General features: G+C 72.2%; 106 protein-coding genes and 1 pseudogene (2 of these 107 running past the window's edge). 51 read left to right on the forward strand and 56 right to left on the reverse strand.

Features of this window, described 5'->3' with window-relative positions:
* Window positions 1-572, forward strand: partial view of an amidohydrolase family protein gene (locus FHS13_RS07330; protein ID WP_184289587.1) — the final stretch only. Its footprint begins 886 nt before the window's first position; the window shows 572 of its 1,458 coding nt (coding positions 887-1,458); its start codon lies beyond the left edge, outside the window; it ends in the stop codon at window positions 570-572.
* Window positions 573-705: 133 nt separating this feature from the next.
* Here FHS13_RS07330 and FHS13_RS07335 read toward each other — a convergent pair whose 3' ends face one another.
* Window positions 706-1,896: an FAD-dependent oxidoreductase gene (locus FHS13_RS07335; protein ID WP_184289589.1), complete on the reverse strand. Its 1,191-nt coding sequence runs from the start codon at window positions 1,894-1,896 to the stop codon at window positions 706-708.
* An 84-nt stretch (window positions 1,897-1,980) separates the two neighbouring features.
* The gene (locus tag FHS13_RS07340) at window positions 1,981-2,754 is read right to left on the reverse strand and encodes an IclR family transcriptional regulator (RefSeq protein ID WP_184289591.1); all 774 of its coding nucleotides are present in this window, start codon (window positions 2,752-2,754) and stop codon (window positions 1,981-1,983) included.
* Window positions 2,755-2,894: 140 nt separating this feature from the next.
* Between FHS13_RS07340 and FHS13_RS07345 the strand changes: the two genes are divergently transcribed.
* The 6 genes from FHS13_RS07345 to FHS13_RS07370 all read left to right on the forward strand — a co-directional run bounded on the left by FHS13_RS07345 (window position 2,895) and on the right by FHS13_RS07370 (window position 8,387).
* On the forward strand, window positions 2,895-3,191 hold the full coding sequence (locus FHS13_RS07345) for a Dabb family protein (protein ID WP_184289593.1): 297 nt from the start codon (window positions 2,895-2,897) through the stop codon (window positions 3,189-3,191).
* A complete protein-coding gene (locus tag FHS13_RS07350; protein ID WP_184289595.1) occupies window positions 3,188-3,838 on the forward strand; it encodes an isochorismatase family protein in 651 nt (216 codons plus the stop codon). Before FHS13_RS07345 ends, FHS13_RS07350 begins: the two co-directional genes overlap by 4 nt.
* Window positions 3,835-4,743, forward strand: coding sequence for an isocitrate lyase/PEP mutase family protein (locus tag FHS13_RS07355; protein ID WP_184289596.1), 909 nt, complete (start codon window positions 3,835-3,837; stop codon window positions 4,741-4,743). Before FHS13_RS07350 ends, FHS13_RS07355 begins: the two co-directional genes overlap by 4 nt.
* A gap of 1 nt (window position 4,744) precedes the next feature.
* Window positions 4,745-5,488 (forward strand): maleate cis-trans isomerase family protein, encoded by a 744-nt coding sequence (locus tag FHS13_RS07360; protein ID WP_184289598.1) that lies wholly within the window; start codon window positions 4,745-4,747, stop codon window positions 5,486-5,488.
* 52 nt (window positions 5,489-5,540) lie between these two features.
* On the forward strand, window positions 5,541-7,226 hold the full coding sequence (locus FHS13_RS07365; RefSeq protein WP_184289600.1) for a carbon-nitrogen hydrolase family protein: 1,686 nt from the start codon (window positions 5,541-5,543) through the stop codon (window positions 7,224-7,226).
* Window positions 7,227-7,562: 336 nt separating this feature from the next.
* Window positions 7,563-8,387 carry an IclR family transcriptional regulator gene (locus FHS13_RS07370; RefSeq protein WP_184289602.1) on the forward strand — a complete coding sequence of 275 codons (825 nt, stop codon included), beginning with the start codon at window positions 7,563-7,565 and terminating at the stop codon, window positions 8,385-8,387.
* 58 nt (window positions 8,388-8,445) lie between these two features.
* Here the strand turns inward: FHS13_RS07370 and FHS13_RS07375 are convergent, their stop codons facing one another.
* The gene (locus FHS13_RS07375) at window positions 8,446-8,721 is read right to left on the reverse strand and encodes a hypothetical protein (RefSeq protein ID WP_184289604.1); all 276 of its coding nucleotides are present in this window, start codon (window positions 8,719-8,721) and stop codon (window positions 8,446-8,448) included.
* Between the two features lie 61 nt (window positions 8,722-8,782).
* Entirely contained in the window at window positions 8,783-9,835 is a 1,053-nt protein-coding gene (locus tag FHS13_RS07380; protein WP_184289605.1) for a class I SAM-dependent methyltransferase, read from the reverse strand.
* A gap of 201 nt (window positions 9,836-10,036) precedes the next feature.
* Here FHS13_RS07380 and FHS13_RS07385 point away from each other — a divergent pair, with 201 nt between their 5' ends.
* From FHS13_RS07385 to FHS13_RS21340, 8 genes are all read left to right on the forward strand, one after another.
* A complete protein-coding gene (locus FHS13_RS07385; protein ID WP_184289607.1) occupies window positions 10,037-10,177 on the forward strand; it encodes a hypothetical protein in 141 nt (46 codons plus the stop codon).
* Window positions 10,174-11,739 carry an ABC transporter substrate-binding protein gene (locus FHS13_RS07390; protein ID WP_184289609.1) on the forward strand — a complete coding sequence of 522 codons (1,566 nt, stop codon included), beginning with the start codon at window positions 10,174-10,176 and terminating at the stop codon, window positions 11,737-11,739. Before FHS13_RS07385 ends, FHS13_RS07390 begins: the two co-directional genes overlap by 4 nt.
* 68 nt (window positions 11,740-11,807) lie before the next feature.
* Window positions 11,808-12,890, forward strand: a complete 1,083-nt coding sequence (locus FHS13_RS07395) for a class I SAM-dependent methyltransferase (protein WP_184289612.1) — start codon at window positions 11,808-11,810, stop codon at window positions 12,888-12,890.
* Complete coding sequence (locus tag FHS13_RS07400) at window positions 12,887-13,900, forward strand: ABC transporter ATP-binding protein (RefSeq protein ID WP_184289615.1); 1,014 nt, start codon at window positions 12,887-12,889, stop codon at window positions 13,898-13,900. The genes FHS13_RS07395 and FHS13_RS07400 overlap by 4 nt, the downstream gene beginning before the upstream one ends.
* Window positions 13,897-15,009, forward strand: coding sequence for an ABC transporter ATP-binding protein (locus FHS13_RS07405; RefSeq protein ID WP_184289618.1), 1,113 nt, complete (start codon window positions 13,897-13,899; stop codon window positions 15,007-15,009). Before FHS13_RS07400 ends, FHS13_RS07405 begins: the two co-directional genes overlap by 4 nt.
* A gap of 4 nt (window positions 15,010-15,013) precedes the next feature.
* A complete protein-coding gene (locus FHS13_RS07410; RefSeq protein WP_184289621.1) occupies window positions 15,014-15,289 on the forward strand; it encodes a hypothetical protein in 276 nt (91 codons plus the stop codon).
* A gap of 4 nt (window positions 15,290-15,293) precedes the next feature.
* Window positions 15,294-16,220, forward strand: a complete 927-nt coding sequence (locus FHS13_RS07415) for an ABC transporter permease subunit (protein ID WP_184289623.1) — start codon at window positions 15,294-15,296, stop codon at window positions 16,218-16,220.
* A complete protein-coding gene (locus FHS13_RS21340; protein ID WP_184289626.1) occupies window positions 16,217-17,167 on the forward strand; it encodes an ABC transporter permease subunit in 951 nt (316 codons plus the stop codon). Before FHS13_RS07415 ends, FHS13_RS21340 begins: the two co-directional genes overlap by 4 nt.
* Before the next feature lie 362 nt (window positions 17,168-17,529).
* Here the strand turns inward: FHS13_RS21340 and FHS13_RS07425 are convergent, their stop codons facing one another.
* The 8 genes from FHS13_RS07425 to FHS13_RS07460 all read right to left on the reverse strand — a co-directional run bounded on the left by FHS13_RS07425 (window position 17,530) and on the right by FHS13_RS07460 (window position 25,156).
* A complete protein-coding gene (locus FHS13_RS07425; RefSeq protein WP_184289629.1) occupies window positions 17,530-18,396 on the reverse strand; it encodes a hypothetical protein in 867 nt (288 codons plus the stop codon).
* Window positions 18,397-18,559: 163 nt separating this feature from the next.
* Window positions 18,560-19,810, reverse strand: a complete 1,251-nt coding sequence (locus FHS13_RS07430; protein ID WP_184289632.1) for a cytochrome P450 family protein — start codon at window positions 19,808-19,810, stop codon at window positions 18,560-18,562.
* Entirely contained in the window at window positions 19,810-21,027 is a 1,218-nt protein-coding gene (locus FHS13_RS07435) for a cytochrome P450 family protein (RefSeq protein ID WP_184289635.1), read from the reverse strand. Before FHS13_RS07435 ends, FHS13_RS07430 begins: the two co-directional genes overlap by 1 nt.
* A complete protein-coding gene (locus FHS13_RS07440; protein ID WP_184289638.1) occupies window positions 21,024-21,629 on the reverse strand; it encodes a GTP-binding protein in 606 nt (201 codons plus the stop codon). The genes FHS13_RS07435 and FHS13_RS07440 overlap by 4 nt, the downstream gene beginning before the upstream one ends.
* Entirely contained in the window at window positions 21,610-21,966 is a 357-nt protein-coding gene (locus FHS13_RS07445) for a DUF742 domain-containing protein (protein WP_184289641.1), read from the reverse strand. Before FHS13_RS07445 ends, FHS13_RS07440 begins: the two co-directional genes overlap by 20 nt.
* Window positions 21,963-22,367, reverse strand: a complete 405-nt coding sequence (locus FHS13_RS07450) for a roadblock/LC7 domain-containing protein (RefSeq protein ID WP_184290238.1) — start codon at window positions 22,365-22,367, stop codon at window positions 21,963-21,965. Before FHS13_RS07450 ends, FHS13_RS07445 begins: the two co-directional genes overlap by 4 nt.
* Complete coding sequence (locus FHS13_RS07455) at window positions 22,367-23,797, reverse strand: ATP-binding protein (protein WP_184289644.1); 1,431 nt, start codon at window positions 23,795-23,797, stop codon at window positions 22,367-22,369. The genes FHS13_RS07450 and FHS13_RS07455 overlap by 1 nt, the downstream gene beginning before the upstream one ends.
* A gap of 360 nt (window positions 23,798-24,157) precedes the next feature.
* On the reverse strand, window positions 24,158-25,156 hold the full coding sequence (locus tag FHS13_RS07460; RefSeq protein ID WP_184289647.1) for a hypothetical protein: 999 nt from the start codon (window positions 25,154-25,156) through the stop codon (window positions 24,158-24,160).
* Window positions 25,157-25,503: 347 nt separating this feature from the next.
* Between FHS13_RS07460 and FHS13_RS07465 the strand changes: the two genes are divergently transcribed.
* Window positions 25,504-25,887 (forward strand): RNA polymerase-binding protein RbpA, encoded by a 384-nt coding sequence (locus FHS13_RS07465; RefSeq protein WP_184289650.1) that lies wholly within the window; start codon window positions 25,504-25,506, stop codon window positions 25,885-25,887.
* A gap of 68 nt (window positions 25,888-25,955) precedes the next feature.
* Here FHS13_RS07465 and FHS13_RS07470 read toward each other — a convergent pair whose 3' ends face one another.
* The 5 genes and pseudogenes from FHS13_RS07470 to FHS13_RS21925 form a co-directional block, all read right to left on the reverse strand.
* Window positions 25,956-26,756, reverse strand: a complete 801-nt coding sequence (locus FHS13_RS07470) for an HAD-IIA family hydrolase (protein ID WP_343064937.1) — start codon at window positions 26,754-26,756, stop codon at window positions 25,956-25,958.
* A 62-nt stretch (window positions 26,757-26,818) separates the two neighbouring features.
* A complete protein-coding gene (locus FHS13_RS07475) occupies window positions 26,819-27,598 on the reverse strand; it encodes an SCO1664 family protein (RefSeq protein WP_184289653.1) in 780 nt (259 codons plus the stop codon).
* An 11-nt stretch (window positions 27,599-27,609) separates the two neighbouring features.
* The gene (locus tag FHS13_RS07480; RefSeq protein ID WP_184289656.1) at window positions 27,610-28,185 is read right to left on the reverse strand and encodes a DUF3090 domain-containing protein; all 576 of its coding nucleotides are present in this window, start codon (window positions 28,183-28,185) and stop codon (window positions 27,610-27,612) included.
* A 65-nt stretch (window positions 28,186-28,250) separates the two neighbouring features.
* On the reverse strand, window positions 28,251-29,054 hold the full coding sequence (locus tag FHS13_RS07485) for an MSMEG_4193 family putative phosphomutase (protein WP_184289659.1): 804 nt from the start codon (window positions 29,052-29,054) through the stop codon (window positions 28,251-28,253).
* A gap of 9 nt (window positions 29,055-29,063) precedes the next feature.
* Window positions 29,064-29,237, reverse strand: a pseudogene (locus FHS13_RS21925) (IS481 family transposase); the annotation flags it as partial.
* Window positions 29,238-29,409: 172 nt separating this feature from the next.
* Here FHS13_RS21925 and FHS13_RS07490 point away from each other — a divergent pair.
* Window positions 29,410-30,357, forward strand: a complete 948-nt coding sequence (locus FHS13_RS07490) for an aldo/keto reductase (protein WP_184289662.1) — start codon at window positions 29,410-29,412, stop codon at window positions 30,355-30,357.
* Window positions 30,358-30,363: 6 nt separating this feature from the next.
* Here the strand turns inward: FHS13_RS07490 and FHS13_RS07495 are convergent, their stop codons facing one another.
* Window positions 30,364-32,634 carry an LLM class flavin-dependent oxidoreductase gene (locus tag FHS13_RS07495; protein WP_184289665.1) on the reverse strand — a complete coding sequence of 757 codons (2,271 nt, stop codon included), beginning with the start codon at window positions 32,632-32,634 and terminating at the stop codon, window positions 30,364-30,366.
* Window positions 32,635-32,765: 131 nt separating this feature from the next.
* Here FHS13_RS07495 and FHS13_RS07500 point away from each other — a divergent pair, with 131 nt between their 5' ends.
* Together FHS13_RS07500 and FHS13_RS07505 are read left to right on the forward strand one after the other, a co-directional pair.
* Window positions 32,766-33,308: a MarR family winged helix-turn-helix transcriptional regulator gene (locus FHS13_RS07500; RefSeq protein WP_184289668.1), complete on the forward strand. Its 543-nt coding sequence runs from the start codon at window positions 32,766-32,768 to the stop codon at window positions 33,306-33,308.
* 69 nt (window positions 33,309-33,377) lie between these two features.
* Window positions 33,378-35,135 (forward strand): helix-hairpin-helix domain-containing protein, encoded by a 1,758-nt coding sequence (locus FHS13_RS07505; RefSeq protein WP_184289671.1) that lies wholly within the window; start codon window positions 33,378-33,380, stop codon window positions 35,133-35,135.
* A gap of 83 nt (window positions 35,136-35,218) precedes the next feature.
* Here FHS13_RS07505 and FHS13_RS07510 read toward each other — a convergent pair whose 3' ends face one another.
* Window positions 35,219-35,839, reverse strand: coding sequence for a TetR family transcriptional regulator C-terminal domain-containing protein (locus tag FHS13_RS07510; protein ID WP_184289674.1), 621 nt, complete (start codon window positions 35,837-35,839; stop codon window positions 35,219-35,221).
* Between the two features lie 64 nt (window positions 35,840-35,903).
* Here FHS13_RS07510 and FHS13_RS07515 point away from each other — a divergent pair, with 64 nt between their 5' ends.
* Entirely contained in the window at window positions 35,904-37,256 is a 1,353-nt protein-coding gene (locus FHS13_RS07515; protein WP_343064938.1) for a serine hydrolase domain-containing protein, read from the forward strand.
* A 36-nt stretch (window positions 37,257-37,292) separates the two neighbouring features.
* On the opposite strand, the gene FHS13_RS21850 is transcribed toward FHS13_RS07515, so the two are convergent.
* The gene (locus tag FHS13_RS21850) at window positions 37,293-38,807 is read right to left on the reverse strand and encodes an IclR family transcriptional regulator domain-containing protein (protein ID WP_343064939.1); all 1,515 of its coding nucleotides are present in this window, start codon (window positions 38,805-38,807) and stop codon (window positions 37,293-37,295) included.
* Between the two features lie 190 nt (window positions 38,808-38,997).
* Between FHS13_RS21850 and FHS13_RS07525 the strand changes: the two genes are divergently transcribed.
* The 3 genes from FHS13_RS07525 to FHS13_RS07535 are packed head-to-tail and all read left to right on the forward strand — an operon-like array spanning window position 38,998 to window position 41,614.
* Window positions 38,998-39,762 (forward strand): CoA transferase subunit A, encoded by a 765-nt coding sequence (locus tag FHS13_RS07525; RefSeq protein WP_184289683.1) that lies wholly within the window; start codon window positions 38,998-39,000, stop codon window positions 39,760-39,762.
* Window positions 39,762-40,409 (forward strand): CoA transferase subunit B, encoded by a 648-nt coding sequence (locus FHS13_RS07530; protein WP_184289686.1) that lies wholly within the window; start codon window positions 39,762-39,764, stop codon window positions 40,407-40,409. The genes FHS13_RS07525 and FHS13_RS07530 overlap by 1 nt, the downstream gene beginning before the upstream one ends.
* The gene (locus FHS13_RS07535; RefSeq protein ID WP_184289689.1) at window positions 40,406-41,614 is read left to right on the forward strand and encodes an acetyl-CoA C-acyltransferase; all 1,209 of its coding nucleotides are present in this window, start codon (window positions 40,406-40,408) and stop codon (window positions 41,612-41,614) included. The genes FHS13_RS07530 and FHS13_RS07535 overlap by 4 nt, the downstream gene beginning before the upstream one ends.
* Window positions 41,615-41,669: 55 nt before the next feature.
* Here FHS13_RS07535 and FHS13_RS07540 read toward each other — a convergent pair whose 3' ends face one another.
* From FHS13_RS07540 to FHS13_RS07560, 5 genes are all read right to left on the reverse strand, one after another.
* Entirely contained in the window at window positions 41,670-42,431 is a 762-nt protein-coding gene (locus FHS13_RS07540) for an SDR family NAD(P)-dependent oxidoreductase (RefSeq protein WP_184289692.1), read from the reverse strand.
* Window positions 42,432-42,498: 67 nt separating this feature from the next.
* Window positions 42,499-43,263, reverse strand: coding sequence for an enoyl-ACP reductase FabI (gene fabI / locus FHS13_RS07545; RefSeq protein WP_184289695.1), 765 nt, complete (start codon window positions 43,261-43,263; stop codon window positions 42,499-42,501).
* A 47-nt stretch (window positions 43,264-43,310) separates the two neighbouring features.
* The gene (gene fabG / locus FHS13_RS07550; protein WP_184289698.1) at window positions 43,311-44,015 is read right to left on the reverse strand and encodes a beta-ketoacyl-ACP reductase; all 705 of its coding nucleotides are present in this window, start codon (window positions 44,013-44,015) and stop codon (window positions 43,311-43,313) included.
* A 202-nt stretch (window positions 44,016-44,217) separates the two neighbouring features.
* Complete coding sequence (locus FHS13_RS07555; RefSeq protein WP_184289700.1) at window positions 44,218-44,877, reverse strand: response regulator; 660 nt, start codon at window positions 44,875-44,877, stop codon at window positions 44,218-44,220.
* Window positions 44,874-46,139, reverse strand: coding sequence for a sensor histidine kinase (locus FHS13_RS07560; protein ID WP_184289703.1), 1,266 nt, complete (start codon window positions 46,137-46,139; stop codon window positions 44,874-44,876). The genes FHS13_RS07555 and FHS13_RS07560 overlap by 4 nt, the downstream gene beginning before the upstream one ends.
* Window positions 46,140-46,481: 342 nt before the next feature.
* Between FHS13_RS07560 and FHS13_RS07565 the strand changes: the two genes are divergently transcribed.
* Window positions 46,482-47,243 (forward strand): ABC transporter ATP-binding protein, encoded by a 762-nt coding sequence (locus FHS13_RS07565; protein WP_420222430.1) that lies wholly within the window; start codon window positions 46,482-46,484, stop codon window positions 47,241-47,243.
* Window positions 47,244-47,246: 3 nt separating this feature from the next.
* On the forward strand, window positions 47,247-49,904 hold the full coding sequence (locus FHS13_RS07570) for an ABC transporter permease (RefSeq protein WP_184289709.1): 2,658 nt from the start codon (window positions 47,247-47,249) through the stop codon (window positions 49,902-49,904).
* A 63-nt stretch (window positions 49,905-49,967) separates the two neighbouring features.
* Here the strand turns inward: FHS13_RS07570 and FHS13_RS07575 are convergent, their stop codons facing one another.
* The 4 genes from FHS13_RS07575 to FHS13_RS07590 form a co-directional block, all read right to left on the reverse strand.
* On the reverse strand, window positions 49,968-50,402 hold the full coding sequence (locus tag FHS13_RS07575) for a hypothetical protein (protein WP_184289712.1): 435 nt from the start codon (window positions 50,400-50,402) through the stop codon (window positions 49,968-49,970).
* A 75-nt stretch (window positions 50,403-50,477) separates the two neighbouring features.
* The gene (locus FHS13_RS07580) at window positions 50,478-51,287 is read right to left on the reverse strand and encodes a polyprenol monophosphomannose synthase (RefSeq protein ID WP_184290242.1); all 810 of its coding nucleotides are present in this window, start codon (window positions 51,285-51,287) and stop codon (window positions 50,478-50,480) included.
* Between the two features lie 138 nt (window positions 51,288-51,425).
* Entirely contained in the window at window positions 51,426-52,232 is an 807-nt protein-coding gene (locus FHS13_RS07585) for a DeoR/GlpR family DNA-binding transcription regulator (RefSeq protein WP_184289715.1), read from the reverse strand.
* Window positions 52,233-52,286: 54 nt separating this feature from the next.
* On the reverse strand, window positions 52,287-52,445 hold the full coding sequence (locus FHS13_RS07590; RefSeq protein WP_184289718.1) for a hypothetical protein: 159 nt from the start codon (window positions 52,443-52,445) through the stop codon (window positions 52,287-52,289).
* Between the two features lie 103 nt (window positions 52,446-52,548).
* Here FHS13_RS07590 and FHS13_RS07595 point away from each other — a divergent pair, with 103 nt between their 5' ends.
* Window positions 52,549-53,364: a 4'-phosphopantetheinyl transferase family protein gene (locus FHS13_RS07595; RefSeq protein WP_184289721.1), complete on the forward strand. Its 816-nt coding sequence runs from the start codon at window positions 52,549-52,551 to the stop codon at window positions 53,362-53,364.
* On the opposite strand, the gene FHS13_RS07600 is transcribed toward FHS13_RS07595, so the two are convergent.
* On the reverse strand, window positions 53,324-54,487 hold the full coding sequence (locus FHS13_RS07600) for an acyl-CoA dehydrogenase family protein (RefSeq protein ID WP_184289723.1): 1,164 nt from the start codon (window positions 54,485-54,487) through the stop codon (window positions 53,324-53,326). The genes FHS13_RS07595 and FHS13_RS07600 overlap by 41 nt on opposite strands.
* 248 nt (window positions 54,488-54,735) lie before the next feature.
* Here FHS13_RS07600 and FHS13_RS07605 point away from each other — a divergent pair, with 248 nt between their 5' ends.
* A complete protein-coding gene (locus FHS13_RS07605; protein WP_184289726.1) occupies window positions 54,736-55,665 on the forward strand; it encodes a LysR family transcriptional regulator in 930 nt (309 codons plus the stop codon).
* Between the two features lie 248 nt (window positions 55,666-55,913).
* The gene (locus tag FHS13_RS07610; RefSeq protein ID WP_184289728.1) at window positions 55,914-57,233 is read left to right on the forward strand and encodes an ABC transporter substrate-binding protein; all 1,320 of its coding nucleotides are present in this window, start codon (window positions 55,914-55,916) and stop codon (window positions 57,231-57,233) included.
* A gap of 41 nt (window positions 57,234-57,274) precedes the next feature.
* Here the strand turns inward: FHS13_RS07610 and FHS13_RS07615 are convergent, their stop codons facing one another.
* The 10 genes from FHS13_RS07615 to FHS13_RS07660 form a co-directional block, all read right to left on the reverse strand.
* The gene (locus FHS13_RS07615; RefSeq protein WP_246404819.1) at window positions 57,275-58,654 is read right to left on the reverse strand and encodes a sensor histidine kinase; all 1,380 of its coding nucleotides are present in this window, start codon (window positions 58,652-58,654) and stop codon (window positions 57,275-57,277) included.
* Window positions 58,655-58,811: 157 nt separating this feature from the next.
* Entirely contained in the window at window positions 58,812-59,582 is a 771-nt protein-coding gene (locus tag FHS13_RS07620; RefSeq protein WP_184289730.1) for a TIGR03943 family putative permease subunit, read from the reverse strand.
* On the reverse strand, window positions 59,579-60,646 hold the full coding sequence (locus FHS13_RS07625; protein ID WP_343064940.1) for a permease: 1,068 nt from the start codon (window positions 60,644-60,646) through the stop codon (window positions 59,579-59,581). The genes FHS13_RS07620 and FHS13_RS07625 overlap by 4 nt, the downstream gene beginning before the upstream one ends.
* A gap of 210 nt (window positions 60,647-60,856) precedes the next feature.
* Complete coding sequence (locus FHS13_RS07630; protein ID WP_184289735.1) at window positions 60,857-62,428, reverse strand: alanine/glycine:cation symporter family protein; 1,572 nt, start codon at window positions 62,426-62,428, stop codon at window positions 60,857-60,859.
* Window positions 62,429-62,662: 234 nt separating this feature from the next.
* Window positions 62,663-64,267: a DEAD/DEAH box helicase gene (locus FHS13_RS07635; protein ID WP_184289738.1), complete on the reverse strand. Its 1,605-nt coding sequence runs from the start codon at window positions 64,265-64,267 to the stop codon at window positions 62,663-62,665.
* Window positions 64,268-64,619: 352 nt separating this feature from the next.
* On the reverse strand, window positions 64,620-65,456 hold the full coding sequence (locus FHS13_RS07640) for an enoyl-CoA hydratase/isomerase family protein (RefSeq protein ID WP_184289742.1): 837 nt from the start codon (window positions 65,454-65,456) through the stop codon (window positions 64,620-64,622).
* Window positions 65,457-65,537: 81 nt separating this feature from the next.
* The gene (locus FHS13_RS07645; RefSeq protein ID WP_184289744.1) at window positions 65,538-65,744 is read right to left on the reverse strand and encodes a helix-turn-helix domain-containing protein; all 207 of its coding nucleotides are present in this window, start codon (window positions 65,742-65,744) and stop codon (window positions 65,538-65,540) included.
* Between the two features lie 187 nt (window positions 65,745-65,931).
* Window positions 65,932-67,530, reverse strand: coding sequence for an ABC-F family ATP-binding cassette domain-containing protein (locus FHS13_RS07650; protein ID WP_184289747.1), 1,599 nt, complete (start codon window positions 67,528-67,530; stop codon window positions 65,932-65,934).
* Between the two features lie 383 nt (window positions 67,531-67,913).
* A complete protein-coding gene (locus FHS13_RS07655) occupies window positions 67,914-69,278 on the reverse strand; it encodes an AI-2E family transporter (RefSeq protein ID WP_343064941.1) in 1,365 nt (454 codons plus the stop codon).
* A gap of 117 nt (window positions 69,279-69,395) precedes the next feature.
* Window positions 69,396-69,803: a YccF domain-containing protein gene (locus FHS13_RS07660; RefSeq protein ID WP_184289750.1), complete on the reverse strand. Its 408-nt coding sequence runs from the start codon at window positions 69,801-69,803 to the stop codon at window positions 69,396-69,398.
* 685 nt (window positions 69,804-70,488) lie between these two features.
* Here FHS13_RS07660 and FHS13_RS07665 point away from each other — a divergent pair.
* The gene (locus FHS13_RS07665; RefSeq protein ID WP_281388727.1) at window positions 70,489-70,788 is read left to right on the forward strand and encodes a WhiB family transcriptional regulator; all 300 of its coding nucleotides are present in this window, start codon (window positions 70,489-70,491) and stop codon (window positions 70,786-70,788) included.
* Window positions 70,789-70,904: 116 nt separating this feature from the next.
* On the opposite strand, the gene FHS13_RS07670 is transcribed toward FHS13_RS07665, so the two are convergent.
* Entirely contained in the window at window positions 70,905-72,197 is a 1,293-nt protein-coding gene (locus FHS13_RS07670) for a phosphoribosyltransferase family protein (RefSeq protein WP_184289753.1), read from the reverse strand.
* A 129-nt stretch (window positions 72,198-72,326) separates the two neighbouring features.
* Window positions 72,327-72,887 (reverse strand): GNAT family N-acetyltransferase, encoded by a 561-nt coding sequence (locus FHS13_RS07675; RefSeq protein WP_184289756.1) that lies wholly within the window; start codon window positions 72,885-72,887, stop codon window positions 72,327-72,329.
* A gap of 364 nt (window positions 72,888-73,251) precedes the next feature.
* Between FHS13_RS07675 and FHS13_RS07680 the strand changes: the two genes are divergently transcribed.
* Entirely contained in the window at window positions 73,252-74,412 is a 1,161-nt protein-coding gene (locus FHS13_RS07680) for an MFS transporter (protein ID WP_184290250.1), read from the forward strand.
* An 81-nt stretch (window positions 74,413-74,493) separates the two neighbouring features.
* Here FHS13_RS07680 and FHS13_RS07685 read toward each other — a convergent pair whose 3' ends face one another.
* The 4 genes from FHS13_RS07685 to FHS13_RS07700 all read right to left on the reverse strand — a co-directional run bounded on the left by FHS13_RS07685 (window position 74,494) and on the right by FHS13_RS07700 (window position 79,042).
* Window positions 74,494-75,294: a hypothetical protein gene (locus FHS13_RS07685; RefSeq protein ID WP_184289759.1), complete on the reverse strand. Its 801-nt coding sequence runs from the start codon at window positions 75,292-75,294 to the stop codon at window positions 74,494-74,496.
* 31 nt (window positions 75,295-75,325) lie between these two features.
* Window positions 75,326-76,771, reverse strand: a complete 1,446-nt coding sequence (locus FHS13_RS07690) for a hypothetical protein (protein WP_184289762.1) — start codon at window positions 76,769-76,771, stop codon at window positions 75,326-75,328.
* 359 nt (window positions 76,772-77,130) lie between these two features.
* Entirely contained in the window at window positions 77,131-77,943 is an 813-nt protein-coding gene (locus tag FHS13_RS07695) for a hypothetical protein (RefSeq protein ID WP_184289765.1), read from the reverse strand.
* Window positions 77,944-78,028: 85 nt separating this feature from the next.
* Window positions 78,029-79,042 (reverse strand): YhjD/YihY/BrkB family envelope integrity protein, encoded by a 1,014-nt coding sequence (locus FHS13_RS07700; RefSeq protein WP_184289768.1) that lies wholly within the window; start codon window positions 79,040-79,042, stop codon window positions 78,029-78,031.
* A 118-nt stretch (window positions 79,043-79,160) separates the two neighbouring features.
* Here FHS13_RS07700 and FHS13_RS21930 point away from each other — a divergent pair, with 118 nt between their 5' ends.
* From FHS13_RS21930 to FHS13_RS07720, 5 genes are all read left to right on the forward strand, one after another.
* Entirely contained in the window at window positions 79,161-79,250 is a 90-nt protein-coding gene (locus FHS13_RS21930; protein WP_420222378.1) for a putative leader peptide, read from the forward strand.
* A 172-nt stretch (window positions 79,251-79,422) separates the two neighbouring features.
* A complete protein-coding gene (locus FHS13_RS07705) occupies window positions 79,423-81,093 on the forward strand; it encodes a nitrite/sulfite reductase (protein WP_184289771.1) in 1,671 nt (556 codons plus the stop codon).
* A gap of 77 nt (window positions 81,094-81,170) precedes the next feature.
* Entirely contained in the window at window positions 81,171-81,365 is a 195-nt protein-coding gene (locus tag FHS13_RS07710) for a hypothetical protein (RefSeq protein WP_184289774.1), read from the forward strand.
* A gap of 2 nt (window positions 81,366-81,367) precedes the next feature.
* Window positions 81,368-82,069, forward strand: coding sequence for a phosphoadenylyl-sulfate reductase (locus tag FHS13_RS07715; RefSeq protein WP_184289777.1), 702 nt, complete (start codon window positions 81,368-81,370; stop codon window positions 82,067-82,069).
* Between the two features lie 23 nt (window positions 82,070-82,092).
* The gene (locus FHS13_RS07720) at window positions 82,093-82,848 is read left to right on the forward strand and encodes a sirohydrochlorin chelatase (RefSeq protein ID WP_184289779.1); all 756 of its coding nucleotides are present in this window, start codon (window positions 82,093-82,095) and stop codon (window positions 82,846-82,848) included.
* A 61-nt stretch (window positions 82,849-82,909) separates the two neighbouring features.
* On the opposite strand, the gene FHS13_RS21345 is transcribed toward FHS13_RS07720, so the two are convergent.
* Window positions 82,910-83,251 (reverse strand): DUF5713 family protein, encoded by a 342-nt coding sequence (locus FHS13_RS21345; protein ID WP_184289782.1) that lies wholly within the window; start codon window positions 83,249-83,251, stop codon window positions 82,910-82,912.
* A 362-nt stretch (window positions 83,252-83,613) separates the two neighbouring features.
* Between FHS13_RS21345 and FHS13_RS07730 the strand changes: the two genes are divergently transcribed.
* From FHS13_RS07730 to FHS13_RS07750, 5 genes are all read left to right on the forward strand, one after another.
* The gene (locus FHS13_RS07730) at window positions 83,614-84,039 is read left to right on the forward strand and encodes an Hsp20/alpha crystallin family protein (protein ID WP_184289785.1); all 426 of its coding nucleotides are present in this window, start codon (window positions 83,614-83,616) and stop codon (window positions 84,037-84,039) included.
* A gap of 230 nt (window positions 84,040-84,269) precedes the next feature.
* Window positions 84,270-85,901 (forward strand): acyl-CoA dehydrogenase family protein, encoded by a 1,632-nt coding sequence (locus tag FHS13_RS07735; protein ID WP_184289788.1) that lies wholly within the window; start codon window positions 84,270-84,272, stop codon window positions 85,899-85,901.
* A gap of 271 nt (window positions 85,902-86,172) precedes the next feature.
* Window positions 86,173-88,353: a glycogen debranching protein GlgX gene (gene glgX / locus FHS13_RS07740; protein WP_184289791.1), complete on the forward strand. Its 2,181-nt coding sequence runs from the start codon at window positions 86,173-86,175 to the stop codon at window positions 88,351-88,353.
* A 79-nt stretch (window positions 88,354-88,432) separates the two neighbouring features.
* Window positions 88,433-89,224 carry a dihydrofolate reductase family protein gene (locus FHS13_RS07745; protein ID WP_184289794.1) on the forward strand — a complete coding sequence of 264 codons (792 nt, stop codon included), beginning with the start codon at window positions 88,433-88,435 and terminating at the stop codon, window positions 89,222-89,224.
* A gap of 141 nt (window positions 89,225-89,365) precedes the next feature.
* Window positions 89,366-90,121: a UTRA domain-containing protein gene (locus FHS13_RS07750; protein WP_184289796.1), complete on the forward strand. Its 756-nt coding sequence runs from the start codon at window positions 89,366-89,368 to the stop codon at window positions 90,119-90,121.
* A gap of 281 nt (window positions 90,122-90,402) precedes the next feature.
* Here the strand turns inward: FHS13_RS07750 and FHS13_RS07755 are convergent, their stop codons facing one another.
* Window positions 90,403-90,813 carry a hypothetical protein gene (locus FHS13_RS07755; RefSeq protein WP_184289799.1) on the reverse strand — a complete coding sequence of 137 codons (411 nt, stop codon included), beginning with the start codon at window positions 90,811-90,813 and terminating at the stop codon, window positions 90,403-90,405.
* 179 nt (window positions 90,814-90,992) lie between these two features.
* Between FHS13_RS07755 and msrB the strand changes: the two genes are divergently transcribed.
* From msrB to FHS13_RS07770, 3 genes are all read left to right on the forward strand, one after another.
* On the forward strand, window positions 90,993-91,430 hold the full coding sequence (gene msrB, locus FHS13_RS07760) for a peptide-methionine (R)-S-oxide reductase MsrB (RefSeq protein ID WP_184289802.1): 438 nt from the start codon (window positions 90,993-90,995) through the stop codon (window positions 91,428-91,430).
* 174 nt (window positions 91,431-91,604) lie between these two features.
* Entirely contained in the window at window positions 91,605-92,270 is a 666-nt protein-coding gene (locus FHS13_RS07765) for a phosphatidylserine decarboxylase (RefSeq protein ID WP_184289805.1), read from the forward strand.
* A complete protein-coding gene (locus tag FHS13_RS07770) occupies window positions 92,257-93,069 on the forward strand; it encodes a CDP-alcohol phosphatidyltransferase family protein (RefSeq protein WP_184289808.1) in 813 nt (270 codons plus the stop codon). Before FHS13_RS07765 ends, FHS13_RS07770 begins: the two co-directional genes overlap by 14 nt.
* Before the next feature lie 70 nt (window positions 93,070-93,139).
* On the opposite strand, the gene hemQ is transcribed toward FHS13_RS07770, so the two are convergent.
* Together hemQ and hemG are read right to left on the reverse strand one after the other, a co-directional pair.
* Complete coding sequence (gene hemQ / locus FHS13_RS07775; protein WP_184289811.1) at window positions 93,140-93,847, reverse strand: hydrogen peroxide-dependent heme synthase; 708 nt, start codon at window positions 93,845-93,847, stop codon at window positions 93,140-93,142.
* Window positions 93,844-95,307: a protoporphyrinogen oxidase gene (gene hemG / locus FHS13_RS07780; RefSeq protein WP_184289814.1), complete on the reverse strand. Its 1,464-nt coding sequence runs from the start codon at window positions 95,305-95,307 to the stop codon at window positions 93,844-93,846. Before hemG ends, hemQ begins: the two co-directional genes overlap by 4 nt.
* Window positions 95,308-95,511: 204 nt before the next feature.
* On the opposite strand from hemG, the gene FHS13_RS07785 reads away from it, so the two are divergent.
* The gene (locus FHS13_RS07785; RefSeq protein ID WP_184289818.1) at window positions 95,512-96,525 is read left to right on the forward strand and encodes a DUF4349 domain-containing protein; all 1,014 of its coding nucleotides are present in this window, start codon (window positions 95,512-95,514) and stop codon (window positions 96,523-96,525) included.
* A gap of 66 nt (window positions 96,526-96,591) precedes the next feature.
* On the opposite strand, the gene hemE is transcribed toward FHS13_RS07785, so the two are convergent.
* The gene (hemE, locus tag FHS13_RS07790) at window positions 96,592-97,560 is read right to left on the reverse strand and encodes a uroporphyrinogen decarboxylase (RefSeq protein ID WP_420221951.1); all 969 of its coding nucleotides are present in this window, start codon (window positions 97,558-97,560) and stop codon (window positions 96,592-96,594) included.
* A 335-nt stretch (window positions 97,561-97,895) separates the two neighbouring features.
* Here hemE and FHS13_RS07795 point away from each other — a divergent pair, with 335 nt between their 5' ends.
* From FHS13_RS07795 to FHS13_RS07815, 5 genes are all read left to right on the forward strand, one after another.
* Complete coding sequence (locus FHS13_RS07795) at window positions 97,896-98,471, forward strand: DUF3000 domain-containing protein (RefSeq protein WP_184289824.1); 576 nt, start codon at window positions 97,896-97,898, stop codon at window positions 98,469-98,471.
* A 70-nt stretch (window positions 98,472-98,541) separates the two neighbouring features.
* Window positions 98,542-99,801, forward strand: a complete 1,260-nt coding sequence (locus tag FHS13_RS07800) for a ribonuclease D (RefSeq protein WP_343064942.1) — start codon at window positions 98,542-98,544, stop codon at window positions 99,799-99,801.
* Window positions 99,802-99,999: 198 nt separating this feature from the next.
* A complete protein-coding gene (locus FHS13_RS07805; protein WP_420221950.1) occupies window positions 100,000-100,983 on the forward strand; it encodes a tetratricopeptide repeat protein in 984 nt (327 codons plus the stop codon).
* 165 nt (window positions 100,984-101,148) lie between these two features.
* Entirely contained in the window at window positions 101,149-102,348 is a 1,200-nt protein-coding gene (locus tag FHS13_RS07810; RefSeq protein ID WP_184289827.1) for an acetyl-CoA C-acyltransferase, read from the forward strand.
* Window positions 102,345-104,441, forward strand: a complete 2,097-nt coding sequence (locus FHS13_RS07815) for a 3-hydroxyacyl-CoA dehydrogenase NAD-binding domain-containing protein (RefSeq protein WP_184289829.1) — start codon at window positions 102,345-102,347, stop codon at window positions 104,439-104,441. The genes FHS13_RS07810 and FHS13_RS07815 overlap by 4 nt, the downstream gene beginning before the upstream one ends.
* Window positions 104,442-104,570: 129 nt before the next feature.
* On the opposite strand, the gene FHS13_RS07820 is transcribed toward FHS13_RS07815, so the two are convergent.
* Both FHS13_RS07820 and FHS13_RS07825 read right to left on the reverse strand, forming a co-directional pair.
* Entirely contained in the window at window positions 104,571-105,206 is a 636-nt protein-coding gene (locus FHS13_RS07820) for a hypothetical protein (RefSeq protein WP_184289832.1), read from the reverse strand.
* A gap of 96 nt (window positions 105,207-105,302) precedes the next feature.
* The gene (locus FHS13_RS07825) at window positions 105,303-107,510 is read right to left on the reverse strand and encodes an MMPL family transporter (RefSeq protein WP_184289835.1); all 2,208 of its coding nucleotides are present in this window, start codon (window positions 107,508-107,510) and stop codon (window positions 105,303-105,305) included.
* 152 nt (window positions 107,511-107,662) lie between these two features.
* On the opposite strand from FHS13_RS07825, the gene FHS13_RS07830 reads away from it, so the two are divergent.
* Window positions 107,663-108,445, forward strand: coding sequence for a TetR/AcrR family transcriptional regulator (locus tag FHS13_RS07830; RefSeq protein WP_184289838.1), 783 nt, complete (start codon window positions 107,663-107,665; stop codon window positions 108,443-108,445).
* Between the two features lie 97 nt (window positions 108,446-108,542).
* Window positions 108,543-109,766: a neutral zinc metallopeptidase gene (locus tag FHS13_RS07835; protein ID WP_184289840.1), complete on the forward strand. Its 1,224-nt coding sequence runs from the start codon at window positions 108,543-108,545 to the stop codon at window positions 109,764-109,766.
* Here the strand turns inward: FHS13_RS07835 and FHS13_RS07840 are convergent.
* From FHS13_RS07840 to FHS13_RS07850, 3 genes are all read right to left on the reverse strand, one after another.
* Window positions 109,736-111,175, reverse strand: a complete 1,440-nt coding sequence (locus FHS13_RS07840; protein ID WP_184289843.1) for an FAD-dependent oxidoreductase — start codon at window positions 111,173-111,175, stop codon at window positions 109,736-109,738. The two genes, FHS13_RS07835 and FHS13_RS07840, sit on opposite strands and share 31 nt — an antisense overlap.
* A 76-nt stretch (window positions 111,176-111,251) precedes the next feature.
* Complete coding sequence (dxs, locus tag FHS13_RS07845; protein ID WP_184289846.1) at window positions 111,252-113,174, reverse strand: 1-deoxy-D-xylulose-5-phosphate synthase; 1,923 nt, start codon at window positions 113,172-113,174, stop codon at window positions 111,252-111,254.
* 221 nt (window positions 113,175-113,395) lie between these two features.
* Window positions 113,396-113,743, reverse strand: the 3' portion of a protein-coding gene (locus FHS13_RS07850) for a sulfite exporter TauE/SafE family protein (protein WP_343064943.1). It continues 423 nt past the right edge of the window; 348 of the gene's 771 nt are visible here — the last part of the coding sequence; its start codon lies off the right edge, out of view; its stop codon occupies window positions 113,396-113,398.

A 113,743-nucleotide genomic window follows, 5' to 3' on the forward strand; every position in this document is an offset into this window, starting at 1 on the left:
TCCGGCGCGAGGTGACGCTGGGCCACCTGCTCAGCGACGTCGAGACCGGCCACCCCGTCGGAGGCAAGGTCAACCCGCCCCTGCGCCCGCGCGAGGACGTGGAGGCGCTGTGGAGGCACATGCTGGCCGGGGACGTCGACTGGGTGGTCAGCGACCACGCCTGCTGCAAGGACGAGATGAAGTTCGGTGAGGACCGCGACAACATCTTCCTCGCCAAGTCCGGTTTCGGCGGGGCCGAGTACCTGCTTCCCGGCCTCGTCTCCGAGGGGCGCAAGCGCGGGCTGTCCGACCCGGCCGTCGCGCGCCTGCTGTCGTGGAACCCGGCGCAGCGCTACGGGCTGACCGCCAAGGGCACCATCGCTCCCGGCTACGACGCCGACATCGCGCTCGTGGACCCCGAGGCCTCCTGGACCGTGCGCGCCGAGGACTCCGAGTCCACCCAGGAGTACACCCCCTTCGAGGGGATGCGGATCGACGCGGCCGTCACCGACGTGTTCCTGCGCGGTGAGCAGATCGTCGAGTCGGGCAAGGTCGTCGGCGAGCCCCTCGGGGCCTACGTCCGGCGGGCCTGAGCCGTACGGCGGGCGCGGGCCCGGGAGAGCTCTCCTCTCCCGGGCCCGCGCCGTTGCCCCGGTCCGGCGGGCCTCCCCCCGCACGGCAAGGCGCCCCGGTGCGATCGCACCGGGGCGCCCTCGGGTCCGTTCCTCAGGCCCGGCTGACGAGCATGGAGCTCACCCGCAGGTACTCGCGGGCGCTCTCGGGGTCGGCGGCTGTGTCGCGCAGTTTGTCGTGGATCTGCCTGCGCTTGTCCGGCGACTTCTGCTGGAGGGTCTCCCAGTTGCGGTGGGTGGCCGCGCGCACGAGGTCGAGCGCGACACCGCGCCGGCGGTCGGAGTAGCCGGCCGCGCGGGAGGGGTCGCCGCCAGCCGCGGCCAGGATCGAGCGCGCGGCGTCCACGGCGTCGTGGATGCCGCTGTTCATCCCCATGCCCCCGAGGGGGTTGTTGAGGTGGGCCGCGTCGCCGGCCAGGAAGTAGGGGCCGACGCGGAAGTCGTCGGCCACGCGCTGGTGCACGTGGTAGAGGGAGGTGTGGGCCACCGAGTAGCCGCCGGGGTTGTCCGCGACCTTCTGCAGCCGCTCCTGCACGGCCTCGAGCGCGGTGACGGCCGCGGCCTCGGCGCCGTCGGGGACGGGGAAGAGCGCGCGCCAGTGCCGCGGGGTGCGCAGCAGGACCAGCCACTCCTCGGGGTCGGAGACGTAGTTGACCTCGCAGATGCCGGGCAGGAGCTCGGACAGGTCGTCGTGGACCGAGACCACCAGGAAGCGCTCGGGGTAGGTCATCCCCGGGAAGTCCAGCCCCAGGCACTTGCGGACGGTGCTGCTCGCGCCGTCGGCGGCCACGACCCAGGGGGCGCGCCACTCGCGGGGCCGGTCCCCGCCGGTGCGCACGACGGCCGTGTCGCCCTCGCGTTCGGCCGACTCCACCGGGGCTCCGAGGACGACCTCGACGTTGGGCATCCTCAGGAGTTCGCGGTGGACGATCTCGACCAGGTTCTGCTGCTCGCTCTGCAGCCGGTAGGGGAAGGCCGTCTCCGCCTTGAGGACGGACAGGTCGAACTCGGCGACGACGCCCTCGCGGCGGTCCCGGTACTGGTAGGAGCGCGAGACCAGGCCGCGCTCGTGCAGCTGGTCCACCACGCCGAGGTCGGCGAGGATCTCCAGTGTGGGCGGGTGGAAGGTGGAGGCCCGGGACTCGTTGAGGTCGCGCTCCAGGGAGGCCTCCGCCTCCAGGACCGTGACGCGGCAGCCGGCCTGGGCCAGCAGGAGTGCCGCGGTGGCGCCCACCGGTCCGAGGCCGACGACCAGGACGGAGGGCGGGACAAATGTGGCGTTCATTCGATTCCTTGGGGTTCAAGCTCTCACAATGCAGGAATCGAATTTTCACTCTTTGGGAAGACTAGCTTCCGGAGTCTCCGCCTGTCAACGCAGGCGGTCCAGCTCGACGCCGATCTCGACCGCCCCGCGGCGCACCAGGCCGATGACGCGCTCCCGCTCCTGCTCACCGAGCCGGAACAGCGGGCCGGCCACCCCCAGGGAGGCCACCAGGCGCCCCTGCTCCCGCACGGCCGCGGCCGCGCCCCAGATCCCCTCGTCGACCTCCTCGAAGCTCTGGGTCCAGCCGGTCTGCGCCACCGCCGCGATCTCCTGCGCGCCCGGCACGCGCGGCTCCGACCCGCCGGCCCCGGCCCCCTCCCCGCCCAGCCGGGCGAGGTAGGCGTCGCGCTCGCCCGCGGGCATGCCCGAGAGCAGCACCCGCGCCGCCGACCCCAGGTGCAGGGGCATCGGCTGGCCGGGGTCGAACTGCAGCCGGACCGGATGCGGGGACTCGGCCCGGTCCACGCACACCGCGACCGTCCCGACCCTGCGCACCAGCAGCGCGGTCTCGCCGCTCTCGGCGGCGATGCGCTCCAGGACCGGGCGGGCCAGCCGCTCCAGCCCGCCGAGGGCCACGCGGGCCGCGCGGGCCATTCCGATGACGCGCGAGGTCAGCCGGTAGCTCCCCGAGGCCTCCGCCTCCTCCAGCAGGCCGCTGTCGCGCAGCACCGACAGGTAGCGGTACGTCGAGCTGAGCGGCGCGTCGATCGCCTCCGCCAACTGGGACGCGGTCAGGGTGTGCCGCCTCTCGTCGAAGGCCAGCAGCAGTCCCAGCACCTTGCGCGAACTCTCCGCCCCGCTACGGCGTTCCGCCGCCATGCGCACCCCTCCCTTGACGGCGGCCGACACGCCGCCTAACCTCTACCAACAATTGAAAATAAGTCTCTCACAATGTAGGAATCCAAGCAAGAATTTGTGGCACGCCCGCACACGGGCCCCGGAAGGCAAAGGAACACACGGTGATCCGGCACGTTCTTCTCCTGCAATGGACCACTGAGGCGACCACCGCCCAGCGCGAGGCCGCCCTCGACGGCTTCGAACGACTTCCCTCCCAGGTCCCCCACATCCAGAACCTGGTGCTGGAGGAGGACGAGGGCCTGGCCGAGGGCAACGCCGACCTCCTCGTCACCATGGACTTCGCCGACGCCGAGGCCTGGCGCGCCTACCAGGAGCACCCGGCCCACCGCGCGCTGATCGAGTCCGCGCTGCGCCCGATCCTGGCCCGGCGCTCCGCCCTCCAGCACCGCCTGCCATGACCGCGCCCACGGACCGGGGGCCCGCGACCGAGGACTACACCCGCGCGGGCTTCTTCGGGGCGCTCGACCTGCCGCGCCGCCCCGCACTCGTCGTGGTCGACCTGGTCAACGCCTACCTCGACCCCGACTCGCCCCTCTACGCGGGGGTGGAGGACATCGTCGACCGGGTCGCCGCGCTCGCCGAGGCCACCCGCGCGGCGGGGCTTCCGGTGGTGTTCACCTACGTGGGCTACCACGCCGACGGCTCCGACGGCGGCCTGTTCTACCGCAAGGTCCCCGCCCTGCGGCTCTTCGCCGAGGGGGCCGACCCCCGGTACGCCGCACCGCCCGAGCCGCTGCGCCCCCGCCCCGGGGACATCACGCTCACCAAGCAGTACCCCAGCGCGTTCTTCGGCACCCCGCTGGCCTCCACCCTGCGGGCGCTGGGGGCCGACGGGGTGATGGTCACCGGCACCAGCACCAGCGGCTGCGTGCGGGCCACCGCCCTGGACGCCCTCTGCCACGGGCTGAGCCCGGTCGTGGTGACCGACGGCGTCGGCGACCGCGCCCCCGGGCCCCACGAGGCGGCCCTGTTCGACCTGGGCGCCAAGTACGCCGAGCTGCTCACCACCCGCCAGAGCATCGAGTGGCTGGAGGGGCTGCGATGACTCCGCAGTCGCAGTCCCCCGGCGAGCGCCTGCGCTCCCTCCTGCACAGCGACCTCCCGGGGCCGTTCCTGGCCCCGGGATGCTTCGACGCGCTCTCGGCCCGCCTCGTGGAGGAGGCCGGGTTCGAGCTGGCACACGTCTCGGGTGCCGCCGTCTCGGCCGTCTCCCTGGGCCTGCCCGACCTGGGCTTCGTCGGTGCCACGGACATGGTCGACACCGTCGCCCGCATCCGCGAGGCGGTCTCGATCCCGCTCGTGGCCGACGCCGACACCGGGTACGGGGGGCCGGTGCAGACCGCCCGCACCGTCCGCCGCTACGAGCAGGCCGGCGCGGCGGCCCTGCACATCGAGGACCAGGTGCTCCCCAAGCGCTGCGGCCACATGGCGGGCAAGGAGATCGTCCCCCTGGACGAGGCGGTCGCGCGCCTGGAGGCCGCGGTCGGGGCCCGCGGCGAGATCGCGGTGATCGCCCGCACCGACGCGCTCTCGGTCGCCGGCCCCGGCGAGGTGGTCCGGCGGGTCGCCGCCTTCGCCTCCTGCGGGGTCGACGCCGTCTTCGTCGAGGGCTCCCCGGACGAGGAGACGGCGAAGCGGGTCCGCGACGCCGCCCCCGGCGTGCCCCTCGTGCTCAACGCCTCCGAGAGCGGCACCGCCGACCCCGCGCCCGCCGGCGCCCACGCGGCGCTGGGCGCCCGGGTCGTGCTCTCCCCCGTGGCCCCGCTGCTGGCGGCGGCCGGGGCCATGCGCACCGCGCTGCGGGCCCTGCGCACCGCCGGCACCGCCGCGGGCACCGACCGCATGCCCTGGGACGAGTTCAACGAGCTGCTCGGCCTGGCCGGGCACGTCTCCCTGGAGGAGCGCCTGAGCGCGCGGCCCTCCCCGTCCCCCGATCCGACCTGGAGCTGACATGACCACAGTCCTGGCACCGCGCGCCGTGTTCGGCGTCATCGTGCCCTCGACGAACACCGTCGTCGAGGACGAGTACTACCGCATGCGCCCCGAGGGGGTCTCCTACCACGCGGGCCGCATCCTCATCGAGCACGCCGACCTCAGCGACCGGGCGTCCTTCGAGGTGTTCCTGGAGGGGCTGCGCGCCCAGATCCGGGGGGCCATCGACTCGGTGCTGACCTGCCTGCCCGACCACCTCATCATGGGCATGTCCGCGGAGACCTTCTGGGGCGGGGCCCAGGGCAACGCCGAGTTCGAGCAGTGGGTGCGCGACGTCTCGGGACTGGAGGTGACCTCCGGGGCCGCCGCCTGCGACGCCGCCCTCAAGGCCCTGGGCGCCCGCCGCATCGGTGTCATCACCCCCTACCAGCCCATCGCCGACGAGCAGGTCCGCCGCTACTTCACCGAGATCGGCTACGACGTGGCGGCCGTCCACGGGCTCCGCTGCTCCTCGGCCACGTCCATCGCCCACGTCACCCCGGACGAGCTGGAGCAGGCGTTCCGTACCGTGGACGGCGAGGACGTGGACGTACTGGTCCAGGCGGGCACCAACCTCCCGGTGGTCGGGCTGGCCGACCGGCTGGAGCGCGAACTCGGCAAGCCCGTGATCGCCATCAACTCCGCCACGGTCTGGCACGCGCTGCGCACCCGGGGCATCGACGACAAGATCATGGGAGCCGGCCGCCTGCTGCGCGAGCTGTGACCCCGGGCGCCCCGGGGCGCCCGTCCACCACCCGACCCAGGAAAGCGAACCGATGACCCTTCACCGCGTGGCGGCGGCACAGTTCTTCTCCGGAACGGACACGGCCGCCAACCTCGAACTGTGCACCGACCACATCAGGCGCGCCGCCGAGGGCGGCGCCCGGCTCGTGGTGCTGCCCGAGAACAGCAACCGGTTGCGCGACTACGCCGACCGCCAGGAGTGCTGGGAGCACTCCCCCACCCTCGACGGGCCGTTCGTCGACGGGCTGCGCGAGGCCGCCCGCACCCACGGCGTGTACGTGGCCGCGGGGGTCGACCTGCGCGGCGAGCGCGCCCCGGACGTCCACATCTGCTCGGTCCTCATCACCCCGGAGGGCGAGATCGCGGGCGTGCACCGCAAGCACGTCCTGTGGGACTACGAGTACACACTCTTCGTCCCGGGGGACGAGCCCTACCAGGTCCACGACACCGAGCTGGGCCGGATCGGGCTGCTGCTGTGCGCCGACGGCATCGTGCCCGACACCCCCCGGGCGCTGGCCCTGATGGGCGCCCAGATCCTGTGCAACTCGCTCAACTCCCGGGGCCCGGACGAGTACCGGGTGCACGTGCCGCTGCGGTCCATGGAGAACCGGGTCTTCCACGTCGCGGCCAACACCGTGGGCGGCCCCGCCGACGGCTGGCCGTGGATGGGCGGCAGCCAGATCGTGGCCCCCGACGGGACCCGGCTGGCCGATGCCGGGGAGACCGAGCCGGGGATCGTCTTCGCCGACATCGACCCGACGGAGGCCGACGACAAGGTGATGCCCGGCGTCGGCGACCTCTTCGCCTGGCGCCGCACCGACCTGTACGCGCCCCTGACCGCGCCGCTGGAGGAGCTGCCCGTGGCACGGATGTGCGGGCCGGCCCCCGAGGACATGCCGTCCCGCCCGGTCCGGGTGGCCACGCTCCAGGTCAGCCACTTCCACAACACGGACTGGACCGTCACCCGGGCCGTGGAGCAGATCGCCTACGCCGGGCGGCGCGGAGCGGACCTGGGCGTCCTGCCGTCGCTCTTCTGCTTCGCGCCGGGCGAGGTGGCCGCCGACCCGGCGGGAGCCGCGGAGCTGTCGGCCCGGGTCCTGGAGCGCCTGTCCCGGGCCTGCGCGGACGCCGGCGTGTGGGTGGTGGCGCACCTGGTGGAGGAGGAGGCCGGCCACCACTACTCCACGGCCTACCTCCTGGACCGGTCGGGCCGCGTCGTCCACACCTACCGCAAGACCCACCTGGACACCGGTGAGCGGGAGTGGGCCCGGCCGGGGGACCGGATCGACGTGGTCCGCACCGAGATCGGGACGATCGGCCTGATGGTGGGCGAGGAGGTCTGGGTTCCGGAGGTGGCGCGGCTGCTGACCCTGGCGGGAGCCGAGATCATCGCCCATCCGACCGACTGGAGCACACCCGAGGCCGCGCACGTGGCCGCGACCGAGCGCACCGAGGAGAACCGGGTGCACCTGGTCTCGTGCACCCGCCTGGACAGCGCCGCCGAGGTCGGCAGCCAGGTCCTGCGGGCCGACGAGTTCGCCCCCGGACAGCCGATCGCGCTGATGCGCTACCCGACCGGGTACTGGTCGCGGCCCGGTTTCGAGGAGCAGCTGCTGGTGGAGCTGGACCTGCGCGAGGCCAACAGCAAGATGATGGGCCACCACCTGGACCCCGTGGCCACCCGCGCGCCCGAGCTCTACGGCATGTTCCTCGACTGAGGCGGCTGCGCCGTTCCCTGCGGGGCCGTGGAGCGGTCGGCTACGGTGGGCGATGGAAAAAGGCCCCCCGTCGACGATTCCGGCCTGTTCCACCCCGGCGGAAAACGGTACCTCTCTGTCGTCGGGCAATGGTGCGGGGCGATGAAATCGATGGTTTCCGCGCAGAAAAACTCGTCTACCCTGTTCCGTTCTCTGTGACAGCGTTACGGGATATACTCTGCCTGCAACGAGCCAGACCATCAACGCCGTTCCTACATCCGGAACACTCACGGCGTGGTGGGCATGAGCCCGCCACGCCGTGGCTCCCCCCTCACCTCCACTCCCAAGGAGCCCGCCATGCCCGTCAGCGAGTCCTCTCCGAACGGCGCACCGACGGCCACGACCGAGCGGCGCGCCTCCGGAAGCCAGACCGTGTCCACGGTGGAGCGCGCGGCCGACGTCCTCGTCCTGTTCGCCGAATCCGACTCGCCCACCCTCGGGGTCACGGAGATCGCCGACCGGCTGGGCACGTCCAAGGCCGCCGTGCACCGGATCCTGGCCTCCCTGCGCTCCCGGGACCTCATCCACCTGGACGAGGACAGCCGCCGCTACTCGCTGGGGACCACCGCCATGCGGCTGGGCGCGGCCTACCAGGAGCACATGGACGTCCGCCAGGTCGCCGCCCCGGACCTGCGCTCCCTCTCCCGGCTGACCGGCGAGACCACCACCCTGTCCGTGCGCGCCGGCGACGCCCGCGTCTACATCGACCAGGTGACCCCCCGGCGCGAGGTCATCATGACCGTCCCCCTGGGCGTCCGCTACCCGCTGCACGCGGGCAGCTCCTCCAAGGCCTTCCTGGCCTTCCTCCCCGAGGCCGAGCGCGAGGCCTACCTGGCGCGCGAACCGCTCAGCTCGCTCACCGGCGAGACCGTGGTCGACACCTACGAGCTGCGCGCCGAGCTGGAGCGGATCCGCGAGGCCGGCCACGCCACCTCCTACGGCGAGCGCCAGGCGGGGGCCGCCTCCACCGCGGCCCCGATCCTCGACCACCGCAGCGAGCCCGTGGCGGTCATGAGCGTGTGCGGGCCGCGCGAGCGCTTCCTGGAGGAGGCCGAGGCCTGCGCCCAGGCCCTGGTGCAGACCACCCGGCGGCTCTCCGAGCGCCTGGGCTTCCGCGGCTGAGACGGACGAGGGCGCCGGACCCCCTCCGGGGTCCGGCGCCCTTTGCGTACCGCTGGGGTCACAGCGCTCCGCTGATGCGCTCCTCCTGGTCCAGGACCGCGCCGAAGACGCGGCGCACGAACGCCGCGCGCTCGTCCTGGATGCGCTCGAGCAGCTCGCCGTCGGGGCGCAGCTCCTCGATCTCCTCGGGGGAGACCGCGCCCTTCTCGGCCAGCAGGTGCTCCAGGACCATGTTGCGGTCGCGCAGGATCCACACCTCCGAGGCGAGCTCGGTCACCATGCGGGCGATGTCGTCCAACCTCGTGCTGCCGAGGTAGTTGTCTGTCTTGCTCACGGGAAGTCCTCTCTGCCTGGACCCGGCGCGCGGGCCGAGGGGGGTCGGGGGTGGCTGCGGCTCACGAACGGGGCTTGCGCGCCCGGTTGACCCAGGGGTAGTTGCCGGGGCCCACGCCGTAGGCCTCGACGTCGGTGAACCCGATCTGCTTGAGCAGGCCCGGGACGTCGAGCTGCAGGGCCGAGCGCCAGTAGGGCTCGCCCCGGTTCTCGGTCTCCCAGTCCAGGACAACGGCGCGGAACGCCTCCTGGTGCTCGTAGGGGGCCACGTCGCCGATGACGATGTCGCCGCCGGGCTCCAGGACCCGGAACATCTCCCGCAGGATCGCCTCGGTCGCCTTGGGCGGGGTCTCGTGGAAGAGGATGTAGGCGGCGACCAGGTCCACGGAGGCGTCGGGCAGCCCCGTGTCCTCGGCCGGTGCCTGGATCAGCTCCCAGGCCAGGCCCTTCTCGGCCGCGGTGGCGTGGGCGTAGCGCAGCATCTGGGTGGACAGCTCCACACCCACGAACTGGGCGTCGGGGAAGACCTTGCTGACCGAGAGCGCGAACCGGCCCGTGCCCACGCCGGGCTCCAGGATCCGGCGGTAGTCGCGCCGGGGCGCCTCCATCGCCAGGAGGGTGCGCTGGTCGTTGAGGTCCTCGCCGGTGCGCACCGCGCCCACGCCGCCGGGCTTGAGGACGTAGTGGTAGCCGAAGTCCTGGGTGATGACGCCCATGAGGTCGTGGCCGTCCCAGCCTCCGGGGGTGAGGTGGAACCCGTTCTCCCAGTACGCGGGGACCTTGACGTCGGGGTTCAGGGTCAGGCTGCCCGGGGCGTCCGAGACGTCCAGCCACTCCTCGATGGCCGGACGCACCTCCTCCGCCGCCGGGATCGCCCGGACATAGATCTCCTCGGCCACGTAGCGGGTGAGGAACCGGTCGAAGCGCCAGGCGCTGCTGTCGTCCAGGGCCTGGGCCACGGACTCGCGGCGGTCCCTGATCTTGGTCGGGGGTTCGGGCACGGCCGCCGCGTACTCGGCGGCGGCCTTCTTCTGGAGCACTCCGCCGGCGTAGCCCTGGAGCGAACCCAGGAACTCCATCCCTGCGCGGCCTCGGTGGCGGACGGGCACGTCCATCAGCGATCCTCTCCTGTTCCACACAGTGGAACATCATTCCGGCAAATCCGGTTCCTACACGATAGCCACCTCCGCTCTCGTGTCAATGGGCTTTTTCTCCCCTCTTGACGTGTGGCCCACATCATGTCCATTATTCATGGAACGGCTTTCCGTCCAGAGAAACAATATCGATCTGGTTAAGCCGTGGAACCCGCCGTCACGGTGAGTATCGATCACCTCGAACCGGCCGCACGCAAGCGCCCCGAGCCCCGCGCACCCGTCTCGGAAACCGCACCGCAGGCCGGCGCCACCACCCCGCACAGCCGCCTCTCCCACCCCGAGGCGTACAAGGAGGAACGATGATCGGACGCCCGATCCACTCCCACGGCTCGGCGCCCTCCCCGGGCCGCCCCCGCCGACGCCGCACCGCTCTCCCCGGCCTCGCCGTCCTCACGGCCACCACCCTGCTCCTGACCGCATGCGGGATGCCCGGTTCCTCCGAGGGCACCGGGGAGCAGGCCTCCCACATCACCGTGGGCACCTCGGTCACCGAGGACGCCATCAACCCGCTCAACAAGCAGTACGCGACCTTCCAGTTCAACGCCTTCGACGCCCTGGTCCGCCAGATGCGGGGCGACGAGGAGCCCCAGCCCCGCCTGGCCACCGACTGGGAGCAGGTCAGCGACACCCTGTGGCGCTTCACCCTGCGGGAGGGCGCCACGTTCCACAACGGCGAGCCGGTCACCGCCGAGGACGTCGTGTTCAGCTTCAACGAGATCCTCGAGGAGCAGTTCGCCAACGCGGCCTACATCTCCACGGTCGCCTCGGTCCGCGAGGGCGAGGGCGGGACGGTCGAGATCGAGACCAAGGAACCCGACCCGCTGCTGCTGTCGCACATCGGCCAGATCTTCATCGTCCCCAAGGCCCACTGGGAGGAGGTCGGCGGCGCCGACGGCTTCAGCGCCGACCCCGTCGGCTCCGGCCCCTACGAGATCACCTCCTTCGACCCCAGCACCGGTGTCGAGTACCAGGCCTTCGACGGCTTCTGGGGCCAGGAGCCGGCCACGGAGAAGGTCACGGTCCGCTACATCGCCGACACCGGCGCCCTGTCCGCCGCGCTGGAGTCCGGGGAGATCGACATCGCCCACGAACTCGCCTCCGACGCCATCGAGACCCTCTCCGGGCGCGACGACATCCAGCTGCACAACGAGTTCAGCGGACTCCAGAACATGTTCCAGCTCAACACGGTGCAGGAGCCCTTCGACGACGTCCGCGTCCGCAGGGCCGCGGTCGCCGCCATCGACGCTCCCTCGATGATCGACGCGCTGACCTTCGGAGCCGGGATCATCGAGGACGGGCAGGTCTCCGCCGAGGGCGTGTTCGGCCACTCCCCCGAGATCACCCGCCCCGAGTTCGACCTCGACCACGCCCGCGAGCTGCTGGAGGAGGCCGACGCGGTCGGCGCCGAGATCACCCTCTCGGGCCAGTCGCGCGACAGGACCCTGCTGGAGTCCATCGGCTCCCAGCTCGACGCGGCCGGGTTCGAGACCACCATCGAGGCCAACGAGATCGGCGTGTGGGTGGAGCAGTTCCGCAACGGAACCGACGCCGACATCTTCTACCGGGGCTCCTCCTACAGCGGTGTCTTCGACGCCGGACGCCCCTACTCCTTCATCTCCTCGGGCGAGCGCCCCTTCGTCGAGGACGAGGAGTGGACCCGGCTGTACGAGGCCCAGCGCACCGAGATGGACCCGGAGAAGCGCGAGCAGCTGCTGATCGAGGCCTCCGAGTACGTCCGCGACCAGGCCTACGTCCTCTACACCTTCGGCCGCCCCTCGGTCTCGGCCAGCCTGGCCGGCGTCGAGGGCGTCGACTACGGCGACGGACTGGTCCTGCTGCTGGACGAGGCGGTCAAGACCGGCTGACCCGGTCCCGGGGCGGTGCACGCACCGCCCCGGTTCCCGCCCGCACCCGAGACGACCCAAGGAGCGAGATGAGCACCGCACAGCCCACCGTCCCCGACGGCATGCGGGCCGATGTCGAACTGGCACAGCGGGGCCGGTCCGAGATGCAGTTCCTCCAGGCCATGCGCGCGGGGCTCCGGCCCCTTCAGGCGCGTCTGCGCGAACGCCTGGAGAAGGAAGCGGCCCTGGAGGAGGCCGCCGGAGACATCGCCCGGCTGCGCGAGGCCGCCGACGAGGTACTGGCCGAGGACCCCCGCCTGGGGATCGCCGGCGCCGCCCTGCGCTGGAACCGCGCCGTCCTCACCCCCCGGGCGGTGGACGCGTTCGAGGAGCGGGCCGACGAGCTGGCCCCCAAGGCCGCCCCGCCCGCACCCGAGAAGATCGCCGACCGGGGCGAGGAGGCGGTGCCGCGCTACTGGCGCTACGAGTTCCACGGGACCGCCGGCGGCTGGGACGGGCACGAGCACATGGGCTTCATCCACCACGAGCTGGTGTACCGGTACCTGCTGGTGCCTTCCTTCCCCGGTGACATCTTCGGCCAGCGCACCCGGGTGGCGGAGCTCGCCCCCCGCGACACCTACACCGACATCTGCGATCTGGGATGCGGAACCGGCCAGTTCACCCTGAAACTCGCCCAGGCCTACCCCGAAGCCCGTGTCACGGGGGTGGACCTGTCCCTGGCCGAGCTGCGCTACGCCCAGCGCCGCGCCGCCGAGGCCGGCACGGAGTGGGACCTGGTCCGGGCACCCGCCGAGGACACCGGTCTGGACGGGGAGAGCTTCGACCTGGTGGCCTCGTTCATCCTGCTGCACGAGATGCCCCCGCACGCGATCCGCAAGGTCTTCGCGGAGGCGTTCCGCCTGCTGCGTCCGGGGGGCGACCTCGTCTTCTCCGACGTGGCCCCCTACCGCCTCCGCAGCCCCTACCAGGCCTGGTACGACGACTGGGACGCCGAGAACGGCCACGAACCGTGGTGGCGGACCGCGGCGACCATCGACCTCGTGGAGGTCGCGCGTACCGCCGGGTTCACCGACATCCGCCAGGAGGCGCTGGGGCAGCAGTCCTACCCCTGGGTCACCGTGGCCAGGAAACCGATGGAAGGCCTCGCATGAGCGACACCCCCGACATCCTCCGGCTGGACCGGGTCGGAGTCGGCCTGCGCACCCCCGGCGGCACCGCCGACCTGCTGCGCAACGTGTCCTTCTCCGTCGCCCGGGGCGAGATCGTCGCGCTGGCCGGCGAGTCCGGTTCGGGCAAATCCACGGCGCTGCTGGCGGTCCTGCGGCTCCTGGCCCCCGGGGCGCAGGTCAGCGGCTCGATCCTCGTCGACGGCAAGGACATCGCGCCCCTGCGCGGGCGCGAGCTGCGCGCCTTCCGGTCCCGCACCGCCCGGATGGTCTTCCAGGACCCCTGGCGGGCCCTGCACCCGATGCACTCGATCGGACGCCAGCTCACGGAGTCGGCCCGTGCGGCGGACCCGACCCTGTCCAAGGAGGCCGCGCGCACCCTGGCGGGGGACATGCTCGCCCGGGTGGGCATCCCCGACCCCGGGACGCGGCTGCGCTCCTACCCGCACGAGGTGTCGGGCGGGCAGCTGCAGCGCATCGTGATCGCCATGGCCCTGGTCGCGTCGCCGTCGCTGCTGCTGTGCGACGAGCCCACGACCGCGCTGGACGTCACCACCCAGGCGCAGATCCTCGAACTGCTCCAGGAGCTCAACCGGGACCTGGGGATCACCGTCGTCCTGGCCACCCACGACCTCGACGTCATCGCCGACATCGCGGACCGGCTGGTCGTGATGTACGCCGGCTCCGTCGCCGAGGAGGGGCCGACCGGGCAGGTGATGGCCCGTCCCGAGCACCCCTACACCCGGTCGCTGCTGCAGGCCGCACCCGGCCGCCGCCCCGGGGAGCGGCTGCGGGCCATCGCGGGCCGTCCCCCCTCCCCGCTGGAGGTGATCGAGGGGTGCCCGTTCGCAGCCCGCTGCGAGCACCGGACCAGCATCTGCGCGACCGCGCCGAACACGACCGTACCGATCGCAGGCGAGCCCGGCAGGCGCTCCGCGTGCGTACGCGTCACGGCAGGAACCGCACCGCCTTCTGCGGAAAGGAGGTCGGGATGAACCCCGACCGCAGGACCGTCTCGCACGACGGGCCCGTACTGAGAGCGTCCGGTCTGGCCAAGCACTTCCGCATGGGCGGCCTCGGGCGCTCGCGCAAGGTGCTCAAGGCCGTGGACGGGGTCTCGCTGGAGATCGGCCGGGGCGAGACCCTCGGCCTGGTGGGAGAGTCCGGCAGCGGCAAGACGACCGTGGGCCGCACGCTGATCCGCCTGTACCCGCCCACGGCGGGGACGGTGGAGTTCGAGGGGCGCGACATCACCCGCAGCTCCGGGGCGCGGCTGCGCCAGGACGTCCGGCGCCGCATGTCCATGGTGTTCCAGAACCCCTCGACCTCCCTCAACCCCTACATGAGGCTGGGCGAGGCCCTCACCGAACCGCTGGTGGTGCACCGCATCGGCGACGCCGCGCAGCGCCGCTCCCGGGTCGCCGAGATGCTGGAGCTGGTCGGGCTGGACACCTCCATGGCCGACCGCTACCCCCAGGAGCTCTCCGGCGGGCAGCGGCAGCGGATCGGCATCGCACGCGCGCTGATCACCGATCCGTCGCTCATCATCGCCGACGAGCCCACCGCGTCCCTGGACGTGTCCGTGCAGGCCCAGATCGTCAACCTCCTGGGGGACCTCCAGAAGGAACTGGGTCTGGCCTACCTGTTCATCACCCACGACCTCGCACTGGTGCGGCAGATCAGCCACCGCGTGGCGGTGATGTACCTGGGCCGCCTCATGGAGACGGCCCCGGCGGACGCCCTGTTCACCGAGCCCCTGCACCCCTACTCGGCGGTGCTGGCGTCGATGCACCAGGACCGCGAGCACCGCATCGTGCCCCGGGGGGAGATCCCCTCCCCGATGTCCCCGCCCTCGGGATGCGTGTTCCGCACCCGCTGCCCGATCGCGCGCGAGCAGTGCGCCGAGCAGGTCCCGCAGCTGCGGGAGGCCGCCCCGGGCAGGTCCGTGGCCTGCCACTTCCCCGGCGAGCTGAAGCTCGACACGGCGGCCGCGAGCGTACGCCCCGAGCCGGCGGAGCTCACCTTCACCGACGTCCCGCCCACCACCGCACCGCCGCGTCCGGTCCCCGCCGGGTCCGTGCCGCACACCGGCGAGAAGGAGTGACCCCATGCCAGGTTTCGCCAACGACGACGCCGTCCACCTGGACCGTCCCGAGCATCTGGACGCGCTCTTCGGGATCACCATGGAACTGGCCTCCGAACTGTGGGTGATGCGCGACCGGCTCGCCGTGATCGAGCAGCTGCTCGACGAGCGCGGCACCCTCACCAGGGACGACATCGAACGCACCCAGCCCCAGGGGGAGAACGCCGAGCGGCTGGCCCGCGAACGCGAGCGCTTCCTGACCCGGGTGTTCGAGTCCGCCGCGCGACCGGGAGGGAAGTAGCGCCGTGCTGCTCTTCCTCGTACGCCGCATCGCCCTCATCGCCTTCGTCGCGGTCGGCGTCTCCACACTGCTGTTCGTCCTGATCCGGCTCTCGGGCGACCCGGCGACGCTGATGGCACCCGCCGACGCCAGCGCGGAGGTCGTCGAGGCGACCCGTGTGCGCATGGGGCTCGACCGGCCCCTGATCGTGCAGTACCTGTCCACGATCGCGGCCGGGTTCACCCTCGACTTCGGGCAGTCGTACATGTTCGGCCTGCCGGCCGCGCAGATGGTGTTCTCACGGCTCGGGGCGAGCCTGTGGATCGTCCTGCCGCCGCTGCTGATCTCCCTCCTGGGTGCGCTGGCGATCGGCATCTACGCCGCGCTGCGCCCGACCCGCCTGTCGGGCCGTGCGCTGATGACCGTGACGTTCCTGTTCGACGGCATCCCCTACTTCTGGCTCGCCCTGGTGCTCGTCCTGATCTTCTCGATCAACCTCCAGTGGCTGCCGGCGACCGGCAACAGCGGGTTCGCCTCGCTGGTCGTCCCCTGGGTCGCACTGAGCATCTACGGCCTCGCGACGCTGAGCCGCCTGGTGCGCGGACAGCTCCTGGACGCGTTCACCGAGGGGCACGTCACCACGGCCCGGTCCAAGGGCATCCACCCGGCCCGGGTCCTCCTCGAACACGCCCTGCCCACCGCGCTCCCGCCCGTGCTGGCGTGGCTGGGCATCCAGTTCTCCCTCATGTTCAGCGCCCTGCTCATCCTCGAGCCCCTGCTCAACTACAACGGTCTGGGCGCCCTCCTCGTGGGAAGCGTGACCAACCGGGACTTCCCGGTGATCCAGGCGAGCGTGTTCAGCATCGCGGTGCTGATCACGCTGATGAACATCCTCATGGACACCGTCGTCAGAACGGTCGACCCGCGGCTACGGACCAAGGTGGCACAGTGAACGGCACCGACACCCCTCAGAGCACGGCGGCCGCCGGGACGGCCGCCCCGGCCAGAACCCGCAGCAAGGCCCGCAGCAGGGAGATCCTGGGCCGGGTGTGGGCCTCGCCCACGGGCAAGTTCTCCGTCCTGATGATCGCGGCCCTGGTCCTGGTGGCCTGCTTCGCGGACCTGCTGGTGACGCACTCGCCCACCGAGCAGGTCCTGAGCGAGACCAACCAGCCCCCGTCCTGGATGGGCGGGGAGGGCGGCCACCTGCTGGGGACCGACCCCCTGGGCCGCGACGTGTTCAGCCGCATCCTGGTCGGCCTGCGCCTCAGCCTCGTCATCGGCTTCCTCACCGCCACCGCGACCGCGGCGATCGGCCTGACCCTGGGGCTGCTCGCGGGGTACTACGAGCGGTTCCTCGGGGGCCTCCTCATGCGGCTGGCCGACATCCAGTTCGCGGTGCCGTTCGCGGCCGTCGGTATCGCCCTGGCGGCGTTCGCCGGCCCCGGGATCGCCCTCCTCATGGCGGTGCTGGCGTTCTGGGGGTGGACCAACTACGCGCGGACCATCGTGTCCTCGGTGCAGCAGACCAAGCGGCTGGACTTCGTCACGGCGGCCCGCACCGCCGGCGCCTCCCCCGTCCGGGTCCTGGTGCGCCACATCGCACCCAACGTCCTGGGCCCGGTCATCATCCTGTGGTCCACCAGTGTGGGCACGCTGATCCTCGTCGAGAGCTCGCTGAGCCTGCTGGGCCTGGGGGTGCAGCCCCCCGACTTCTCGCTGGGGAGCATGCTCGCCGACGCCCAGAAGACGCTCCGCCTCTCCTGGTGGGCCGCCGTGTTCCCGGGCGTGGGTATCGCCTCGGTCGTCATCGCGTTCAACCTGCTGGGCGACAGCCTGCGCGACGCCTTCAACCCGGCGCTCAGCTCCATCGCCGAGAACGACCCCGAACTGACCTAGGCCCTGTTGTTCGGATCATCTCGGGCTGCACGGCCGCCAGGCGCCCCCTTGCCGCGCCGGAGAGCTTGCCAAGCCCACCAGGCTGAGCTGCGCTCCCCGCCTCGCCAGGGAACACCTGGCCGACCGTTCGCCGGAGGATCGGCTCCGCCGATACGGCGAGAGCATCCGAACAACAGGGCCTCGGCCCTGCTTTTCGGATCATCTCGGGCCGCACGACCACCAGGCGCCCTCTTGCGGGGCGAAGGAACCTGCGAGGCCGACCCGGCCGAGCCTGCACCCTCCGCCCCGCAAGGGGGCGCCTGGTCGGCCGTTCACCGGGGACCGGCTCCTCCGGTGCGGCGAGGGCGTCCGCACAGCACGGTCTAGCCGACGGGCAGTTCGAGGAGGACCAGGGCCGAGCACTCCTCCAGGCAGCCGCCGACGAGCAGCTCACCGCCGGGGACCGCCCCGGGGAAGGTGAAGACTGCGGTGGCCGTCTCGCCGGCGTCGAGCTCGTGGCGGCCCACCGCCCGGTGCGCATCGGTCTCCGTACCGCCCTCGGCGCGGTAGGAGGCGCCGGCGAGGTCGAGCGAGACGTCGTCGCCGGCGGCGAACCCGGCGGTCACCACGAGGTCCTTGCCGACGACGGACTGGTAGGCGGTGAGCACGCTCGCGCGGACCCCCTCCGACTCGTCGTCGCGTCCGCTGCCGGCGACGAGGGCGGGGCCGGGGTCGGTGCCGTCGACCAGAAGGCCGTCGACGAGTCCGTCGGAGCCGGTGAAACCGGTCAGCCGCACGCACGCCGTCCCCGTTCCGGAGGGAGGGCACAGCCGGTGGCCGTCCCCGGCCGGCTCGCTGCTGCCGGGACCGAGCGGGGTGCCCGCGTCGGCCCATGCCTGGGCGACCAGGGCCTGGTGGACGAGGAGGTCGCGGGCGGCGGAGGGGTCGGCGGTCAGCGCGAGTCCCTCGCGCATGCGGTCGGGGTCGCCGGTGGCCGCGAGCGCCTCCGTGTAGCCCTCCACGGCCTCCTCCGGCGGAGCCTCGGGCGCGGGGCCGGCCGAGGGCCGGGGCTCCTGCGGCCCGGCGGACCGCGGCGCCCGCTGCACGGGAGCGGGCTCGGGACCGGACCTCTCCGCGGGAAGAGGAACCGTACTGTCGGCCCCGGTGGCCTCCGCGTCCCGGCCGGCCTGGCAGCCGGTGAGCACCAGCAGGGCGAGGGCCGCGGCCGCGGCCGGTCGGGTCGCCGTCATGTCCGCCCTCCCCCGTGAGGACACGTACGCCCGTGGATCTTAAGGCGACATGCCGCAAACGAGGGGTTGTGTCCGGGTAAGTCTTCTCCCAGGGAAGGTTCTCCCCAGGGGAAGGGGCCGCTTCCTGCCGATCGGCAGGAAGCGGCCCCTTGTCCGGAGGCCCCTACGGGCGCAGGATCACCGGCAGGTCCTGGAGGCTGTTGACCACCACCGAGGGGTGGTTCTTCAGCTCCTCATCGGCGACCGCCAGCTTCAGGTCCGGGAAGCGCTCGAAGAGCATCGGGAGGGCGATCTGGCCCTCCATGCGGGCCAGCGGCGCGCCCGGGCACACGTGCGGCCCGTAACCGAAGGAGATGTGGCGGCCCTTGGTGCGGGTCAGGTCGAAGGTGTCCGGGTGGGGCTCCTCGCCGTGCTCGGCCCGGTCGCGGCTGATCGCGCCGTAGGAGACCATCAGGGCGTCCCCCTTCTTGATGGTCTTCCCGCCGACCTCCACGTCCTCGGTGGCGAAGCGCATGATGAAGTTGGAGGTGGGCGGGTCGTAGCGCAGGACCTCCTCCACCACCGTGTCCCAGCTCACCTCGCCCTTCTTGACCAGCTCGAACTGCTCGGGGTGGGTCAGCAGGGCGCGTACCGCGTTGCACAGCAGGTTGACCGTGGTCTCGTGGCCTGCCGCGACCACGACCTGCAGGGTGCCGCGCACCTCCAGGTCGCTGAGGGAGTCGCCGTCCTCGTCAGCCTCCAGCAGCTCGGTGGTGAGGTCGTCACCGGGCTGGGCGCGCTTGAGGGCGATGATGTCGTCGTAGTAGCGCTCCAGCGCGGCGTAGGTCTCCAGGAACTCCTCGGGACCGGTGACCGAGCTGAAGAACTTGACGTACATGTCCTTCAGGTAGCCGTGCTGGGCGTCGGGCACCCCGTACAGCTCGCCGATGACGTTCATCGGCAGCTTGAAGGCGAACTCCTCCTTGAGATCGACGGGCTCACCGGAGGCGGCCTTGGCCTCCAGCGCGTCGAGCAGCTCGGCGGTGATCTCCTCCACCCGCGGGCGCAGGCGCTCGGTGCGCCGGGCCGAGAAGGCCTTGGCCGTCAGCAGGCGCAGCCGCTTGTGCTCCTTGCCGTCGGTGCCCAGCAGGTTGGTGGGCGTGGGCGGGATGACGCTCAGCAGCGGCCAGGTGCGGGGCACCCGCCCCTCCTGGAAGTCGGCCCAGTGAGCCATGTCCTTGACCAGCCGGGAGTCGGTGAGCAGCGCCTTGGCCTCCTCGTGGTGGGTGACCGACCAGACGGTCACCTCCCCGGGGAGCTCGACCCGCGTGAGGGGGCCCTCCGCGTAGAGGGCCTCGCGCTCGGCGGGCAGGTTGCGCACGTAGGGGTCGAGAACGAGTGCGCCGTCGGAGTTGTGCTGTACGGGGCAGGGCATCAAGCGGCTCCTTGCGGTGACACGGGGGTGAAGGTGACAGGGAGGGAGGCCACACCGCGCATCCACGGGGAGGGGCGCCACTGGAGCTCCTCCTCCGCCACGGCGAGCTCCAGGTCGGGGAGGCGGTCGAGGAGGACCTCGACCGCGGTGACGGCGATCGTCTCGGCGATCTCCCGCGCCGGGTAGGGGCAGCGGTGCTCGCCGTGGGAGAAGGACAGGTGCGCGTGGTTGGTGCGGTTGCCGGACATCTGCGCGGCCGGGTGCAGCTCGGGGTCGCGGTTGGCCCCTGCCAGTCCCAGCAGCACCATGTCCCCGCCGCGGATGGTCTGGCCGCCCAGCTGCACGTCGTGGACGGCGTAGCGGCCCAGGTACACCTGGGTGGGGGTGTCCTCCCACAGGACCTCGTTGAGGGCCTCGCCCGCGCTCAGACGCGCCCCTGCCAGGGAGGCGCCGAAGCGCTCGTCGGTGAGCATCAGGCGCAGCGCGTTGCCGATCCACTCCCCCGTGGGCTGGTTGCCGGCGCCCAGGAGGACGATCAGCTCGGGGACGAGCTCCTCGTCGGCCAGGCCCGCCGGGTGGTGGACCAGGCGCGAGGCCACGTCGGGTCCGGGGGCCGCCCGGCGGGCCGCGACCAGTTCGGTCATGGACTGCATGAGGAACTGCTGGGCGGCGATGGCCTCGGGACCGGCGTCGACCATTGTGGTCATGGCGGTGGTCAGCCGGTCACCCTGCTGCTCGTCGAGCCCGTACATCCAGGACAGGACCAGGGCCGGAAGGCGGGCCGTGTAGGCCTGGCGCAGGTCCACGCCGCTGGAGGCGCAGAAGCCGTCGATGAGCCGGTCGGCCGTGCGGACGGTGACCGACCGCAGCTCGTGCGGGTCGACCGCGGCCAGGGCGTCGCCGACCGCGCCGGCGCGGCGGCGGTGCTCGGCGCCCTCGGAGTAGAGGACCGTGGGCAGCGGCATGACCATGGGCATCTGGGGCCAGTCCGGCGGGACCTTGTCCCAGGCGTTCCAGCGCTTGGAGCTGCGCGCGAACACGTCGGGGTTGGTCAGGACGTGGTGCAGTTCCCGGTAGCCGATGACCAGCCAGGCGGGGAGGTCGCCCTCCATGGTCACCGGGACGACCGGGCCGTGGGTGGTGCGCATCTCCTGGTAGAGCCCGGCGGGGTCGGTCTGGAAGCGCGGGCCGTGGAGGGGTACGGGGCAGCCGTTCACCTTGTCCTTCCCATCACGAGGGTGCGAACGTGTTCGACGAGTGCGATGAGGACCTTCTTGGCCGAGGCCCGGTCGCGCGCGTCGCAGCGCAGGAGGGGTACGGCCGGGTCGAGGTCGAGGGCGGCCCTCACCTGTTCCAGGTCGTGGTCGGCCTCCCCGAAGTCGTTGTGGGCCACGACGAAGGGGATGCCCTGCGCCTCCAGGCGGTCGATCGCGTAGAAGGAGTCGGCCAGGCGGCGGGTGTCCACGAGGACGACCGCGCCCAGTGCTCCGCTGAACAGCCGGTCCCACAGGAACCAGAACCGCTGCTGTCCGGGGGCACCGAACAGGTACAGCACCGAGGTGGCGTCCAGGGTGATACGGCCGAAGTCGAAGGCCACCGTGGTGCTGCGCTTCTCCTCCACCCCGTTCACGTCGTCGATGCCCTGGCCCGCCTGGGTCATGCTCTCCTCGGTGTTGAGCGGGCGGATCTCGCTCACCGAGCGCACGAGGGTGGTCTTCCCGACCCCGAAGCCGCCGACCACGGCGATCTTCAGGGCTTGTTCGACGGTCGAGGGCAGTGCGTCGGCCGTGCCGGGGGGATCAGAGGTTGTGGAGTGCAACGAGCACCTTCTCCAGGACTTCAGGGGAGGCGAAGGGGTGGGCCGGCGAGGGCGCCGGCCTGGGGTGGCGTGCGGTGATCCGGCCGCTGTCGAGCAGGTCGGTGAGCAGGATCTTGACCACCGTGACCGGCAGTCCCAGGTGGGCGGCGACCTCCACCACCGCCATGGGGCTGCGGCACATCCGGAGGATCTCCACGTGCTCCGACTGCATGCCGGCGGTGGGCTCGCTCTCGGCCACGATCAGTGTCACCGCGTCCAGGGACTCGTCGGAGCCCCCGCTGCGGCCCGACGTGATCACGTAGAGGCGGTCGGGTGTCTCGTCCCTGTAGCGGCTCATGCCTGTCCGGAGGCGTTCCGTGCGGGAGCGGACAGGTACTCGCCCAGCTGCTCGACCAGCTCGTTCATGTTGTGCCCCACCAGGCCGGGGTCGGCCTCCTCGGAGGTGACCACCGCGAGGTGGGCGCCCTGGCCGGCCTCGACGATGAACAGCAGGCCGCCGTAGAACTCGGCCATGGCCTGGCGCACACCGCCGGTGCCGCTGCCGAACTCGACCGAGGCGCTGTGCGCCAGGCTCTGCAGTCCGGCGGCGATGGCCGCGAGGTGGTCGGCGCTGTCGATGCTCATGCCGGAGCTGTGGCACAGCTTGAGCCCGTCCCGGGAGAGCACGAGGGCGTGGCGGGAGCCGGGTGTGCGCTCCAGGAGGCTCTCGAGCAGCCACGTCAACTTTGCGAGGTCCATCATGCGTCCTTCGGTGATCCGGTCTGGTCCTGGCCACGCACTGCGGAACGGAAGGCCCCGAAGCCCTTGACCGGCGTGGCCGGCCTGCTGTCCCCGGCCGCGGTCCGCGGGTCGGAGTCCTGGGCGGCCGCGAGGGTCTTGCCCCGCCGCCGCTGGGGCAGCCCGAGTCCACCGCCTCCGCCGGTGCCGGCCGGGGCGGGGGGAGCCTCGGGCGCAGCGGGTACCGGGGGACGGATCGGCGTGGCCGGAGCGGCGACCCCGGCGGGGGCCGCTCCATGGGCCGCCCCGGTGGGGCGGCCGGAGTGCGCCGCGGCGGGAGCGGGTTGCGCGGGCAGCGGTTTGACGAGCTTCTGGGGGATCAGGAGGACCACGGCCGTTCCGCCCCGGGAGGAGGAGCGGAAGGACACGGAGAGGTCGTAGCGCTTGGCGATCTGCCCGACGACGGACAGGCCCAGGCGGCTGCCGGAGATACTGGCGATGTCCAGGCCGCCGGCGACGGCGGCGCGGGCGCGGTGCAGCGCGTCCTCGCTCATGACCAGTCCGCCGTCCTCGATCATGACGGCGATCCCGGCCTGGACCTCCTCCACGTGGACGTGGACCTCGGCGGTGGGGGGCGAGAACTTGGTGGCGTTGTCGAGGAGTTCGGCCAGTGCGTGGATCACGCCCTCGGCGGCGAACCCGGCGATGCCCTGCCGGGGCACGTTGTGGGTGCGGATGCGCTGGTAGGAGCCGATGCGGGCCATGGCACCGCGCAGGATGCTCTCCAGGCTGATGGCCTTGCTCCACCGGCGGCCCGAACGGGCGCCGGTGAGGATGGCGATGCTGTCGGCGATGCGGCCGGCCTGGGCGGTGCTGTGGTCGAGGTGCATGAGGTCTCCCAGCACGTCCGTGCCCGTGACACCGTCTCCGTGGTGTTCCTGCATGCGGCGCAGGTCGGCGAGCATGGTGGTGGTGAGGGCCTGCATGCGGCCGGCCGCGGTGGCGCAGGCGGCCATGGTGGCGGCGCGCCGGCGTTCGGCCGCGGCGATCTCCGTGGCCACGGAGCGGACCACGGCGCCCTGGGGGGTGTCCAGGTCCACGTAGCTGGGCAGGATGTGCAGGGCACTCTCCGTGGAGGCGCCCTCGCGCAGCCGCTCGACCATCCGCGGCAGGTACTCGCGGGCCATGGCCTCGGAGCCCTCGCGGATGAGGGCCAGTTCGGCGCCCAGGGCGCGGGCCCGCCGCTCACGCAGGTCCACGAGCACGGCCAGCGCCACGAGCAGGGCGATCCCCACCGCGGCGGCGGTCACCGCTGCGGGGTGGCGCGCCTCGGGGAGCGCCAGCAGCGCCCAGATCCAGGCCGGGAGGGCCAGCAGCGGGAGAGCGTACGGCCAGCGCGGCGCTCGGGGCCCTGGGGCCCGGGTACCGCGGGGGTCGGGAGTCTTGGTCATCGGTTTCCACGTCCGGCCACGTCATCGCTCCTGGGCACACCTGGGGCGTACCGGAGCGGGTTTCTCTGTGCGCACAACGAAAAGAAGCGGACAAATACCTATAAGTCACGCTTTTCAACGCACGAAGCCTGAACATACCACCAGATTCGGTCCGGCGGTATGCCGGAACAATGAACAATGCAATCTCATGTGTGACAGCCCCGTCACCGGCCGTCCATCGAAGGGAGACTCCGTTCCCCGCCTTTCCCGGCCCGCACGCGCGCCCCTCCGCCCTCCCCGATTCTCCACAAAGGGCTTCTGATCTGCACATATACCTCCGGGGACACGCGTCGGGCCCCGCCCCCGAGGGCCCGACGCGGCTCAGAGCAGCCCGAGGTCGCGCAGTGCTCTGCGCAGGCCCTCCAGCGGCCAGTTCTCGGCGTAGCTCCACAGAGAGACCCTGGAGACCAGCCGTCCCGCCGGAGCCAGGATCCGCGCCGCGCGCTCGCGCTCCCCCGCGTAGTACAGGGCGGCACCGAACTCGTGGGCCTGGGCCCTGTGCTCCGGGTGGCTGCCGTCGCCCTTCTCCCAGCGGTCGGCCGCCTCGGCGAGCTCCGCGGCGACCCCGGGGCCGGAGAAGTGGGCGCGGACGCGCCTGCCGATGTCACCGACGGTCTCGGCGCCGTCCAGCAGCAACAACACGTATTCGCGGTGCGCCTGGGGCAGCAGTGTCAGGCAGGGGTCCCCGGGGGAGGCCAGGGCCGCCGTCTCGCGCGCGAAGGCGAACATCTCCTCGTGCGAGCCGTACCACTTCTCGCACAGGACCTGCAGGCGTGTGACCCGGCCCGCCCAGTGCCAGGAGTCGCGGGCGCACAGCTGCAGCCACATCTTGTCGCTGTCCTCGCGGCGGATGCCCATGCCCATGCAGTACCACTGCAGGATGTTCCAGGGGTCGGGATCCTCGTCGTCGAGGCCGGCCGCCCGCAGGAGGGGTTCGGCGGCCGGTTCGAGGAAGGCGTGGAACCTGCGGAACCGCTCGGCCCCCACGTCCCTGGCGCGGGCGGCCGTACGGATCTTCCAGGCCGCCTGGACCCTGGCCGCGCCGGCCCACAGGAGCAGGGCGGGGTCGTCGTCGCCCTTCCGGAGCTCGAGGGCCTCCAGCAGGTGCGTGCACTCTCCGGCGAAGGTGTCCAGACGCAGCGAGCGCAGATCGGGGGTGGGAGCGGTGCGCAGCAGCTCCAGACCCTTGTCGATGTCGCCTGCGCGCACCGCGGGCAGCGCCGCGGCGAGATCGGGGTCGCTCCAGCTCTCCCCGAAGGCGATCCCCGCCTTCTGCGCTTGGCGGTCGGCTATTTTCTCCATGATTTTTCCGAGAACCACTCGGCTTTTATATCGGACAAAGACACCAGCAATTCACACTAATCACAGAGAGAACACAACATTAAGACAACACACGGAAGCCAAACCCCACAAATCAGACACTAGATGACAAAGCGCCCATAATGTCATATTTTCTCGCCCTGGCGGCAGGTGACCACGCGTCCGAGTGCCTGCGGGCAGCGGCCCCGCAGGTCAGCGCCGACAGCGGGCCCGGAGTCCGGCAGAACCGCCCCGGGGCATCCGATCGCGCCCGAAGTGGTTCGACCCCAGGGCGTTGGGGAATCTTGACGTGGTCCGACGCGTTACACCCCGCGAGACCGCACAAGCGCCTGGGAGGCACCCACACGATGGCCGAGCGAGCACTTCGCGGCACCCGACTCGGGGCGACGAGCTACGAGAACGACCGCAACACCGACCTGGCTCCGCGGCAGGAAGTCACCTACGACTGCACCCGCGGCCACCGCTTCTCGGTCACCTTCGCGACCGAGGCGGAGATCCCCGCGGAGTGGGAGTGCCGCTTCTGCGGCGACCGCGCCCTGCGCCGGGACGGCTCCGGCGAGGAGCCCAAGGCCGTCAAGCCGGTGCGCACCCACTGGGACATGCTGCTGGAGCGTCGGAGCATGGAGGACCTGGAAGAGGTCCTGGCGGAGCGCCTGGAGCTGCTCCGCGCGCGCCGCCGCGAGGAGGCGGCGAAGGTGGAGGAGCTGGCCAAGCAGCGCCAGAGCGCCTGAGACCGGCAGAAGGGGCGGCGGACACTCACGTGTCCGCCGCCCCTTCGCCGTGCCCCCGACCTCCGCGGTCAGTGCTCCTGACGCCTGCCGAACGGGTCCAGGGTGGAGCCCACCAGGTCCTTGACCGAGTCGATCACCAGCGTGGGCCGGAAGGGGAACTCCTCCGCGGTCTCGCGTCCGGAGATGCCCGAGAGCACCAGGACCGTCTGGAGTCCCGCCTCCAAGCCGCTGAGGACGTCGGTGTCCATGCGGTCGCCGACCATCAGCGTGTTCTCCGAGTGCGCGCCGATGCGGCGCAGCGCCGAGCGCATCATCAGCGGGTTGGGCTTGCCCACGAAGTAGGGGCGGCGCCCCGTGGCCTTCTCGATCAGCGCGGCGACCGCGCCGGTGGCCGGCAGCGGGCCCTCGGCGCTGGGACCGGTCTCGTCGGGGTTGGTGGCGATGAAGCGGGCTCCGGCCCGCACCAGGCGGATCGCCCGCGTGATGGCCTCGAAGCTGTAGGTCCGGGTCTCCCCCAGCACCACGTAGTCGGGGTTGCGGTCGGTCATCACGTAGCCGACGTTGTGCAGGGCCGTGGTCAGGCCGGACTCGCCGACCACGTAGGCCGAGCCGCCCGGCCGCTGGGTCTGGAGGAACTGGGCCGTGGCCAGGGCCGAGGTCCAGATGGACTCCTCGGGGATGTCCAGTCCTGTGTTGAGCAAACGGGCCCGCAGGTCGCGGGGGGTGTAGATGGAGTTGTTGGTCAGCACCATGAACGGGATCCCGTTCTCCCGCAGCTCCGCGACGAGCTCGTCGGCACCGGGAATGAGGTGCTCCTCGCGGACGAGGACACCGTCCATGTCGAAAAGGTAGTTCAACTCGTTGCTCACGTGTCCATTGTGCCGCTTTGCCCGACGGGTGCGCCATCTCTACCGCCTGGTAGTCGGTCGTCTCATACCGGGGGCCAGGGCACCGCCGGCCAGTCGGGCGAGGGGTAGGGGTGGACGCGGTGCCGGAGGAGCAGGTCCACCCGCGAGCGCACGGCGAAGACCTCGGGCCCGGTCAGGTGGCGGTCCAGCTCCTGCCGCAGGGGGTCGGCGGAGTCGGCCAGGCGGGCGCGCAGAGCGGCGAGCCGGGTCAGGGCGTCGTCCGTGAGTGGCATGCCCTGCCACTGCCACAGCACCGTGCGCAGCTTGTACTCCTCGGCGAAGGACACGCCGTGGTCGCAGCCGTAGAGGTGGCCCGAGGCGGTGGGCAGCAGGTGGCCGATCTTGCGGTCGGAGTTGTTGACGACCGCGTCGAACACGGCCATGCGCCGCAGGGCCTCGTTGTCGGTCTCCCGGGCCAGGGCCACGAGGTCGACGGTCTCGTCGCCGTGCACCCACAGCTGCACCATGCCCTCGCCGAAGGGGCCGTCGCGGTGGACCGTCGGCGGCACGGTGCCCCAGCCCAGGGCCTCGGAGACGGCGTAGGCGCCGACCTCGCGCCCGGCCAGCGTTCCGTCGGGGAAGTCCCACAGCGGCCGCTCCCCCGCCACCGGCTTGTACACGCACGCGGCCGAGCGGAGCCCGTCGGAGACGGTGCAGTAGAGGGTGGCGTTGGAGGCGGCGGCCAGGCGGCCCTGGACGGTGAGTTCGCCGACACGCAGGAGTTCGAGGCCCTCCGCGGGGGTGAGCCCGCCGAAGGCGTCGGTGCTCTCCGCAGCGCCCTCGGTGGTGTCGTCCTGCTTCACGGGAACCGCCCTCAGACCAGCCGGTCGGGCCGGTAGCCGTTCTGGCGCACGCAGATGTGGCCCGCGGGGTCGAGGGGGCGGCCGCACAGGGGGCAGTCGGGGCGGCCCGCGGCGACCACCTTCAGGGCGCGGCCGGCGAAGGCGCGGGCGGCACCGGGCGTGAGGTAGACACGCAGGACGTCGCGGTGGGGGGCCTCCTCCGCGAAGACCTCCAGTTCCTCCTCGTCCTCCAGCAGCTCCTCGCCCGCGGTCTCGTCGATCTCCTGCGCCTCGATGATGACGCGGGCGGCCTCGGCGTCCCAGGCCAGGGCGAGTGTGCCCACGCGGAAGTCCTGCTCGATGGGCTGCTCCAGGGGTCCGTCGTCCTCGGGCACCACCGTGTCGTCGGGCGGAGCGCCGAAACGGCGGTACACCTCCTCCAGCAGCTCCTCGACACGGGTGGCCAGCGCCTCGACCTGGGCCTTCTCCAGGACCACGCTGGTGATGCGCCCCTCTCCCACTGCTTGGAGGAAGAAGGTGCGGTCTCCCGGCTGGCCCACGGTCCCCGCGATGAACCGCTCCGGTGGGTTGAACTGAAAGACGGGCATACAAGCACCCTACGGGATCCGGGCGCCCTGTCGCCCAACCCCCGTACGCCGCCCCGGCCGCTTGTTCACGAGCTCCGGCCGGCCGTTCCCGCGCCACCGCCGACAGCCGCGTCACCGCTGGTGGTCGCGGTGGACGGGAACGCCGGGAAGTTGTCCCCGGTGTCGTTGAGCAGGTTGAGGAAGGGTCGGGTGTGCGTATAGGTGATCGAGGTGGCCGAGCAGGGGTCCACGACGATGCGCTGGAAGAGGTCCAGGTGCATGCCCAGGGCATCGGCGACGAGCGCCTTGATGATGTCGCCGTGGGAGCACACGACGTACACGGGCGGTTCGGCGGGCGTGTCGCCGGCGGAGGCCTCGTCCAGCAGGCGGGTGTTCCAGTCGCGTACGGCCTCGGCCGCGCGGGCCGCGGCGGCGGCCATCCCCTCCCCGGCGGGGAAGCGGACGGCGCTGGGGTGTTCCTGGACGACCTTCCACAGGGGTTCCCGCCGCAGCTCGGTGAAGGGGCGCAGGGTCCAGGAGCCGTAGTCGCACTCGACGAAGCGCTCGTCGGTGGTGACCGGCACGCCCAGTTGCCGGGAGAGCGCCTGGGCGGTCTCCCGGCAGCGTTCGAGAGGACTGGAGACCAGGGCCGCGGGCCGCAGGTCCGACAGCCGGCGAGCCAGGTCGGCCGCCTGGGCGCGGCCGGTGTCGTTGAGGTGGATCCCGGGGGTCCGCCCCGCCAGGCTCGGTCCGGTGGCGTCGGTCATGCCGTGCCGGACGAGGACGAGCGTGACCGCCTGCGGGGCGCCGCCGTCACGGGGACCTCGCTCACGGGACGGCTCCTGTTCGGTGCTCGGGGAGGGGCCCTGCGCTGCTTCGGGTGTCGCCATGGGGACAGCCTAGGTGTAGTGACCTGAGAGGTCGGTAACGCGGGAGGCGGGAGGGCCGCTGATCGCGGTGGGGAACCGGTGGTGATTGCGGTGGTGCGACCACGCGGGGAACGCCTTCCGCCGTTGGGGCTCACAGGCGCAGGGGCGGGCGTAGGCCCCTTCCCCGGCCAGGGTGCGGTGATCGGGAAGGGCCGCCGGCGACGTTTCCCGCCGGTCCGCCATACGCGTTCCGGCTGTGTCCGCCGGGGTCGCCGCGGGGTTCCACCGGCGACATGTCGGACAGGTCCCCGACCGGGGACCGGCCCCGGTCCCGGGAAGGGGGCCGACCGGGGCCGGACGCGGTACTCTCCGCCGCATGGAACAGAGACAGGTGGGCCGGTCGGGGCTCTGGGTGTCCCGCACCGCCCTCGGTGCGATGACGTGGGGCAAGGACACCTCCGAGGAGGAGGCCGGGCAGCAGCTCACCGCCTTCGTCGACGCGGGCGGAACCCTCGTGGACACCGCGGACATCTACACGGGCGGGCAGAGCGAGCGGATCCTGGGCCGCCTGCTGCGGTCGGCGGTGCGGCGCGAGGACGTGGTCGTCGCGACCAAGACGGGACACACCCCCGAGGGCTACCGGCCGGTGGACGCCTCCCGGAAGCATCTGCTGGCGTCCTTGGACGCCTCGCTGCGGCGGTTGCAGACCGACCACGTGGACCTGTGGCAGCTGCACGCGTTCGATCCGGCGACTCCTCCGGAGGAGACGCTCGCGGCGATGGAGGAGGCCGTCTCCTCGGGGCGGGCCAGGTACGTGGGGACGGGCAACCTGGAGGCGTGGCAGTTCGCCACCCTGGCCACGTGGCAGCGGGCCCGGCCGGGTCGGGTACCGCTGGTGGGCGCGGGAGCGGAGTACTCGCTGCTGAACCGGGGTGCGGACCGCGCGCTGCGGCCCGCGCTGGCGGCCGCCGGGGCCTCTCTGATCGCGTGGTCGCCCCTGGGCCGGGGGGTGCTCAGCGCCAAGTACCGGGGCGGTATCCCGCCGAACTCCCGGGCGGCCTTCCCCCACATGGCCTCCTACGTGGAGCCCTACCTGGACGACCGCAGCCGCCGGGTGGTGGAGTCGGTGTGCACGGCGGCCGAGGGGCTGGGCGTGCCGCCGTTGGCCGTGGCGCTGAGCTGGGCGCGCGACCAGGAGGGGGTGGCGGCCGCCGTCGTGGGGCCGCGCACCGTCTCCCAGCTCGAGCAGATCCTGGAGGTGGAGGCCGTGGAGCTGCCGCCCAAGATCCGCGACGCGCTCGACGACGCCACCGCCGCCCCCTGACCCCGGTCAGCCGTCGAGGCCGACCGGGAAGTTCTGGTCGAACACGTTCTCCGGGTCGTACCGGACCTTGAGTGCGCGCAGCCTGGCCAGGGTGGGCGCGGGGAAGGCCTGGGCGAGGACCTCGGGGCCGGTGCGCGTGTCGAAGCTGAGGTACATGCCGTCCAGGTGCGGCGTGATCCCGTCCCAGTGCCGGTCCAGGCGGGCGGCGGTGCCCGGTGCGGCCATGGCCGCCAGGGAGAAGTTCTGGGTCCGGTGGGCGTAGGCGGTGGCGTCCGGGGCGACGTCGTTGACGGCGCCGCCGACCTGGCGCAGCTGCATGAAGTAGGTGGCGCCGGAGGCGATCATCCCCGCCATGCCCTCGGCCAGTTCGGGCGTGATGCGGGTGATCAGCCCGGAGCGGCTCGCGGGGAGCCCGTGGCCCCGGTGCGGGCCGTCGTCGTGGACGAGGATCGCCGGGTAGGGGGCGATCTGGGCGCGCTGGTCCAGGACGGGGCCGACCCGCAGGAACGGTTCGAGGGCGGGTACGGCCTCCTCCGGGTCGTCGCCCGCGTACACCACCATGGCCTGGGCGACGTGCCCCGAGCCGCCGTGTCCGGGGACGAGGGTGAGGAACGCCGTCACCTCGCGGGGCGCGAACACGGCGGTCTCGTCCCAGGCGCGCAGGAGCGCGGCCGTGGCGGAGGCGTCGTAGGCGAACTGGCCGAGGACGACGCTGCCCACGGGAGCGGCGGTGGCCTCGATCGAGGTGAGGACGCCGAAGTTGGCGCCCGCGCCGCGCATCGCCCAGAACAGGTCGGGGTTCTCCTGCGCGTCGGCGCGCAGGACGCGGCCGTCGGCGGTCACGACCTCCATGGCGGTGACGTTGTCGACGGTCAGCCCCTGCGAGCGCGACAGGTAGCCCACCCCGCCGGTGGTGGCGATGCCGCCGACGCCGACGCCTCCGTGGTCGCCGGAGCTGAGGGCCAGGCCGTAGGGGTTGAGGGCCGCACCGACGGCGCCCCAGCGGGCCCCGGCGCCGATGCGCACCCTGCGGGTCCCCGGGTCCAGGATCTCGACCCGGTTCAGGCGGGCGAGGTCGACGACCACTCCGCCGTCGCTGGTGGACCGGCCGCTGATGCCGTGGCCGCCGCTGCGCACGTTGAGCGGTGCCTCCTGGGCGCGGGCCCAGGCCAGGGCCTGGGCGACCTCCTGCGGGCCGGAGGGGCGCAGGACCAGGCCGGGCGCGCCGGACTGCATGTAGCCGTGGCGCACCCGGGCGTAGCCGCGGTCGCCGGGCTCGACGGCGTGCTCGCGCAGGTTCTCGGGCAGGTCGTCGTAGGCGATGCCGGTGCGGCGGGCGGCGAGGGCGGCGGCCGGGCGGACCGGGCCGGTGTCGGTGCCGGCGGCGGAGCGCTCGCGTTCGGCGGCCTCGCGCAGGGCGGGGGCGACCTCGGCGCCGAAGGTCCGGATCGCGTGCGGGTCGTCGGTGCCCAGGACGAACGTGGAGAAGCCGTGTTCCAGGACGAGGGGCAGCAGGTCCTCGACCCACTGCTCGGCGGGTCCCTGGAGGAAGCCGCGGCCGGTGGGCAGGAAGGCGCTCTGTCCGAGGTTGAGCATCCGGCGGATCTCGCGGGGGTCGCGCCCGGCCTCGCGGGCCGCCTCGTCGATGGTGCGCTGGGACCGGGGGACGTCGGCGAGGTCGAGGTAGCCGAGGCTGGGCAGCCAGCCGTCGGCCCTGGCCCCGGTGAGGCGGAGCATGCGGGGCTTGTAGGCGCCAAGGTGGATGCCGATGTCGTGGGCGGGCGCGGGGCCGCGCTTCATGCCGCGGACGCTGTGGTGCTCGCCCTCGACGCGGACACCGCCGCGCGCGTCGGTGTCCCACACGGCGCGGATGATGTCGATGCCCTCGGCGAGGGCGTCGACGGCCTGGCCGGGGGTGAGCCGGGGCACGCCCATGGACTCGATGCCCTCCCAGAAGGCGCCCGCGCCCAGACCGAGTTCGAAGCGGCCCTTGGAGAGCAGGTCGAGACTGGCGGCGGCGCGGGCGAGCATCGCGGGGCCCCGCAGGGGGAGGTTGAGGACGTTGCCGCTGATGCCGACGCGCTCGGTGCGGGCGGCGACCCAGGTCAGGAGGGTCCAGGCGTCGAGGAAGCCGGGGTTGTACGGGTGGTCCTGGTAGGTGACCAGGTCGAGCCCGGCGGCCTCGGTGAGCTCGGCCAGGGCGACGGCGCCGTCGGGGTCCTGCGCCGTGGGTGTGATGAAGGTGCCGAATCTGAGCCGGTGGCCGTAGTCGGGCATGGGTGCTCTCCTCGGGAGGACGCGGTGCGGCGGGCGTGTGCTCGCCCGGACATCCCGCAAATCGTTTGTACAGCAAATGATAGTGCCTACAACTTGTCTGTGCTCCCACGCATTCCTGGTAGCCTCGGGGCATGACGACCCTCCCCCCGGACGGCCCGCGGCGTTCGGACGACACATCGAACCTGGGGTGGGCGCTGGCCGTGGTGCTGCGCCGCTGGCAGGAACTGGCGGAGGCGGAGCTGTCCGACGTCCCGCACGGCAGCCGGGGCTTCCATGTGCTCGGGGCCTGCGCCGACGAGGAGGCTCCGACGCAGGCGGCGCTCGCCGCGCGGCTGCTGATCGACCGCAGTGTGATGACCTACCTGCTCGACGACCTGGAAGAGGCCGGCCTGGTGCGCCGGCGGGTCGACCCCGGTGACCGGCGGGTACGGCGCGTGTGCGCCACCGAGCGGGGGCGTGAGTTCCTCGCGGACCTGCGCGGCCGGGTGGCCCGCGTCGAGGAGCGCGTGCTGAGTAGCCTGGACGCGCAGGCCCGGGAGCTCTTCCGGGCCGCGGCGGGGCGGGCGGCGGCCGCCGTCCAGCGGGCCGAGCCGGAGCTGGACCCGTGTGCGGCGGTCCGCGACGTCGCGGGGGATGCTCCCGGCGCGCGCCGGGGTCGGTCGACGGGGCCGTGAACCGTCCCCGCGAGTCGATAGGGTCGCCCTGAGTTCACGAGGTGTGCGACGAGGGGAAGCGGGGCCCAGGTGTCCGAGGCAGTCGAACAGGTCGGTGCCGTACTCGACCGGATGGGGGCGCCGCGGGCCTTGGCGCCGCGGCTGCTGGCCCTGCTGGGGCCGGGGGCGGCCGCGGAGCTGGACGCCGACCCGTGGCTGCTGCTGCGCGTGCCCCGGGTGAGTGTGGAGCAGGCCGACTTCTGCGCGCGCAGGCACCTGGGCGAGGCGGCCCGCCCCGACGACCCGCGGCGGCTGGCGGCGCTGACCGTGTACGCGCTGCATCGCGCGGCCGCGCGCGGGCACACCGCCGTGGAGGAGAAGCGGCTGCTCCCGATGGTCGGGCAGCTGGGTGCGGCCGCGCCGAGAGCCGCCCTGGAGGCGGCCGAGAGCAGTGGCGCCGCGGTGGTGTTCGAGAGCACCGACGACAGTGACGACGACTTCGACTTCGCGGAGGACGGGGTCCCCGACCTGCCCGATCCCGAGCGCTTCCTGGCCCTGCCCGACGTGGGGCACGGCGAGCAGCGGCTCGGTGAGCAGCTGCTGCGCCTGATCGGCGGCAACGACCCGATCATGGACTCGGCGACGGCGGCCGAGACCGTCGACGCCGCCTGTGCGAAGGCGGGGTTCACCGTCTCGGACCGGACCCGGCAGGCGCTGGTGACGGTCGCGCTGCGGCCGGTCGCGGTGCTGCGCCACGGACCGGGCCCCGAGCAGGCCGGCGAGGTGGCGCGGGCGCTGGTGTGCATGCACGCGATCGCCACCGACAGCCAGGTGGGCATGGTCCTGGCGGCGCCGACGGCGCAGGCCGCGGCGGCGCTCGACGCCGACCTGGCCCGTGTCCTGGGAGGCGCGCCGGAGGAGGGGCCGCGCGCGGTGTCGCTGGCGGCCCTGGCCGCGGCCGGGCCCCAGGAGGCGGGGCTGGTGGTGCTGTGCGAGTCGATGTCCCTGGGGGCGGCGCGCGCGGCCGAGCTGGCGTCGCTGTGCGCGGACGGCGCCCACCTGGTGCTGCTGGCCGACCTCGACCAGGCGCCCTCGGCCACCCCCGGGCAGGTGGTGGCCGACATCGTGCGTTCGCGGGTGGCGCACACGGCCGAGGTGGCCGCCCCCGAGGCCGAGAGGGGGCCGGGCCCGATCGCCGAGCTGGCCGCGGCCGTGGCCGGGGGCGAGGTGCCGGAGGTGGACGCGCCCGCGCGCGAGGTGGTACGGGTTCCGGCCTCCTCCGCCGAGGAGGCGGCGCACCGGGTGGTGCAGCTGGTGACCGACTCCATTCCGCGCGCATTGGAGATCCCCGCCGACCAGGTGCAGGTGGTGGCCGCCCGCGAGGACGGGCCGGCGGGAGCGCGGGCGCTCAACGCGGCGTGCAAGGAGAGGCTCAACCCCGGGCCGGGGGCGCACGGGGGTTTCGACCCGGGTGACCGGGTGCTGCTGGCCGCGGCGGGGCCGGGTTACGCCCCCGGCGACACCGGCGTGCTGCGCGGGTTCGGCGAGGCGGGCGCGTCCGTGGAGCTGTCCGGCGGGGCGGAGGTGACCGTTTCCGATCCGTCGGCGCTGCGCCCGGGCTGGGCGGTCACGGTGGCCGCCGCGCACGGGGGCCGCTGGCCCGCCGTGGTGGGTGTGTTCCCGCCCGGGGTCCCGGTGTCGCGCCCGCAGGTCTACACGACGCTGACCCGCGCGGTCCGGCACGTCTCCCTGGTCGACGCCACCGGGGGCGCCCTGGAGGCGGGCGTGCGCGAGAACACCGCTCCTGTGCGCACCACGCGCCTGGTGCACATCCTCCGCGAGGGCTGAGCCCGGAGCGCCCGGAGCGGCAGCCGGCTGCGGCCGGGCACCGCCCGGGGCGTGTGCGGCGGACGTCCTCCGCCGCACACGGCCTACCGGGAGTACTGGCGGCACTCCCCCGTGAAGACCGCGCCGAGCTCGGCCTCCAGCACACTCTTCACCCGATCGGCCGGAGCCCCCCGGTACACGGCGGCGGCCAGACCCTCGGTGACCGAGGCCAGGCGCAGTGCGGCCGCGTGGACGTCCAGGTCCGGTAGGACCTCACCGCACTCCTTGCCGTTGGTGACGGCCCTGGCCAGTTCGGCCTGCAGAGCGGCCGCCGAGCGCGTGTCGACCTCGGCCAGGCGGGGGCTGTCCAGGGCGCGTCCGGCGAAGGTCCTGGTGATGCGGAACTCGGCGCGGCGCCGCTCGTCCAGGGGCAGGTGCTCGGCGACGGCTGCTGCCAGGACGGCTGCGATGGAGCGCTCGTGGCGTGTCCCCTCCTCCGCCGCGGCGGCGACGCGGGCGGCAACGGCGGTGCTCACGTACTCGAAGGCGTGCAGCAGCATGTCGTCCTTGGACGGGAAGTAGTGCTGCACCAGGCCGACGGAGATCCCGGCACGGGCGGCGACGCGGGCGACGGTGGCGGCTCCCAGGCCCTCCTCGGCAACGAGCCCGCACACGGCCTCGATGATCTGTGAACGCCGCTGGGCGTGGTCTGCGGTTCTCGGCACTTGATAACCATATCAGCATATGGTAATAATCGTACGCCCATACGGTTATCCGAAGGAGCCCCCCGTGCGCATCCCCCTCGCCCTCCTGCTCGCCCTCGCCCCACCCGTGCCCCTCGCCCCCGCCGATCTGGACTCCGCGGTCGCCGACCACATGGAGGTGACCGGCGTCCCCGGCCTGGCCTACGCCGTGGTGGGCCCCGACAGAATCGAGCACGAGGGGTACGAGGGGGTGGACGGCGAGGGTACGCCCGTGGACGCGGACACACCCTTCCTCTGGGGATCGGTGGCCAAGCCCGTCACCGCCACCGCGGCTCTGCTCCTGGAGGATCAGGGCCGGCTGGACCTGGACGCTCCCGTCGACACCTATCTCCCCGAGTTCGCCTCCTTCGGCGCCGACCCGACCGTGCGCGACCTGCTGTACCAGACCTCGGGGATCACCCTCGGGATCGGTACCGAGGTGAGCGACCACTACGGCACGGACGCCCCCTCCCTGGAGGACCGGGTGGCCCAGATCGCCGCTTCGGAACCGGGAGAACCCGGGACACACGAGTACAGCAGCGCCAACTATCTGGTGGCCGGTGCCGTCATGGAACGGGTGACCGGGGACTTCGCGGGCTTCCTCCGCGACGAGGTCCTCGCCCCGGCCGGGATGGACAGTGCGCTCACCGGCTCCGAGGAGGCGCGCCGGGCCGGCCTCGTCCCCGGCCACCGCCTGTGGTGGGGCACCCCGGTGGCCGACGCCACCGGGGTGGACGACAGCGGAGCGGCCTACGGCTACCTCGGCGGGACCCTGGCGGACCTGGCCGCGTTCGCGCGAATGCAGCTGGAGGAGGATCCCCCGCTGCTGGACGCGCCTTCCCTCGCCCGGGCGAGGGAGGGCGCGGTACCCGTTCCGGGGTCGGCCCAGGAGTACGGCCTGGGATGGCGTGAGACCGTGCTGTCGGGAACGGAGGAGACCGTGTTCTTCCACGGTGGCGCCGTGCCCGGGTACGTGGCGCTGCTCGTGGTGCTGCCCGAGCGCGAGCGTGCCGTGGTGGTTCTTCAGAACGCCTACAGCATGCTCGCCGACATGCACTTCCAGGCGTTGGGCCTGAACCTGGCCCGACTCGTGGCGGGTGCCGACACCCGAGGTCCGGTGGGCGCCGCACCCTACGGGGCCGCGGTGTGGGGCGCCACCGGGGTGGTCGCGGTGGTCGGCGCAGTCACCCTGTGGCCGGGCCGCGGGAGGCGGCTCGCAGCGCTGCGGGCCGTGGTCGGTGCGGCGGCCGTCGCCGCCGCGGTGCTTCTGCTCTCCGCGGCCGGCCCCCGGCCCGCTCTGCTGTGGTTGCCCGACGTGGCGGTGGCAGCCGTGGCCGCGGGGGCGCTGGGCGCGGTGGCCGCCGTGCGCGCCGCCGTCACCCTGGCACGGCGGCCGTGACCCGACGCGGCCGGGGAGGCCACCGCGCGGGCGGGGTCATCGGGGCAGGGCTTCCGGGAAGTGCTCGGAGGCCGCGGCGAGGTCGGCCTCGATGCGGCGGGCGGCGGCGGCCAGCTCCGGCAGGACCTCCTCACGCAGCTCCTCCGCCGTGCGCTGGGCCGCGTGGGCGGCGACGTTGACGGCGGCCACCGCGCGGCCGGAGCGGTCGCGCACCGGCACGGCGACGGAGCGCAGCCCCTCTTCGAGCTCCTGGTCGACGAGCGCGTGGCCCTGTCTGCGCACCTGTTCCAGGACGGGGTCGGCCTCCGCCCCGGGCCGGTCGGCCAGCAGGACGCGGCCCATGGAGGTCGGGCGGGACGGCAGGCGGGTGCCCACGCCCAGGTCGACACCGATGATGCGGGTGGTCGCGACCCGGGCCACGTAGCGGATGTCGTCTCCGTCGAGCACGGAGGCCGAGGCCGAGTCGCGTACACGCTCGACGAGGTCGGCCAGGTGCGGGGTGGCGATCTGCTCGAAGGTGAGGCCCGCCAGCGCGGAGCAGCCGAGCTCGAGCACGCGCGGCAGCGGACTGAAGCGTCCGGCCTCGGAGACGGCGGCGTAGCCCAGGCCGCACAGGGCGAGCAGGCAGCGGCGGGCGGTGGCGCGGGCCAGGCCGGTGGCGGCGGCGACCTCGCTCAGGGTCTGCCCCCCGGGTTCGCGCAGGGAGGCCAGGACGGCCAGGCCGCGCGCGAGCGACTGCAGGAAGTCCGGCCCCAGTTCCGCCTTGGCGGTGCGCAGGGCCTCGGTGTCCACCGGTGCGGGTGCCGGAGTCGGCCGGACGCCTTCGGCCAGGGCCTCGCGGATCTCCGCCGCACCGCGGCGCAGCCCGGGCAGGGCGTGGTCGGCGAGGCTGCGTGCGCTGTGGCGGCTGGTGTGGCTGGTGACGCTGACGGCCCCCAGAACGGTGCCGTTCTCACCGCGGACCGGAACGGCGACCGCGACCAGTCCGGGCTCGATGAGCTGGTCGTCGACGGCCCAGCCCCGGCTCTCCGCCAGGGCGGCGCGCCCGGCGAGGTCCCGGGGGTACCCCTCTGCGGGGTCCTCGGGTGCGGGGCCGGCCCCGCGGCTCGGGTTCCCGGTGTTCCGGGCGGCGGCGAACAGCGCGCCCGGGGCGCAGCTCTCGGCGGGCAGCAGGTCGCCCACGCGGAAGGCGACGGCCATGGCGCGCCGCCGGGGCCGCTGGGCGGTGAGCCGCACCCCGTCCCCGTCCGGGACGCAGAGCGACACCGATTCGTCGAGCTCCTCCGCCAGGTGTCGGAGCGTCGGCCGGGCGGCGGTGACCAGGGGGTCGGAGGCCAGGTAGGCGTTGCCCAGCTCCAGCAGGCGGGGGGCGAGGGCGAGGTCGCTGCCCTCGGCGCGCAGGTGGCCCAGGTGGACGAGCGTGGCCGCGATCCGGTCGACGGTGGCGCGGGCCAGCCCGGTGGCGCGGACGAGGTCGCCGCGGGTCATCCGGCCCCGGGGAGAGCCCGCGAGGACGCGCACGACGCCCAGCCCGCGCTCGAGTGTGGCCACGGACTCCCCTCCGGCCGCCGGCCGGGAAGAAGCGGTCGCACTGCGCGTCAAGGTGGCCTCCGTGGTTCCTGCCCGTCGTTCCGGTGAACGCTACCGGGCTTGACGGGGACGGGGTGAACGGGCAACACTCGACACAGCCATAAATGAATAATAGTTCACTAGGCGAACACATGGCGAGGGGATGAGGCGGATGGACAAGGTGGTGGCCACGGCCGAGGAGGCCGTGGCGGACATCGGTGACGGCGCGTCCTTGGCGGTGGGCGGCTTCGGCCTGTGCGGCGTGCCCAACGTCCTCATCCAGGCCGTCCACGACGGCGGTGCCACAGGACTGTCGGTCGTCTCCAACAACTGCGGGGCGATGGGCACCGGCCTGGCCGTGCTGCTGCGGTCTCGGCGCATCTCCCGCGTCACCGGCAGCTACATCGGCAACAACGACGTGTTCGCGCGCCAGTACCTGGGCGGCGAGCTCGAACTGGAGCTGATCCCCCAGGGCACGCTCGCCGAGCGGCTGCGCGCGGGCGGCAGCGGCATCCCCGCCTTCTACACCCCCGCCGGCGTGGGCACCCAGGTCGCCGAGGGCGGACTCCCCTGGCGCTACGACGGGAAGGGCGGTGTGGCCGTGGCCTCCCCGCCCCGGGAGGTGCGCGAGTTCGACGGGGTCCCCCACGTGCTGGAGCACGGCATCACCACCGACTTCGCGCTGGTGCGCGCCGCCCGCGGCGACCGGCACGGCAACCTCGTCTTCCGCCGGTCGGCCCGCAACTTCAACCCCGTGGCCGCCATGGCCGGGCGCATCACGATCGCCGAGGTGGAGGAGCTCGTGGAGCCGGGGGAGATCGATCCCGACCACGTGCACCTGCCCGGCGTGTTCGTCCAGCGCGTCGTGGCGCTCACCCCCGAGCAGGCCGCGGACAAGCAGATCGAGAAGGTGACCGTGACGAAGGTGGATGCCTGATGGCCTGGAACCGCGAGGAGATGGCCGCGCGCGCGGCCCGCGAGCTGCGCGACGGCGAGTACGTCAACCTCGGCATCGGACTGCCCACGCTCGTCCCCAACCACCTGCCGCCGGGTGTGGAGGTGATCCTGGAGTCGGAGAACGGCATCCTGGGCACCGGGCGCTTCCCCACCGAGGACGAGCTCGACCCCGACCTGATCAACGCGGGCAAGGAGACGGTCACCGTCCTGCCCGGCGCGTCCTTCTTCGACTCGTCCCTGTCGTTCGCGATGATCCGCGGCGGCCACATCGACACCGCCGTCCTGGGTGCCATGCAGGTCTCCGCGGGCGGCGACCTGGCCAACTGGGCGGTGCCGGGCAAGATGGTCACCGGTATCGGCGGCGCCATGGACCTGGTGCACGGGGCGCGCCGCGTCGTGGTCACCATGACCCACACCGCCAAGGACGGCAGCCCCAAGATCGTGGAGGAGTGCACGCTCCCCCTCACCGGCCGCGCCTGCGTCGACCGCGTCATCACCGACCTGTGCGTCCTCGACGTCACCGGCGAGGGCCTGGTCCTGGTGGAGCTCGCCCCCGGGGTGGACCCGGAGGAGGTCCGGCGGCGCAGCGGGGCCCCGATCCTGACCACCGGGGAGGTGGCCTCGTGAAGGGCCGCGACGTCTACGTCGTCGACGCCGTGCGCACACCGGTGGGCCGCTACAGCGGCGCACTGGCGGGGGTGCGCCCCGACGACCTGGCCGCGCACGCCGTGCGCGAGCTGCTGGGGCGCTCGCCGGACCTGGACCCGGCGCGCGTGGACGACGTCTACCTGGGCAACGCCAACGGAGCCGGCGAGGAGAACCGCAACGTGGGCCGCATGGCCGCCCTGCTGGCGGGGCTGCCCACGTCGGTGCCGGGCGTGACCGTCAACCGGTTGTGCGCCTCGGGCCTGGAGGCGGTCGTGCAGGCCGCCCGGGCGATCGCCACCGGAGAGGCCTCGGTGGCGGTGGCCGGCGGTGTGGAGTCGATGACCCGTGCGCCCTACGTGCTGCCCAAGAACGACCGGGCCTTTCCGGCCGGACACGCCGAGATGTACTCCACCACGCTGGGCTGGCGCATGGTCAATCCGCGCATGGAGCCGCAGTGGACGGTGGCGCTGGGCGAGTCGGCGGAGCTCATCGCCGACAAGCACGGCATCACGCGCGAGCAGCAGGACGAGTTCGCGCTCGGCAGCCACCGCAAGGCCGCCGCGGCGCGGGAGGCCGGGCTGCTCGACGCCGAGATCGTCCCCGTCCCGGTGCCCACGCGGCGCGATCCCGGTGCCGTCGCCGACCGCGACGAGGGGGTGCGGTACGACGCCTCCCGGGAGGCGATGGCGCGGTTGCGCCCCTCGTTCCGGTCCGAGGGCGGCACGGTGACCGCCGGCAACGCCTCCCCTCTCAGCGACGGCGCCGCGGCGCTGCTGCTGACCGACGAGGAGGGCCTGCGCGAGACCGGGCGGGAGCCGCTGGCGCGCATCGCCGCCAGTGCCGTCCACGCCGTGGATCCTCACTGGTTCGGTCTGGCCCCCGTGGGGGCGGTCGAGCGCGCCCTGGACCGGGCCGGGCGCACCTTCGCCGAGGTGGACGTGCTCGAGCTCAACGAGGCGTTCGCGGCCCAGGTGCTGGGCTGCCTGGCCGAGTGGCCCGAGTTCGACCCGGCCGTCCTCAACCCGTGGGGCGGGGCCATCGCCGTCGGCCATCCCCTCGGGGCCTCGGGTGCCCGCCTGGCGGGAACCGTCGCCCACCAGCTCGCCGCCGCGGGCGGCGGCACCGGGGTCGCCACCCTGTGCATCGGTGTCGGCCAGGGACTGGCCCTGGTCCTCGAACGCTGACACCCCCGTTCCTCCGGGCCGGGGGCGGCCCCTGGCCCGGAGGAACGGCGACGATTCAGACGCGGTCGAGGAAACCGCCGTCGACCACGAGGTTCTGACCGGTGATGAAGGAGGCGGCCGGGCCGGCCAGGAAGACCACCGCGCGGGCGATCTCCTCGGGACGGCCCAGGCGGCCCGAGGGGATGCGCGAGCGGATGCCCTCGTAGAACTCGGGGTCGTTCTCGCGGCGGCGGGCCCACCCGCCGCCCGGGAACTCGACCGGGCCCGGTGAGACCGTGTTGACCCGCACGCCCTCGGGTGCCCAGGCCCGGGCGAGGGAGGACGCGTGGTGGTTGAGCGCCGCCTTGACCGCACCGTAGGAGCGCGGGCCGGCCGGCGGGGTCACGTGCAGGGCCGAGGTCGTGGAGACCAGCACCACCGCGCCTCCCCGCTCGGAGGCCTTCAGGTGCGGCTCGGCGGCCTCCGTCAGACGCAGGAACGGCAGCAGGTCGGTGTTGTAGCCCCTCTCCCACTGGTCGGGGGTGGCGGCGCTGCCGCCCGAGACGTTGGAGACCAGTACGTCGAGTCCGCCCAGCTCGGCGGCGGCCTCCTCGACGAAGCCGGGCAGTGCCCCGTGGTCGGTCACGTCCAGGGACCGGGCCAGGACCCTGGCCCCCTGCTCCCGCAGGCCGTCGGCGGCCTCGGCCAGGGCCTCGGCGCCGCGCGCGCAGATCGCCAGGTCCGCCCCTTCCGCGGCGAACACCTCGGCGATCGCCCTGCCGATCCCCCGGCTGGCCCCGGTCACGACGACCCTGGCCCCCGACAGTCCCAGATCCATGGCCCCTCCGTTGCTGTGGTACGGCGCGGTCGTGCCCCTTCGGGCCCGACCGCGCCAACCTAGCAGCTCAGGCGCCGGTGGAGTGGAACCCGCCGTCGACGTGGACGATCTCGCCGGTGGTGGCGGGGAACCAGTCGGAGAGCAGGGCCACGACCGCCTTGGCCGCGGGCTCGGGGTCGGAGACGTCCCAGCCCAGCGGGGCGCGCTCGGGCCAGTGCTTGGCGAGCTCGCCGAAGCCGGGGATGCTGCGCGCGGCCATGGTGCTGAGCGGACCCGCCGAGACCAGGTTGACCCGGATCTTCTGCTCGCCGACGTAGCGCGCCAGGTAGCGGGCCGTGGAGGTGAGCGCGGACTTGGCCACGCCCATCCAGTCGTAGATGGGGTAGGAGACGCTGTTGTCGAAGTCCATGGCCACGACCGAGCCGCCCTCCTTCATCAGGGGCAGCAGGGAGGTGGTGAGGGACTTCAGGGAGAAGGTGGAGGTGTGCATGGCCGTGGCCACGTCCTGCCACTCGGTGTTGAGGAAGTTGCCGCCCAGGCCCTCCTGGGGGGTGAAGCCGATGGCGTGGACGATGCCGTCGAGGCCGTCGACGTGCTGTCCCACGCGCTCGGCGAGGCTGGACAGGTGCTCGTTGTCGGTGACGTCCAGCTCCAGGACCGGGGGCGTCTCGGGCAGGCGCTTGGCGATGCGCTCGACCAGGCTCAGGCGGCCGTAGCCGGTGAGGACCACGGTGGCGCCCTGCTCCTGGGCGAGTCTGGCGACGTGGAAGGCGATGGATGCGTCGGTGAGCACGCCCGTGACGAGGATGCGCTTGCCTTCGAGGAGTCCCATGTTCAGTCCGTCCTGTTTCGTGGAAAAAAGCGGAGGTCGGGCCGGGCTCAGTGGCCCATGCCCATGCCTCCGTCGACGGGGATGACCGCGCCGCTGATGTAGTCGCCGCCGGGACCGGCGAGGAAGGCCACGGTCCGGGCGATGTCCTCGGTGGTGCCGTAGCGGCCCAGGGGGATGTTCTTCTTGATCTCGGCCTGGCGCTCCTCGGGCAGGGCGGCGGTCATGTCCGTCTCGATGAAGCCGGGGGAGACCACGTTGACCGTGATGTTGCGCGAGCCCAGCTCGCGGGCCAGGGAGCGGCCGAAGCCGACCAGGCCGGCCTTGGAGGCGGCGTAGTTGGCCTGGCCGCCGGAGCCGGACAGGCCCACGACCGAGGAGATGAGCACGATGCGGCCGAAGCGCTTGCGCATCATGCCGCGCACCGCGCGCTTGGCGACGCGGAAGGCGCCGGTGAGGTTGGTGTCCAGGACGGAGGAGAAGTCGTCCTCGCTCATGAGGGCGAGGAGCTGGTCCTTGTTGATCCCGGCGTTGGCCACGAGCACCTCGACGGGGCCCTGGGCCTCCTCGACCTCCTTGAACGCGGCGTCGACCTGGGCCGAGTCGGTGATGTCGCAGCGCACCCCGAACAGGCCCTCCGGGGGTTCGCCGGAACGGTGGGTCACCGCGACTCTGTCTCCGGCCGCGGCCAGTTCGCGGGCGATGGCCAGGCCGATTCCGCGGTTGCCGCCGGTGACCAGTACCGAGCGCGACATAGGGGCTCCTCTTCTCGGCGCGGCTGCTGTGAGCAGCCACGGAAGCGTGTCAGGGGGCAGGGGACGGTGATCGCCTTGCAGAGTATCGAGCTACCAGCCGGTAGCCCCAACTGAGGCCGAAAGCCCGCAGATGCGGGCCATGCGCGGCTTTTCCGGGCATTTCCGGACATCTACAGGGCCTGAAGGCAGGCTGTGGGGTGTGTCACGCCCAGCCGGCGTCATGGGCCAGGATGGCGGCCTGGACGCGGTTGGACAGGTCGAGCTTGGACAGGATGCGGCTGACGTGGGCCTTCACCGTGGCCTCGCGCATCCCCAGGGTGCGTCCCGCCTCGGCGTTGGACATGCCGCGGGCGACCGCGACCAGCACATCGCGTTCGCGCCCGCTCAGCACCGCCAGGCGCGCCGCCGCGGCGGCGCGGCCCGCCGCGGAGTCCGCCGGGGCCGGCGAGGCGAAGCGCTCCAGCATGCGCTTGGTCACGCTGGGTGCGAGCATGGCGTTGCCCTCGTGGACGGTGCGCACGGCGGAGATGAGGTCGCGCGGCGGCGTGTCCTTGAGCAGGAACCCGACCGCGCCGGCGCGCAGCGCACTGTGGACGTACTCGTCCAGGTCGAACGTGGTGAGCAGGACGACGCGCGGAGGGTCGGGCAGGGCGGCGATCCGGGTGGCGGCGGTCAGCCCGTCGGTCCCCGGCATGCGGATGTCGAGCAGCACCACGTCGGGCTCCAGCTCGCGGACCAGGCGGACCGCCTCTTCCCCGTCACCCCCCTCACCCACGACCTCGATGTCGGGGGCGGCGTCCAGGATCATCCGCAGCCCCGATCTGACCAGGGTCTCGTCGTCGACCAGGAGCGTGCGGATCACGGAGCGGCCTCCTCGGCGCCGTCGGGTTCGTCGGTCGGCACGATAGCGCGCAGGCGCCACCCGCCGTCGGGGCAGGACCCGGCCATGAGTTCTCCCCCGGCCAGGACGACGCGCTCGTGCAGGCCCACGAGGCCGAACCCGCTGGCGGGGGCGTGCGTGGCCGGGGCCGAGGCGGGGCCGTTGGCGACCTCGACCTCCACGCGGTCGGGCATGCGGTGGACCCGCACCGCGGCGGAGGCGCCGGGGGCGTGCTTGGCTGCGTTGGTCAGCCCTTCCTGGACGATGCGGTAGACGGTGCGCTGGGCGCTGACCGAGACGTCCCCGGGCCGGCCGGTCCTCTCCAGGACCACCCGCATCCCGGCGGCCGACCACTCGCCCACGAGCCGGTCCAGGTCGGCCAGGACGGGTTGGGGCGCGGTGGGCGGGGCGGTGCTGTCGTCACGCAGGACACCGAGGATGCCGCGCAGCTCGGAGAGGGCCTCTCGGCCGGTGGTGCGGATGAGCCCAGCGGTCTCGACGGTGCGCGGATCCTCGGCCGAGACCTCCAGACCGCCGGCGTGCAGCACCATGAGGCTGACGCGGTGGGCGACCACGTCGTGCATCTCACGGGCGATACGGGTGCGCTCTGCGGCGATGGCCTGCTCCGCCAGAAGATACCGTTCGTGTTCGAGCCGTTCGGCGCGCTCCTGGAGGCGGTCGACGAGCTGGCGGCGGGTGCCCACCCACAGTCCGAAGACGAGGGGCACGAGCAGGATCGCCGAGACGAGGAAGGCCTGGGCCAGCAGGTCTGTGTCGACGGCCAGGCCGAAGGCCAGGCAGTACAGGGCGAACCAGCCCGTGAGCAGGCGCCGGTCGGCGTGGTGGACGGCGTAGGAGTACAGGGCGACGGCCGCCGGCACGAAGTTGCCGAAGAGCAGCAGCATTCCGAAGCCGGTGGCCATCAGCCACTGGGGGCGCGAGCGCCGCAGCAGGACCGCGGCCCCGGCCGCCACGACAGGGAAGACGTAGTAGTACACGCCGAAGAGCAGCATCGGCAGGAAGTGGTCGAAGAGCGGACTCTCCAGGAGTGCGGCGGCCGGCCCGTTGAGGACGCCGACATCTCCGGCGGACCCCGCGGAGAGCTGCATGATGCCGCTGAACGGCAGCGGCAGCACGGCGTAGGCCCAGTCGGCGACGACGAGGCGGTACCGCAGCCACCGCTGCCGGTTGTCCCGCCACAGGGCGCCGACGTCTCCGCCGAGGTTGTTCAGCCAGGTCCACATGCCGCGGATTCTACGGTCGCCCCGACGCGATCCGGTCCGGGTGCGGCCGCCCCCGGACCGACCCCACCTTCGTCGGTACCGCAGGTCGGAGGGGGTGCGGCGGCCGACCCGTCACGCACCGCGACCGGGCGGCCATCGACGAAGGTCGGGGCGGCCCCCGACCGAAGGCGGCGCGGCTCCCTTCCCGGCCGTCCTTTCGGCCGATGCGCGAACCCTCCCGCAGGCGGAGTCGGAGCCGGGGCCCGGACACCTACCGTGAGGTACGTCGGAAAAGGCGCTTGTCCGCCCTTCTTCCGCCGGATTCGCTTCCCCTACCCCGTTCTGGAGTTGACCACCGTGTCCGTGCCCACAGCCGATCCCGCCTCTCCGGTCTCCCCGCCACCGGTCGTGGTGGCTCGGGGCCTGACCAAGACCTACGACACCGGCGGCGCCCAGGTGCACGCCCTCGCCGGTGTCGACGTGGAGTTCCACCGAGGCGCGTTCACCGCGATCATGGGCCCCTCCGGGTCGGGCAAGTCCACCCTCATGCACTGCCTGGCCGGGCTGGACGTGCCCACCTCGGGCACCGTCCACCTGGGCCGCACACAGATCACCGGGCTGCGCGACGCCGAGCTGACCCTGCTGCGGCGCGACCGCATCGGGTTCATCTTCCAGTCGTTCAACCTGCTGCCGATGCTCACCGCCGAGCAGAACATCCTGCTGCCCTCGCAGATCGCCAGGCGCAAGGTCGACCGGGACCGGTTCGACCGCATCGTCGATGTGGTCGGCCTGCGCGACCGCCTGCACCACCTGCCCGCCAAACTCTCGGGCGGCCAGCAGCAGCGCGTGGCCGTGGCCCGCGCCCTCCTCAACGCCCCCGAGGTGGTCTACGCCGACGAGCCCACCGGAAACCTGGACTCCCACTCGGGAACCGAGGTCCTGGAGTTCCTGCGCTCCTCGACGAAGGAGATGCAGCAGACCGTCGTCATGGTCACCCACGACCCCGTGGCCGCCTCCTACGCCGACCGCGTGGTGTTCCTGCGCGACGGGCGCCTGGTGGACGAGGTCGCCGACCCCACCGCCGAGCTGGTCTCCGCCCGCCTGCTGAAGCTGGAAGAGGCCTGACCGATGCTGCGCACCACACTGGCCGGGCTGCGCCTGCACAAGTCCCGGTACGTCACCACCGTGCTGGCGATCCTGCTCGGGGTCATGTTCGTGTCGGGCACGATGGTGTTCGCCGACACCCTGGAGGCGGGTTACGAGAAGACCGTCATGGGCTCGGCGGCCTCGGTCGACGCCGTCGCGGTCCCGTCGGAGCCCGACAGCGGCGGGTCCGAGGAACCCGAGGAGGCCCTCCTCACCACCGAACAGCTCGACGAGGTCCGGGCCCTGCCCGAGGTCGCCGGGGCCGACGGCGTCGTCAACGGCGAGGCCGTGCTGCTGGACGCCGACGGGCGCGCCTTCGGTTTCGTCCCGCCGGTCGCGGTGTCCTTCGGGGAACACACGCGCTTCTCGGCCGAGGAGGGAACCCTGCCGGGCAACGGCGGGGAGATCGCCCTGGCCGCCTCCACCGCCGAGCAGATCGGTTTCGCCGTCGGCGACCGGGTGACGGTGCTCGACCGGGAGCAGGCCAAGCGCGAGTTCACCCTGACCGGCCTGGTCGAATTCGGGACCGAGCAGGACTACAGTTTCCGGGGCGCGGTCGTCTTCGACGAGGACACCCTGCGGGAGATGGCCACCGTCGAGGGCTACGTCGAAATCGACGCGACCGCCGCCCCGGGCCACACGGACCAACAGGTGTCCGATGCCGTCGCGGCGGCGCTCGGCTCCTCCGCCGAGGTCATGACCGGCGATGAGTTCGGGGTGAAGCTGGCCGAAGGCACCGGTGCCGACACCCTGATGCTGCGGACCGTGCTGCTGCTGTTCTCGTTCATCGCGATGTTCGTGGCCGGGATCGTCATCCACAACACCTTCGCCATCCTCATCGCCCAGCGCCAGCGCGAGATGGCCCTGCTGCGGTGCGTGGGTGCCAAGCGGTCGCAGGTCTTCCGCTCGGTCCTCCTCGAGTCACTGGCCGTGGGCCTGCTCTCGTCCGCCCTGGGTGTGCTCGCGGGTGTGGGGGTCGGCTACGCCGGCGCCGCCTTCGGCGGTCCGCTGCTGGGCATGGAGGGGGCCTCCGCCGTGGTGGTCTCCCCGACCGCGATGGTCCTCGGGATGTCCGTCGGCACCGTGGTGACGGTGTTCTCCGCCCTGGTTCCGGCCATGCGCGCCACCCGGGTGCCGCCGCTGGCGGCGCTGCGCACCAGCGCCACCGCCGCCGGGCTGGAGAAGGGCACGGGCCGGGTCCGCGCCGTGTTCGGAGCGCTGTGCTTCCTGGCCTCGGCCGCCCTGGTGGCCCTCACCCGGATGTCGGGCCCCTCCGAGACCAACCTGGTGATCGTCACCGCCGCGGCGCTGGTCGCGTTCACGGGCGTGGTGGTGCTCGGTCCGCTGCTGGTGCGGGGGATCGTGCGTGTGCTGGGAATCCCGCTGCGCCGGACGGGTGTGCCGAGCATGCTGGCGGTGGACAACTCCGTCCGCAGCCCCCGCCGCGCGGCCGCCGCGATGATCGCCCTGACCGTGGGCGCCACACTCATCACCGGGTACTCGGTGGTGAGCGCCTCCATAGAGAGGACGCTCACCGCCCAGCTCGAGGAGCAGTTCCCGATCGACTACCAGATCACCCCGCAGATGTTCCTGGGGGAGCCTGCGGCGGCGGAGCCCGAGGAGACCTCGGCCGAGGACGCCCCGGAGGAGGAGACCGCTTCGGAAGAGGAGGCTCCTCCGGAAGAGGAGGCTGCCGCTGCGGACGGCACGGTCGGGGCTCCGGACGTGCCCGCCGTTCCGGCGGAGGTGGTGCGGGTCCTGCGGGAGGACCCCCTCCTGGAGCGGGTCATGGGCCAGCGCAGCGCCGCGGTCGAGTCGGACAACGGAACCCTGTGGGTCAACACCCATACCAGCACCCGCTTCGGCGAGGACATGACGGCCGACACCGTCGAGGGCGACATCTCCGACATGGGTCCCGGCAAGGTCGTGCTGCAGGGGGCCTCCGCCGACGGGTTCTCCGTCGGTGACACCTTCACCCTCCCCCTCGACGACGGTGGGGAGCTGTCGCTGGAGGTCGCAGCGATCACCGAGGAAGGGCAGATGCTCTACGGCGTCACCCTCCACGAGGACGACTTCGCCCGGGCCTTCCCCGAGATCACCTCGGACGAGTACGTCTACGTGCGCGCCGTTCCCGGGGCCGATCCGGCCGATGTCCGCGAGGCCGTCCACGACGCCGTCGAGGACCATCCGACCCTCCAGGTCATGTCGGTCTCCGAGGTCAAGGAGCAGCTCTCCTCCATCCTGGACATCGCCTTCTACACCATCGCGGCAATGCTGGCGCTGGCGATCGTCATCGCGGTGTTCGGCATCTCCAACACGATGGCGCTGTCGGTGCTGGAGCGCACCCGCGAGTCGGCGCTGCTGCGTGCCCTGGGCCTGGCCAAGGGGCAGCTGCGGCGGATGCTCGGTGTCGAGGCCGTGCTGCTGTGCCTCATCGGAGCGGGCATCGGCATCGTGTTCGGTGTGGTGTTCGGATGGGCCGCGGGCGCCGCGGTCCTTCCCGGACTGGAGTTCACCGTCCCCTACGCCCAGATCGCGGTGTTCATCGCCCTGGCGGTCCTGGCCGGGCTCGCCGCCGCGGTGCTGCCCGCGCGGCGGGCAGCGGGCACCTCGATCACGGGAGCGCTGGCCGGCGAGTAGCGCAGGGGTGAACGGCGCCTCCGCCCGGCGGCGGAGGCGCCGTTCCGCACGGGCGTGTCCGAATCAGGTTCCGGGAGCGCCGCTGTCCTTGGGGTCGGCGGCGTCGGGAACGTAGGAGTCCAGGTTCTTGGTGCGGTCGCGCTCGTCCTCGCGATCCCCGTGGGGAGTGTCGGCGGGGTGCTCCCAGGGCCGTTCCGGATGCGGGTCGCGCACCGCGGCCCCCTGGCTGTCCTCGGGCACGGGGGTGTCGTCCACGACGTGGACGGCCTCCTCCTCGGCTCCGCGGTCCTCACCTCCCCAGTTCTCACGCGGGTAGACGTCGCTGCGCTCGTCGCGCACCGCCTGGTCGATGCCGCGGCCGCCCTGGTCGCTGTCGTCGGCGAAGTCGTGGCCCTCGATACCGAAGTCCGGTTCGACATGCCGCTCGAACTCCTTGGCCATGCTGATCTCGGGGTCGTCCCCCATGTCGGTGTCGACGTCGTAGGGTTCCTCGCTCATGTCCTCCCCCTCTCCCGGGGGGACGATCTCAAACGGTTTTCCCCGCCCCGAGGAAGGCGGGTGCGCGGCGCACCCTCAGCGGCGGCGCTCGGAGCGGCGCAGCCGCAGCGGTCGCAGCGCGGCCTCCAGCGCGACGGCCCCGTCGAGCTTGCTGCTGCCCTCGACCCGGTCCTCGAAGTGGATGGGGATCTCCACGATCTTCTGCCCCCGGCGGTAGGCGCGGTAGTGCATCTCCACCTGGAAGGCGTAGCCGGTGCTCTCGATGGAGGGCAGGTCCAGCGCGTGCAGGGCCGAGGCGCGCCAGAGCTTGAATCCGGCGGTGACGTCGCGCACCGGGATGGACAGCACCGTCTTGACGTAGGTGTTGGCCCAGCCGCTGAGAAGGCGCCTGCGCATCCCCCAGTGCTCGGAGAGACTGCCGCCGGGCACGTAGCGGCTGCCGATGACCACTCCGGCGTTGGTGGAGTGCAGGGTGCCCAGCAGCTGCGGAAGGTAGCCCGCGGGGTGGCTGAGGTCGGCGTCCATCTGGGCGACGAACCCGGCGCCGTCCTCCAGGGCGCGTGTCATGCCGGCGACGTAGGCGCGGCCCAGGCCGTCCTTGCGGGTGCGGTGCACCACGGTGATCCGGCCGGGGTGCTCCAACGCGAGCTTGTCGGCGATCTCACCGGTGCCGTCCGGGGAGTTGTCGTCGACCACGACCAGGTGCAGGCCCGGCAGGGGCAGCGCCATGAGCTGGGCGGTGAGCACCGGCAGGTTCGCGGCCTCGTTGTAGGTGGGCACCACCACGGTCAGCGGGGACGAGGCCCAGGGTTCGGGAAGCGCCACCGGCTCAGGGGTGACACGCACCGGCTCGGACGGGTCCGGGTGCGACGGTTGTGCGGTCATGCTCGGCGGCTCCAGAGGGTGGGCGACACGGTCGTGCGGACCGGGGTCGGGAGGGTAGCTCAAGGATCACTCATCGCGCACCGGTACACAACAAGAACGAACCGGAGACTACCTGTCGACCTTCCCGGCACCTGTGTCTCACTGCCCCCTCTCCTGCTCGACAACGGCGACGTGGACGAGCGCGCCGGTCTCCTCCAGCGTCATGAGGACCTCGGGGTCGGCGCTGGTGTCGGTGACCAGGTGGGCGATCGACTCGGGGGCGACGGTGGACACCATGGTGTCGGCGCCGATCTTGGTGTGGTCGGCCAGGACGACGGTCTCCTCGGCGCAGTCGGCCAGGGCGCGGTCGACGGCGGCCACCGCCGGGTTGGGGGTGCTCAGGCCGCGCTCGGCACTGACGCCGTTGCCCGACAGGAAGGCCCTGTTGACGCGCAGGCCGGCCAGGCTCTGCTCGGCCGCGGCGCCGACCAGGGCGCGCACGGGCGCGTGCAGGGTCCCGCCGGTGACCACCACCTCGATGCCGGAGGCGCCGAGCAGGGCGTCGGCGACCCGGAGCGAATTGGTGACGACGGTGATGTCGCTGCGGGAGGCCAGTTCGCGGGCGAAGGCCTCGGTGGTGGTGCCGGGGCCGACCGTGATCGCGTCGCCCGGTTTGACCAGGCGCAGCGCCGCCGCCGCGATCGCGGACTTCTCCGCGGCGCACCGGCCGCTGCGTCCCGCGTAGCTCTGCTCGTGGCCGATCCGGCCGGGCAGGGCCACACCGCCGCGGCGCCGGTCGACGAGTCCCTCGGCCTCCAGGGCGCGCACGTCGCGGCGGACGGTGACCTCGGAGGCCCCGACCTTGACCGCGAGGTCGCGCAGGGACATGGTTCCGTGGGCGCGGACGAGTTCGAGAATGCGCTCGCGGCGCTCGGCGGCGAAGGCCGGGCGGCTCTCCTCAACCATGGACGTACTCCGACTCCTCCGTGCTCGGGCCGCGAGGGCCCCGTGTGCCACGGTCTAGAGTACGGACCGATCCGCGGCCGGGTGCTCTGCGTCCGCCTCCTCGGGGTTCTCCGGCGGGCCGGGCCTCTCGGTCAGGAGGGTCACGAGAATGACCGCCGTGAAGGCCACCAGACCGATGAGCGCTCCCGCTCCGAACAGCAACACGACGGACATGTGGGCCTCCCCAGGGGACGGGCTGACCTGTCATTAACCGGATTCCCGGTTCGGAGCGGCCTCACACCCCCGATCCGGTGGTTGTCGGGACCACAATGGACGCATGAGCCTTTCGACTGCTCCGCTCGCGCCCGAGGTCTGGTGGGCGCACACGTCCGACGCCCACGAACGCCTGCTGCGCCTCCTGGACGGACAGGAGCGGGCGCGCAACGACCGCTTCCTGCGCAAGCCCGACCGGGACCGGCACCTGCTGGGCCGGGCGCTGGCCCGTCTGGTGCTGGCCGAGCGGGCGGGATGCGCGCCCGAGGAGGTGTCCTTCTCCCTGCGGTGCCGCTCGTGCGAGGAGAAGGAGAGCGCCGGAGCCGAGCGGACGGACGGGGAGCCGCACGGCAAGCCGCATCCGGAGGGCCCGGCCCGGGGATGGGAGTTCTCGGTCAGCCATTCGGGAGAGTGGGTGGTGCTGGCGCTGGCGGAGGGGGTTCCGCTGGGTGTCGACGTGGAGCGGGTGTCCGAGGGGCGCGACCTGGAGGGTCTGGCGAGCTACACCCTGGGCGGCCCCGAGCTCGAGGCGTGGCGGGCACTGGGTCCCGACGAGCGGGCGGGCGCGTTCTTCGGCTACTGGTCGCGCAAGGAGGCGCTGCTCAAGGCGACCGGGCACGGCCTGTCGGGGGGTCTGAGCCGGGTCCTGGTGAGCCCGCCGCACGAGAGGGCCTCGCTGCTGGAGTGGACGGGCGTGGGCGCCCCGGAGGCCGTCTCGATCACCGACCTGGACCGCAGCGGGGAGTACCGCGCGGCCCTGGCGGCACTGAGCGATCGGCCGCTGCGGCCGGTCGTGCACCCTCCGGGGGTCGCCGCCGCGCTGCTGCGCGGTGCGCCTGTCAGCCCTGCCCGGCCTCTCTGGCGAGGTGGCGGCCGATGACCAGGCGCTGGACCTGGTTGGTGCCCTCGACGATCTGGAGGACCTTGGCCTCGCGCATCAGGCGTTCGACCGGGAAGTCGCGGGTGTAGCCGTACCCTCCCAGGACCTGGACGGCGTCGGTGGTCGCCCTCATGGCGGTGTCCGTGGCCAGAAGCTTGGCCATGGCGGCCTGCTTGCCGAAGGGCCTGCCGGCGTCGCGCAGGCGTGCGGCGGCCAGGTAGAGCTCCCGGGACGCGGCGATCTGCGTCGCCATGTCGGCGAGCATGAAGCCGACCCCCTGGAAGTCGCCGATGGCCGCACCGAACTGGCGGCGCTCGCGGGAGTAGGCCAGGGCGGTGTCGAGAGCGGCCTGGGCGACGCCGACGGCACAGGCGGCGATGCCCAGGCGGCCGGAATCGAGTGCGGCCAGGGCGATGCCGAAGCCGCGGTTCTCCTCGCCGACGAGGGCGTCGGCGGGCAGGCGGACCCCGTCGAACAGCACCCCGGCGGTGGTGGAGGAGTTCATGCCCATCTTGCGCTCGGGGGCGGCGGCACCCAGGCCGGGGAGCCCGGCGGGCACGTGGAAGCAGCTGATGCCGCGGCTGCCGGACCTGGGCTCTCCCGTGCGGGCGAAGAGGGTGTAGTAGTCCGCCCTTCCGCCGTGGGTGATCCAGGCCTTGGCCCCGTCGACGGTGTAGCCGTCCCCGGTGGCCTCGGCGCGGGTGGTGAGCGCGGCGGCGTCGGAGCCCGAACCGGTCTCGGACAGGCAGTAGGCGCCCAGCAGGTCGCCACCGACCATTCCGGGCAGGTGGGCGGCGCGCTGCTCGTCGGTGCCGAAGGCGGCCAGCGGGTAGCAGGACAGGGTGTGGACGCTCACGCCGAGGCCGACGGCCAGCCAGCCCCGGGCGAGCTCCTCCACGACCTGGAGGTAGACCTCGTAGGGCTGTCCCCCGCCTCCGTACTCCTCGGGGTAGGGAAGGCCGAGCAGTCCGGCGGCGCCGAGCGTGCGGAACACGTCGCGCGGGAAGGCGCCGGCCTCCTCGTCGCGGGCCGCACGCGGGGCGACCTCCTTGTCCACGAGTTCGCGGGTCAGCTCCAGCAGCTGCTCCGCCTCCTCCGAGTGCAGTGTGCGCTCGACCGCCATCGGCCCTCCCGGCTCGCTCGCCCCAGCAGGTAGTAGGACGTCCGACAAAATATAGTAGGACGTCCTACTACAAGGTGACGAACGGCACCCCGCACTCCGGTCCGATCACCCTGTTCCGGTGCCCCTCGGTCGGCACCCCTTGGACAGCCAGCCCCGCACAGCGCCTGGGCGTTGGACGGACGGAACACCGCAGGCCACCGCGACAACGCATCTGTACACGACGCCGCAGGAGCCCTAGATTCCACGGCATGGACCTCGAACTCCGCCATCTGCGCACCATCTGCCTCCTGGCCGACACGGGGAGCGTGACCAAGGCCGCCGCCGCGCTCTCCACCTCCCAGCCCGCGCTGACCACCCAGCTCCAGAGGATCGAGCGCGAGGTCGGCGGCGCCCTGTTCCACCGCGGCCGCTCGGGGGTGCGCCCCACCGAGCTGGGCGAGTTCGTCCTAGTGAGGGCGCGCACGGTGCTGCTCTCCATGGAGGACCTGCTGCACGACGTCTCCGCGCGCGGCGCCTCCCCCACGACGCTGCGCATGGGAGGGGTCGGCCCGCTGGCCCTGGAGCTGTCGGCGCGCATCCCCGAGGTCTTTCCGAACGTGCCCGTCCACGTGCGCACCGAGTACTCCCCCAAACTCGTCACCGACCTGGTGCGGGCCGGGCGCCTGGACGTCGGGACGACGATCGACTACGCCGCCCGCGACCTGTCCACGGACGGTCCGCTGGCCTGGGCGATGCTCTCCGTGGAACCCGTGCACGTGGCCCTGTGGGAGGACCATCCGCTGGCGGGGCGGGACGCCGTCGACCTGGGCGGCCTGGCCGACTGCACGTGGGCGCTGACCCCGCCCGACGGCACGGGCTGGCCGGAGTGCTTCTACCTGGCCTGCCAGCGCGCCGGGTTCACTCCCCATGTGCCCTACCGGCTCTACGAGCGCTCCGAGATCCGGGACATGGTGGCCGCCCGCCGGGCGATCGCACCGTGCCAGCCCGACTTCGACACGGGTGAGGGCGTGGTGGTGCGCCCCCTGAAGGGCGATCCGGTGCAGCTGCGCCATCTGCTGGTCTGGCGCCGCGACGGAGTGGTGAACCGGGCCGCCGACGACATCGCGCGCATCGCCCGCGAGGTCCTGCTCCGGCACCGTCTGCCCGCCCCCGGCTCCGACCGGACCGGGGATGCCTGAACACGCCGGGCATCCTGGGGGAGCAAGATCACCGGAGCCCCGGAACCCTTGCACGCCGCCGTACCGCGCACAGCGGTGCCGCGGACGGCGCGTCGCCGTAGGAAAAGAGGTCGCGTCCATGGGTAGGCTGCTTTACTGGTGGGTAACGTACTGTTCGGTAACCCATCTCTCCGGAACACCCTCACCGGTCCCCGAAGGGCTCACCATGCCCGCTCCGTAAAAGCACTACCCGAGTCCAGGACACATTCATGCGCCCACTGAGGATCACGGCGTCGGCGCTGGCCGTCGCACTTGTCGCCGCCTGCTCCGGCCTGTCGGAGGACGGCTCGGGGGTGAACCCCGGTGCCGAGACGCAGGGGGTCACCGACGACGCCGTCGTCATCGGAACGCACCAGCCCCTCACCGGGCCCGCCTCCCCCGGCTTCCGCCACGTGTCCACCGGCGCCCGTGCCATGTTCGACTACATCAACGAGAACGGCGGCATCCACGGACGGCGGATCGAGTACCAGGTCATGGACGACGGGTTCGACCCGGCCCAGACCCAGCAGATCGCCGACAGCCTCCTCAACGAGCACGAGATCTTCGCGATGCTCGGCGGCCTGGGCACACAACCCCACGAGGCGATCATCGAGGAGCTCAACGAGCAGGGCGTTCCCGACCTGTTCGTCTCCTCGGGCGCCCTGGCCTGGGACCAGCCCGAGGTCTACCCCTACAGCTACGGCTTCCAGGTGGACTACACCAAGGAGGCCAAGGTCCAGGGCCAGTTCATCTCCGAGAACTTCGCCGGGGAGGAGGTCGCCCTGCTCTACCAGAACGACGATGTGGGCCCCTCCTCCCACGCGGGGGTCGAGCAGTACCTCACCGAGGAGATCATCGCCTGGGAGTCCTACGACTCCGGCGTCCCGGAACTGGCCGGCCAGGTCGCCACGCTGAAGGAGTCGGGCGCAGAGGTCGCCGTGTGCTACTGCATCCCCGCCTTCCTGGGGCTGGCCATGCTGGAGTCCGCAGCCATCGGCTACACCCCGCAGTGGGTGGCGCCCAGCTTCGGCGGGGACGTGCAGATCGTCTCCGCCCTCGTCGAGGAGTACGCCGCGGGCACCCCCGCCGAGGACATTCCCGCGGAGTCGCTCCTGGACGGGCTCATCATCACCTCGTTCCTGCCGCTGGCCGCCCAGAAGGACGACCCCTGGATCACGTTCTTCCGGGAGATCCACGACGAGTACAACTCCGGTACGCCCTTCACCGACACCACGGTCTACGGCATGGTGCAGGCCGTCCTGTTCGCCCAGGTGCTCATGGAGGCCGGCCCCGACCTGACCCGGTCCGGACTGATCGAGACCCTGAACTCCCGCGAGTGGACCGGCCCCGGCCTGGTCCCCTTCGTCGCCACGGCGGAGGACCACAGCGGCTACTCGGGCGTGATGGTGGTCCAGCACAACGCCGACGACTCCCCGGAGATCCTGCAGGAGCCGATGGTCACCGACAGCGAGGGAGGGGAGATCCTCCCCTTCGAGATGGACCGGCCCGCCCCCGAGGACGTCGCCCTCTTCGGAGGCGGTGAGCAGTAGGCGGCACGGGTGCGGAGAGGCCCTTCCCGCACCCGCCCTCCTCAGGTTTGGGGGGGCTCGGACCGGACGGCGGGCAGGGTCAGGGTGAAGACCGCGCCCCCGAGCAGGCTGCTCTGCCCCGCCACGAGTGTGCCGCCCTTGGCCTCGGCGATCTCACGGGAGATCGCCAGGCCCAGGCCGCTGCCCTCCGGGTCGCGTTCGCGGGACTCCTTGAGGCGCGAGAAGCGCTCGAAGATACGCTCGCGCTCGGACTCGGGAACGCCCGAGCCGTCGTCGTGCACCTCGACGACGATGTTGTCCCCCTCCCGGTCCACCGTGACGTCGATCCGCGACCGCGCGTGGCGCTCGGCGTTGGCGATGAGGTTGGTCAGCACCCGCGCCAGACGCACCCGGCTGCCCTTCACCCACGCCTCGCCGCAGCTGTGGGTGCGGATGACGACGCGGCGGTGGCGGTCGGTGAGCTCCTCGGCCACCAGCGCGCACATGTCCACCGTCCTGCGCTCCTTGGCCACCTCGCTCTCCAGACGTGAGACCTCGAGCAGGTCGGTGACGATGTTCTCCAGTCGCAGGGTGTCGGAGAGCAGGTCCTGAAGCGTCTGCTCGCGCTCTCGGGGGTCCGGGTGGGGAGCCGCCAGCTCGACCTCGATCTTGGTGATCATGCCGGCGATGGGGTTGCGCAGTTCGTGGGAGGCGTCGGAGATGAACCTGCGCTGGCGGGTGACGGCCTCCTCCAGCCGTTCCAGGCTCGCGTTGGCGGTGCTGGCCAGGACCGCGATCTCGTCGTCCGTGTTGGGGACGGGAAGGCGCCGGTGCAGGTTGGTGGCGGAGATGTGCTCCATCTCCGCGCTGATACGCCGCACCGGGCTCAGTGTGCGGCCGACCCCCCACCAGACGACCGCGGCGGTGGCCGTGAGCAGCGTGAGCGAGACGCCGAACATCACCAGTTCCAGCGTGCTCGTGACCACCAGGTGGGGCGCGGTGGTGGCGGCCAGGATCACGACGTCGCCGTAGGCGGACCCGTAGACCGGGTAGCCCACGAGCATGTAGCAGTCCTCCATGCCCTGGTCATCGGCCTCGGTGCAGAAGGTGGCGTCCATCCGGAGATCGCTGCCGACCGTCTCCACACCCGTCAGAGCGGGTCTTCCGGTCAGGGCCTGGCTCGCGGCCAGCACCTCCCCGGTCTCCCGGTCCAGGATCTGGATCCGCAGAATGGGTTCGGTGGCCGGAATGGGGCCCTCGTAGGTCCGCTCGGCGATGTCCTCAGCGACCTGGAGAGCGGCCTGGTCGGCCTTGGTCAGCAGCTGGGACGCCACGATCTGGCGCAGGAGGAGACTGGTCAGGAAGAGGGCGACCCCCATGATCACCATGAGCATGACGATCGACCACACGGTGACCTTGGCACGAATGGATCGAGGGCGCATGCGCTTCCCCCATCGCCTGCCCCAACCGGTCATCACTCGCCCATTGTCACTCAGGTACCTCGAGAACCCCTGAATTACCGCCGGTGTGGCGGACACCGCCCCCTCAAAGGACCAAAAGGCCTCTAGCGGACATTAGGCCACATACTCGACATTTTTGCTACTCGTAGGGGTCCGGGGGGTCGGTGACCTCCTCGATCTCCTCGACGCTGAACCTGTGCTCGCTCACCTCGACCAGCTCGCCCTCCGGCTCCACCCAGGTGCCGCGCACCGTCCACCAGCTGTCGGCCTCGGGGGCCGGCCGGTCGGTGATGAGCACCTTGTTGACAACGGCGTCGGCGGCGCAGCAGGCCATCTGGAGACGGGCCAGGTACCACCCCTCCCCCTCGGCGGGGACCGCGAACCCGGTGAGCTCGACGGTGCGCCCGGCCAGATGCCGCTCCTCGTCGATCCAGGCGCGCATCACGAACTGGCGAAGATCCAGCGGGACGACCTCGCCCGGTGCGGCGTCCTCCAGACCGTCGTCGAAGGCGCCCGACCTCTCGCGGTTCTCACGCGGCGGGGGCCCGGACGACTCCGCGGTGCTCTCCACGGTGTAGGAGCCCAGAGCGGGAGGAGCCACCACGAACACGGCCAGCACGGGCAGCAGGAGGAGCCAGGCGACCCGGGGCGCCCGGGAGTGGTCGTGCCCCTCCTCACCGTGCCCGTGCGCCTCGTGCGCGGCGTCGGCGGAAGGCCCGCCGCGGCTCTCCCCGCGCAGCTCGGCCGCGACGACGAGCACACCGAGCAGCGCCATGACGATTCCGGCCGCGACCAGGAAGGGGCCGAATCCGGGCTTGACCCAGTTGAGGTACAGGTCGGTGGCCACCGTGGCGGTGAGCGCCGCCGCCCCGAGCAGAACCAGGGTGAGCCCCTGGGCGATGCGGTTCACAGGAGGAGCCCTCCGATCAGGAACGTGGCGAGCAGTCCGACCACCAGGCACAGGGGCACGAAGCGGGCGGTGAAGCGCCAGCCGAAGAGACCGGCCTGCATCGCGATGAGCTTGAGGTCGACCATGGGCCCGACGACCATGAAGGCGAGCTTGGCGATGGGGGAGAAATCGGTGAAGCTGACCGCGACGAACGCGTCGGCCTCCGAGCAGATGGACAGCAGGATCGCCAGGAGCGCGAGCACCAGCACCGACACCACCGGCATCCCGGCCACCGTCACGAGCCACTCCCGCGGCGCCGCGACGTTGAGGGTGGCGGCCGCCAGTCCGCCGACGACCAGGTAGCCGCCCGCGTGCATCATGTCGTGCAGCATCGACTCCCGGAAGACGGACCACCGCGACTCCCCCGGGACAGGGGTGCGCGCGGGCAGGCGCAGCCAGTCGGCGCGGCCGAAGCGCACCCAGATCCATCCGACGGCCACGGAGGCCAGCAGCGACGCCCCGAAGCGGGCCGCCACCATCTCGGGCTGTCCGGCGAAGGCCACGGCGGTGGCGATCATGACGACGGGGTTGACGGCCGGAGCCGCCAGCAGGAAGGTGAGTGCGGCCGCGGGCGCCACGCCGCGCCGGATCAGGCTCCCCGCGATGGGCACCGAGGCACACTCGCAGCCGGGCAGCAGGGCCCCGGAGAGCCCGGCGACCGGCACCGCGCGCGCCGCGTCGGACGGGATGAACCGCTGGTAGACCGACGTCGGCACGAACGCGGTGAGCGCTGCCGACAGCGCCACCCCGAAGACCAGGAACGGCAGCGCCTGGAAGCAGATCGCGGTGAAGACGGTGGCCCACGCCAGGAACGCCTGGCTGGTCAGCTGGTCGGAGACCCAGGCGTTGCCCAGGGCCATGGCGGTGATGACCAGGGCGAAGAACCAGACCGTCCCGGTGCGGCGCCGCCCCTGGCGGCGCCCCCAGTCATCGGGTGGCAGCTCCTGGCCCCGCTCCGTCCAGCCCTGGGAGAGCGAATCGCCGAGGGAGGGGGCGGGGCCCGTCGACGGCGGGGTTTCGGGCACGGCTACGCTCCGTGATATTTCGTGCGGATCTCCAGGCATCCTACCGAGAACCTCTTCCGTCCCGGGAACTTCCGCGCGAACCTGTGGACAACTCGCTGCGAGGGAACGGCCGTGTCGGCACCCGGGGCCGCGGCGGAGGCCGGAACGGCGCGGCACCGGAGGTCCGCTTCCTCTGCCCCGGCGCCGCCGTTCCGCCGCCCCGCTCTCCCCCTACCGGTCCTCGTCCCCGTCGCGGCGGGGCGGGGTGTCGGTGCCACCGCCGAGTTCGCCCTCCTCGTCCTCGCGGCGGAGCACCTCCTCGGGCGGGTCTGCGGGGGCGTCGCCCTCGGAGCGGTCGACGCCCTCCGGCAGGCCCCCGGTGGCCGGCCCCCAGCACTGGACGTTGCTCAGGTCGGGCATCTTGGACAGTGTGAACTGGGGGTCGAGCCTGTTGCGGTACTGGCGGGTGTAGTCGGCCAGCAGCCGGAAGGCCGTGGACGAGAGCATTGCGATGGCGACGAGGTTGATCAGGGCCATCACGCCCATGGCGATGTCGGCCAGGCTCCACACCAGGGTCAGCGGCGCGAGGCTGCCGATGAACACGGCCGCCAGCACCGCGCACCGGAAGTACGTCATGTGCTTCGGCTTGACGTCGAGGAACTGCAGGTTGGTCTCGCCGTAGTAGTAGTTGCCCAGCACCGAGGTGAAGGCCAGCAGGAACAGGATGACGGTGAGGGCGTGCAGCGACCACGTGCCCAGGCTGCTGTCGAGCGCGTTCTGCGTGACCTGGATACCGGTCTCGCCCCCGTAGTCGGGGTTCTGCACCAGGACGATGAACGCGGTGACCGAGCACACCAGCAGGGTGTCGAAGTAGACGCCCAGGCACTGCACCAGACCCTGCTTGGCGGGGTGGGAGACGGAGGCGGTGGCACCCGCGTTGGGGGCCGAGCCCAGACCGGCCTCGTTGGAGAACATGCCGCGGCGCATGCCTTGGACGATCGCCGTGCCCACGCCTCCGGCGACGAACTCCCGGACTCCGAAGGCCGAGGAGAAGATGTCGCCGATGACCCGGGGCAGCTCCCCGATGTTGAGCAGGACCACCGCCGCACCGAGAAAGATGTACAGGAGCGCCATCAGCGGCACGAGGGCCTGGGCGGTCTGGGCCACGCGGCGGACCCCGCCGAAGATCACCAGGCCGGCGAGCGCGGTGACGAACAGGCCGATGAGCGCCGACGTGCCCAGTCCGGGATCACCTCCGAGCGCCCCGATCGAGGCGGCCACCGCACCGGTGATGCTGTTGGACTGCACGGAGTTGAACACCAGGCTGAAGGTGACCGTGATGACGACGGCGAAGAGCACCGCCATCCACCGCAGGTTCAGCCCCAGCAGGATGTAGTAGGCGGGACCACCCCGGAAGCCCGTGCCGGTGCGCACCTTGTACAGCTGGGCGAGGGTGGACTCCACGAACGCCGCCGAGCCCAGCACCGTCGCCATCAGCCACATCCAGAAGACCGCGCCGGGACCGCCCAGGACGATCGCGGTGGACACGCCCACGATGTTGCCCGTGCCCACGCGCGAGGCCGCCGAGATCGCGAACGCCTGGAAGGAGGAGATCTCCTTCTGTCCGTCCGGCGCCGTGCCGGGGGCGCTGAACAGGACCCGGAACATCTCCGGGAGCAGGCGGATCTGCACGACCCCCGAGCGCACCGTGAAGTAGACGGCGAGCACGATCAGGAGCGGGATGAGGAAGTAGCTCCAGAAGAAGTCGTTGACGGCCACGATGGCGTCGTTGAGGGCGTCCAAGGTTCCCCTTCCCAGGGCTGCGGGATCCCCGGGGCACACCGGGGTCTGCCGCCACTGTGCATCGCCGGGCGGCTCGCACAGGCCCGGGACACGCGAGAAACCGGTAAAAGGCCGCCCCGTGCTTCCCCCGAGGGGCCTGCCGGCACTGTCCGAGAGAAGTGGGCAACCCCGGTAACGGCCCGGGCCCGACAGGTGTGCACCTGCCGGGCCCGGGCCCACCGCGCAAGGCGCGGGTCAGTACTGGCGTGCGGAGTCGAAGCGCTCCCCGCGCCGTCCGCCGCCGCTGCGGCGGTCACCGCGGAAGCCGCCGCGGGAGTCGCCTCCGCGCGAGTCACCGCGGGATTCGCCGCTGCGGAAACCGCCCCGGCGGTCACCGCGGAAGCCTCCCTCACGGCGCTCGCCGCCGTGGAAGCCCCCCTCGCGGTCGCCCCGGTAACCGCCCTCACGGCGCTCGCCGCCCTCGCGGTAGCCGCCGCGGGAGCCGCTCTCGCGGTCACCGCGGAAGCCTCCCTCGCGATCGCCCCGGTAACCGCCCTCGCGACGCTCGCCGCCCTCGCGGTAGCCGCCGCGGTAACCGCCCCGGTCACCGCGGTAACCGCCCCGGTAGCCGCCGCTGCGACGGGGGCCGCCGCGGCCGCGGCGCGGGCGCTCGGGCTCGGGCGGCTCGATCCACGGCTCCCAGGAGGGCTCACGGGCCCCGGTCACCTCGGTGAGCAGTTCGTCGCCCGGGTTGACCAGGTGCTGCTTGGCGTCCACGCCGGCGTCGCTGAGCAGTCGGCGGGCCAGGCGGCGCTGGTTGGGTGCCACCAGGGAGACCACCGCACCGGAGGAGCCGGCGCGTGCGGTGCGGCCGCCGCGGTGGAGGTAGTCCTTGTGCCCGGTGGGCAGGTCGACGTTGACGACCAGGTCGATGCCGTCGACGTGGATGCCTCGCGCGGCGACGTCGGTGGCCACCAGGGCCTGGATGCGGCCCTCGCGGAACTTGGCGAGGGTGCGGGTGCGCACGCTCTGGGTCTTGCCGCCGTGCAGGGACGCGCAGGGCACACCGGCCTGGATCAGCTGCTCGCTGATCGTGTCGGCGCGGTACTTGCTGCGCACGAACAGGATGGTGCGGCCCTCGCGCGCGGCGATCTGGGTGACGATCGTGTTCTTGTCGCGGGGCAGCACCTTGAGCAGGTGGTGCTCCATGGTGGTCACCTGCGAGACGGGCGGGTCGACCGAGTGGGTGCGCGGCTCGTTCATGTACTTGCGCACGAGCTTGTCGACGTCGCCGTCGAGCGTGGCCGAGAACAGCAGGGTCTGGCCGTCGGGGTGCACCTGGTCGAGCAGCTCGCTGACCTGCGGCATGAAGCCCATGTCGCACATCTGGTCGGCCTCGTCCAGCACCGAGACCTCGACGTCGCCCAGGTCGCAGGCGCCCTGGTCGATCAGGTCGGTGAGGCGGCCCGGGGTGGCGACGAGGACCTCGACACCGCGGCGCAGCTCGTTGATCTGGCGGGTGTAGGAGCTGCCGCCCACGACGTCGCCCACGCGCACACCCAGGATGCGGGCGTAGGTGCGCAGGGCGTCGCGGACCTGGTGGGCGAGCTCGCGGGTGGGCACCAGGATCAGTGCGCGGGGGCGGATCGCTGCGGCGCGGCGCTCACCGGCGCGCACGAGGACCGGCAGGCCGAAGGCCAGGGTCTTGCCCGATCCGGTACGGCCGCAGCCGAGGACGTCGCGTCCGTCGATGGCGTCCGGAATGGTGGCGGCCTGGATCGGGAACGGGGTGGTCACACCGTTCCTGGCCAGCTCGTCGACGATGTCCTGGGGAAGCCCGAGGCTGTCGAAAGCAGGCATTACGGCAGTGTCCGTCAAGTGACGTGTACCTTCCTCATCGTTTGGGCAGCGTTTCGAGGAAGGCTTCACACGGCCACGGCGGACCCAGCGAAGAAATCACACAAACGCGCCTGATCACACGCGGAAACTAGCTCCCAGAAAGTGTGGGGCTGTGTGCTCTTCGGGAAGAGTGGCTCCGACGATGTCGGTGCACCGAGTCCGCGTCTTGGCGGCCCCGGCGCGCCCTGATGCGCGCGGCATTTCGAACGGCCGCCTGGTGCAGCCTACTAGAGATCGGGCCGGTTCGGGGCCGGGGCGGGGTTTTTCCCCGGTGATCCGGGTCTCCCCCGCCCCGGCGAGAAAGCTCCTCGCGCTACTGCTGTGCTCCGAGGGCCGAAGCCAGGGCGCGCAGACGGCCGACCTGGGCGCGGCGTTCGGCGGCGGCCTGCTCCTCGAGGGTGTTCCGCGCGGCCTGCTGGAGCAGGGCCTTGGTGGCCGTCGCGGCCTCGGGATTGGTGGCCAGCAGAGCGGCGACGACGTCGTCGACGGCCCCGGGCAGCTCGTCGGCGGGCACGACGAGCTCGGCCAGGCCGAGCTCACGCGCCTCCGCCGCCTCCACGCGGCGGGCGGTCAGGCAGATCTCGATCGCCCGGTGGACGCCGACGATGTCGACCAGCGGCTTGGTCCCGGTCAGGTCGGGGACCAGGCCGAGTGCGGGCTCCTTCATCGTGAACTTGGCGTCGTCGCCCAGAATGCGGATGTCGCAGGACAGCGCCAGCTGGAAGCCGGCGCCGATGGCGTGTCCGCGCACCGCCGCGACGGTGACCAGGTCGGGGCGGCGCAGCCAGAGGAAGCCCTGCTGGAGTTCCTCGACGTAGTCCTCGACGTCCTGGTCGGTGGAGGTGCCCTCGAGGATGCCGGCCACCATGGACTTCTCACCGTCGACGCCCTCAGGGGTGAACATCTGGAGGTCGATGCCGGCGGAGAAGGTGTCGCCCTCCCCGCTGAGAACGACAATTCGGACATCCTCGGGGAGGGCGTGGCCGATGTGGGCCAAGGTCCGCCACGTGCGCCCGGTCATGGCGTTGCGGCGCTCGGGACGGCTGATGGTGATGCGGGCGACGTGCCCCTCCACCGCCAGCTTCAGGCCGGCCCGTCCGAGCTCCTCCTCGGTGGGCAGTTCAGCGGGGGCGTTCGACGCCTGTGCCATGGGGTTCCTCCGTAGTCTCGGGTGCCACCCGAGATATTACTCCCGAGTAACCCCGAGGCCGGGGACCGGTCCCGCCGCGGGTCAGGCGCGGCGGGCCGCACCTCCGCGTCCCCGCAGCTCCACCCCGGCCTCGCTGAGCACGCGGTGGACGAAGCCGTAGGAGCGCCCGGTGGCGGCCGCCAGCTGGCGGATGCTCTCACCCCCGTCGTAGCGGCGCTTGAGCTCGGAGGCGAGCTGGGAGCGGTCCTCCCCCGACACCCGTATGCCCTTCTGCAGCTCGTCGTTCACAGGTTCACTCCTCGATGCGGTCCGGCGGGCTTGGCCTCATCATCGGCCATGACGGCGGCGGGTCACCACATCCGGGCGCCGCCACGCCGGGGGCACTGCCCCGGAACGGCCTTTCGGCGAGCCGTAACCTCCGACCGAAAAAGGCGGGGGTCAACCTCCCGGCGTTCTGCGCGTCCGGCAGCGGAACTCACGCCAGTGCGACGAGATCCTCGAACTCGGCGTTCCAGACGTCCTCGACCCCGTCCGGCAGCAGGATGACCCGCTCGGGCTGGAGCGCCTCGACCGCCCCCTCGTCGTGGGTGACCAGCACGATCGCGCCCTTGTAGTTGCGCAGTGCCGACAGGATCTCCTCCCGGCTGGCCGGGTCCAGGTTGTTGGTCGGCTCGTCCAGCAGGAGCACGTTGGCGCTGGAGACCACCAGCGCGGCCAGGGCCAGCCGGGTCTTCTCACCGCCCGAGAGCACGCCCGCGGGCTTGTCCACGTCGTCGCCGGTGAACAGGAACGAGCCCAGCGTGCGCCGCGCCTCCACCTCCGGAAGATCCGGAGCCGAGCTCATCATGTTCTCCAGGACGGTGCGGTCCACGTCCAGGGTCTCGTGCTCCTGGGCGTAGTAGCCGAGCTTGAGCCCGTGCCCCGGGACCACGCTCCCGGTGTCGGGCTCCTCGACACCCGCCAGGATCCGCAGCAGGGTCGTCTTGCCCGCGCCGTTGAGACCGAGGATCACCACGCGGCTGCCCCGGTCGATGGCCAGGTCCACCCCGGTGAAGATCTCCAGGGAACCGTAGGACTTGGACAGGCCCTCGGCCATGAGCGGGGTGCGGCCGCTCGGCGCCGGGTCGGGGAAGCGCAGCTTGGCGACCTTGTCCGCCTGGCGTACGCCCGAGACGCCGTCCAGGATGCGGTCGGCGCGGTTGAGCATCTGCTGGGCCGCACGTGCCTTGGTCGCCTTGGAGCGGAACTTGTCGGCCTGCTTGCGCAGGGCGTCGGCCTGCTTCTCGGCGTTGGCCAGTTCGCGCCTGCGCCGCCGCTCGTCGGCCTCGCGCTGGGTCTGGTACTGCTTCCAGCCCATGTTGTACACGTCCAGGGCGCTGCGGTTGGCATCCAGGTAGAACACCTTGTTCACCACCTGGTCGACCAGCTCCACGTCGTGGCTGATGACGATGAGTCCCCCCTGGTGGGACTTGAGGAAGTCGCGCAGCCAGACGATGGAGTCGGCGTCGAGGTGGTTGGTGGGCTCGTCCAGCAGCAGTGTGTCGGCACCGCTGAACAGGATGCGCGCCAGCTCGATCCGGCGGCGCTGGCCACCGGAGAGGGTGTGCAGGGGCTGGCCCAGCACCTTGTCCGGCAGGCCGAGACTGGAGGCGATGGCGGCGGCCTCGGACTCGGCGGCGTACCCGCCCAGGACGTGGAGGCGCTCCTCCCAGCGCGCGTAGGCGCGCACGCCCTTGTTCCGGGTCTTGTTGTCGGTGCTGGCCATCTTCTTCTCGGCCTCGCGCAGGCCCCTGAACGCCTCGTCGATGCCGCGCGCGGACAGGATGCGGTCCCGGGCCAGGACGTCGAGGTCGCCGGTGCGCGGGTCCTGGGGCAGGTAACCGATGCTCCCGGAGCTGGTGACCGTGCCGCCGGTGGGCAGGCCCTCGCCCGCGAGCACCTTGGTCATCGTGGTCTTTCCCGCGCCGTTGCGGCCGACCAGTCCGATCCTGTCGCCGGCGGCGACCCGGAAGGTGGTCGGCTCCAGCAGGAGACGGGGACCGACACGCAGTTCGAGGTCGGTGGCGATCAGCATGGCACAGCTTTCTAGGAGAGGCGGTTCGGGCGTTCCGGGGCGGGGGCAGGGCGTTCACGCGCGCCTGTGGGACACGGGGGGCTCCACCGGGCGGCCCGGTCCAGCGTAGCCGTACCCGACGCCGATCCCGCCAGGGGTTTTCCGGAAGGCGAACGCCCCCGTCCCCCGTTGTCAACGGGAGCGGGGGCGGGGGAATTCCCTGCCTCTTGGGGCCTACGCTTCGCTTCAGCCCCTGCTCGGGCGCCTTCAGGGCGCGGTTCTTCGTCGCTGCGCTCACACGCTCGTTCCTCGGGCGTTCGCTCCACTCCTGCAGAACCCCGCCGGCGCCCTCACGGCACACCCCCTGGGGTGCGGGTGGGCTCGTGTGGGGCCTCGGCTGCGGTTCAGGACGTGGTCGGGGACGGCGGGGCGGGGTCCTCGTCGGGTTCCTCCTCATCCGGGGAGGCGCCGGGGCCGGCGACCGCGGTCGCGGTGATGTCCTGCCGGTCCCCGTTCTCCGAGGACCTCTTCCTGACCGTGACCTTCGCGTGCCCCTCCTCCGGTGGGGAGGGGGGGCGGTTGCGCAGCAGGGCGGCGAACACGGCGGCCACCGGGGTGGCCAGGAACATGCCGGGGATACCGCCGACGATGCCGCCCACCGAGATGGCGATGAGCACGACCGGGGAGGGCAGCTCCAGCGCCTGTCCGTAGATGCGCGGGGCGAAGACGTTGCTCTCCAGCTGCTGCACCGCGACCACGACGCCGACCACGATGAGGGCGATGATCCACCCCTCGGTCACCAGCGCGACCATCGCGGCGATCAGTCCGGTGAGGAAGGCGCCGATGACGGGCAGGAACGCGCCGATGAAGGTGAGCACGATCAGCGGGATCGCCAGGTTGGTGTCGATCAGGACGAGCAGGGCGATGCCGATGCCGACGGCGTCGATGAAACCGACCGCGGCCACCCCGCGCACGTAGCGGCCCATCACGCCGAAGGCGACGTCGGCCGCGTGCTGGGCGCCCGGGCGCGACCGGGGCGGCATGAGCGTCAGGAACCACTCCATGTGCTTGTCACCGGAGTGCACGAAGTACACCGTCAGGGCGATGATCAGGACCAGCCCGACCAGGACCGAGACCACCGCGGTACCGGCGGTCCAGGCGCCGGTGAGCAGGTCGCTCTGGTTGTCGGAGAGCCAGCTCTGGATCTGGATCCAGGCGTTGTCGATCATCTGGGTGAACAGGGCGGGGTCCAGACCGAAGGGCAGGGACACCTGCAGGTTGCGCAGCTGGGTCACACCGCTGGTGATGCTGTCGATCAGACCGCCCAGACCCTGCACCGCGGGCATGATGATCATGCTGAGCGCGCCGCCGAAGACGACCAGCGCGACCAGGACCGCGATGGTGGTGGACAGCCCGCGGCCCATGCCCCGGTCACGCAGCCAGTGGGCCAGCGGCATGAGCAGCGCGGTGATGAACACCGCCAGGATCACCGGAAGGGTGACCACGGACAGCCGCACCAGGCCGTAGACGAGCAGGCCGGCCACCACACCGATGATGAGGACCCGCCAGGCGACGTCGCTGGCGGAGCGGAGGAGGTTGTTGCCCGCGGCGCCGTCCTGGGCCGTCTCGGCCGCCTTCTCCGCCCGAGCCGCCGCCTCCGCCGCCGCCTTCTCCTGCTCCTCGAGCCGGGCGAGGCGCTCGGCCCGGGCCCTGCGGGCGGTCAGCCATTTGTTGAGGAGCGCCCACACTCCCGGCCGTCGGACTTGCACATGTACTCCATTCCAGTGGTGTCACGCGACGCCGCCTTCCCGTGGGCGGTCTGCGTGGTCGATGAGATGGACGCGCCCGAGGGCCTCCCGGTTCGCGGCACCGTACGGGCAACGGCGTCAGAACTGCCAGGGTTCCCGCGGGTGCCCGCTGCGCACCACCTCGTTGCCGAAGGGGGCCAGCGCGACGGGGATCATCTTCAGCGACGCCCACGCCATGGGCAGGCCGATGACGGTGATGCCGAGGCTGACCGCGGTGGCGAGGTGGCCGAGGGTCAGCCACCAGCCGGCGACGATCACCCAGATGACGTTGAGGGCGGTGGAGGCCCCGCCCGCCCCGGGTCGGCGGACGAGCTCGCGGCCGAAGGGCCACAGGGCGTACCCGGCCATGCGGAAGGAGGCCACGCCGAACGGAATGGTGACCACGAGGACGCAGCAGATGATCCCGGCCACGGCGTAACCCACGGCGAGCCAGAACCCGGCAAGGAAGAACCAGATGACGTTGAGGATGAACCGCAGGAGGACCACGGTGTCTCTTCACTCCTTGGGATAGCTCCGTACGCCCCGCGGGACGGGGGGTGCGGACAGTACCTGTGTTTCTACCGCCTGGGACGGCTCCGCACCACGACCTGTTCCGGCGCGTACCCCTGGTACTTCCCCTAAGGGGAGTTCTCGATCCTCCGGGACCCGGTTTCCCGCCCTGGAAGTACCGACGGAGGGTGACGACATACGGCCATGCCCAATCCCGCCGGGCAGGCAAGACCGGAATGTGATCGGCGCATCACGGGACGGCTCTAGGCAGGAGGGACATCGCCCCATACGATGTGCTGTGTCCTTCGCAAGGGGGCGCATCCCGCCAATCCCGGCAAACTCGGACAAACAACCTGAGATCGGCCGCGAGGCATCAGATTTCGGTAACGGTTGTGCGAGTAATTTCCCTACCCCCCGTGCATGATCGGGAGTGGGGATGGCATGATTACGTACCGGCTCGGACGGAGGCCGTCACCGCCTCCGCAGCCGTTCGCGTGAGAGCACCCCGAACTTCTGGTCTCAGGGTCTCCGTGCTTCTCGTGGTCTCAGCCACACCAGGGAACATCGCCTGCACCGTTTGGCGTTTGCGTCGTGCGGGGTGGCTCACGCCGCATGACCGACTTTTGGTGACTGAAGCTTTTTCCGACAGCTTACTAGTGATTTCTGTAGAGGTGGTTCAAGCATGTCTCAGGTACGCCGGCAGGCCGCGCTGCGCCCCCGCCCGAGCTGGGGGTGGCAGGATGCCGCCGCGTGCCGGGGCGAGGACCTTGTGCTCTTCTTCGGTCCGGACGGCGAGCGCCAGCCGGAGCGAGATGTCCGCGAGCGCAAGGCCAAGGAGATCTGTGCGGCCTGCCCGGTTCGAACCGACTGCCTGGACTATGCGATCTCGCGTCCGGAGAAGTACGGCACCTGGGGCGGCCTCAACGAGGACGAGCGCGCTTCCGAGCGACGCCGTCGCATGCGCCGCGCCAACGCTGCCTGACCCAGGCCGCACGCGCTGACGCCACGGGTCTCCCCGACGGCCCCGGCCCCGAAAAACCCGCGGCGCCCCGACTCTGTCGAGGGCGCCGCGGGTTTTCCGCTGTCCGGGCACCTGCCTCATCCCTTCGGGCCCAGGTGGCGGTCGAACCAGTCCAGGGCCTCCACCGCGGCCGGCCGCCACTCCGCACCCCGGAACAGCTGCTCGGCACCCGACACCACGCGCAGGTCGCTGGGGGCACCCATCCGGGCGCGCGCCCACTCGCCGAGCTCGCGGAAGAACGAGTCCCGGCTCTCCAACAGCACCAGAGCCGGTGCGCGCACATCCCGCAGGTGGGTGTCGGCCAGGTCGACACGGCCGCCATGGGCCACGACCGCCGCCACGTCGCCGGGACGCAGGGCCGCGGCGACCAGGGCCGCCGGAGCGGCGGCCCCGTCGCCGACCACCCCCACCGGGGCCCCGCCGACCCCCTCGGAGTCGCGCAGCCAGGCGATCGCATCGGCCAACCGCCCGCCCAGGAGGGCGGCGTCCGCCTTCTCCGTGTGCTCCCCCTCCGCACACAGGTCCAGCACCAGGGTGGTGTACCCCGAACGCTGCAGCGCCGCGGCGGCGGCCCTGCGGCGCGGGTCGCCGCGCCCCTCACCGGAGGCCGTCACCACCGCACCGCGCGGGCTCCGCACCACGGTGAGGTCGCCGTCGAGGACGAGCTCGCCCGACGGAACCCGCACCGCACGGGAACGGGCAGGGCGGACGCGGTCCCCGCCGTGCTCGGCCAGGATCTCCCTGACCCGGTCGTCGGAGACGCCCCCGAAGTCCCGGTACCACTCCCCCACCTCGCGGAAGTTGTCCGGCACACCGAGCACGACCAGGGCGTCGGCCTCCTCACGCAGCAGCTCGACCGCCTCGTGGGAGGCCACCGGCACGGCCAGCACCAGCTTGGCGGGTTCCTCCTGGCGGAGCATGCGCAGGGCCGCACGGGCGGTCCCGCCGGTGGCGCTGCCGTCGTCGACGACCACGCAGTCGCGTCCGGTGATCCGGGGCAGGGGGCGGTCGCCCCGGTAGGCCCGGCGCATGCGGTCGAGCTCGGCCCGCTCGGCGGCGACGTTCCCCTCCAGCGCCCGGCGCGGCAGCCTCATACGGGCCAGGGCCCGGTCGTCGTAGAGCACGCGCCCGTTCTCCGCGATCGCGCCCACCCCCACCTCCGGCTGTTCGGGCAGCCCGAGCCGATGAACGACGAGCACGTCGAGGTCGGCATCGAGGTGCCGGGCGAGTTCGGCGCCGACCGGAACCCCGCCCCGGGGCAGGGCCAGCACCAGCGGGTCCTCGATCATGAAGGGCCTCAGCCGCTCGGCGAGGCGGCGGCCCGCCTCGGACCGGTCGGCGAAGGGCAGTGAAACGGGTACCGGGCTCATGTCTTCACCGGCACCGGGGCCTTCCGGTGCCGCTCCTCTCGGCCGTCTCGCGGGAGCCGTTGGAAAAGTGGTACCGGCATACCCCGGCGCGCCGGGGTCCCAACCCCGGGCGCCGGAAAAAGCCGAAGGTCAGCCCGCGCGGAACCCCGTTCGGAGCACGGCCATGAGCAGGGCGTCGTGGCGTCTGCCCTCCCACAGCAGCGCGTCGCGCAGCCTGCCCTCGACGGAGAAGCCGCAGGAGCGGTAGACGGCGATGGCCCGCATGTTGAAGGCGTAGACGTACAGCCAGACCCGGTGCAGGCCCACCTTCTCGAAGGCGTACTCCAGGACGAGCTGGGTGGCCTCGCGGCCCAGGCCCTGGCCGGTGAACCCGATGGCGGACAGGGCGATGCGGTACCCCGCGCTCTCGTTCTCCGAGGCGACCCCGTAGAGGGACAGCTCACCCAGGTAGCGGCCGTTCGCCGCATCGGTGATGGCCAGGTCGAGCCGGTCCGCCCGGTCCGCCCGGGTCTCACACCACTCCCGGGCCTCCGCGTAGGTGATCTGCCGGTGTGTTCCGGTGAGCCTGCGGACCTCCTCGTCGAGGCCGGCGGCGAAGTAGGCGTCCGTGTGCTCGGGGGCGAGGGGCACCAGACGTACGCGCTCCCCGGTGAGGGTGGGCTTTTCTCGCAGCGCACTCGTGTTGATCATGAGGTCTTCCGGTTCCGTCCGGGCCGCGGGCACGGTCCCGGAGTGAGGGAGTCGGCGGACAGGCGGGCGGGGACGCCCTGTGCGAGGGACGGGCCGGAGGCAGGGGCCTTGGTCGGGGCGGAAAGTGCTGCGGCCGGGACGAAACGTGGGGATAACGGAACAGAATCCCTATTTGACTTTCTCCGGTGCCCAAAAGCAAGGCACCTTGCCGGGCACAGCGGCCGCAACGGCCACGAGGCGGACCGCGGCCTCGGAGCACCCCCGGTGGGAGCGCTCCCAAAAGGGGCTGTGTACCATCGGCGCATCCATCTGCCTCGAAGGACACTGGTTGAACATTCAGCAACAGCAGGGTGCGGTCCAGGAGATGCGCAGGGCCAGGTTCGGTGTCTCCGCCCTCTTCTTCGTCAACGGCTTCACCTACACCAACGCCGTCCCGTGGCTCCCTGTCGTCAAGGAGTCGCTGGGGTTGTCCAACACCGCGCTCGGGTTGGCCATCGCGGCGATGCCCACCGGGGCGATCCTGACCGGAATGCTGGCGGGGCCGCTCATCCACCGGTTCGGCAGCGGTCCCACCGCGGTCGGCACGAGCATGGTGTCGCTCGTCGCGCTGCCCTTCATCGCCCTGGCCCAGAACTGGTGGATGCTGGCGGGTGCGCTGTTCGTGCTGGGCTCCGCCGACGCCTGGACCGACTCGGCCCAGAACGCCCACGGACTGCGGGTGCAGCGCCGCTACGGACGCACCATCATCAACACGTTCCACGCCGTGTGGAGCCTGGCCGCGGTGGCGGGCGGCCTGCTGGGCGCGGTGATGGCCGGCTCGGGAACTCCCATCCTGTGGCATCTGGGCGGGGTGTCCGCGGTACTGCTCGCAGTCAACCTGCTGGTGAGCCGCCTGCTGCTCCCCGGCCCCGAGCACAGCGAGCGCTCCGACGGCGCGGAGTCCTCCGGCCGGGGCGGCCGCACCCGCATGCCCGGACGCGGGGTGGCCCTGCTCGTGATGCTCGGGGTACTGCTGATGACGGCAGGGGGCATCGAGGACGCGGCCGCCTCCTGGGGCGCGGTGTACATGACCTCGGAGCTGGGAGCCCCGCTGTTCCTGGCCGCGATGCCGTTCGTCGCCTGCCAGGCGATGATGACGCTGGGGCGGCTGGTCGGCGACCGCTTCACCGACCGGTTCGGCGCGGCCGCCGTGGGGCGGACGTGCGGCCTGCTGGCGGCGGCCGGAATCTCGCTGGCCGTGCTCGTGCCCCACCCCGCGGCCGCGATCGCCGGGTTCGGTGTCATGGGGCTGGGTGTGTCGACGCTGTTCCCGCTGACCCTGGCCGCCGCCGGGAACGTGCCGGGGGTGCGTACCGGGGACGGGGTGACGATCGTGGGCTGGCTGGGGCGGGCGGGCTTCCTGGCCTTTCCGCCGGCAGTGGGCCTGGTCGCCGACTCCTCCTCCCTGGGAACAGCGCTGTGGCTGGTGGCCGCGGCCGGCGCGGGCGCTTTCCTGCTCGCCTCGGCGTTGCGTCCCCGGGGCTGAGAAGGGACGGGCCCCCGACCGCGGGACGCGGCCGGGGGCCCTGTGCGGGTGCACGGTCGGAACCGCCACCCGCGGGTGCTGCTAGGCCACGGAGGCCGGGCGACGCGCACCCGCCCAGAGGGCGAAGGCGCCGATGCCGGTCACGACGGCACCGCCGAGCACGAAGCCCTGCATGTCGACACCGGTGACGGGGAGGGTCTCCTCCTTGTCACCCTTGCCGCTGCCACCGGTGGTGGAGCTCGTGGCGGTGCCGGCGGTCACCGGAGCGGCGGTGCCGGGAGCCTGGATCTCGTCACCGGGGGTGCCGGGCTCCAGGGGCGGAACACCGATGTCGCCGCCGTCACCGGGGTCCGGGGCGGGGGTGCCGCCACCATCGCCCGGGTCGGGGGTGCCGCCACCGTCACCCGGGTCGGGAGTACCGCCGCCGTCACCGGGGTCAGGGGTGCCACCGCCGTCACCCGGGTCGGGGGTGCCGCCACCGCCGTCACCGGGGTCAGGGGTGCCGCCACCGTCACCCGGGTCGGGGTCGGGGGTGCCGGGGTCGCCGCCGTCACCCGGGTCCGGGGTGCCGGGGTCGGGGGTGCCGGGGTCGGGGGTGCCGCCGCCGTCACCGGGGTCCGGCTCGGGGTCCGGGGTACCGGGGTTGCCGCCCTCGTCACCGCCGCCGGGGTCGGGGTCGGGGTCGGGCTGGGGGTCGTTTCCGCTGTCGCCGTCCGTGGGGGCGTCCGTGAGGCTGGAGCCGGCGGCGCCTGCCGTCTCCTCGGAGACGCTTGTGGGCTCGTCGACCTCACCCACGGTGTCGGCGAATGCCGGACCGACGGAGAACCCGGCCATGAACAGGCCGGCCGCGGTCACGGTGAGTACCCGTGTCTTGGGGGACATCCCACTCCTTTCTTCTCTTGTGCAGGGGTTGTTAGTGGGAGGAAATGGCATAGAGGTGGTCGTCATGGACCACGACGGCGTTGTCGCCGAGCAGGCCGACGGGCTGGGCCGCACCGGAACGGGCCGGCCGGGGCTCTCCGTCGGGGCCGACCGCGGTCAGGGCTCCGCCGAGCCGGCCGAAGACCAGGGTCCCGACGGCGATCTCGGGTTCGAACCCGGGGACCACCGCGGCGGTGCCGCTCTCCGGGTCCAGCACGAGGGGCCCGTAGGAGACGACCTCCGTACCGACGGGGCCGGAGCGGTGGCGCGCCTCCTCCAGGTCGGCGGGGTCGACCTCGGCGCTGCCCGCGACGCTTCCGTCCCGGCTGTCGTGGAAGGCCAGCACGGTGCCTTCACCGCGCAGCGGCTTCCAGCGGATGATGACGTATTCGCGCAGGGCGGTGACCACGGACTCCATCTCGCCCGCGCCCTCGGGGCGCTGCGCGGTGACCGCGCTGCTGCGTCCTTCGGGGTCCGTCCACGTCCAGGGGCCGTTGACCACGGCGTTGAGCACCTCGGTGCCCTCGGCCAGCATGGGGGCGGACCCCTCGGGCACCTCGACCGCCACGAGTTCGCCGTCGACCGGGACGAAGGCCTCGTTGCCCCGGCGGACCAGCACCGACGTGCCCACGTACTGGGAGAAGCCGTCCTCGGGCAGGTCCACGCTGCTGTGCGAGCCGCCTCCGAGAGGCCAGAACCAGAGGGTTCCGGCGGTCTCCATGACCACGGCGGGCTCCCCGTCGTACTCGACGAACCGGGGGGCGTCCAGGAACTCCCCCGGGAGCGCGGGCAGGTCCGCCGACCACAGCCGGGTGCCGTCGGCGGAGAACAGGTTCAGCCGGCCCTCGGCGTCCATGAAGGCCATGTGCCCGCCGTCGCGTCCGACACCCGGGCTGCTGCCCGGTGCCAGTGCCTCACTGAAGGCGACGGTGTCGGTGAAACCGGGCGGGGCCGGGTGTCCGAGGGCCTCGGTCCCCGCCGGCTGCTCCCCGGCGGCGGGAGCGGAGTCGGGCAGGAAGCGCCAGACGACCGCTCCCGTGCCCGCGATCAGCACCAGAGCGAGCACGACGGCACCGACGATGACCAGGCCGCGGCGGCCGCTGCCCCGCCCCGTGCCGGAAGGCCCGGCAGCGACGGGTCCGCCGGGCGGCGCCGAGACCGCCTCCGGCAGCCGGTCGGCGGCCTGCACCACACCGTCGGGTGTGGCGATCAGGTTCCAGTAGCCGTTGCTGTCGCGGGCGTCGATGAGCACCGGCTGGCCGATCCGGGCGGCGTAGGCGGTGGCGACGTCCAGGGCGGCGCGGCGGGTCTCCTTGGGGGTCTGCCCGGCGACGACCTGGCGCTGCCCCTCGATGGTGATGTCCGCGCTGCGTTCGTCCGTGGCGATGACGATGACGGCTGTGGGCCGGGGGTGCCCCGGTCGGGACGCCCGGCTCATGGTGCCTCCGAAGGCATGGGAAACGTGAACCTGTTCGTGTGCGGGTGGCAGTGGACCTCGGTCGGCGGTGGCGTGCGGTCGCGGCCCGGGGGGCGGTACGGCAGCGGTTCCGGCACACATGTGGTCGATGTCGATGCTGAACGCGATGATACTGACCGTCGGCGACCGTTCCCGTCCCTTCTTCGAGAAGGTGTATCGGACACGGGACGTATCGTTTCCGGACACATCGCCAAGCCCCCTCCCCTGACCTGGAACGTTGCCGCGGAAGGGTTTCGGACCCCGGCATCGGACACGGTCTGCACACTTGTTCGGACACCTGGGAGGGCCGATCGGTTCACACCGAAATTGGCCGGAACCGGTCAGCGGTCTGCTGCGTCCCGCTCCGGCGGCGAGACGTGTACGGGCTCCGGGGCCCGGACGAGCCGGAGCCGGGCCTCAGGACTCCGCCACCACCCCAGAACGGACCTGGGGCCGCCTTCTCCCTGGTCCGCCAGGAGCCGGACGGGCTTTCCCGGCTCGGCGACGATGCGCACCGGGTCGCCGGAGAGACTTCCGAGCCGGAGCCGGACGGTGTGCGGCCCCGGGGGGAGGCCGACCACCAGTTCCTCGCCCGGGCCGACCCAGCCCACGTGGTCACCGTCGACGGTGACGCGGTGGTCGGCGAAGTGGTCGCGCAGGGTTCCGGCCTCCCGGTGGACCAGGAGCGGCACCCATCCCCGGGGCACCTGCCGAGCGTCGCGGAGACCGATGATCTTCGGTCCGGTGAGCCTGCCCTCTGCGGCCAGCGCCCGGATGTCCAGCCTCTCCCGGCGGCGTTGGAGGTGGGAGGCCACGGCGAGGGCGACCGCGACGGCGAGCAGGGGAGAGAGCGTCCAGCGGCTGAGCCCGACGTTCAACAGGGCGACAGGAACGTTGGTCCAGAAGAGGACCGCATTGGTTCGCGAGCTCGTGGTGAGGGAGCGCGAGAGGCTCCGGCGCCGCCACTCTCCGAGGGGCGGTTCCGCGTACCCGGCCCTGGAGAAGGCAACCGCCGCCATGCCCAGGAACGCGGCGAGGACGATCCCGACCGACAGCGGCACCGTGCTGTCCGCCCTCAGGTAGAGGGCGGGGAGGATGCAGCACGCGAACGTGCCCGGAAGCGCGTACGACATGAGGTCGGGGGGAGTTCTCACGGATTCCTCTCGCCCACCGCCGGAGGGGTTCGGTGGTGGCTCGGTCCCAGTGTTCCACACGGGCCGCGGCGACGGCCGGAGGCGGTCAGCGGCCGCCGCTCTCCACGATGGTCTCGATGACGGCCTTCTCCCGCCTCCTCACGAGCCGGACCGCGCGCTCGTAGCCGCGGCTGGCGATCTCGGCGCGGGCGGCGGCCGTGCGAACCGTGGGCCACATCGCGTCGATCTCGGCGTTGAAGCAGGAGCCGACCAGCACCGCGATGGCCATCACGTACAGCCACGCCAGAACGGCGATCGGCGCGGCCAGGGAGCCGTAGATGCTCGTCTGACCGAAGGATGCGCCCAGGTAGGCGCGCAGGCCCACCGAGCCGCAGAGGAGAAGGAGGGTGGCCAGCAGCGCGCCGGGCAGGTGGCGCCACAGCGGCGTGCGCACCGGGACGCTGAGGAGGTAGAGGAGGGTGACCGAGGTGGCGGCCAGCAGGGCGACCGTCGGCCAGTACAGCAGGTCGAGCCGCAGCGAGAAGGCCCCGGGCAGCAGTCGGCGCAGCAGGTCGGGTCCGGCCACCAGGACGGGCAGCACGACCAGGGCGAACGCGAGGCCGCCCAGGTAGGCGGCGAAGGCGAGGGAGCGCTGGGCGAGCCAGCCGCGCAGCTCGCTGAGCCCGTAGGCGATGGTCACGGAGCGGATGAAGACGTTCATCGCGCGCGAGCCCGACCACAGGGAGACCAGGAAGGTGAGCGACAGGATCCCGCCCTGGGCCCCGCCGAAGAACTCGTCGACCATGGGTGCCACCAGGGAGTCGACGGCCTCCTGCGTCAGCACGTGGGCGGCCAGGTCGAGGATCCACAGCCTGACACCCTCGACCAGCCCCTCCCCCAGCACGGCCGCCAGCGGCGCCAGTGCGCCGAGCAGACCGAGCATGAGGGCGGGCAGGGAGATGATGGTGAAGAAGGCCGACTCGGCGGCCAGGCCCAGTACGCGGTGGCGGGCGAAGGAGCGGAGCGTGCGCAGGACGAGGAGCGTGCTGCCGCGCACGAGGGGATGCGCCCTGAGCCAGGCGTCGGTGATGCGCCACAGCCCTTCCCAGAAACCCGCCACGAGAAGAACGTTAGCGTCCGCGCCGACCTGCGGCATCACCGGGGCGTGACGTGGCTCACCTCCGGCCCTTGCGGAAGGCACCTGGACAAGGGAGCGGCGCCCATGACATTCTCATGGCATGTTCGCTGTCCTGGACCCCATGCTCTACGTGCGTCGGCACGTGGACCTCCTCAGGGTCGGCAGCGCCATCTGTTGCAGCGTCGGTTAATCTCGCCGCCTTTTGACGCACCCCAGGGGTGCGCGCGGCACCGGCGCCCTCCCCTTTCTTCCCACACACGCGGTATCACCCGCGGCCTCGCACGACGACGTGCGGTGCCGAGGGCCGACGGTGCGGGCGCCGGGACCGTGAGCGCCCCGCGACCCCATCGGAGACACCCGCGATGCCTCCCTCTTCCGTCAAGCCCCGCCGTCGGCGCGGTGAGGGCCAGTGGGCCCTCGGCTACCGTGAACCGCTGAACAAGAACGAGGAGAACAAGAAGAACGACGACGGGCTCAACGTCCGCGAACGGATCATCAACATCTACGCCAAGGGCGGGTTCGACTCGATCGACCCCTCCGACCTGCGTGGGCGTTTCCGCTGGTACGGCCTCTACACCCAGCGCGCTCCGGGGATCGACGGCGGCAAGACCGCGATCCTGGAGCCGGAGGAGCTCGACGACCGCTACTTCATGATGCGCGTGCGCATCGACGGCGCACAGCTGTCGGTCGCCCAGGTGCGCGCCATCGGCGAGATCTCCCGCGACCACGCCCGCAACACCGCCGACATCACCGACCGGCAGAACATCCAGTACCACTGGGTCGAGATCGAGGACGTGCCGGCGATCTGGGAGAAGCTGGAGTCGGTGGGCCTGTCCACCACCGAGGCCTGCGGTGACACCCCGCGCGGCATGCTGGGCTGTCCGCTGGCCGGCGTGGCCGAGGACGAGGTCATCGACCCCACGCCCCAGCTGCGGCAGATCTACGAGGACCACATCGGCAGCCCGGAGTTCTCCAACCTCCCCCGCAAGTTCAAGACGTCCGTGTCGGGCTGCTCGGTCCACTGCGTCAACCACGAGATCAACGACGTGGCCTTCGTGGGTGTGCGCAACGAGCGGGGCGAGGTCGGCTACGACCTGCAGGTGGGCGGCGCCCTGTCCACCAACCCGATGTTCTCCGTGCGGCTCGGCGCGTTCGTGAGCCCGGAGCGGGTGAGCGAGGTGTGGGCGGGCGTCTGCTCGATCTTCCGCGACTACGGCTACCGGCGCCTGCGCTCGCGCGCCCGCCTCAAGTTCCTCGTCAAGGACTGGGGCGCGGAGAAGTTCCGCGACGTCCTGGAGAAGGAGTACCTGGGCTACGCCCTGCCCGACGGCCCCGCTCCGGTGCTCGACTCGGGCCTGCGCCGCGACCACGTGGGCGTGCACCGCCAGCGCGACGGCAAGTACTACGTGGGGTTCGCCCCGCGGGTGGGCCGCGTGTCGGGCACGACGCTGCTGCGCGTCGCCGAGATCGCCGAGGAGCACGGCTCCGACCGCATCTGCACCACGCCCGACCAGAAGCTCGTCATCCTCGACGTCGAGGAGGAGCGGATCGCCTCCATCACCGCCGCGCTGGAGGCCGAGGACCTCCAGGTCAACCCGAGCACGTTCCGCCGCCAGACGATGGCGTGCACCGGCATCGAGTACTGCAAGCTCGCGATCGTGGAGACCAAGCAGCGCGCCTCCACCCTCATCGACGAGCTGGAGAAGCGGCTCCCGGACTTCACCGAGCCGCTGACCATCAACGTCAACGGCTGCCCGAACTCGTGCGCGCGCGTGCAGGTCGCCGACATCGGCTTCAAGGGCCAGCTGGTGGTCGACGAGCGCGGCGAGCAGGTGGAGGGCTACCAGATCCACCTGGGTGGCGGCATGGGGCTGGACGCGGCCTTCGGCAAGAAGGTGCGCGGCCTGAAGACCACCGCCGAGGAGATGCCCGACTACATCGAGCGGGTGCTGCGCCGGTTCCAGGAGCAGAAGCAGGACGGCGAGTCGTTCGCGTCCTGGGCGGCCCGCGCCTCCGACGACGACCTGAAGTGACCCCGCGGGGCGGCCCCGGCCGGGGCCGCCCCGCGACTTCCCCGGTTCCCACGAAGTCCCCAGCGAGGAGATGCGCCGTGTCCGAGAGGGCCGCACCCTACTACTGCCCCTACTGCGGTGAGGAGGACCTGGTGCCCGAGGAGGGCGCCGCGGTGAAGGGCGAGGGCTACCCGTGGGCCTGCCTGTCCTGCGCCCGGGTGTTCCGGGTCAAGTACGCGGGCCTGCGCTCGGCCTCCTTCGGCGGCACACCCCCCAGACAGACGGAAGGGTAGAGATGAACACCGCCATCACCCCCGTGGGCGGCCCCGAGCTCGCCGAGCGCGCCGCTCGCGAGCTGGAGGAGGCCACCGCCCAGGAGATCATCGCCTGGGCCGCCGAGACCTTCGGCGACGGACTGTGCATGACCTCGTCCATGGCCGACTCCCTCATGGTCGACCTCGCCTCCAAGGTGGTCCCGGGGATCGACGTGATCTTCCTGGACACCGGGTACCACTTCCCCGAGACCATCGGCACCCGCGACGCGGTGGAGTCGGTCTACGACATCAACCTCGTCAACGTGGAGCCGTCCCGCACGGTGGCCGAGCAGGACGCGGCGCTGGGGCCGCGGCTGCACGGGCGGAATCCGGAGCTGTGCTGCCACCTGCGCAAGGTCGAACCGCTGCAGAAGGCGCTCGCACCGTACTCGGCGTGGCTGACGGGCCTGCGCCGCGAGGACTCGGCTGCCCGCCGCGACACCCCGGTCGTGCAGTGGGACCGGCGCAAGCGGATGACGAAGGTCAACCCGATCGCACGTTGGACGCAGGAGCAGGTCGACTCCCACATCGCCGAGCACGGTGTGCTGGTGAACCCGCTGCAGTACGACGGCTACCCGTCGATCGGCTGCGAGCCGTGCACCCGCAGGGTGGCGCCGGGCGAGGACCCGCGCAGCGGCCGCTGGTCGGGGACGGGGAGGACCGAGTGCGGCATCCACGTCTAGACCGCGCCCAGGAAGGCATCCCCATGCACGAGACCACTCCCCCGGTGCCGCTGCTGGCGGTCGCCCACGGCAGCCGCGATCCGAGGGCGGCACAGGCGGTCGAGGCGGTGTTCGAACAGGTCCGGCGGCTGCGCCCGGGGCTGGACGTGCGCGTCTCCTACCTGGACCACACGGCGCCCTCGGCCTCCGACGCGCTGGACGGCCTGGCGTCGGAGGGCGCCGGTGAGGCGGTGGTGCTGCCCGCGCTGCTGACGGCGGCCTTCCACAGCAGGACCGACATCCCCGAGGTGCTGGCGCGCTCGCGGGAGGAGAGTCCGTGGCTGCGGCTGCACTACGCGGACACCCTGGGGCCGCACCCGCTGCTGTTGGGAGCGGTGGAGCGGCGCCTGGCCGAGGCCGGGGCCCGCCCGGGCCCGGACACGGCGCTGGTGCTGGCCTCGGCCGGCTCCAGCGACCCGAGGGCCAACGCGATCGTCGCGGCAGCGGCGGCCGAGCTGGGCCGCCGGGGGCCGTGGCGCGAGGCCGCGGCGGCCTACGCCTCGGCCGCCGGGCCCCGCCCCGGCGAGGCGGTGGCCGCACTGAGGGAGCGAGGGGCACGGCGGGTCGCGGTGGCCACCTACCTGCTGGCCCCGGGCCTCTTCGCCGACCGCGTGCGCGCGCAGTCCCTGGACGCGGGCGCGGACACGGTGTCGGAGGCCCTGCAGGACGCCCCGGAACTGGCGCAGGTGGCGGTGGAACGCTACGACGCGGCACTGGCGCGGCGCCACGCGCCGGTGTAGGACCGGGACGGGCGGCGGGCGGTCCCTTGCGGAGGACCGCCCGCCGCCGCTTCTCGGACGTTCACCAGTTCCTGCCCGCGACGAGTTTTTCGGGGTCCGCACCGGTGAAGCCGTACGCGGTGGCCACGAACCAGAACTCCTCGACGATCTTCTCCCGCGCCACGGTCTCGATCCCGCTGCCCTCCGCGGCGAACTCCTCCTCCAGGGCGTTGAACTCCTCGGTCGAGCCCCTGGTGAGCGTATAGAGCGCGGTGATGTCCCCGGGGCGCTCGGCCTCGATCCGTTCGCACAGCCGCACCAGGATCGCCCTGCCCTTGTCGAGGACGCGGTCGGGGAAGCAGGGGTCGCTGTAGAGCTGCTGCAGGAAGACGCGGTCGGCGGCCTGGGGGCTCGTGATCGGCACGGCGGCCCTTTCTCGGGGGAGTCGGACGCACCGATCCTGCACCGCGCCGCCGACAAACGGGAAGGTGCGCCGCTGCTTCTCCGTTCGGCCGAACACCGCCCGCACGGTGACCGGTCCCGGACCTCTTCGCCGACCGCGTGCGCACATCGTCCGGACACGGGCGCGGACACGGTGCCGGAGGGCCCGCAGGACACCCCGGAACTCATGTGTGCGGCGCAGGAGCGGAACATGCGCAGGGCGGTCCTGTGCGGAGACCCCCGCTCATGTACCCCCACATGTTTGATCGAACGAGGTAGTGGCAATAAAGTTGAGTGCAACCGCATCAGGTATCGGCAAGAAGTCGACACAGGAGGTGACGAACGATGCTGATGCGCACCGACCCGTTCCGTGAGTTCGACCGGATCACCCAGCAGATTCTGGAGAGCAACCGCCCGGCAGCCGTGCCGATGGATGCCTATCGCGAGGGCGACGACTTCGTGCTCCACCTCGACCTTCCGGGGGTCGCCCCCGAGGGCATCGACGTCGAGGTCGAGCAGAACGTGCTCACGGTGAAGGCCGATCGCCCCGCGCTGCGGCGAGAGGGTCGGGACGTCGTCGCCTGCGAGCGACCGAGCGGCACGTTCACCCGGCGGATCCTTCTCGGTGACTCCCTGGACACCGAGAACATCGCCGCCGACCACGCCGACGGGGTGCTGACCCTGCGCATCCCGGTGGCCGAGCGGTCCAAGGCCCGCAAGATCGTGGTCGGCCGCCCCGGCGACCGTCGGCAGACCGCGATCAACGCCTGATCCGGACACCGCACCATCGGCGGGGCCGCACCCGGATGCGGCCCCGCCGCCGTCCGCCCTCCTCCGGGCGGGAACAGGTTTCCCGGTCCTGGAAAGCGTGTGCCCCCTCCCGCCGGGCCCCTGCCGCGGGCCCGGCGAGCGCCGCGGTACCCTCCGGCCTCCCTGTATGCGTGCGACGCGGATAGGATTCCCGCACCCCGACCGACACCGAAGCCGAAGGACGGTCCCCCATGCCTCCCACTCACGAGGTGTTCAACCAGGCTCCCCCGCTGGGCGACCACAGCGCCGCGGACGAACCCGCGCTCCTGGAGGGGCTGCGGCGGGAAGGCGCCCCGTGGGCCGAGGCGGAGGTACGGGAGGTGGGCGACGCGGCCGGGTCGGAGCGGGTGCGCTCCTGGGGCGAGGCCGCCAACACCTACACCCCCGTGCTGCGTACCCACGACCGCTACGGCCACCGCGTGGACGAGGTCGACTACCAGCCCGCCTACCACGTCCTCATGGAGCAGGCCGTCGCCCACGGCATGCACGCCGCGCCCTGGGCGGAGGACCGGGCCGGGGCGCACGTGGCGCGGGCCGCGAAGTTCTACCTGTGGTCTCAGGCCGAGGCGGGCCACGGGTGTCCGATCTCCATGACCTACGCGGCGGTGCCCGCGCTGCGGCACTCCCCCGGGCTGGCCGGGCGCTACGAACCGCTGCTGGCCTCGCGCACCTACGACTTCGGGCTGCGTCCGCCGCACACCAAGCGCGGCCTCGTCGCCGGCATGTCGATGACCGAGAAGCAGGGCGGATCGGACGTGCGCGCGAACACCACGCGGGCGGTGCCCACCGCGGAGGGGCACCACGTGCTGACGGGGCACAAGTGGTTCACGTCGGCGCCGATGAGCGACTTCTTCCTGACACTGGCCCAGGCGCCGGAGGGTCTCAGCTGCTTCCTGGTGCCGCGGGTGCTGGAGGACGGCAGCCGCAACGCCCTGTACATCCAGCGGCTCAAGGACAAGCTCGGCAACCGCTCCAACGCCTCGGCCGAGCTGGAGTACGACGGTGCCGTCGCCCATCTCGTGGGAGAACCCGGGCGAGGAGTTCCCACGATCATCGAGATGGTCAACAGCACCCGTCTGGACTGCGTCATCGGTTCGGCCGCGGGCATGCGCGCCGCCGTGGTGCAGGCGCTGCACCACGCCGAGCACCGGCAGGCGTTCGGCGGGGTGCTGGTGGAGCAGCCGCTGATGCGCAACGTGCTCGCCGACCTGGCCCTGGAGTCGGAGGCGGCCACGGCCCTGATGACGCGCCTGGCGGGGGCGGTGGACCGCTCGGTGCGCGGGGACGCCTCCGAGACGGCGTTCCGGCGCCTGGGTGTGGCGGTGAGCAAGTTCTGGGTGACCAAGCGCCAGCCCGCGCACGCGGCCGAGGCGCTGGAGTGCCTGGGCGGCAACGGCTACGTGGAGGAGTCGGGGATGCCGCGGCTGTTCCGGGACTCCCCGCTCAACTCGATCTGGGAGGGATCGGGCAACGTGGCGGCGCTGGACGTGCTGCGCGCGATGGGCCGCAGCCCCGAGGCGGTGGAGGCGTTCCTGGCGGAGCTGGGTGCCGCCCGGGGCGTGGACGACCACTTCGACTCGGCGTTCAAGCGGCTGGAGCGGGTGCTGGGCGACACGGAGGAGGCCCAGTACCGGGCCCGGTCGGTGGTGGAGCTGATGGCGCTGCTGCTCCAGGCCTCGGTGCTGCTGCGCTTCTCCCCCACCCCGGTGGCCGAGGCGTTCACGGTGTCCCGGCTGGGCGGGGAGTGGGGCCACGTGTTCGGCACCCTGCCGCGCGGGGTGGACACCGAGCTGATCCTGGAGCGGGCCCGGCCCCAGAGGTGAACGCCCGCCCCGCCCGTTCCGGAAAGGGCGGGCGGGGACCATCGTCATTTCCTCTTCTTCCCCGAGAAATATTATTCGCGGACGAATCATCCCATTACGGGACAGGCTGAATTATCATCGGCGCAGGTCGGCATACTTTCCGCTGCAGAGCGGAAGAAAGAAGTCGTCACGAACACAACCGACCGCTTTCGGGCCGCGGAAGTCCCGGCATGCAGGACCTTCCGGACACGTGTCCACGAAAGCCCTGAAAACAAGAGACTTGACGACGCCTATGGTGGAAGTCTGGCCTGGTAGCTCCTATCCGCTCGGTGCGACCTACGACGGTTCCGGCACCAATTTCTCCCTCTTCTCCGAGGTGGCCGAACGGGTGGACCTGTGCCTGTTCGACGACGACGGCGAGGAGACCCGAATACCCCTGACCGAGTACGACGGCTTCGTCTGGCACGGTTACCTCCCCGGGGTCGGCCCCGGGCAGCAGTACGGTTACCGGGTCCACGGTCCCTACGCGCCCGAGCGCGGGCTGCGCTGCAACCCCAACAAACTGCTCACCGATCCCTACGCCAAGGCGCTGAACGGCAACCTCACCTGGCACGAGTCGCTGTTCAGCTACCACTTCTCCGCTCCCGACCGCAAGAACACCGCCGACAGCGCCCCCTACGTCCCCAAGTGCGTGGTGGTCAGCCCCTTCTTCGACTGGGGCAACGAGTCCCGGCCCCGCACGCCCTACCACCGGACCGTGATCTACGAGACGCACGTGCGCGGCATGACCATGCGCCACCCGGGCATCCCCGAGCACCAGCGGGGAACCTACTCGGGGCTGGCCCACCCGGCCGTGATCGAGTACCTCGTCTCGCTGGGGGTGACGGCGGTCGAGCTCATGCCGGTGCACCACTTCGTGCCCGAGCACGCGATGGTCGCCCGGGGCCTGACCAACTACTGGGGGTACAACACCCTCGCCTACCTGGCCCCGCACAGCGGCTACGCGGCGCTGGGCTCGCGCGGGCAGCAGGTCCAGGAGTTCAAGGCGATGGTGAAGTCGCTGCACGAGGCCGGCATCGAGGTCCTGCTCGACGTGGTCTACAACCACACCGCCGAGGGCGACCACATGGGGCCCACGCTGTCGCTGCGCGGCATCGACAACCTCAGCTACTACCGGGTCAGCGACGAGGACCAGCGCTACTACCTGGACTACACCGGGTGCGGCAACAGCCTCAACGTGCGCCACCCGCACTCGCTCCAGCTGATCATGGACTCGCTGCGCTACTGGGTCCTGGAGATGCACGTGGACGGGTTCCGCTTCGACCTGGCCTCGGCGCTGGCGCGGGAGTTCCACGACGTGGACCGGCTGAGCACGTTCTTCGACATCGTCCAGCAGGACCCGGTGATCTCCCAGGTCAAGCTGATCGCCGAGCCCTGGGACGTGGGCCCGGGCGGTTACCAGGTGGGCAACTTCCCGCCCCTGTGGACCGAGTGGAACGGCAAGTACCGCGACACCGTGCGCGACTTCTGGCGCGGTCAGCCCGTGCTGGGTGAACTGGCCTCGCGCCTGTCGGGCTCCAGCGACCTGTACCAGGACGACGGGCGCCGCCCGGTGGCCTCCATCAACTTCATCACGTGCCACGACGGCTTCACCCTCGCCGACCTGGTCTCCTACAACCACAAGCACAACGAGGCCAACGGGGAGGACAACCGGGACGGGACCGACGACAACAGGTCCTGGAACCACGGCGCGGAGGGCGCCACCGAGGACCCCGAGATCATCACCCTGCGCCGCCGCCAGGTGCGCAACTTCCTCACCACGCTGTACCTGTCCCAGGGCGTGGTGATGCTCTCCCACGGCGACGAGGTGGGCCGCACCCAGGGCGGCAACAACAACGCCTACTGCCAGGACAACGAGATCTCCTGGATCGACTGGAAGGCCGCCGGGCTGGAGGAGGGCGAGGAACCCGACAACGACCTGCTGGACTACGTGCGCATGCTGGCCCGCCTGCGCCGCGAGCACCCCGTCTTCCGGCGGCGCCGCTTCTTCCGCGGCAGTCCGGTGGAGAGCGGGGCCCGCAACGGCGGCAAGGGCGGGAGCCGCAAGCGGGCGCAGCTGCCCGACATCGCGTGGCTGCGACCCGACGGCAGGCCCATGACCGGCGAGGACTGGAACCGGTCGGGACGGGCGCTGGGGGTGTTCCTCAACGGGGACGCGATCACCGAGCCCGACCCGCGCGGGCGGCGGATCCGCGACAGCTCGTTCCTGCTCCTGCTCAACAGCGGGGCGGACACGGTCGAGTTCACCGTGCCCGGCACCGAGTACGGGATGGCGTGGGAGACCGTCCTGGACACGGCCGAGCCGGACGTGGGCGGGCGCCCGTTCGCTGAGGCCAGCGGCCCCGTCGAGGTCATCGACCGGGCGCTGCTCCTGCTGCGCCGGGTCTCCCACAAGGCCGGCGGCACCTCCTGACACGGCCCGGGCCGGGGCGGCAGGCCGTGCCCGCCGCCCCGGCCGCGGATCGGGGGAGCAGGCCCTACGCTGGGTGTCCATGTCCACTGCACACAAGAGCGACGTCTTCCGCAAGCTCCTGCCGGTCCCGGGGGAAGAGGTGGACCTGGCGGCCGCCTACGCCTATCCCGAGGACCTCGACCGCCCCTGGGTGCGGGCCAACATGGTGACGAGTGCGGACGGCGGGGCGATCGGCCCCTCCGGGCGGACCCGCGAGCTGTCCTCCGACCCCGACCGGTACCTGATGGGTCTGCTGCGGGGCCTGTGCGACGTCGTGCTCGTGGGAGCGGCGACCGCGCGGGTGGAGGGCTACGGCCCCGCGCGGGGGCGCGCGTCCTGGGAGGGGCTGCGGCGGGGCCGGACGCCCACGCCTCCGGTCGCGGTGGTCTCGCGCACCCTGGAGCTGCCCGAGAAGCTGCTGTCCGACGCACCCGAGGACGCCAGGACCATCGTGTTCACCACCGCGCACGCCCCGCGCGAGCGGCTGGAGCACGTGCGGCGGCTGGCCGACGTGGTGGTGGTCGAGGGGGAGTCCGTCTCCCCGGTGCACGTGCTGGACGCGCTGGCCGAGCGCGGCCTGCACCGGGTGCTCACCGAGGGCGGTCCGCACCTGCTCGGCGAGTTCGTCGCCGCGGGCCTCCTGGACGAGCTGTGCCTCGCGACGAGCCCGCACCTGCTCGGTTCGGGCGCGCCGCGCATCGTCGCGGGAGGGCCGGGCGCCCCCGGCGCGCCGGAGCACTCCTCGGTGCGCAGCACACCCGTGCGGCTGGCGCATCTGCTGGAGAGCGGCGGCTTCCTCTTCGCCTTGTACACACGCTCTCAGGACCTTTGACCGTAACCGGTCGGTTTCGGCCACACCCCAATCAGCATGAACCCCGGCGGGACCGGACATACCCGTGGTGTGTCCTTCCTCCACCGGGCACACCGCTGACGGGGCTTATCGGCTTGGCCCCCCGCCGAGAGGAACAACGTGGTGCCGACGTCCGAGAACGGGTCCACCCCGGTCTACCGGGAGATAGCCGACGAACTACGCGAACAGATCCGCTCCGGGCGGCTCACCGACGGCGACCGCCTGCCCGGCGAGAACACTCTCATGGAACGGCACGGAATCGCCCGGGCGACGGCCCGCCAGGCCCTCTCCGAGCTCATCAACGAGGGTCTGGCCTCGCCCGTGCGCGGCTCGGGCGTGTACGTGCGCCTGTTCCGTCCGGTGCGAAGACACGGTTCCCGGCGCCTGTCCAGGGACATCTGGGGTCGCGGAGGGTCGATCTGGCAGACGCAGGAGCGCGACTACGAGGTGGACCGCCTGCTCGTGGACGAGGCCGTCCCCGAGGCCCACGTGGCGCGGGCGCTGGGCCTGGCGGAGGAGGAGGCCGTCCTCCGGCGCTCGCGGCGCTACCTCGTGGACGGGCGGCCGGTGCAGAACGCGGTCTCGTACCTGGCCCCGGCGGTCGCGGCGGCGGCTCCCCGGGTGCGTGAGCACGACACCGGACCGGGAGGGGTCTACGCGCGACTGGCCGAGGTCGGCCTCGCACCTGTGCGCTTCACCGAGGAGATCCGGGTGCGCATGCCCACGCCCGGTGAGCGCGAGGACCTGTCGCTTCCGCCGGGCACCCCCGTGGTGGACGTGGCGCGTACCGCGCTGGCCGACGGGAACAGGCCGGTGGAGTTCGGCGAGATCACGATGGACGGCTCCGCCTACGTCCTGCAGTACGACTTCGAGGCCTAGGGAAAACACGGCCTCGGTGTACTGACTCCAGATGTCGGGAACGGCCCGGCAGTGGTGTCACAGCAGGAGAGGGCCTCCGACACAGGTGTGGACTGCCTGGATCACCACCTGAAGAAGGTCAGGAGGCCTGCGGCTTCCCACCCCGCTCACGCCGGCGCCCGGCCCGTCCCCGGCCTTGCACGGAACGCACGGGGGTTCCGCCTGCTGCGGGCGGCACCCGCCGAACACACCGAGACGCGGAGAGGGGGCGCCCCGCGCCCCCTCCCCGTCGCTCCTTGCCCTCATTCGCCTCCCGGCTCCCTCGAGCGCCTTGCCCTCGCCGAGGAGAACACCGTGTGCGCCACGGGCACGAGCACCGCCGCCACACCGACGCCGCCGACGAGCATGAGCAGCGGGGCATCCGGCGCGGTGCGCATCCAGCTGGACACCCCCAGGCCCAGCAGGACCGAGACCACCGCCGCGCCGACCGCGAGCAGCGCCAGCGAGTTGAAGAGCTTGCGGTCGTCCCAGTGCTCGGGCGCCGGACGGTCGAGCCGCACCGGGACGGAGCGCAGACCCGCGTCGGCGAGGGTGCGGGCCCTGATGCCCGCATCGGCCGCCGCCGTCTGGATCCGCCACATCCCGTAGCGCACTCTCCCCACCCTCAGCGGTTCCTTGCCCACCGGGAACGGCTGCTGCATCGTAGCCGTCATGTCACCTACCCCTCGGTTTCCTCCACCGCCGGCCTGCCTGCTGCCCTACCCTGGAGCACTTCCGGCGAACGCCGCCGAAGGTGAAGTTCAGGGCATCGCGCGGCCAAGGACGACTTACCGCTCCCCGTACCGGGATGTCCTGGCAGGACCTGTACCTGTCGGCAGGTAGCGTCGAAGGTATGTCTGATTCAGAGGAGCGAGCCCCCCGCGACGGGGCAGTCAGCATTCCCCGGACCGATCAGGAGTGGCGGGAGCGGCTCAGCGAGCAGGAGTACGCGGTACTGCGCCGGTCCGCCACGGAACGGCCCTGGAGCGGCGAGTACGTCGAGACCAAGGCCGAGGGCGTCTACCGGTGCCGCGGGTGCGGAGCCGAACTGTTCCGCTCCTCGGAGAAGTTCGACTCCCACTGCGGGTGGCCGAGTTTCTACGACCCGGCCGAATCCGCGGCGGTCACCCTCCACGAGGACACCTCTCTCGGCATGGTCCGCACCGAGGTGCGGTGCGCCACCTGCGACTCGCACCTGGGGCACGTCTTCCGCGGTGAGGGCTATCCCACGCCGACCGACGCCAGATACTGCATCAATTCGGTGGCCCTGAGTCTGGAGCCGACGGAGTAGGTTGGCATACCATCCTCGTACCGGGCCTGTGCCTGAGGGCCGCCCGCGGGCGGCGCACCGTCGCCGGCCCGCGACCCATCCGCCGCGGGATCGGGGATAATCACACCCAGCACGCCGCCGGTCGGCCCCTACCGACCGGCGGAGCGCCGTATCAACCCGTGACGAAAGCGCCCGATGACCGACTCACCTTCCCCACCCGCCTCCCCCCGTCCTGCGGCTCGGCCGCGGTTCGGCATGGCCCAGGGCTCGGCGCCCTGGCTGCTCCCAGCCCTCGGCGCCGCCGGCGCCGCGGTCCTGGCCGCCCGGGGCTCGCGCACGCGCACGGCCCTGGCCGCCCCTGTCGTGGGTCTGGCCGCGGGAATGGCCTGGTTCTTCCGCGACCCCGAACGGGGTCCGGCGACCGGCCGGGTGCTGTCGGCAGCCGACGGTGTCGTGCAGAGCATCGACCGCCGATCCGACGGGCGCACCCGGGTGGCGGTGTTCATGAACCCTCTCAACGTGCACGTCAACCGCGCCCCCCTCGCGGGAGTGGTCACCGGCGTCGAACACCGCCCCGGGGGCTTCCGCCCCGCATTCGACAAGGACAGCGAGCGTAATGAACGCGTCATCTGGACCCTTGAAACCGAGATCGGTGAGGTCACGGTCGTTCAAATCGCCGGCGCGATGGTCCGGCGCATCATCCCGTATCTCGCTGCGGGGCAGAAGGTCGAGCAAGGCGAGAGAATCGGCCTCATCCGGTTCGGGTCCCGTGTCGACGTCTACCTTCCGGCCGGTGTCGCCCCGGCGGTGGAGGTCGGCCAGAAGGTCCGCGCCGGAGAGACCCGTCTTGACGCCGACTGAGCAGGCGCTCTCCCCCGCCCTCTCCCCCGCTTCCTCCTCCTCGGACGACGCCCCCCGGCTCCGTCTGGCCCTGGCCGACTACCTGACCTTGGGCAACGCCCTGTGCGGTTTCCTCGCGGTGTGGTCCCTGGTCGCGGCCAAGTCCGCGCACGCGGCCTCCGGTGCGGCCGGGCCCCTGCCCAGCAGCGCCGTGGCCGCGGTCGTGGGCCTGCTGCTCGTGGCGGCCGCGCTGGACCTGCTGGACGGACGGGTGGCCCGCAAGCTGGGCGGCAGCGGCATGGGCGCGGAACTGGACAACCTCGCCGACGTCATCAGCTTCGGGTTCGCCCCGGCGTTCCTCTTCGTCGTGTGGGAGTCCCAGGCCGGCGGAGCGGGCCGGTTCGCCGTGCTGGCCGGCGGAGCGGTGCTGCTGGCGGTGATCGTGCGCCTGGCCCGCTTCTCCTGCCAACCGCCCGAGGCCTCCTCCTTCACGGGCCTGCCGTGCCCCTTCGGCGCGATGGCGGTGGTCACCGTCGTGCTGATCGACCCGCCGGCCCCGGTGGCGATCGCGGTGGTGCTGCTCATCTCCTGGCTGATGGTCAGCCGCGTCTCCTATCCCAAACCGCGCGGCCGCAAGGCCTACGGGGTGCTGACCGTACTGGCCGCGGGCGTCGCCCTCGTCACCGCCTGGGGCATGGGCCTGCCCGCCGGCCAGGCGATGGTCTACGCGATGAGCGCCCTGGTCCTGGGCTTCGTCGTCGTGGTCCCGTTCCTGACCGCCGCCGGGCGGCGCTCCGGGGCCGGGTTCCCGGGCGACTGACCCGGTCCGAACGCCGTGCGCCCCGGTGGAGGGTTTCCTCCACCGGGGCGCACGGCGTTTCGGGCGGGCGTTACGGAAGGGCCTCGACCAGTTCGGAGACGCTCTTGCGGCGGCCGGTGTAGAAGGGGATCTCCTCGCGGGTGTGGCGGCGTGCGGCAGCTCCGCGCAGGGTGCGCATGAGGTCGACGATGCGGTGCAGTTCGTCGGCCTCGAACGCCAGCAGCCACTCGTAGTCGTTCAGGCCGAAGCACGACACGGTGTTGGCGCGCACGTCCGGGTAGGGGCCGGCCATGCGGCCGTGCTCGGCGAGCATGGCGCGGCGCTCCTCGTCGGGCAGCAGGTACCACTCGTAGGAGCGCACGAACGGGTACACGCAGACGTTGTCGCGGGGCTCCTCACCGGCCAGGAACGCGGGTACGTGGCCGCGGTTGAACTCGGCCGGGCGGTGCAGGCCCATGACCGACCACACCGGGGTCGCGGCGCGGCCGATGCGGGTGCGGCGGAAGGCGCTGTAGACGGCCTGGAGCTGCTCGTGGGTGTCGGCCACCCACCAGAACATGATGTCGGCGTCCGCGCGCAGACCCTGCACGTCGTAGCTGCCGCGGGTGGTGACGCCCTGCTCGGCGGCCTTGTCCAGGAGGGCCTGGAGCTCGTCGGCGACGGCGGTGCGGTCGAGGCCCTCGAGGCTGTCGACCTTGAAGACCGACCACATGGTGTAGCGGATGAGGGCGTTGAGGTCGGTGCCGTCCTGGGCGGTCTCTGTGTTCTGGCCCGTCACGGGTTGACTCCTTGCTGGTCGTGGCCGTCGGCTCCGTCGCCGCGGCCGGGGTGGATGTCGGTTCGGAGAGCGTCTGCCAGCCGCTCGGCCTCCCGGCCGGCGTCGGCGATGCACGCGGGGATGCCCACGCCGCCGTAGGCCGCGCCGCACACCCCCAGTCCGGGGTGGCGGGTCAGGGCGGTGCGCACCCGCTCGACCCGGCCGGTGTGGCCGACCGCGTACTGGGGCAGGCCGTCGGTCCATCGGGTGACCCTGGTCTCCACGGGGCTTCCCGACAGGCCGGTGACCGTCGCCAGGTCGGCCAGGGCCACCGCGGCCAGGTCCTCGTCGGAGCGCTCCAGCACCCCGGACTCGCCGTGGCGGCCGATGGAGCAGCGCAGCAGGACCAGGTCCTGTCCGGGAGCCGTGCGGGCGAGCTCCTCGCCCAGCCACGGCCACTTGTTGCTGGAGAAGGTGGCGGCCTTGACGGTGAGCCCCTCCCCCGCCGGAACGAGGAACCCGGTCCCCGAGGGCGGCTCCGGGAAGGCCGACGCCGGCAGGGCGAAGGTCACCAGTGCCATCGAGGCGTACTCGATGCCGCCCAGTTCGCGGGCGGCCTCGGGCACGTGCTCGGAGAGCAGGCGGGCCGCCTCGGGGGCGGGGCAGGCCAGCAGGACCGCGTCGGCCTCCAGCGGGCCGCCGTCCGTGCGGACCCGCCAGCCCTGGGGGCGGCGCTCCAGGGAGAGCACGCGGGTGCCGGTACGCACGCGCCCGCCCAGGCGCTCGGCCAGGGCCAGGGGCAGGGAGGCGATGCCGCCGCGCAGTGAGGCGAACACCGGGCCCTTCCCCTTGGCGGGCGTCCCCTTCTCCAGGGAGGCGCGGACCGCGCGCATCAGCGAGCGGTCGCGGCGCGCCATCGGGGCGATCTGGGGCAGGGTGGCGTCGAGGGAGAGCAGGTCGGCCCGACCCGCGTAGACACCGCCCAGGAGCGGCTCGACGAGGCGTTCGACGACCTGGCGTCCCATGCGGATGCCGATGTAGGAGGCCACGGGGAGGTCGCCGCGTACGGGGGTGCGCGGCCACACCAGGTCCAGGGCGGCGCGCAGGGTGCCGGCGGGCGAGAGCACCCCGCTGCGGGCGAGGGCGGCCAGGTCGCCGGGCACGCCCATGAGCTGGCCCTGGGGCAGGGAGCGGATCCGGCCGCGGCTGTAGACGGAGGCCGATCCCGGCCCGGGGTGCACGACCCGCTCCTCCAGCCCCAGCTCGGAGATCAGCCCGAGCGCCTCGGGACGGCGGGCGAGGACAGACTCGGCCCCGGAGTCGACGGGCACGCCGGCCACCGGTGAGGCCTGCATCTTGCCGCCGGGGGTGTCGGCGGCCTCGACCACCGTGACGGCGGCGCCCAGGGCGTCGAGGCGGAGGGCGGCGGTCAGGCCGGAGATACCGCCTCCGACCACGACGACGTGCGGTGCTTCAGGCATGCTCCCAGCTTCCCAGATGGCGTGGGTCACCATGCGCCACCGTCCCTGTGAGATGTGTCGGTTCCCTCCCAGGATCGGCGGCCCGGCACGCCGAGCGCACCGGGAACGTCCTCCCCGACCAGGGACTTTGGTCCCTTTTTCGGCGTTGTGGTGTCGTTATCCGGCCTCCGCAACGGCGGTCGGCGGCACGGCGTCGAAGAGTGCATGACTATCTCAGCGGTCCCCCCTGCACGGCGTGTCGCCGGAGCGGTGTTCGCCACGGTCCTGGCGGCCCTCCTCACAGCGTCCTGCGCCGCCCCGCACGACATGGCGGAGTTCTCGGGAGAGGCCTCCCAGGAGACGGCCCGGACCTCGGAGGACCGTCCCGCGGCGGTCGCTCCTGAGGCCGGCGGAACCGAGGCCGGCGGAACCGAGGCCGGCGAACCCGGGGCCGACGGGTCCGCGGCCTCCCTGGACGCCGGAACCGCCGCTTCCGAACGCAGCCTCGTCCACACCGCGAGCATGACGGTCCGGGTGGAGGACGTGGAGGAGGCCGGCGAGGCCGCCCGGGAGCTGGTCCTGGAGGCGGGCGGCTACATCGCCGAGGAATCGGTCTCCACCCCCGCGAACGGCGCCCCCGCCGCGTCCATGACGCTGCGCGTGCCCGCCGGCGGCTACGAGGAGGCGCTGGTCTCCCTGGCCGACCTCGGCGACCGCTCGTACCTGGACCGCTCGGTGCAGGACGTCACCGAGGAGGTGGCCGACGTCGAGAGCCGGATCGAGTCGACCGAGACGGCCCTGGAGACGCTGCGGGGCTACCTGGAGGAGGCACAGGACGTCGACGACCTGCTGCGGGTGGAGGAGGAGATCCAGACCCGCCAGGCGGAACTGGAGGCGTTCCAGGCCCGTCGCGACGCACTCGGGAACCAGACGTCGTACTCGACGGTGTATCTGGAGCTGGTGCCGCCGCAGACCTACGTCGAGCCCGCCGAGGAGGGCATCGGCTTCCTCGGCGGCCTGGAGCGCGGGTGGCAGGCGCTGGTGCGGGTCGTCCAGGGCGTCGCGGTGGCCGCGGGCTGGCTGCTGCCCTTCGCCGCAGTGATCGCGCTGCCGGCCGCCGGCGCGCTGTGGTGGCTGCGCAGGCGCCGGGCCGCCCGCCGGCGCGCCGCGGCCGCCCCGCCTCCCGCGGCGGAGGAGGCCGGCGGAACCGGGGCCTCCGGGGAGGGGCCGAACTCCTGACCCCGCGGGAACGCGAGCGGCGCCCGTCCGGGGACGGGCGCCGCTCGCGCGTGTACGGAGAACCGGTCAGACGGCGGTCTCCTCGTGGACGAACTCGGTCAGGCGCTGGAGCATGTCCGGGTCGGTGGCGGGCAGCACACCGTGGCCCAGGTTGAAGATGTGCCCGTCGGCGGCCCGGCCCCGGGACAGGATGTCGCGTGTGCGCTCGGCGACGACCTCCCAGGGCGCGAACAGGGTCGCCGGGTCCAGGTTCCCCTGCAGCGCGGTGCCGGGACGGACGCGCTGGGCGGCCTTGTCCAGCGGGATCCGCCAGTCGACACCGACCACGTCGGCGCCCGCCTCCCCGAGCAGGCCCAGCAGTTCGCCGGTTCCCACGCCGAAGTGGATGCGCGGAACCTCGTACTCCTCCAGCTGGGAGAAGATCCAGGAGGAGTAGGGCAGGACGGAGGCGCGGTAGTCCTCGGCACCGAGCGCGCCGACCCAGGAGTCGAACAGCTGGACCGCACTGGCCCCGGCCTCGATCTGGGTACGCAGGAACCCGAGCGTGATGGCCGACAGGCGGCGCATCAGCTCGTCCCACAGCTCGGGCTCGCCGTACATGAGCGCCTTGGTGTGCTCGTGGTTCTTGGACGGCCCGCCCTCGATGAGGTAGGAGGCCAGGGTGAACGGCGCTCCGGCGAAGCCGATGAGCGGCTTGTCCCCCAGCTCTCCGACCAACTGGCCGACGGCCTCGGTCACGAACCCGAGATCGTCGGGCTCGATCTCGCGCAACCGCTTGATGCCGGCCGCGTCGCGGATCGGGTCGGCGACGACGGGGCCGACCCCCGGTTTGATGTCGAGGTCGATCCCGATGGCCTTGAGCGGCACGACGATGTCGCTGAAGAAGATCGCGGCGTCGACGTCGTAGCGGCGCACGGGCTGCATCGTGATCTCGGTGACCATGTCGGGGCGCGTGCACGACTCCAGCATGGGCACGTCGGCGCGGACCCTGCGGTACTCGGGCAGGGAGCGCCCGGCCTGGCGCATGAACCACACCGGCGTGTGGGGCACGGGCAGGCGCCGGCAGGCGCGAAGGAACGGAGAATCTTGGAGAGTCACCCTTCGATCGTGCCATGTCCTGCGGGGTACTGCCGAGCGGGGCGCACGGACGGGACCTCCGCACGGCACCCGCGGGCGACCGCCGATCCCTGGAGCGGTTCCAAGATCATCACAAAACACCGACACGCCGGGGAAACTGCACCCCCCTGCGCGCCACTCGTGCCACGGTCGTCTGCGTGCCCACCCTCTCGCCCGCGGCAGGGAGCAGGCGCACGCCTCTGCACGCCCCGCCCGCACGCGGCCACCACTCAACGAAGGCTGACTTTTCCACCATGCCCGATTCCGGTAGTGCCGAGGACGCCCGCGAGACGTTCCGGCGAGCGATCGAGGCCCTGCACGAACCCTCCACCCGACCGGAGATCACCGTCCGGGAGATTCCCGCCCCCCAGAGGTTGGCGCCCCTGTCCGCCGCGGTGTCGGCGGAGGTGACCGTCCACGGCGAGGAGATCGCCTGGGGCCGTCTCATCGTGCTCTACGATCCCGAGGGCACACGCGACTGGCCCGGTCCCTTCCGGATGGTCTGCCAGGTCAACTCCGACCTGGAGACCGACATCGCCACCGACCCCATGCTCGGGCCGGTGGCCTGGAGCTGGCTGACCGACGCCCTGGAGTCGCACGGCGCCGTGCACCACACCCTGAGCGGCACGGTCACCCGCGCCACCACGGAGGGGTTCGGAACCAAGGCGGGAGAGGGCTCCAGCACGGAGGTGGAGATGCGTGCGTCGTGGACACCACAGGACGCGGACCTGTCGGGCCACGTCGGCGCGTGGCTGGCGCTCCTGGCCTCGGCTTCGGGACTGCCCCCTGCGGACGTGGCCGACATCACGGGCCGGCGCGTACGACCCTGAGCCCCGGCGCCGGGTGTCCCGGCCCCGGGCCGCTTCCGCGTCCGGTTCCCGCAGCGCATACCGTAGTGGTGTGGCGAACGCGTTGAACTCGAAGACAGAATCCCGTGGACCGGACGACGACGCCGAGCGGGCGCCGCTGCTGAAGGAACCGAGCGAGGGACTGCCGGAGGTCACCTCCGACGCCGCAGCCCTGGCCGGGGTGACCGCGGCCTTCGCCGCCGGAACCGGTCCGGTGGCGGTCGACGCCGAGCGCGCCTCGGGCTACCGGTACGGCCAGCGCGCCTACCTGGTCCAGCTGCGCCGCGAGGGTGCGGGATCGGCACTCGTCGACCCCGTCGCCTGCCCCGATCTGAGCGGGCTCAGCAGTGCACTGAGCGGTACCGAGATGGTGCTGCACGCCGCCCACCAGGACCTGCCGTGCCTGACCGAGCTCCACCTGCGCCCCGACCGCCTGTTCGACACCGAGCTGGCGGGTCGGCTGCTGGGCTACCAGCGGGTGGGACTCGGGTTCATGGTCGAGCGGATGCTCCACGTGCGGCTCGCCAAGGAGCACTCGGCGGTGGACTGGTCGCAGCGCCCCCTGCCCGAGGAATGGCTGCGCTACGCCGCCCTCGACGTGGAGATCCTCATCGACCTGCGCGACGCCCTGGAGGCGGAGCTGGAGGAGTCGGGAAAGCTGGAGTGGGCCAGGGAGGAGTTCGACTCGATCCTGGCCGCGCCCCCCAAGGAGCCCCGCCCCGACCCGTGGCGGCGCACCTCGGGGATCCACCGGGTGCGCAACCAGCGCTCGCTGGCCGCCGTGCGCGAGCTCTGGTACGAGCGCGACCGCATCGCGCAGGAGAAGGACGTCTCCCCTGGGCGGGTACTGCCCGACGCCGCGATCGTGGAGGCCGCCACGGCCATGCCGCGCACCGCGGCGGAGCTCTCCAGGATCCGGCAGTTCGGCATCAAGCTGGCCCGGCGCTACCCGGCGACGTGGCTCAAGGCGGTCAACCGGGCACGGGAGATGCCGCCGGAGGAGCTGCCGCGGCCCAACGCCCCCGGTGACGGACCGCCGCCGGTGAACCGCTGGGCCGACCGTGCTCCGGACGCGGCCTGCCGCCTGGAGGCGGTGCGGACGGCGGTGACGGGGATCGCCGAGGACGTGGTGATGCCGACCGAGAACCTGCTGCTGCCCGACACGGTGCGGCGGCTGGCCTGGGCACCGCCCGCAACGGTGGATCCCGACTCGGTGGGCGAGTTCCTGCGCGAGCGGGGTGCACGGGAGTGGCAGATCGGACTGACCGCCCTTCCCCTGGCCACCGCACTGCGCGCGGCCGCGGAAACGTGACTTTTTACCCTCTCGCCAACGGAACACACAGAACGTGACGCAAATCACTATCTGCCCCTGTGCCGAAGTCCTGTTCTAGGGCACGATGCCCGTTTAAGTTATAGAACTGTGCCCTTGGATTGCGGGCACTCTCGATGTCTACGGGTGACGGACCGCCGGCTCCCCCGCCGGGGTCCACGATCAGGGAAAGTGGTGAGACTGCTGTCGTTCTGGCGTGCTCTGCTGCGCGAAACCGGCTTGACGCGTGCGGGCAGGGCCGGGTCCGCCGAGGTCGCCGCTCCCGCGGAGAACCTCGTCCAGGAGAGGGAACCGGCGCTGGTCCCCGTCCCCACCGGCGCCCCGGTCCCCGGGGCGCCGGCCGAGGAGACCGCCGCCGCTCCCGTCCCCTCCCCCGTCCCGGTCCCCACTGCGGGGATGAGAGCCTCCTCCCTGGAACGGACGCTGCAGTCACTGGTGGAGCGACTGGGTACCGAGCATCCGGACACGATCACCGCGCGCAACAACCTCGCCACCAAGTACGCCCAGATGGGACGTCGGCAGGCCGCGGTGCAGCAGTTCGAACTGGCCCTGGAGGAGGCCCGGGCGGTCTTCGGCGAGGAGCACCCCCGCACGGAGATCATCCGCGAGAACCTGGCCTGGGCCTACGAGGACGCCGAGCGCCCCGAGGACGCCGCCGCCCAGTGGGAGATCCTGCTGCGCGAGCGCGAGGGGCAGTTCGGCAGCGCCGACGAGGACACCGTGGAGGCGCGCACCCGCCTGGCCCTGTGCTACCGCCGGTGCGGCCGCCTGGATGCGGCCATCGCCCACTACCAGCGGGCCGTCGAGGACACCCGGTCCACCGAGCAGCGTGACGACCTGCGGCTGGGTCTCAGCGTGGCGCAGAGCCTGGCGGGGCGCCACGACGACGCCATCGGCCAGCTGCGCATGGTCCTGGCGGGGCGGCGCCGACGGATGGGCAAGGGGCACCTGGACACGCTCAAGGTGCACCACCGGCTGGGGCGCGCCTACACGCAGGCGGGACGGGGCGAGGAGGCGGTGGAGACGCTGCGCGACGCCTATCGGACAGCGCTGGGTTCCTCAGGCGACCCCGAGGTGCGGCGCCTGACGCTGCGGCTGCGCCGCGACCTGGCGGGCGCCTACAACGCGGTGGGACGCCACCGCGAGGCCAACGCCCTTCTCTGAGAGCGGCTGCGACCCCCTGAACACCCCGAGGCGGGGCCCGGTGCACCGGGCCCCGCCTCGCACATCGTGGCCCGATCGTGGTCCGCGTCTCGGTCGCGGAATTTGTTACTGGCGAGTAGCATGAACCTGACCATCCATCGCACCCCTTGAGAAGGAGGGGCCATCGTGCCGCGAACTGCCCGCGATGTCGTGTTTGTCGACGGGGCCCGCACCCCGTTCGGCAAGTCTGGCAAGGGCCTCTACGCCGAGACGCGCGCCGACGACCTCGTCGTACGCGTCATCCGCGAACTGATGCGCCGCAACCCGGGCCTGCCGCCCGAGCGCATCGACGAGGTCGCCATCGCCGCCACCACCCAGATCGGCGACCAGGGCCTGACGATCGGGCGCAGCGCCGCGATCCTCGCCGGGCTGCCCAAGAGCGTTCCCGGCTACGCCATCGACCGCATGTGCGCGGGCGCCCTGACCGCGGTGACCACCGCGGGCGCGGGCATCGCCTTCGGCGCCTACGACGTGGTGATCGCCGGCGGCGTGGAGCACATGGGCCGCCACCCGATGGGCGAGGGCGTGGACCCCAACCCCCGCTTCCTCACCGAGAAGCTGGTCGACCCGTCCGCCCTGGTCATGGGCAACACGGCGGAGAACCTGCACGACCGCTACCCGGGCATCACCAAGGAGCGCGCCGACGCCTACGCGGTGCGCAGCCAGGAGAAGGTCGCCAAGGCCTACGCCGACGGCAAGATCCAGCCCGACCTCGTCGAGGTCCTGGTCCGCTCCGCCGAGCAGGGCTACGGCCTGGCCACCAAGGACGAGCCGCCGCGGCCCGGCACCGACATGAAGACCCTCGCGGGTCTGAAGACCCCCTTCCGCGCGCACGGCAACGTGACCCCCGGCAACGCCGCGGGCCTCAACGACGGTGCCACCGGTGCGATCCTCGCCGCCGAGGAGACCGCGGCCGAGCTGGGTCTGGACGCCCGGATGCGCCTGGTGGACTTCTCCTTCGCGGGTGTGGAGCCCGAGGTCATGGGCGTGGGCCCGGTCCCGGCCACCGAGAAGCTGCTCGCCCGCCAGGGCATGGGCATGGACAACATCGGCCTCATCGAGATCAACGAGGCCTTCGCCGTGCAGGTGCTCGCCTTCCTCGAGCACTTCGGCATCGCCGACGACGACGCCCGCGTCAACCCGTGGGGCGGCGCCATCGCCCTCGGCCACCCGCTGGCCTCCTCCGGCGTGCGCCTGATGATGCAGCTGGCCCGCCAGTTCGCCGAGCGCCCCGACGTCCGCTACGGCATCACCACCATGTGCGTCGGCATGGGCATGGGCGGCACCGTCCTGTGGGAGAACACCAACTACGAGGGGGGCAAGTGAGCAACAGCGCGATCGACCAGGCACGAGAGCTGTTCCGGGACGAGGTCGTCACCAAGGCGCTCTCCCGTGACGTGGAGCTCCCCTACGGCGCGGGCACCGCGGTCCTCATCACCCTGGACAACGGCCACGACCACACCCGGCCCAACACCTTCGGCCCCGCCGGCCTCCTCGACCTCGACGCCGCCATCGAGGCGGCCCGGGCGCGGACCGACATCGTCGCCGTCGCCGTCACCGGCAAGCCCTTCATCTTCGCCGTCGGCGCCGACCTGAGCGGTGTGGACGCGATCCAGAACCGCGAGCAGGCGCTGGCCATCGGCAAGCTCGGCCACGACGTGTTCCGCAAGCTCGGCGAGCTGCACGTGCCCACCTTCGCACTGGTCAACGGTGCCGCCATGGGCGGCGGCGTCGAGGTGGCCCTGCACTGCACCTACCGCACCGTCTCCTCGGGTGTGCCGGCCTTCTCCCTGCCCGAGGCCTTCCTCGGCCTGGTGCCGGGCTGGGGCGGCACCTACCTCCTGCCCAACCTGATCGGCGCCGAGAAGGCCCTGAAGCTGATCATCGACAACCCGCTCGCCCAGAACAAGGTCATCAAGGGCACGCAGGTCTTCGAGATGGGCATCGCCGACGCGATCTTCGAGCCCGCCGACTTCGTCGAGGAGTCCCTGCGCTGGGCGGCCAAGGTCGTCAAGGGCGACATCACCGTCGAACGCCCCGAGGTCGACAAGGGCGAGGCCTGGGACAACGCGGTCAACATGGCCCGCTTCACCGTCGAGGGCAAGCTGCACGGCGCCGCCCCGGCCCCGGCCCGCGCCGTCGAACTGGTCGCCGAGGCCAGGAACCGCACCCGGGACGAGGGCTTCGCCGCCGAGGACGAGGCGCTGGCCGACCTCATCATGAGCCCCGAGCTCAAGGCCGGCCTCTACGCCTTCGACCTGGTGCAGAAGCGCGCCAAGCGCCCCGCCGGCGCCCCGGACAAGTCGCTGGCCCGCAAGGTCACCAAGGTGGGCGTCGTCGGCGCCGGCCTGATGGCCGGCCAGCTGGCGCTGCTGTTCGCCCGCCGCCTGGACGTACCGGTCGTCATGACCGACCTGGACCAGGAGCGCCTGGACAAGGGCGTGGCCTACGTCCACGGCGAGGTCGACAAGCTCCTGAAGAAGGGCCGCGTCAACCAGGACAAGGCCAACCGCCTCAAGGGCCTGGTCACCGGTTCCCTGACCAAGGACGCCTTCTCCGATGCCGACTTCGTCATCGAGGCCGTGTTCGAGAAGATGGAGGTCAAGCAGCAGGTGTTCGCCGAGGTGGAGGCCGTGGTCTCCCCCGAGGCGATCCTGGCGACCAACACCTCCTCGCTGTCCATCACCGAGATGGCCTCCGGGCTCAAGCACCCCGAGCGGGTCGTGGGCTTCCACTTCTTCAACCCGGTGGCCGTCCTGCCGCTGCTGGAGATCATCCGCGGCGAGAAGACCGACGACGCCGCCCTGGCCACGGCCTTCACCGTCGCCAAGAAGCTGAAGAAGACCGCGGTCCTGTGCAAGGACGCCCCGGCGTTCGTGGTCAACCGCCTGCTCACCCTGTTCATGGGCGAGGTCCTGGCCTCGGTCAGCGAGGGCACCGAACCCGAGACGGCCGACCGCGCGGTCGCGCCTCTCGGCCTGCCGATGTCGCCGCTGATGCTGCTGCAGCTGGTGGGTCCGGCGGTGGCCCTGCACGTCTCCGAGACGCTGCACGAGGCCTTCCCCGAGCGCTTCGCGGTCTCCGCCGAACTGGGCGAGGTCGTCAAGGCGGGCAAGAACGCGATCTTCGCCCCCGACTTCACCATCGACCCGGAGGTCAAGGAGCTGCTCAAGGGCGGCGACAAGCCCTCCACCGAGCCCGAGATCCTGGACCGCGCGCTGCGCGCGCTGGCCCGGGAGATCCGGATCATGCTGGACGAGGGCGTCGTGGCCGAGGCCGCCGACATCGACCTGTGCCTGATCACCGGTGCGGGCTGGCCGTTCCACACCGGCGGCATCACGCCGTACCTGGACAAGGTCGGCGTCTCCGAGGCCGTCAACGGCAAGCCGTTCCACGAGGATGCTCCCAAGGCTCTCTAGGCCCTGTTCTCCGGAACATCTCGGGCTGCACGGCCCAGGTCCTCGGCTCCCGAAGGAGGGGCCCGGCCGCCCACACGGCGGCCGGGCCCCTCCTCTCGTGGATCCGGGCGGGTCGGGCCGCCCCGGCGTTCAGCCGTCGGAGGTGATGTCCATGCAGGCCACGGGGTCTCCGCCGTCGTCGTCGGTCGGGTCGGTGACGAACACCAGTGAGCCCATGGCGTCCGGCTCGGGCTGCCGGTCGACCGGGACCTCGGCCTGCGCCCGGCCGTCCGCATCGGTGTCCATCTGCAGGAACACGGTGTCCTCCTCTCCGCCCTCGCCGCCGGACTGCCCGCTCTCCCCGCCGGGCCGGTAGGGAGGACCGGCGTCCTCGGCGGAGGTGCCGCACCTGCCGGTGTGCACACGGGCCCCAAGCAGGCGGTTCTCGGGAAAACCCTCGACCTCCGCGTAGTAGGAGCCGCCGTTCTCCTCCGAGAGGATCACCAGTTCGGCCCGGGCCCCGTTGGCGACCGGGCTGCCCTCGTACAGCACACCGCCCGCCTCGCCCGCGCGGTCGAACTCGGCCGTGACCTCGGCCAGGCGCTCGCCCTCCGGGTCGGGTTCGGGAACGGTGGCCTCGTCCGGAGGCTCGTTGGGCTCGGTCCCCGAGAAGGTACCGCCCTCGTACCCCTCGCTGTTGCCGCCGCACCCCGAGGCGAGCAGGCCGGCGCACAGGAGGGCGGCGGTGAAGGCGACGAGGCGGCGCTCCGAAACACAGCTGTCCATGACGGAGAGACTACAGAAAGTGATGCCCCCTGCCCCGGGTACGCGCGGGCGATTTCCGGACGCGGGTCCGCCGGAGCTCCGGCGGACCCGCGGAGGTCAGGGCCTGGCGTGGGTGTGCTCGCGTACCGGCGGCGCGGACACGATCTCCTCCTCGCCGCCCTCGGAGATGCCGATCCGGTCGTGCAGCCATCGCAAGGGGCGGGGCAGCCACCAGTTGAGGCCTCCGAGCAGGCGCATCGCCGCGGGCACCATCACCGCGCGCACCAAGGTGGCGTCGACCAGCACCGCGATGGCCAGGCCGATGCCGATGATCTTCAGGAAGAGCAGGCCCGAGGTACCCATCGCCAGGAGCACCACCACCAGCAGGATCGCCGCGCTGGTGATGATCTGCCCGGTGTGCTGGAGCCCGGCGGCCACCGAGTGGGTGTTGTCCCCGGTGCGCAGGTACTCCTCCCTCACCCGGCTGAGCAGGAAGAGCTCGTAGTCCATCGCCAGACCGAAGGCCACGATGGCGATGAGGACCAGATAGGTGGGGTCGATCGTGCCGACGGCCTCGAAGCCGAGCAGGCCGGCGAAGGCGCCTTCCTGGAAGCCCCAGACCACCAGGCCCAGTGACGATCCCAGGGACAGGGCGCCCATGGCGACCGCCTTGAGGGGCAGAGCGATCGACCCGAAGGCGAGGAAGAGCAGCAGCAGGGTGGCCGTGGCGACGAAGGCCACCGTCGTGGGAAGCGTGTCGACGATCGCCGCGACGTTGTCCTGCTGCATGGCGGCCACGCCGCCCACCAGGGCGTGTGTTCCGTCGGGTGCGGGCTCGGCGCGCACGTCCTCCACCAGGCCCTTGACCTCGTCGGAATCGGTCGCCCCCCGATAGGAGACCAGCACGTGGGCGATGCCGTCGCCGGTGCGCTCGACCCGGGCCAGGACGGCCTCGGGCAGATCGCCCAGGCGCTCGGCGTACTCCTCCAGGTCCTCCTCCTCCGCCTCGCCGACCACGGCCACGTCGAGACTGCCCAGGCCGCCCGCGGGAAAGTCCTCGGTCAGCGCCTCCATGGCGATCCTGCTGCCGGCGTCCCCGGGCAGGTAGCGCTGGTCGGTGGTGCCCAGCTGGGTGGCGGCCAGGGCGGAGCTGAAGACCGCCAGCAGGCCCAGGACCGCGACGAGCGACACGGCCGGCCCGCGCATGACGATGCGGGCCAGGCGCGCCCAGGCACCGCCGTGCTCGTGCACCGCTCCGGTGACGGTGCGCCGGGGCAGTGGCAGGCGCAGGCTGTCGATGCGGGGGCCGACCACCGACAGCAGGGCGGGCAGGAAGACCAGCGCGGCCAGGAGGTCGAAGAGGACGACGGCGATGCCGCCGAAACCGATGGACTTGAGGATGGGCTGCGGGAAGAACAGCAGGCCCGCGAAGGCGATGCCGACCGTGACGCCGGAGAAGGCGACGGTGCGCCCGGCGGTGTCGACCGCGCGGGCGACCGCGGCACCGACCGGCTTGCCCTTGTTCAGCTCCTCCCGGAACCGGCTGACCATGAACAGGCCGTAGTCGATGGCCAGGCCCAGGCCCAGGATGGTGGCCACGTTGACCGAGAAGACCGAGACCTCGGTGACGTAGGTCAGGGCCCGCAGGAGGGTGAGCGAGCCGAGGATGGCGAGGCCTCCGACGACGAGCGGGACCGCGCCCGCGATCACACCGCCGAAGATGAGTACGAGGAGGAGCAGCAGGATCGGCAGCGTGACCAGCTCGGAGCGGACGATGTCCCTCTCGGCGGCCTCCGAGAGTTCGTGCTCGACGGCGACGGGGCCGCCGAGGTGCACCTCCAGGCTGCTCGACTCCAGGTGCTCGGCGACCGCCTCGTAGTGGTCGAGCCGGTCGGTGTGGCTCTCCCCCTCCAGCGTGATCGGGACGTACGTGGCGTGCATGTCCTCCGAGACGAGCATGCCGCGTTCCGTCTCACCGAGATCCTCGTCGAGGTAGGTGTCGAAGGCGGCGACCTCGCCGGGCATGCCGTCGGCCAGCCGCCGGACCGCCGCGGCGAAGGTGGGGTTGTCCACCTTGATCTCGTCGCTGCGGTAGACGGCCACGATGTCGACACCGTCGTGGCCGAGCTCGGACTCGAGCAGGTCGGAGGCCTCCGAGGACTCGGCACCGGGGTCCTCGAAGCCGCTCTCGCTGACGTCGGAGAAGACACCCGATCCCCAGATCGCGGCGAAGGCGGCGAAGACCGCGGTGAGGGCGAGGACCACCCAGCGGAACCTGTGGGCGGTCAGCCCGAGACGGCCGAACAACCCCGTGTGTGTCGGCATGTGTCGCCCTTTCAGCGAGCTGTCGTCAGGAAAGCCAACGCTGTTTGCTAACGGTGTTCACTAAAGCGTGCAGGCGTTACGCTGTCAAAGCAGACACCACGGAACAGAGCGCCGTTCTTCCGGCGCCTCGGGACGGGATGTACCTCAGCAAGATGACAGAACCGCAGGTGGACGTGGAGAAGCGGGCGCCGAGCCGGCGGGAGCGTGTGCGCGAGGCCACACTCGCCGAGATCAAGGGGATCGCCCGCAACCACCTGGTCGCGCACGGGCGGGCCGGCGTGTCCCTGCGCGCCGTCGCGCGGGAGATGGGGATGACCGCTCCGGGCCTGTACCGCTACGTCTCGGGCATCGACGCGCTGCTCGTACTGGTCACCGCGGACCTGTTCGACGAACTGGCCGACGCGGTCGCCGCGGCCGACGCCAGTGTCGCGCCCGAGGACACCGACCTCCGGATCCTCACGTCCCTGCGCGCCTTTCGCGGCTGGGCCCTGAGGCACCCCGTCGAGTTCGCCGCCATGTTCGGCCCGCACGGCCATCCCACCCCGGGAACAGACCTCACCCCGGCGCTGGAGGCGGCCCGCAGGTTCGGGGCGACCTTCTTCGTCCTGTTCGACCGACTGCTGGCCGAGGGCCGCTTCGCGCTGCCCGACAGCGGTCTGATCACCCCCGAGCTCTCCCGCGAGCTGCAGGCCTTCGCCGACACCTGCGGCTTCTCCGCCCCGCACATCCCGGTCGAGGCGGTCATGGTCCTGAGCACGTGCTGGGTGCGCCTGTACGGCGTGGTGTGCATGGAGGTGTTCGGGCATCTCGACTTCGTGATGCGGGACATGGAACCGCTCTTCGAGTCCGAGCTTCAGAACTTGTTGACAGACCTGGGTGTTCGGTACCAACCACCCGAAAACACTGCTTCGGATACCATCGATACGTCCGAATAAGCCCCGTACCTGAGGTCTGTGGCACTTGCCGGATCCGCCCCCTGGACATCCGGCCCGGGCATCGGCGTCCCGGACGTGAGAGCGAGGACGGACCCCCTTGGAGAACCGCACCGGCGACGAGCCGGTCGAACAGCCCCCGGCCACCCCCCGACCCCCGTGGCAGGCGCCCGGGCAGACCTCGTGGCAGGCGCCCGGACAGACCCCGCCGCAGGCTCCGGCCGGCCCTTCCGCACCGCAGCCGCCCTGGGCGGGCCCCGGCACCGGCCACTCCCCGCACCCGTATCCGGCCGGGCCTCCTCCGCGTCCGGCCGGACCTCCCCCGCACCAGGCCGGGCCCCTCCCGTACCGGAACGGGCCTTCCCCCTACCAGGACGGCCCTCCCCTCTACCTGCCCGAGCACTGGCCGCCGCTCCCCCAGGAGACGTCGCCGTGGGGCCGGTCCTGGCCTCCGCCGCGCCGCCGGGGACCCCGGTGGGTCCTCCTCCCCTCGGCGCTGGCGGGGGTCGTCGCCTCGGTCGCCCTGATCGCGAGCATCGCCGTCGTCTCCGTCACCCCGCAGGCGGAGCCGCAGAACGTCGGCACCGACCTGTCCGCCCTCTACGACGAGCGCCTGGCGGCCCGGCCCGAGGCGGTCGAGGTCGACATCGCCGACCATCCCCTCTACGACGCGGCGATGCCCGGAGAGGTCGAGTGCGACGTCCCCGAGGTGCAGATGGACTCCGAGGAGTCGTGGCAGGAGTTCGCCACCGTCACCGGGCAGTGCCTGGACGAGATGTGGGCGCCGGTCATGGAGGAGCTCGGCCTCACCGTCGGGACGCCCGAGTTCACCGTCACCGAGGAGTCCCCCGACTCCGGCGACGAGGAGGGCTACACGCTCGCCTACTACGAGGGCAACTACGAGCGCATCACCGTGGTGCTGCCCAACGTCCGGCAGCTGGGCGCCTTCGTCCCCGCGGGACAGCGCGAGGACGTGTGGATCGCGCTCATGGGCCACGAGTACGGGCACCACGTGCAGTACGTCACCGGCATCCTCGACATCTCCTACGAGAGGGAGTACGCCGCCGAGAGCGAGGCCGAGAGCATGGAGGTCCTCCGCCGCACCGAGCTCCAGGCCGAGTGCATGGGCGGCATCGGCCTGCGGTCGATCACCGGAGCCGACGAGGAGTCGCTGCGCCGGACCAACCAGCACTTCAACAGCGGCGGGGACCTGGACACCCACGGCAGCGCCGCCAACCGGGCCCACTGGCTGGAGCAGGGCTGGCGGGAGAGCACCGTGGGTGCCTGCAACACCTACGGCGCCGATTCCGGCCTGGTCTCCTGACCCGCGGGCCGGTCCCGTCCGAGCACCTCCTCGTAGGCCGCCCGCCCGTGGAGCTTGACGCGTTCGCCGCGCCCCAGCTCCTCGGCCCGGGCCGCCTCGGCCGCGTCGATGCGCAGCCAGTCGTCGTAGTCGCTGTACGCGGGCCCCCGCTCGCGCAGCACCTCCTCCAGCGGGACGAGGGCTCCGGCGGCCGCCCGCAACCGGGGCTCGTCCTCCAGCAGTGCGCGGACGGTCGCCGCGGCGTCGGACTTGTTGGTCCCGATCACGCCGGTGGCACCGCGCTTGATCCACCCGGCGACGTAGTCGCCCACCACGACACGGCCCTCGCCGTCCAGCACCCGGCCGTCGGCGTGGGGGACCGTGCGGATCCGCTCGTCGAAGGGCACGCCGGGCAGGGGGACGCCCGCGTAGCCGACCGAGCGCAGCACCATCCCGGCGGGCAGGTCGACGGTCTCCCCCGTTCCTTCGAGGCGCCCCTCGGCGCCGGGACGGGTGCGCTCCACGCGCACCGCCTCGACGCGGTCCCGGCCCAGGAGCTCCTGGGGCCGGGCCCAGAAGTGCAGGTGGACACTGCGGGGGCGGCCCTGCGGCTTGCGGGCGGCCTGCTCGCGCAGCAGGCGCAGGTTGGTGCGCGCGGCCCGTGCGACATCGCGCAGTCCGGGGGCGCCGCCGCCCACCTCGGCGGGGTCGATGTCGACCTGTTCGGGGCGCACGAGGACGTCGGCGCCGGGCAGTCCGAGCAGGTCGCGCAGCTCGGGGGCGGTGAACTTGGCCTGGAGCGGACCGCGCCGGGACAGCAGGTGCACCGTACGCACACGGCTGGCGGCGAGCACGTCCAGGACGGGCTGCGGAATGTCGGTGTGGCGCAGCTCGCCGGCCGTCTTGGCCAGGATGCGGACCACGTCCAGGGCCACGTTGCCCGCGCCCACGACCGCGACCTCCTCGCTGTCCAGGACGAAGCGCTCCAGCTCGCTGTCGGGATGGCCGCAGTACCAGCTGACGAAGTCGGTGGCGGCGACGCTGCCGGGCAGGTCCTCCCCCGGCACGCCCGTCCTGCGGTCCGAGGAGGCGCCGGTGGCGTAGACGACGGCGTGATGGGTGCGCGCCAGGTCCGCGCGGCTCAGGTCGGTGCCGAACTCCACACCTCCGACGAAGCGGACGTCGGGGTGCTCCAGGGTCCGGCGCAGCGACCGGGCCACCCCCTTGATCCGGGTGTGGTCGGGGGCCACGCCGTAGCGCACCAGGCCGTAGGGGGTGGGCAGTCGGTCGACGACGTCGACCCGAACGGGGACGCGGCGCTGGCGGACGAGGGCTTCGGCGGTGTAGACACCGGCCGGGCCGGAGCCGATCACGGCCACCCTGAGCGGTTCGGCTTCCTCTGTGCGCTGCTGCTGTTCGGGAGAGGTCATGGGCCCATTCTGGCAGCAGGCGGGGCCTGTCGGCCTCCGCCCGGCCCGTGCGGTCACGGGCCGGGCGGAGAGCGGCTCAGGCCGTCTCGTCGGCCAGGGCGCGGTCGGAGGCCTCCGTGCGCCGGGAGACCGTCTCGGTGAGCTTGCGCGAGAGCTCCTGCGGGGTCAGGCCCTGCTGCTGGAGGATGGTGTCGCGCTTGGCGTGGGAGAGGAATTCCTGCTCGATGCCGAAGGTGCGCACGGGCACGTCGACGTCGTGGTCGCGCAGCAGGCGTGCGACGGCGTCGCCGACGGCGCCGGTGCGGCCGTTGTCCTCCACGACCGCGACGACGCTGTACCGGGCGGCCTCGGCGACGAGCGCCTCGTCCAGCGGCTTGACCCACAGCGGGTCGACGACGGTGACGCCGATGCCCTGGGCACCGAGGCGGTCGGCGGTCTCGCAGGCGACATGGGCCATCGTGCCCACTCCGACGATGAGCAGGTCGTCGGCGTTGCCGCTGTCGGAGGCGCGTCGCAGCAGGTCCATGGAGCCGAGCTTGCCGACGGCGGGCAGTTCCTCGGCGACGGCGCCCTTGGGGTAGCGCACGACGGTGGGGGCGTCCTCGACCGCGACGGCCTCGCGCAGCAGGGTGCGCAGGCGCTCGGCGTCGCGGGGGGCGGCCAGGCGCAGCCCCGGTACGACCTGGAGGATCGACATGTCCCACATGCCGTTGTGGCTGGCGCCGTCGTTGCCGGTGACGCCGGCCCGGTCCAGGGCGAAGGTGACGCCCTGGCGGTGCAGGGCCGCGTCCATGAGCACCTGGTCGAAGCAGCGGTTGAGGAAGGTGGCGTAGACGGCGACCACGGGGTGCAGGCCGTTCATGGCCATGCCGGTGGCCGCGGTGGCGGCGTGCTGCTCGGCGATGCCCACGTCGAAGATGCGGTCGGGGTAGGCATCGGCGAACTTGTTGAGGCCGGTGGGGTGGAGCATGGCCGCGGTGATGGCCACCACGTCCTCGCGCTCGGCACCGATCTCCACCATGGTGTCGGCGAACACCGACGTCCACTTGAGGACCTTGGGTCCGGACCTGGCCTTGCCCGTGGCCACGTCGAACGGGCCGGGGGCGTGGAACTGGTCCTCCTCGTGGTTCTCGGCCGGCGCGTAGCCCTTGCCCTTCTGGGTGAGGACGTGGACGATCACGGGACCGCCGAAGTCGCGGGCGCGGCGCAGTGCCTTCTCCAGCGCGGGCTCGTCGTGGCCGTCGATGGGGCCGAGGTACTTCAGGCCGAGGTCCTCGAACATCATCTGCGGCTGGATAGCGTCCTTGAGGCCCTTCTTGAGGCCGTGCAGGGCCTCGTAGAGCGGCTGCCCGACCACGGGGGTGCGGTTGAGGGTGGTCTTGGCCAGGTCCAGGGCCTGTTCGTAGCCGGGGGCCATGCGCAGGGAGGCGAGGTGGTCGGCGAGGCCGCCCATGGTGGGCGAGTAGGAGCGCCCGTTGTCGTTGACCACGATCACCAGGCGCCGGTCCTTGCGCTCGGCGATGTTGTTGAGCGCCTCCCAGGCCATGCCTCCGGTGAGGGCCCCGTCCCCGATGACCGCGACCACGGTGCGGTCGCGCAGGCCCCGCACCTCGTTGGCCTTGGCCATGCCGTCGGCGTAGGACAGGGCGGTGGAGGCGTGGGAGTTCTCGATGAAGTCGTGTTCGGACTCCTCGCGCGAGGGGTAGCCCGACAGGCCGCCCTCGGACTTGAGGTCGGTGAAGTCGTGGCGGCCGGTGAGGACCTTGTGCGCGTAGGCCTGGTGGCCGGTGTCGAAGAGGATGGGGTCCTTGGGGGAGTCGAAGACCCGGTGCAGCGCGATGGAGAGCTCGACGACGCCGAGGCTGGGGCCCAGGTGTCCGCCGGTCTGCGCGCACGACTCGATCAGGAAGGTCCTGATCTCCTGTGCCAGAGCAGGGAGCTGTTCGGCCGGGAGCCTCTTGAGCGCTTCCGGATTGTGTATCGACTCGAACAGTGTCACTGTCTCGTCAGTCCCCTCGTCCAGCGTGTCGGTCGGAGCCCTTCCGGTCCCGTGTGCGTGGACCGGTCTCGGCTACCGGCAGGTATACATACCCGAGTTTATGGGGCTCCGTCCATGGTCTTGGCGCGGCAGGGCCGTATGGCCGGCGGCGGACCAGGAAATCCGGTTCCCCGGTTGTGCGCGTACATTACTCGCTTTGTCCCGCAGGGTGGACCCCGACGCTACCCGAGAAGCGCCTGCGCCAGGAGGAAAAGCGCCGAGGTGCCGACCACCGCGAGCATCGCCGCCCGGAGCCGGCCGGCGTCGACGCGGCGGCGCAGGGCCCCGCCGAGCAGGAATCCCAGCGCGAGGAAGGGGGTCGCACCCGCGCCCAGGGCGACGGCCCGCACGTCCAGCTGCCCGCCCAGGGCCAGGCCGGTGAGGGAGATCGCGGCACCGCACAGGAAGAAGGCGGCAAGGGTGGCGCGGACCCGGGCGGGCGGCTCGTGCTGGTAGAGCAGGGCGATGGGCGGTCCTCCGATGGAGGTGGCGGTGCCCGCGACGCCCGAGAGGGTGCCAGCCGCCACCAG

Source organism: Nocardiopsis algeriensis (assembly GCF_014203695.1).
GTDB classification, from domain to species: domain Bacteria; phylum Actinomycetota; class Actinomycetes; order Streptosporangiales; family Streptosporangiaceae; genus Nocardiopsis; species Nocardiopsis algeriensis.

Coding starts and splice junctions, on each gene's coding strand:
- FHS13_RS07495 (WP_184289665.1), bottom strand. CDS start 32,634: ATGCCCGACTACGGCCACCGGCTCAGATTCGGCACCTTCATCACACCC.
- FHS13_RS07485 (WP_184289659.1), bottom strand. CDS start 29,054: ATGGCGACACCCGAAGCAGCGCAGGGCCCCTCCCCGAGCACCGAACAG.
- FHS13_RS07690 (WP_184289762.1), bottom strand. CDS start 76,771: ATGAGCCGGGCGTCCCGACCGGGGCACCCCCGGCCCACAGCCGTCATC.
- FHS13_RS07840 (WP_184289843.1), bottom strand. CDS start 111,175: ATGACCTCTCCCGAACAGCAGCAGCGCACAGAGGAAGCCGAACCGCTC.
- FHS13_RS07595 (WP_184289721.1), top strand. CDS start 52,549: ATGAGCCTTTCGACTGCTCCGCTCGCGCCCGAGGTCTGGTGGGCGCAC.
- FHS13_RS07765 (WP_184289805.1), top strand. CDS start 91,605: ATGACCGACTCACCTTCCCCACCCGCCTCCCCCCGTCCTGCGGCTCGG.
- FHS13_RS07685 (WP_184289759.1), bottom strand. CDS start 75,294: ATGTCCCCCAAGACACGGGTACTCACCGTGACCGCGGCCGGCCTGTTC.
- FHS13_RS07410 (WP_184289621.1), top strand. CDS start 15,014: ATGCCAGGTTTCGCCAACGACGACGCCGTCCACCTGGACCGTCCCGAG.
- FHS13_RS07675 (WP_184289756.1), bottom strand. CDS start 72,887: ATGATCAACACGAGTGCGCTGCGAGAAAAGCCCACCCTCACCGGGGAG.
- FHS13_RS07825 (WP_184289835.1), bottom strand. CDS start 107,510: ATGCCGACACACACGGGGTTGTTCGGCCGTCTCGGGCTGACCGCCCAC.
- FHS13_RS07785 (WP_184289818.1), top strand. CDS start 95,512: ATGACTATCTCAGCGGTCCCCCCTGCACGGCGTGTCGCCGGAGCGGTG.
- FHS13_RS21930 (WP_420222378.1), top strand. CDS start 79,161: ATGTTCGCTGTCCTGGACCCCATGCTCTACGTGCGTCGGCACGTGGAC.
- FHS13_RS07490 (WP_184289662.1), top strand. CDS start 29,410: ATGGAACAGAGACAGGTGGGCCGGTCGGGGCTCTGGGTGTCCCGCACC.
- FHS13_RS07830 (WP_184289838.1), top strand. CDS start 107,663: ATGACAGAACCGCAGGTGGACGTGGAGAAGCGGGCGCCGAGCCGGCGG.
- FHS13_RS07650 (WP_184289747.1), bottom strand. CDS start 67,530: ATGCTGATCGCCACCGACCTCGAACTGCGTGTCGGTCCCCGTCTCCTG.
- FHS13_RS07610 (WP_184289728.1), top strand. CDS start 55,914: ATGCGCCCACTGAGGATCACGGCGTCGGCGCTGGCCGTCGCACTTGTC.
- fabG (WP_184289698.1), bottom strand. CDS start 44,015: ATGTCGCGCTCGGTACTGGTCACCGGCGGCAACCGCGGAATCGGCCTG.
- FHS13_RS07680 (WP_184290250.1), top strand. CDS start 73,252: ATGCGCAGGGCCAGGTTCGGTGTCTCCGCCCTCTTCTTCGTCAACGGC.
- FHS13_RS07570 (WP_184289709.1), top strand. CDS start 47,247: ATGCTGCGCACCACACTGGCCGGGCTGCGCCTGCACAAGTCCCGGTAC.
- FHS13_RS07350 (WP_184289595.1), top strand. CDS start 3,188: ATGACCGCGCCCACGGACCGGGGGCCCGCGACCGAGGACTACACCCGC.
- FHS13_RS07525 (WP_184289683.1), top strand. CDS start 38,998: ATGGACAAGGTGGTGGCCACGGCCGAGGAGGCCGTGGCGGACATCGGT.
- FHS13_RS07640 (WP_184289742.1), bottom strand. CDS start 65,456: ATGGCACAGGCGTCGAACGCCCCCGCTGAACTGCCCACCGAGGAGGAG.
- FHS13_RS07755 (WP_184289799.1), bottom strand. CDS start 90,813: ATGACGGCTACGATGCAGCAGCCGTTCCCGGTGGGCAAGGAACCGCTG.
- fabI (WP_184289695.1), bottom strand. CDS start 43,263: ATGGGACTCCTCGAAGGCAAGCGCATCCTCGTCACGGGCGTGCTCACC.
- FHS13_RS07380 (WP_184289605.1), bottom strand. CDS start 9,835: ATGGACGTGCCCGTCCGCCACCGAGGCCGCGCAGGGATGGAGTTCCTG.
- FHS13_RS07735 (WP_184289788.1), top strand. CDS start 84,270: ATGCCTCCCACTCACGAGGTGTTCAACCAGGCTCCCCCGCTGGGCGAC.
- FHS13_RS07705 (WP_184289771.1), top strand. CDS start 79,423: ATGCCTCCCTCTTCCGTCAAGCCCCGCCGTCGGCGCGGTGAGGGCCAG.
- FHS13_RS07430 (WP_184289632.1), bottom strand. CDS start 19,810: ATGCCCTGCCCCGTACAGCACAACTCCGACGGCGCACTCGTTCTCGAC.
- hemG (WP_184289814.1), bottom strand. CDS start 95,307: ATGCCTGAAGCACCGCACGTCGTCGTGGTCGGAGGCGGTATCTCCGGC.
- FHS13_RS07480 (WP_184289656.1), bottom strand. CDS start 28,185: ATGCCCGTCTTTCAGTTCAACCCACCGGAGCGGTTCATCGCGGGGACC.
- FHS13_RS07820 (WP_184289832.1), bottom strand. CDS start 105,206: ATGGACAGCTGTGTTTCGGAGCGCCGCCTCGTCGCCTTCACCGCCGCC.
- FHS13_RS07450 (WP_184290238.1), bottom strand. CDS start 22,367: ATGGACCTCGCAAAGTTGACGTGGCTGCTCGAGAGCCTCCTGGAGCGC.
- FHS13_RS07465 (WP_184289650.1), top strand. CDS start 25,504: ATGGCCGAGCGAGCACTTCGCGGCACCCGACTCGGGGCGACGAGCTAC.
- FHS13_RS07355 (WP_184289596.1), top strand. CDS start 3,835: ATGACTCCGCAGTCGCAGTCCCCCGGCGAGCGCCTGCGCTCCCTCCTG.
- FHS13_RS07445 (WP_184289641.1), bottom strand. CDS start 21,966: ATGAGCCGCTACAGGGACGAGACACCCGACCGCCTCTACGTGATCACG.
- msrB (WP_184289802.1), top strand. CDS start 90,993: ATGTCTGATTCAGAGGAGCGAGCCCCCCGCGACGGGGCAGTCAGCATT.
- FHS13_RS07400 (WP_184289615.1), top strand. CDS start 12,887: ATGAGCGACACCCCCGACATCCTCCGGCTGGACCGGGTCGGAGTCGGC.
- FHS13_RS07590 (WP_184289718.1), bottom strand. CDS start 52,445: ATGTCCGTCGTGTTGCTGTTCGGAGCGGGAGCGCTCATCGGTCTGGTG.
- FHS13_RS07425 (WP_184289629.1), bottom strand. CDS start 18,396: ATGACGGCGACCCGACCGGCCGCGGCCGCGGCCCTCGCCCTGCTGGTG.
- FHS13_RS07585 (WP_184289715.1), bottom strand. CDS start 52,232: ATGGTTGAGGAGAGCCGCCCGGCCTTCGCCGCCGAGCGCCGCGAGCGC.
- FHS13_RS07720 (WP_184289779.1), top strand. CDS start 82,093: ATGCACGAGACCACTCCCCCGGTGCCGCTGCTGGCGGTCGCCCACGGC.
- FHS13_RS07795 (WP_184289824.1), top strand. CDS start 97,896: ATGCCCGATTCCGGTAGTGCCGAGGACGCCCGCGAGACGTTCCGGCGA.
- FHS13_RS07540 (WP_184289692.1), bottom strand. CDS start 42,431: ATGGATCTGGGACTGTCGGGGGCCAGGGTCGTCGTGACCGGGGCCAGC.
- FHS13_RS07580 (WP_184290242.1), bottom strand. CDS start 51,287: ATGACCGCACAACCGTCGCACCCGGACCCGTCCGAGCCGGTGCGTGTC.
- FHS13_RS07560 (WP_184289703.1), bottom strand. CDS start 46,139: ATGTGGACCTGGCTGAACAACCTCGGCGGAGACGTCGGCGCCCTGTGG.
- FHS13_RS07600 (WP_184289723.1), bottom strand. CDS start 54,487: ATGGCGGTCGAGCGCACACTGCACTCGGAGGAGGCGGAGCAGCTGCTG.
- FHS13_RS07670 (WP_184289753.1), bottom strand. CDS start 72,197: ATGAGCCCGGTACCCGTTTCACTGCCCTTCGCCGACCGGTCCGAGGCG.
- FHS13_RS07635 (WP_184289738.1), bottom strand. CDS start 64,267: ATGCCTGCTTTCGACAGCCTCGGGCTTCCCCAGGACATCGTCGACGAG.
- FHS13_RS07360 (WP_184289598.1), top strand. CDS start 4,745: ATGACCACAGTCCTGGCACCGCGCGCCGTGTTCGGCGTCATCGTGCCC.
- FHS13_RS07365 (WP_184289600.1), top strand. CDS start 5,541: ATGACCCTTCACCGCGTGGCGGCGGCACAGTTCTTCTCCGGAACGGAC.
- FHS13_RS07730 (WP_184289785.1), top strand. CDS start 83,614: ATGCTGATGCGCACCGACCCGTTCCGTGAGTTCGACCGGATCACCCAG.
- FHS13_RS07605 (WP_184289726.1), top strand. CDS start 54,736: ATGGACCTCGAACTCCGCCATCTGCGCACCATCTGCCTCCTGGCCGAC.
- FHS13_RS07335 (WP_184289589.1), bottom strand. CDS start 1,896: ATGAACGCCACATTTGTCCCGCCCTCCGTCCTGGTCGTCGGCCTCGGA.
- FHS13_RS07405 (WP_184289618.1), top strand. CDS start 13,897: ATGAACCCCGACCGCAGGACCGTCTCGCACGACGGGCCCGTACTGAGA.
- FHS13_RS07575 (WP_184289712.1), bottom strand. CDS start 50,402: ATGAGCGAGGAACCCTACGACGTCGACACCGACATGGGGGACGACCCC.
- FHS13_RS07340 (WP_184289591.1), bottom strand. CDS start 2,754: ATGGCGGCGGAACGCCGTAGCGGGGCGGAGAGTTCGCGCAAGGTGCTG.
- glgX (WP_184289791.1), top strand. CDS start 86,173: ATGGTGGAAGTCTGGCCTGGTAGCTCCTATCCGCTCGGTGCGACCTAC.
- FHS13_RS07615 (WP_246404819.1), bottom strand. CDS start 58,654: ATGCGCCCTCGATCCATTCGTGCCAAGGTCACCGTGTGGTCGATCGTC.
- FHS13_RS07390 (WP_184289609.1), top strand. CDS start 10,174: ATGATCGGACGCCCGATCCACTCCCACGGCTCGGCGCCCTCCCCGGGC.
- FHS13_RS07745 (WP_184289794.1), top strand. CDS start 88,433: ATGTCCACTGCACACAAGAGCGACGTCTTCCGCAAGCTCCTGCCGGTC.
- FHS13_RS07395 (WP_184289612.1), top strand. CDS start 11,808: ATGAGCACCGCACAGCCCACCGTCCCCGACGGCATGCGGGCCGATGTC.
- FHS13_RS07370 (WP_184289602.1), top strand. CDS start 7,563: ATGCCCGTCAGCGAGTCCTCTCCGAACGGCGCACCGACGGCCACGACC.
- FHS13_RS07500 (WP_184289668.1), top strand. CDS start 32,766: ATGACGACCCTCCCCCCGGACGGCCCGCGGCGTTCGGACGACACATCG.
- FHS13_RS07715 (WP_184289777.1), top strand. CDS start 81,368: ATGAACACCGCCATCACCCCCGTGGGCGGCCCCGAGCTCGCCGAGCGC.
- FHS13_RS07530 (WP_184289686.1), top strand. CDS start 39,762: ATGGCCTGGAACCGCGAGGAGATGGCCGCGCGCGCGGCCCGCGAGCTG.
- FHS13_RS07455 (WP_184289644.1), bottom strand. CDS start 23,797: ATGACCAAGACTCCCGACCCCCGCGGTACCCGGGCCCCAGGGCCCCGA.
- FHS13_RS07665 (WP_281388727.1), top strand. CDS start 70,489: ATGTCTCAGGTACGCCGGCAGGCCGCGCTGCGCCCCCGCCCGAGCTGG.